This window comes from Pseudomonas sp. GW821-FHT01E10, from assembly GCF_059422365.1.
Genome location: NZ_JBWKWT010000024.1, coordinates 1 through 82,438 on the forward strand (window position 1 = coordinate 1; position 82,438 = coordinate 82,438).

The following is an 82,438-nucleotide window of genomic DNA, read 5'->3' on the forward strand; positions in this document are numbered from 1 at the left end:
CCCCCCCCCCCCCCCCCCCCCCCCCCCCCCCCCCCCCCCCCCCCCCCCCCCCCCCCCCCCCCCCCCCCCCCCCCTACAGTAGGGCGGCGTGCATCTTTTGATCTGGCTTTTGACCTTGATCCACCCGCACCTGTCAAAACCCTGAACACACACTCTGAAATAGCCAGGGCCATTGAAACCACCCCCCACCTGCCCCATCTAAGATCCATACCCTATTGCGCAGGTGCCCCATGACCGACCAGCAAGAATTTCCCGAAGACCCGAGCGAATACGCAGAAACAGACAACGCCGAACACCATGCACCCGGCAAAGGCCTTACCCTGCCTGGCCAGAACCTGCCGGACAAGGTCTACATCATCCCGATCCACAACCGGCCTTTCTTCCCGGCGCAAGTGCTGCCGGTGATCGTCAACGAAGAGCCGTGGGCCGAGACTCTCGAACTGGTGAGCCAGTCCGACCACCATTCCCTGGCCCTGTTCTTCATGGACGCCCCCCAGGACAACCCGCGCCATTTCGATACCAAAGCCCTGCCGGAATACGGCACGCTGGTCAAAGTCCATCATGCCAGCCGCGAAAACGGCAAACTGCAATTCGTCGCCCAGGGCCTGACCCGGGTGCGCATCAAAACCTGGCTCAAGCACCATCGCCCACCGTACCTGGTGGAAGTCGAATACCCACACCAGCCCACCGAGCCGACCGACGAGGTCAAGGCCTACGGCATGGCGCTGATCAATGCGATCAAAGAGCTGCTGCCGCTGAACCCGCTGTACAGCGAAGAGTTGAAAAACTACCTCAACCGCTTCAGCCCCAACGATCCGTCGCCCCTGACCGACTTCGCCGCCGCCCTGACCTCGGCCACGGGCAGCGAGTTGCAAGAAGTGCTCGACTGCGTGCCGATGCTCAAGCGCATGGAAAAAGTCCTGCCGATGCTGCGCAAGGAAGTCGAAGTCGCGCGCTTGCAGAAAGAGATTTCCGCTGAAGTTAACCGCAAGATTGGCGAACATCAGCGCGAGTTCTTCCTCAAGGAACAACTCAAGGTCATCCAGCAAGAGCTGGGGCTGACCAAGGACGATCGCAGCGCCGACATCGAACAGTTCGAGCAACGCCTGACGGGCAAGGTGTTGTCGCCCCAGGCGCAGAAACGCATCGTTGAGGAAATGAACAAACTGTCGATCCTCGAAACCGGATCGCCGGAATACGCGGTGACACGCAACTACCTCGATTGGGCGACTTCGGTGCCGTGGGGCGTGTATGGCGAGGACAAACTCGACCTCAAGCATGCGCGCAAGGTGCTGGACAAACACCACGCCGGCCTCGACGACATCAAGGACCGCATCCTCGAGTTCCTCGCAGTCGGTGCCTATAAAGGCGAGATCAGCGGCTCCATCGTGTTGCTGGTGGGCCCGCCGGGCGTGGGCAAGACCAGCGTTGGTAAATCCATCGCCGAATCCCTCGGTCGACCGTTCTACCGCTTCAGCGTTGGCGGCATGCGTGACGAAGCCGAGATCAAGGGCCATCGCCGCACCTACATCGGCGCACAACCGGGCAAACTCGTCCAGGCGTTGAAAGACGTCGAAGTGATGAACCCGGTAATCATGCTCGACGAGATCGACAAGATGGGCCAGAGCTACCAGGGCGACCCGGCCTCGGCGCTGCTGGAAACCCTCGACCCGGAACAGAACGTCGAATTCCTCGACCATTACCTGGACTTGCGCCTGGACCTGTCGAAAGTGCTATTCGTCTGCACCGCCAACACCCTGGACTCGATCCCCGGCCCGTTGCTGGACCGGATGGAAGTGATTCGCCTGTCGGGTTACATCACCGAAGAAAAAGTTGCCATCGCCAAGCGTCACCTGTGGCCGAAACAGCTGGAAAAGGCCGGCGTATCCAAAGGCAACTTGAGCATTAGCGACACTGCATTGAGGGCCTTGATCGACGGCTATGCCCGTGAGGCCGGAGTCCGTCAGCTGGAGAAAAACCTCGGCAAACTGGTGCGCAAAGCGGTGATGAAACTGCTCGATGAACCGAAAGCCGTCATCAAACTCGGCCCCAAAGACCTGGAAGCCTCACTCGGCCGCCCGGTGTTCCGCAACGAGCAAGTGCTGTCCGGCGTCGGCGTGATCACCGGGCTGGCCTGGACCAGCATGGGCGGCGCGACCCTGCCGATCGAAGCCACGCGCATCCACACCCTCAACCGAGGCTTCAAACTCACCGGGCAACTGGGGGACGTGATGAAAGAGTCGGCGGAAATCGCCTACAGCTACGTCAGCTCCCATCTGAAGCAATTCGGCGGTGACCCGACATTCTTCGATGAAGCCTTCGTCCACCTCCACGTACCGGAAGGCGCAACACCGAAAGACGGCCCGAGCGCCGGCGTGACCATGGCCAGCGCCCTGCTCTCCCTCGCCCGCAACCAGCCACCGAAAAAAGGCGTAGCCATGACCGGTGAACTAACGCTGACCGGGCATGTACTGCCGATTGGCGGCGTGCGCGAAAAAGTCATCGCAGCGCGTCGGCAGAAGATCAATGAACTGATTTTGCCGGAGCCTAATCGGGGTAATTTCGAAGAGTTGCCGGAATACCTGAAAGAAGGGATTACCGTGCACTTTGCCAAGCGCTTCGCGGATGTGGCGAAGATATTGTTCTGAGCCGTCACCTGATCGTTTCCATGGGTTGGGAATAATCAGACTCAACAAAAAGCCCGCTGACCTTTTAAGGGGGCAGCGGGCTTTTCATTTGTGCTACGTCTGCGGATCTAGATTATCGAGCACGCAGTTCATCATCGACTATCAAGCTCGCCTCCACGAATGCTGTCTCAAAAACTCACGAAACTGAGTTCTGAATACAACATCCCGATCATTTGACTCAGTTTCAAACGATTCTGAGACAAGCGTAGGAGCTGCCGCAGGCTGCGATCTTTTGATCTTGAAAATCAGATGCGGATCAAAATCAAAAGATCGCAGCCTTCGGCAGCTCCTACGTGAGGTGTGTACACACGCTATTGATTGGTCGGCTGTCAGGCCGCCTTCGCGGGCAAGTCGGATCGCCGCACCGCTCGCTCTACGGTGGAGCGGCGCACACCCGCCCCTCACCACTCAACAGGCAGAGCGTTAGCTCGCCTGCCGCTTTTGATCTTGATTCACCCGCCCCTTCGGGAGGCTGAGTGGAGGTGTTCATCTGGGGATTGGCGCGCAGCGCCGTTCGACGCAGTCGAACACATCGCACGTAGGTCGTAGCGAAGCAGACCGTAGGGCGATGCCCCCAGATGGATACCGGAGCGAAGGAACGCCGAGCCTTAGCGAGGGGCCGGACGCTTGGGGCGAGCGTTTTTTGCTTCCTTTTTTTGGCGTTTGTAAAAAAGGGAGTCGCCGTAAGGGCGAAACCATAAGCCGCCGTTACCGCAGCAACGGATATGTACACACCACCAACAAAAACATGGTCGGCCCGAAGGCCGCCAAGATCAAACGGGCTCTTTCCTGACCCTGAACCAAGCCGCATACAACGCCGGCAAGAACAGCAACGTCAACGCCGTCGCCACAATCAGCCCGCCCATGATCGCCACCGCCATCGGCCCGAAAAACACACTGCGCGATAATGGAATCATCGCCAGCACCGCCGCCAGCGCGGTCAACACAATCGGCCGGAAACGTCGCACCGTCGCCTCGATGATCGCCTGCCAGGGCTTGAGCCCGGCAGCGATGTCCTGCTCGATCTGATCCACCAGAATCACCGAGTTACGCATGATCATCCCGGACAGCGCGATGGTCCCGAGCATGGCGACGAAACCGAACGGCTGACGGAACACCATCAGAAACAACGTCACCCCGATCAACCCCAGCGGCGCTGTCAGAAACACCATGGCAGTGCGTGAGAAACTGCGCAGTTGCAGCATCAGCAACGTCAGCACCACCACGATGAACAGCGGCACGCCGGCCTTCACCGAGTTCTGCCCACGAGCCGAGTCTTCCACCGTACCGCCGACTTCCAGCAGATAGCCGTCCGGCAGTTCGGCGCGGACCGGATCGAGGGTCGGCATGATTTGCTGCACCAGTGTCGCCGGTTGTTCCTTGCCGTAGATGTCGGCGCGAACCGTCACGTTGGGCAGGCGGTTACGGTGCCAGATGATGCCTTCTTCAAAGCCGTATTCCAGCGTGGCAATCTGCGACAGCGCCACGCTGCGACCGTTGTCGGTCGGCACGGCCAGGCTCGGCAGCAATGCCAGTTCAGTGCGCTCATGCACCGTGCCGCGCAGCAGGATCTCGATCAATTCGTTGTCTTCGCGGTACTGACTGACACTGGAGCCGGTCAGCGAGCTTCGCAGGAACCCCGAGAGGTTCGCCGTGCTCACGCCCAGCGCCCGCGCGCGATCCTGATCGACGTTCAGGTACACGACTTTGCTCGGCTCTTCCCAATCCAGATGCACGTTGGCCACGTGTGGGTTCTCGCGAACCTTGGCCGCGACTTTACGTGCCAGGGCGCGGACGTCCGCAATGTTCTCACCGGTGACCCGGAACTGCACCGGATAGCCAACCGGCGGGCCGTTTTCCAGACGCGTGACCCGCGAGCGCAGGGCCGGGAATTGTTCATTGAGGGTTTCGATCAGCCAAGTGCGCAGGGCTTCGCGGTCTTCGATGGTTTTGGCCAGGACAACAAATTGCGCAAAGCTTGCAGCCGGAAGTTGCTGGTCCAGCGGCAGGTAGAAACGCGGCGAACCGGTGCCGACATAAGCCACATAGTTGTCGATCCCGGCGTGATCCTTGAGCAGGCCTTCGAGACGCTTGACCTCCTCGGCGGTGTTGCTCAGGGAGGCACCTTCGGCGAGTTTCAGATCAACCATCAATTCCAGTCGCCCCGATGCCGGGAAGAACTGCTGCGGCACGAAACGGAACAGCACCACGGACGCGACGAACATCACGATGGTCAGCACGATCACCGTTTTGCGTCGGCGCACGCACCACTCCACCAGCCGTCTGACGCGCTGATAGAACGGCGTGCCGTAAGGGTCGGGTTGGCCGTCGCCAGTGCCGTGTTTGGCGGCGTGAATTTTCGCCAGGTCCGGCAGAAGTTTCTCCCCCAGATAAGGCACAAAAACCACGGCGGCCACCCACGACGCCAGTAGCGCGATGGTCACCACCTGGAAGATCGAGCGGGTGTACTCGCCGGTGCCCGATTGCGCGGTGGCGATCGGCAGGAAACCGGCGGCGGTGATCAACGTACCGGTGAGCATCGGGAACGCGGTGCTGGTCCAGGCATAGCTGGCGGCCTTGATCCGGTCGAAGCCCTGCTCCATTTTGATCGCCATCATTTCCACGGCGATGATCGCATCATCCACCAGCAAGCCCAGCGCCAGCACCAGCGCGCCGAGGGAAATCTTGTGCAGGCCTATCCCTAAGTAATACATGCAGGCGAACGTCATCGCCAACACCAGCGGTATCGCCAGCGCTACGACCATGCCGGTGCGCACGCCGAGGGAGAAGAAGCTCACCAGCAACACAATCGCCAGGGCCTCCACCAGCACCTGGACGAACTCGCCGACACCGGTTTTCACCGCGGCGGGTTGATCGGACACTTTGCGCAACTGCATGCCGGCCGGCAGGTTTTGCTGAATCCGGGCGAACTCGATTTCCAGCGCCTTGCCCAATACCAGAATATCGCCACCGTCCTTCATGGCCACCGCCAGACCGATGGCGTCTTCAGCCATGAAGCGCATGCGCGGCGCCGGTGGATCGTTGAAGCCACGACGAACGTCCGCCACATCACCGATGCGGAACGTGCGATCTGCAACGCGAATCGGGAAGTTCTTGATCTCGTCGACCGTCTGAAAATTCCCCGAGACCCGTAGCTGCAAACGCTCGCTGGTGGTTTCGAAGAAGCCTGCGGTGGACATCGCGTTCTGTTCTTCAAGCGCCTGCTGCACCGCCGCCAGCGGCACCCCGAGGGTGGCCAGTTTAACGTTGGAGAGTTCGATCCAGACCTTCTCGTCCTGCAACCCGAGCAGGTCGACCTTGCCCACATCCTTGACCCGTTGCAGCTGGATCTGGATGCGGTCGGCGTAATCCTTGAGCACTGCGTAATCAAAGCCCTCGCCGGTCAGGGCGTAGATGTTGCCGAACGTGGTGCCGAATTCATCGTTGAAAAACGGGCCCTGGATACCCGGTGGCAGGGTCTGGCGAATATCGCCGATCTTCTTGCGGACCTGATACCAGAGGTCCGGGATATCCACCGAATGCATGGAATCGCGCGCCATGAACGTCACCTGGGACTCGCCCGGGCGGGAGAACGAGGTGATCCGTTCGTACTCCCCGGTTTCCATCAGTTTCTTTTCAATACGCTCGGTGACCTGGCGCGAAACTTCCTCGGCCGTGGCCCCCGGCCAGTTGGTACGAATTACCATGGCCTTGAAGGTGAACGGCGGGTCTTCGCTTTGGCCAAGCTTGGTGTAGGACAACGCCCCGACCACAGCCAGCAGGAGCATCAGGAACAGTACGATCTGGCGGTTACGCAGCGCCCATTCGGATAGATTGAAACCCATCGGGGATTACTCCTTGTGCGCCAGATTGACCACGCGATTGGAGCGATCCACCGGGCGCACTTGCTGCCCGTCGTGAAGCACATGAACACCGGCCGCCACCACCCAGTCGCTGGCGTTCAGTCCCTCGAGCACCGGCACGGTTTTCTCGCCAAATGCACCGACCCGCACCGGGACTTTTTTCAAGGTGTTGTTGGCGCCGACCACCCACACGTAGGTGGCGCCGTTTTCTGCGGTGAGGGCCGACAGCGGCACTGACAACGGCACCACTTCGGCAGTCTGGATGAACACCCGGGCGCTCTGGCCAAGTTCAGCGGGAACCTTGCCGGCGGTAAAAGCGATACGGGCGGCAAAAGTGCGGGATTTGGGATCGGCGGCAGGCGACAACTCACGGATCTGCCCAAGGAAACGCTGATCGGGTTGGGTCCAGAGCTCCACCGAGACCGGCTGACCGACCTTGAAGCGGCCGAAGCTCTGCTCCGGCAGGCTGATCAATACTTCGCGCTCGCCATCGGTGGCCAGGGTAAACACGGTTTGCCCGGCCGCCACCACTTGCCCGACTTCAACCGCGCGCTTGGCCACCACGCCATCCTGCGGCGCACGCAGCACCGCGTAACTGGCCTGATTGGTCGAAACGTTGAATTCGGCTTTGATTTGCTTGAGGCGGGCCTCACCGGAGCGATAGAGGTTTTCCGCGTTGTCGTACTGCGAACGGCTGACCATCTGCCGCTCCATCAGGGTCTTGTAGCGATCACGCTCGGCGCGCACCAGGTTCAGATTGGCTTCGGCAGCCGCGACCTGGGCACGGGTGGCTTCCAGTTGCAGGCGCACGTCCTGAGGATCGAGTTCCGCCAGGGGTTGGTCAGCCTTGACCCGCTGCCCTTCTTCGACCAGTCGTCGGCTGACTTTGCCGCCAATCCGGAAGGCAAGGTCCGGCTCATAACGCGCGCGAACTTCGCCGGGATAGCTTTCCATTGCCTGGGCCGAGGGCTCTGGCTGCACCACCATGGCCGGGCGCACGCTGACCGGAGGGGCTTCTTCATGGCCACATGCCGACAATAAAAAAGCCAGACTGACCGGCAACGCGAGGGGCAAGGCAAAGCGCAGCATGGTGAACGACCTTTCGCTAATGGGGCTTGGAATAATTATACTGACCAGTATGTTATTAATAGCAAACTCACCAGTCCAGTATTAAAAGCGAAGAATGTCAGACAATCTTTCCACCCCAAGCGGTCCGGGCCGTCCCAAGGATCTGGCCAAGCGCCGGGCAATCCTCGACGCGGCGAAAATCCTGTTTTTGAGTAAGGGATACGCCAACACCAGCATGGATGCCGTAGCGACTGAGGCCGGCGTGTCGAAGCTGACGGTCTACAGCCATTTCAACGACAAGGAGACGCTGTTCTCTTCCGCTGTCGTGGCCAAATGCGAGGAGCAATTGCCTCCGCTGGTTTTTGAATTGCCGGACGGCGTCGCCGTGGAAACCGTGCTGCTGAACATCGCACACGGCTTTCATCAACTGATCAACAGCGACGAATCGGTGAACCTGCACCGGCTGATGATGACGCTGGGCAGCCAGGACCCGAAACTCGCACAGATCTTCTTCGAGGCCGGGCCGGAACGCGTGCTGCACGGCATGGAGCGTTTGCTGAGCAAGATCGATCAGAGTGGCGTGTTGAGCATCGACAAACCGCGCAATGCCGCCGAGCACTTCTTCTGCCTGCTCAAGGGCGCGGGGAATTTCCGCTTGCTGTATGGCTGCGGCGAACCGGTAACCGGGGATGCGGCCGAAGCCCATGTGCAGGAAGTGGTGGGATTGTTTATGCGGGCGTATCGGCCGGAGTCGGCCTGATAGATATTTGGCGTGATGATCGTTCCCACGCTGTGTGGGAACGATCAGTGAAGGCGACTCGATCTTAAGGCTTGAGCGCTTTCTTCGGATAAATGTCATATCGGCTGGACTTGCCGTCCAGCGCATGGCTCGGCTTCGGCCCATCGATGCACGGCGCCTTGCGCGGGCGTTTGACCACCACCCGGTGACTGGCCAGGGCCAAGGCCGCTGCGAGCAGGGCCGGCGCATCCGGATCATCGCCGACCAGCGGCCGGAACAGGCGCATTTCCTTCTTCACCAACGCGGTTTTCTCACGATGGGGAAACATCGGGTCGAGGTAGATCACCTGCGGCGGCTCGCCTTCCCAGTTGCGCATCACCTCGATCGAATTGCCCTTGAGCAAACGCATCCGCGCCACGATCGGCGCCACGTCGAAATCTTCCGCGCCGCGTGCCAGACCATCTTCAAGCAAGGCGCCGATCAGCGGCTGGCGCTCGATCAGGCTCATCTCGCAGCCCAGGCTGGCCAGCACGAACGCGTCCTTGCCCAGCCCGGCCGTGGCGTCCAGCACCCGTGGCCGCACGCCTTGGGCGATGCCGACCGCCTTGGCGATCATCTGACCGCTGCCGCCGCCGTACAACCGACGATGGGCCGCGCCACCCTCGACGAAGTCGACCCGCACCGGCCCCGGTGCATCCGGCCCCAGTTGTTGCAGTTGCAAACCCTGCTCACCCACCTGCAAGGCAAACTCGCCGTCATCCACCTGCAACGGCAAACCCAGGCGCTCGGCCCATTGCTCGGCCTGTGGCTGGAACGTCGCGCCCAAGGCTTCGACATGGATGCGGCAGGCCGCAGGTTGCTCAATCATGGGAAAACACGCTCAAAAAATTAATGATCGGCAAAAACGGCCGATAACCAAACTATCGAGCATTTTGCCAGAGCTGAGCGTCGACCGAGAAAAATGTCAGGCATTCAACGCACATCGATAGGTTACATCTCGCCCCACGGCGATTTTGGCCTGCGAAACTCCCAAGCACTGAGCGGCGTCAGTCACCTGTGGCAAGATTTTTTTGCCCAGGCCCTGGCCGATCAGTCGGGCGATGTGGTGCCGGCGTCTCTGGACTTTCCGCCGGTCGATCTCGACAGCCCGGTCGAACCGACCGTCGGCAGCGAGCTGCTGGCGCACATCATTTCCCAGCGCGAATGTGATGTGAAAGAAACCGAAGTCCGTCCGCCGGAGCCATTGTTCCTGCCAATTGCCGAGTTCGAAATGGACCTGGCCGATAAACCGTTCCCACCGTTCCCGCCGGAAGAAATCGTCGCGCAACAGAAACAGCAGGACTTCGAAAGCGGCTGGGTTCGCCCGATCGTGCTCACCGCCGGTCAACCGCTGCCCGAGCCTGGTGCCGCGCCGCAACCGCGTCCGCTGCACTTGCCAATCGCCGAGTTCGAACTCGACCTGCTGGACAAGCCATTCCCGCCGTTCTCACCGCAAGAGTTGGTGGAACAGCAGAAACAACTCGATTTCGATAACGGCTGGGCGCGCCCGATCGTTCTGCAGAACCTGCGCATCGCCGCATAACCCCTCAGCGGCCCAACCATCACGGCCCGACCTCGTCAGCCTTTGAAGAATTGATTGGCCTTCTGGAACGGCATCGACCGGGAAGTGAAGCCAAAGGTCCCGTGTTGCTGGATTTCCTCGGCCGCGCGCAAGAACTCGCCATACGCTGCCAACGCCAGGGCCGAACCGACGCTGATACGCTTGACGCCCATTTCGCTCAACTGCGCTACCGTCAGCTTGAGCCCGCCGGACATCAACACATTCACCGGTTTCGGTGCCACGGCGCGAACCACCGCCAAGACCTCTTCGGCATTGCGCAGGCCTGGGGCGTAAAGCACGTCCGCGCCGGCCTCGGCGAATGCCTGCAAACGGCGAATGGTGTCGTCGAGGTCAGGATTGCCGTGCAAATAGTTCTCGGCACGCGCCGTCAACGTGAAGGGGAAAGGCAAACTGCGCGCTGCTGCGACAGCGGCTTCGATACGCGCCACGGCATGCTCGAAGCAGTAGATCGGACCGTCTTCACGCCCGGTGGCATCCTCGATCGAACCGCCTACGGCACCGGCCTGAGCGGCCCGCAGAATACTTTGGGCGCACTCGGCAGGAGCGTCGGCAAAGCCGTTTTCGAGATCCACCGCGACCGGCAAATCAGTGGCCGCAACAATCGCCTCAACGTTTGCCAGGGTATCGTCGAGCGTCAGCCCACCATCAGGACGGCCCCGGGAAAAGGCATAACCGGCGCTGGTGGTTGCCAGTGCCTCGAAGCCCAGGCTGGCAAGCATTTTCGCTGAGCCGGCGTCCCAGGGGTTGGGAATGACAAAGGCGCCCTCGCGTTCGTGCAGTGCTTTGAACGCCTGGGCTCGAAGGGTTTGCGCATCCATTGGCAGACTCCTGAAAAAGGGAAAACCCGCTTCAGAGCAAACCAAGTTGCTCGGCGGCGGGTTCTCTGTATAGCTCAGGCAGCGGCGGCAGGCCAGGCAAACGCAGCATCAGTTGTGCGTGAAAACGTTGTGCCAGTTTCGCCGCCAGCAGGTTATCGGCGGTGTGCAGGAAGATATACGGCGTGCGGCCCTCTTCGATCCAGACGGCGATTTTCTCGACCCATGGCACCAGGAACGGATCGTTGGCTTCAAGTTCGGGGTGGCCGATGAAGCGCACCTGTGGAAACTGAGTGAACGCCGCAGGGCGAGGCGGCACCCTGGGCTTTTTCGATTGGGCGTGGAGTACCGAAGGATTGGTCGAGGTGCAGCTGAACAGCGCGCGCGGATCGAGGCAGATGCGCTCGACGCCACGATCCAGCAGCAGGCGATTGAGCATTCGCTCGGCATCGCCCTTGGCAAAGAACTCGTCATGCCGCACTTCGACCGCCAAGGGCCGGTCCACCGCATCAATAAAACCGGCCAGCTCCGACAGTCGTTGCGGGGTAAAGCTTTTGGACAATTGCAGCCACAATGGCGAAACCCGCTCCCCCAGAGGGCTGAGCAATTGCAGGAACGTTTCTGTGGCGGTCAATTGGTCGCGCAGGTCACCGCTGTGGCTGATGTCGCCGGGGAATTTGGCGGTGAAGCGAAAGTGTTCGGGCATGGTCTCGGCCCAGCGCTGCACGGTGGCGGCAGCCGGGCTCGCGTAGAAGGTCGTATTGCCTTCCACGGCGTTGAACACTTGAGAATAAAGATCAAGAAACTCGGCGGGCCTGGCGTCCTGTGGATACAAGTAGTCGCGCCAGGCGTTTTCGCTCCAGGACGGGCAGCCGAGGTAATAAGGCAGCATCAGATGTACAGGTCGAGACCCAGCACATCCGCATCCCAGTCGACAAAAGTGGCCGTGCTCAGGTAACTGGCCAGTGCCATCGCCACGCTTTTGCTCATGGCGCGGTGATAAATCATGTCTTGTTGACGCGCGGGAAGATTGCTCAGGCGTTGCGCGGAGGCTTTGGCGGCGCGGGCGGCCAATTGCTCTTCGGTAGGGAATTCCAGCTCGCCGTCGACATCGACGGAGTCATCCTCAGACACATGGCCTTTACGAGGCTTGCGCTTGATTGGGTAGGACTGGGAGGAAACGCCGTCTATACGCATAAGTGCATGCTCGGTATCGATGATGGCAGTTTAGTGGCGCATTACCCACTTCGCAAACCGCCGAGTGATAACTAGAACACAGAAAAGCGAAAAGGTTTAAAAGCGGCGGGCAGAAACTGATGATTAGCTATTTCCGTTAGATCGCCTTCGCGGGCAAGCCTCGCTCCTACAGGTATTGAGTCGGACACAATAGTGCGGCGTCTTGGTACCTGTAGGAGCGAGGCTTGCCCGCGAAGGGGTCAACTCGGAATCAAGGATTACCGCGCTTTCGGCGTCGCGACTTTATCGCGCAAATACACCGGCTGCGCCTGATCGGCCACGATCGCTTCACCGCGTTCCCAGGCGAAACGCGCCAGGGTCAGCAAATCTTCGGCGTGGGGCAGCATGCTCGCGTCCTGGCCGCTCAGGTTCACTGCAATACGCTCGGCATAACCCCAACCGGTGCCCGCGCCGAACCACTCGCCGCTGGCATCGACCGGCAACGCGGCGGCTTCCGGTGGCAATACCGCTTCGTTGCCCACCAGCCGCATCTCCCCCGCCGTTTCGCGGTAGCAGCCCCAATACACCTCATCCATACGCGCATCGATGGCTGCCGCGACCTGGCTGACGCCGTGTTCGCGATAAGCCCGCTGGGCGAGCACCGCGAGGTTGGAGACCGGCAACACCGGACGGTCCAGCGCAAACGCCAGCCCTTGCACCACGCCAATGGCGATCCGCACACCGGTAAACGCGCCCGGCCCACGACCGAACGCAATGGCGTCGACCGCTTGCAGCGTGGTCCCGGCATCGGCCAGCAGTTGCTGAATCATCGGCAACAGCTTCTGCGCATGCAGGCGCGGGATCACCTCGTAATGGCTCGTGACCTTGCCGTCATGCAGCAAGGCAACGGAGCAAGCTTCAGTCGCGGTGTCCAGGGCCAGCAAGGTGCTCATCGATGTATCCGTAAGAGAGGTCAGAAAAAGTGCGCCAGTATAAACAACTACGGCCCGCAAGCGGGCCGTAGAAGATGAAGCCGATCAGACTTTTCAGCTCAGTGCTTCAAGCACCTTGCCGGTAATCGTCTCAACCGAGCCGACACCCGGAATATGGCTGTACTTCGGCTTGCCCTGAGCAGCGGCCAGGCCTTGGTAGAACTCCACCAGAGGTTTGGTCTGGGAGTGGTAGACCGACAGGCGATGACGCACGGTTTCTTCGGTGTCGTCCTTGCGCTGCACCAGCTCTTCACCGGTGATGTCGTCTTTGCCGGCGATTTTCGGCGGGTTGTACACGGTGTGGTACACGCGGCCGCTGGCCTCGTGAACGCGACGACCGGCGATACGCTGAACGATCTCTTCGTCATCGACGGCGATTTCGACCACGTTGTCCAGTTCCACGCCAGCTTCTACCAACGCTTCAGCTTGCGGAATGGTGCGCGGGAAACCGTCGAACAGGAAACCGTTGGCACAGTCAGGCTGCGCAATACGGTCCTTGACCAAAGCGATGATCAGATCGTCGGAGACCAGACCACCGGCATCCATGATGCTTTTGGCTTTGATGCCCAGCTCGGTGCCGGCTTTTACAGCAGCACGCAGCATGTCACCGGTAGAGATTTGCGGAATGCCGAACTTTTCGGTGATGAACTTAGCCTGAGTACCTTTACCGGCCCCGGGAGCTCCCAGCAGAATGACGCGCATTAGATGTGCTCCTCAATTTTTTATTTAGAATTACTTAAACAAAACAAAGGATTCGCCTCGTAGGGCCAATCTCAAAAAATAGGGTCGTGACCGCCCAAACGGCCAAAGGCTGATCAAGATACACAGCAGGCCCTGCCCACACAAGCCGCCGAAAGTCGGAGAAACCTGCGCAGGACGTGCCCTTTCGAAGGGGTACCCCAAGTCGCAACCCCGTCATTAACTGTCGCCTGACAGACCTTCTCAACCGCTCGCCGACAGGCACTCGACGCTCGCGCCAGGTGCCTGTTCCCTATGACGAAAACCTTAGCCGGTATTTCGCAAACCGGCGGCAATCCCCGCCACAGACACCAGCAACGCCTGTTCTACCGGGCTGCCCTGCGCTTCATCCTGCTGCCGCGAACGGGCCAACAGTTCGGCCTGCAATAGATGCAGCGGGTCGAGGTAGGTGTTGCGCAGGCGGATGAATTCAAGGGTGTCTGGGCTATGTGCCAGTAGCTGGGACTGACCCGTCAGCCCCAGGACCACCGCACAGGCCTGCGACAATAGGTCGCGTAAATGCGCACCCAAAGGGAGCAGATCCGGCTCGACCAGGCGCTCGTCGTAAGACTGGGCGATATCGGCGTCGGCCTTGGCCAGCACCATTTCCAGCATATCGATGCGGGTGCGGAAGAACGGCCATTGCTCGCGCATCTGCCCCAGCAGCTCCCCTTCGCCGCGCTCCAGCGCCTTGCTCAGCGCCGTTTCCCAGCCGAGCCAGGCCGGCAACATCAGGCGCGTCTGGGTCCAGCCGAAAATCCACGGAATGGCGCGCAGGCTTTCGATGCCGCCGGCGCGGCGCTTGGCCGGGCGGCTGCCCAACGGTAAGCGCCCCAACTCCTGCTCCGGGGTGGACTGGCGGAAATACTCGACGAACTGCGGATTTTCCCGCACCACGGCGCGGTAAGCCTTGACCCCATCGGCGGCCAGTTCGTCCATCAAATGGCGCCAGGCAGGCGTAGGAGGTGGTGGCGGCAGCAAGGTCGCTTCCAGCACCGCCGCCAGGTACAGATTGAGGTTTTGCTCCGCGATGTCCGGCAGGCCGAATTTGAAACGAATCATTTCCCCCTGCTCGGTGGTGCGGAAACGCCCCGCCACCGACCCCGGCGGCTGCGACAGAATCGCTGCGTGCGCCGGGCCGCCACCACGGCCCACGGTGCCGCCACGGCCGTGGAACAACAGCAGCTCCACTTGTTGCTCCCGGCAAATATCCACCAGACGCTCCTGCGCCCGATACTGCGCCCAGGCCGCCGCCGTAGTGCCGGCGTCCTTGGCCGAGTCGGAATAACCGATCATCACTTCCTGCGGCCCTTGCAGGCGCGAGCGATAACCCGGCAGCAACAACAGCTTTTCGATCACCGGGCCCGCGTTATCGAGGTCGGCGAGGGTTTCGAACAGCGGCACCACGCGCATCGGCCGCAACACGCCGGATTCCTTGAGCAGCAACTGCACGGCCAGCACGTCGGAAGCGGCGCCAGCCATGGAAATCACATACGAGCCGAGGGAAGCCCCCGGCGCGGCAGCGATTTCCCGGCACGTCGCCAGCACTTCGGCGGTGTCGGCAGACGGCTTGAAGTAGGCCGGCAGCAACGGCCGGCGATTGTTCAGTTCGCGCATCAGGAAGGCGATGCGCTCCTCTTCGTTCCAGTCCTCATAACGACCCAGGCCGAGGTAATCGGTGATTTCGGTCATGGCTGCGGTGTGGCGCGAGGAGTCCTGTCGCACATCGAGGCGCACCAGAAACAGCCCGAACGTCACCGCTCGGCGCAGGCAGTCGAGCAACGGGCCATCGGCGATAACGCCCATGCCGCATTCATGCAGCGAGTGGTAACACAGCTCCAACGGGTCCAGCAGGTCGCGGTTGTTTTGCAGCACATCGGCGGACGCCGGCGTGGTGGCCGTCAGGGAGGCCTGGGCCCAATTACGGGTTGCGCGCAGGCGCTCACGCAGCTGTTTGAGTACCGCGCGGTAAGGCTCGGCGCTGTCGCCAGCCTTGGCTTTCAGGGCGTCGCTGGCCTGTTGCATCGACAATTCGGCGGCGAGGTGATCGACATCGCGCACATACAAATCGGCAGCCATCCAGCGAGCCAGCAACAATACTTCGCGGGTCACGGCGGCGGTGACGTTGGGGTTACCGTCACGGTCGCCGCCCATCCACGAGGCGAAGCGAATCGGCGCGGCCTCCAGCGGCAGGTGCAGGCCGGTGGCGGCATGCAGGGCCTGGTCGGCCTTGCGCAAATAGTTGGGAATCGCCTGCCACAGCGAATGCTCGATCACCGCAAAGCCCCACTTGGCTTCGTCTACAGGTGTCGGGCGGGTGCGGCGGATTTCTTCGGTGTGCCAGGCTTCGGCGATCAGGCGCTGCAAGGTGGTCTTGATCTGCTCGCGCTCGGCGCTGGTCAGGTCGCGATGATCCAGGGCCGCCAGTTGCGCGGCGATCGCGTCGTATTTCTGGATCAGTGTGCGTCGCGCCACTTCGGTGGGGTGCGCCGTCAATACCAGCTCGATGTCCACCCGCCCCAATTGCCGGGCCAGGGATTCGGCGTCATGCCCTGCAGCCAACAGGCGAGTGAGCAGCTCCGGCAACACCCGGGCCTCGAACGGCGCGGGTTGTGACTCTTCGCGGCGGTGAATCAGCTGATATTGCTCGGCGATATTGGCCAGGTTGAGGAACTGGTTGAACGCCCGCGCCACCGGCAGCAATTCGTCCTCGCTCAACTGGTTGAGGCTGGCGCTGAGTTCGGCATCCATCGAACCGCGACGGTCGGCCTTGGCGCCTTTGCGGATTTGCTCGATCTTGTCGATAAAGCCATCCCCGTACTGCTCGCGAATGGTGTTGCCCAATAGCTCACCCAACAGGTGAACGTCCTCGCGCAAGCGTGCATCAATATCGGTCATCAGCAGTTCTCCAGCGAAAATCCGGGCGGCTATGCTTTGATAATAGAGAGTGCCGTTGTAAAGCGGTTCTTACAAGTAAACCAGGGACTGCAAACCCCGAACGTTGCAGCTAGGCTCAACACCAAGCCGTACAGCGGCTTGCCACCGGCCACCGCCGGACACTCACCCGGCCTGCCATGAGCAGGTGCGTAATGAGGTCATTATGAAAATCCGCGAGCTTGCCAAGCACTGGGAAGAAAACGCCAAGGGTCGCCTGACCGACTCCGGCTACACGATTCGTCTGGACGTGGAAGCCGCCGCACGGCTGGCGGCGATTATCGATATGTACCCCAAAAGGCACCCTGAAGAACTGCTCGGAGAATTGATTGGCGCAGCCCTTGAAGAACTTGAAGAAAGCTTTCCGTATGTGAAAGGGTCAACGGTGGTCGCCACCGACGAAGAAGGCGATCCGCTGTACGAAGACGTCGGTCCAACCCCGCGTTTTCTCGCCTTGTCCCGTCGTCACTTGCACGATTTGTCGACCGAAAACGACAAGCCAAAACACTGATTTGCGCGTCTTGCTCCCCTTCCAGAAATACGTATTTCCTGGCCCGTGCAGGGCCGGGAATACCCCTGCGTACAACTAAAGTTCCCGACTTAGAGCCTTGTCCGTCAGCTCAAAGTTTTTTCGGGCGAAAGGCCATTTTCTCTGAACTTTTAAAAAACGCCTCGGGTCAACCCAGTAACCACGCCTGGGACGGCCGTTTCAAAATGCTCTGGAAATCGAAGGTTGCGGCTCCTTGCCCAGGATGGATTCAGATGTATTTCAGGAGTTATCCAACGGAGTTGAAACCATGAAGACCAGCACTGCTTCATCCTCGTCCACCCACCTGCGCGGTCTCAAACTGGCGGCCCTGGCCATCGGCAGCAGTTTGGTTCTGGCCGGATGCGCCGGCAACCCGCCCACCGAGCAATACGCCGTGACTCAATCGACCGTGAACAGTGCCGTCAGCGCCGGAGGCACCGAATTCGCCGCGGTGGAAATGAAGTCCGCTCAGGACAAGCTCAAACAAGCCGAAATCGCCATGCACGACAAAAAGTATGACGAAGCCAAAATGCTCGCCGAACAGGCCGAGTGGGACGCCCGAGTGGCAGAACGCAAAGCCCAGGCGATGAAAGCCGAACAGGCTGTAAAGGACTCACAGAAAGGTGTTCAGGAACTGCGTCAGGAAAGTCAGCGCACCGTGCAGTGAGCGCGCATCCCGATTTTCAGGCCTGACACATTTATCGATAGAAAGGACGAACCACCATGCGCAAACAACTGATGATACCCGCCCTCCTGGCCGCAAGCATTGCACTGGCTGCCTGCGCCACACCGCCCAACACCAACCTGGAGCAAGCCCGCACCAACTACGCCGGCCTGCAAGCCAACCCGCAAGCCAGCAAAGTCGCGGCACTGGAAACCAAAGACGCCAGCGATTACCTGGACAAGGCCGACAAGGCTTATCAGGACAAGGAAGACCAGAACAAGGTCGACCAACTGGCTTACCTGACCAACCAGCGCGTTGAAGTGGCCAAGCAGACCATCGCCCTGCGCACCGCGGAAAACAACCTGAAAAACGCCGCGGCTCAGCGAGCCCAGGCGCGTCTGGATGCCCGCGACCAGCAGATCAAACAATTGCAGGCCAGCCTCAACGCCAAACAGACCGATCGCGGCACGCTGGTAACGTTCGGTGACGTGCTGTTCGCCACCAACAAGGCCGACCTGAAACCCAGCGGTCTGATGAACATCAACAAACTGGCGCAGTTCCTTCAGGAAAACCCCGACCGTAAAGTGATTGTCGAAGGCTACACCGACAGCACCGGCGCGGCGTCGTACAACCAGTCGCTGTCCGAGCGCCGCGCGACCTCGGTGCAAGTGGCCCTGATCAAGATGGGTGTCGACCCGGCGCGCATCGTGGTCCAGGGTTATGGCAAGGAATACCCGGTGGCCGAAAACACCAGCGTCTCCGGCCGTGCGATGAACCGTCGGGTGGAAGTGACCATTTCCAATGACAATCAGCCAGTGATCCCGCGTTCGGCTGTCAGCTCGAACTAAGTTTCACCTGCTGAAACACAAAAGCCCCGCCTGATCGGATCAGGCGGGGCTTCTTATTGATCGAACACTTGTCTTGGGTCCAAGCAACCCTGTGGCGAGGGGGCTTGCCCCCGTTCGGCTGCGAAGCAGTCGTGAAACCATCCCGCAAGGTGTACCTGACAAAACGCGAATGCAGGTTTTAGGGCCGCTTCGCGACCCAACGGGGGCAAGCCCCCTCGCCACAAGGGTTCATCATTGCCAATGGAGGTGGGATTTTACTGTTCGAGTTTTTGCGGGGTTTCCTGGCCCATGCAGCGCACGGCTTTTTTCTTGTTGTTGACCAGTACGCCGGTCAGGCCTTTCTGTTCGGTATCAAACATCACCAGTACGCCATCGATGCACTGCGCCACTTGCGCGGCCGGTTCCAGGGAGATTTTGTAGTCTTCGCCCGGCACGGTCTTGAGCATGGTGAAGTCGCTGAGCAGCAACGCATCCTCGGGTTTGGCGAAGTGCAGGTAGCCGTACCACCACAGGGCCCCGACGGTGCCGAGGATGCTGCAAATACCGGTGATGATCAGCGGGATGGCGTTACGTTCTTCACTCATTGCGGACTCTCTGGTGGTTCATCTTCAGAATTCGGGGGTGCCGGGTAATTCGGAATTTCACCCAGGCGGCGCAGGCCGTTGAAATGCTGCGGATCTTCGAGGTAACGCAGCATGACTTTTCGCCAGACCGGGTCGGCGAAGGTTTGCACATGACCGCCCCGGGTCAGTTGCAGCACTCGCGGCGGCGGCGCAGCTTGATACAGTCGGATGCCGTTGGAAAGGGGCACCAGCTGATCATCGATACTGTGATAGATCAGTTTCGGTACACCATTGAGCTGCGTCATGGAACGGATCGCGCTATCGCCATCCGGCACCAGCCAGGACAACGGCACCTGGAACGGCCAGGTCATCCAGGAGGTGCTGAGGGCGAAACGCCCGACATCGCGGTAGCTGGCAGGCACGCCATCGAGCACGAAAGCCTTGAGTTGCCGCTGGCGCTCGGGATGCTGGGCCAGGTAATGCACGGCCATCGAACCGCCAAGGCTCTGACCGAGAAGGATCAACGGCTTGCCCTTGACCTCCGGCGCCTGGTCGAGCCATGTGAAGGCGGCGTCGATGTCCTGATAAATCTCCGGCAACGCCGGCTTACCTTCGGACAATCCGTACCCGCGATAGTCCACCAGCAACACCTGATAGCCCTGCTTCGGCAACCACCAGCTCGCACCCAGATGCCACGCCAGGTTGCCGCCGTTACCGTGCAGATGCAGCACAGTGCCTTTGACTTCGACGCCTTTTTTCGCCGGCAGCCACCAGCCATGCAGCTTGAGGCCGTCGGCAGTGGTCAGGGTGACGTCGCGATAGTCGAGCTTGGCTTTTTCCGGGGTGAACGGCTGGCCGGACTCGGGGTAGAACAGCAAAGAGCTGCAACCGCCGAGGGCCAGGAGCAGGCAGAAGATGCCGAGGATTCTCATCCGGTGAAGCCTCAATGTGGGTGATCGTTCCCATGCTCCGCGTGGGAGTGCATACCGTGACGCTCTGCGTCACAGTGGACGCGAAGCGTCCATGGCGGCATTCCCACGCAGAGCGTGGGAATGATCTGAATCAAAGGATATTGGAGTAATCCGCTTCGATCCGGTCCAGGCTCAGGTGGTTGAGGAAGTTGGAGAAGCACATCCACGCCGACAACGCGTTCATGTCGCGGAACTGCTCGGGCAGGTACTTGGGCGGCACCACCAGGCCTTCGTCCACCAATTGGCGCAAGGTCCGCATGTCCTCCAGCGTAGTCTTGCCGCAGAACAACAGCGGTATCTGCTCCAGCTTGCCTTTGCGCACGGCCAACTGAATGTAGTTGTAAATCATGATAAAGCCCTTGAGGTAGGACAAGTCTTTGGTAAATGGCAGACCATTCGGCACCGAGCCGCGGAACACCCGACTGGCATTGCCGTAGCTTTCGGCCATTTCAAAGCCCTGAGCCCGGAAGAACTCAAAGATCTGCAAGAAGTCCGCGCCCTCCTCCACCATATGAATGGCGCGGGTGCGGTTGGTCAGTTTGCGCAAGCGGCTCGGGTAGGAGGCGAAGGTGATGATCTCCATCAGGATCGCCAGGCCCTCCTGAGTCACGGTGGACGACGGCGGGCCCTTGGACAGGAACGTACAGATCGGCTGATTCAGGCCGTTGAGGGTGGTGCCCACATGCACCAGCCCTTCATGGACTTCCAGCGCACGCACGTCGCGATTGTTGAACATCGCGTCGGTGCGGATCTTGATGTAGTCGGCGCCGGCCGCCGCGTCGGCGACGATCCCGTCGGACTCGAACACCCGGATGGTTTCCTCGTTTTCGCCAAACACCTTGTTCAACCGATGTTGCAGCAGGTCGACGGCTTCCTTGGCCGTGAGGACTTTCGGTTCGTCCTTGAGGTCGCCACGGCCGTCGATGTTGTTCAGGTAATCGGAGAGCATCAGCCCCAGGTCGGCCAGGGTCGGGTCGCCGGCGTGAAACGCATCGGACGCCGCGCCGTACAACTCCTGGGAAATCAACCCGAAATCCTCGGTGCCGCGCGCTTCAAGCATGCGCACCACCATGCGGTATTCCTTGCACATGCGGCGCATGATCTGCCCGACCGGGTTGAACTGGCCAAGTTGCCGAGTGATGTCGCGCTCGATGTTCTGGAACTCCAGCTTCACTTTGCTGGAGTCGAACGACAGCGGTCGATTGAGGTAGTAGTCGCGGTCCACGGCCGGCATTTCCTTGCCCTTGCCCTTGAGGAACCCCTTGCGAATACTGTCATCCCACTTGACCGCATCCAGAATGCGAATCGGCGTCTGCGCCAGCACTATGCGATCGGACAACATGCGTATCGTCTGCTGGTATTCGTCCACCCGAGACTCCTGTAGTAAAGCTGTTACGTGCTGGGTTTATTTGGTTTTGGCCAGGCGCTGATAGCGTACCGCTTCGACGAAGACATCGGAATTGGCCGGGTCGTCGAGGTAGGCGAATACCTGATCCAGGCTGTTGTTGATCAACACCCCATCGCCATCTTCAGTCTGAAAGCCTTCGCCACTGAGGGCTTCTTGCCCCATGGCCTGTCTGATCTGCTCAAGGTCGAGGTTGTAGACCACCAGTTCGTGCTTATCGTTGAGCTCGAAACCGGCGATGGTGAAATGCCCGCCGAACTGCGCCGGCACCTTCGCCGACAGGTACCAGCGATTGCCATGGCGCGACACCGTGAAAGGATAGGCTTCGCGCTCATGGGGTTTGGCCTTGAAGTAGCTGACCGCCTGGTAGTGATTGTCGCCGACGCGTGTCAGTTCCAGGTTCATCGGCTCGCCCCAGGCATTGGTGCTGGCCCATTTGCCGAGCAACCCTTTGGGCGCGGGCTCGCTGGCGGGCAGCGACTCCTTGAAGGTCACCAGGCAGCCACTGAGCAGCAGGAACGACAAGGCGATCACCACGACACGCCAGGCTTTCATTCAACACTCCCTATCGACACACGATGCCCCCTACTGGCCACTCTCCCACAGGGTTGAGTCCCACAAGGGGTTACACCGACGCCAGTACCAGGTGCATGTAGCGGGTCAGGATGCCGAGCATTTCCTCTTCGGCAACAGGCTCGGCATCGTTGAGCAGGCCCTGATATTCCATCCGTCCGACAATCGCCGTCAACACTTTGGCATCTTGTTGTGGCTCGCGGGAACCCAATACTTCGAAAAGCTGGCAGGTGCCCTGCAAGAGAATTTGTTGATGGGAACGCACCAACAACGCCAGACGCGGGTTGAGCAACGCTTCCTGGCGGAAGGCTTGCTCGGCCATCAGGTGCTCGCGGCGATTGATCAGTTGCCGATGAACATAGTCAGCCATCAGCCGTGCGATATCGTCCGCCAGCTGTGAGCGCGACTCGGCGGTGCCATCACTGCTGACAACCATCTCGCGCAACAGGCCTTCGTTGCTGGCCCACAACCGGGCCATGTATGCCGCGCTGCGCTCCACGTATTGGGCGAAGGTATCGGTGAGCAGGTCATCGATGTCCTTGAAATAGTAAGTGGTGGCCGACAGCGGCACACAGGCCTCGGCTGCTACCGCACGGTGCCGCACGGCCCGCACGCCATCGCGCACGACAATGCGCATCGCCGCGTCGAGAATGTCCTGTCGACGCTGTTCGCTGCCCTGTCGGCTGGCCTTGCGGCCCTGGTACTGAACACTTTCAGCGACCGCAGTGGCGATATCCGCTGCACCTTCTTGAGCAATTGCACGATTCACGACAGGTATTCCTCTCTAACGTCAAAAGTAACCAATTGATACGTTTGTACCAGACAGGCAATAAAAAGCCGCCTGTTTTAGGCGGCTTTTTAATTGAAACATTTACGCTTGCGGGCGCATGTGCGGGAACAGGATCACGTCGCGAATCGACGGTGAGTTGGTCAGCAACATCACCAGACGGTCGATGCCGATCCCTTCACCGGCGGTCGGCGGCATGCCGTACTCCAGCGCACGAACGAAGTCGGCGTCGTAGTGCATGGCTTCATCGTCGCCAGCATCCTTGTCGGCCACCTGTGCCATGAAGCGCTCGGCCTGGTCTTCCGCGTCGTTCAACTCGGAGTAGGCGTTGGCGATTTCACGGCCGCCGATGAACAGTTCGAAACGGTCGGTGACGTTCGGGTTCTCGTCGTTACGACGGGCCAGCGGCGACACTTCGAACGGGTACTGGGTAATGAAGTGCGGCTGTTCCAGCTTGTGCTCGACCAGTTCTTCGAAAATCATCACCTGCAGTTTGCCCAGGCCTTCGAAACCGAGCACCTTGGCGCCGGCCTTCTTGGCGATGGCGCGGGCCTTGTCGATGTCGTTCAGGTCGGCAGCGGTCAGTTCAGGGTTGTACTTGAGGATCGAGTCGAACACCGACAGGCGCACGAACGGCTCGCCGAAGTGGAACACCTTGTCGCCGTAAGGCACGTCGGTGCTGCCCAGAACCAGCTGCGCCAGTTCGCGGAACAGTTCCTCGGTCAGGTCCATGTTGTCTTCGTAGTCAGCGTGGGCCTGGTAGAACTCGAGCATGGTGAACTCGGGGTTGTGCCGGGTCGAAACGCCTTCGTTACGGAAGTTGCGGTTGATTTCGAAGACTTTTTCAAACCCGCCAACAACAAGCCGCTTGAGGTACAGCTCCGGCGCAATGCGCAAGAACATCTGCATGTCCAGCGCGTTGTGGTGAGTTTCGAACGGCTTGGCCGCCGCACCGCCCGGAATGGTTTGCAGCATCGGCGTTTCGACTTCCAGGAAGTCACGCTTCATCAGGAAGCTGCGGATGTGCGCAATCACTTGCGAACGCACGCGGAAGGTCTGGCGCACGTCTTCGTTGACGATCAGGTCGACGTAACGCTGGCGGTAGCGCTGCTCGGTGTCGGACAGGCCGTGGTGCTTGTCTGGCAGCGGGCGCAGGGATTTGGTCAGCAGGCGCACATTGGTCATTTCAACGTACAGGTCGCCCTTGCCGGAACGGGCCAGGGTGCCTTCGGCGGCAATGATGTCGCCCAGGTCCCAGGTTTTCACCGCGGCCAGGGTCTCTTCGGACAGGGTTTTACGGTTGACGTAAACCTGGATGCGCCCGGACATGTCCTGAATCACCATGAACGAGCCACGGTTGAGCATGAGACGACCGGCAACCTTGACCGGGATCGCAGCCTCTGCCAGCTCTTCCTTGGTCTTGTCCGCGTACTTCTTCTGCAAGTCTTCGCAGTAGGCGTCGCGGCGGAAGTCGTTGGGGAAGGCCTGGCCCTTGGCGCGCTCGGCAGCAAGCTTTTCCTTGCGCAGGGCGATCAGGGAGTTTTCTTCCTGTTGCAGGGCTTGCGGGTCGAGTTGTAGGTCGCTCATGTCTTTAAAAATTCCATCACAGATTCGTTGCCCCCAGCCTTCGGCTGGGGATCGCTGTAGGGCGTGCCTTACAGCCCTTGTTTCAGGCTCGCCACCAGGTATTCGTCGATGTCGCCGTCGAGCACCTTGTCGCAGTCGCTGCGTTCGATGTTGGTGCGCAGATCCTTGATCCGCGAGGCATCGAGCACGTACGAACGGATCTGGTGACCCCAGCCGATGTCCGACTTGGTGTCTTCCAGGGCCTGGGAGGCGGCGTTGCGTTTCTGCACTTCCTGCTCGTACAAGCGCGCCCGCAACATTTTCATCGCGGTGTCTTTGTTGGCGTGCTGGGAGCGTTCGTTCTGGCAGCTGACCACGGTGTTGGTCGGTACGTGAGTAATCCGTACGGCCGAGTCGGTGGTGTTTACGTGCTGACCACCGGCACCGGAGGAGCGGTAGGTGTCGATGCGCAGGTCCGACGGGTTGATGTCGATTTCGATGTTGTCATCGATTTCCGGCGACACGAACACGGCCGAGAACGAGGTGTGACGACGGTTGCCGGAGTCGAACGGGCTCTTGCGCACCAGACGGTGCACGCCGATTTCGGTACGCAGCCAGCCAAAGGCGTATTCGCCCTTGATGTGCACGGTCGCGCCTTTGATACCGGCGACTTCACCGGCCGACAATTCCATGATGGTCGCGTCGAAACCGCGTTTATCCGCCCAGCGCAGGTACATGCGCAGCAGGATGTTGGCCCAGTCCTGGGCCTCGGTACCGCCGGAGCCGGCCTGGATGTCCAGGTAGGCGTTGTTCTGGTCCATCTCGCCGCTGAACATGCGACGGAATTCGAGCTTCTCGAGGGCTTCGCGCAGGCGCTCCACTTCAAGGGCTACGTCGTCGACGGCGGCCTGGTCTTCTTCCTCGGCAGACATCAACAGCAGGTCCTTGGCATCGGCCAGACCGCTGGACATTTCATCGAGGGTTTCTACGATCTGGGCCAGCGCAGAGCGCTCGCGACCCAGGTTCTGAGCGTACTCAGGGTTGTTCCAGACACTCGGATCTTCAAGCTCGCGATTGACTTCGGTCAGACGCTCATGCTTTTGATCGTAGTCAAAGATACCCCCGAATAGTTTCGGAGCGCTCGGACAGGTCCTTGATACTGTTAAGGATCGGGTTGATTTCCATGGCGGGCAGCACTCGTTGGCGAACTTTTGAAAGCCGGCGAGTATAACGTAATCACGCTGTCAAGGCAGCCCGCCTGGCGGCTTTAGGGGCGAATGGTTTACGGAATAACGCGGGGGGCCCGTAGCAGCTGCCAAGCCCGCGAGGCTGCGTTCGGCGGCGCAGCCGTCGTAAAGTCAGACAACGCGGTCATTCAGGCAAACCGCATACACAGGACTTGCGAGGACTTCGTCCTCGAACGCAGCCTCGCGGGCTCGGCAGCTGCTACAGCGCTACAGTCAGCGGGTTACTCAATTCCCACCTGATTGCGCCCATTGTTCTTCGCCAGGTACAGCCCCTTGTCCGCCGCCAAGATCAATTGCCGGCAGTCGCTGCCCGGCTGCGGGATCACGGTCGACAGGCCGATGCTGATGGTCAGGCACGAACCTTCGGTCGGGAAAACGTGCGGGATCTTCAATTCGACCACGGTCTGGCGCAGTTTTTCCGCCACCAGCCGCGCACCGCCCGGCGAGGTGTTGGGCAAGACCAGGACGAACTCTTCGCCGCCGTAACGGGCCGGCAGGTCCGATGGCCTGGCGCTGGCGTCGCGAATGGCCGTGGCGACTTTGCGCAAGGCTTCATCGCCTTCGAGGTGGCCAAAACTGTCGTTGTAGGACTTGAAATAGTCGACATCGATCATCAGCAACGACAATTGCGTCTGGTCACGCAACGAACGCCGCCACTCCAGTTCCAGGTATTCGTCGAAGTGCCGGCGGTTCGACAGCCCGGTCAGGCCGTCGGAGTTCATCAAGCGTTGCAGCACCAGGTTGGTGTCGAGCAACTGTTGCTGGCTGACCCGCAACGCACGGTACGCCGCGTCACGCTGCAGCAGGGTCATGTAGGAGCGCGAGTGATAGCGGATGCGCGCCACCAGTTCGATGTTGTCCGGCAGCTTGACCAGGTAATCGTTGGCCCCGGCGGCAAACGCCGCGCTCTTGATCAGCGGGTCTTCCTTGGTCGACAGGACAATGATCGGAATGTCCTTGGTCGCCGGGTGATTACGGTATTCGCGCACCAGGCTCAGGCCGTCCAGGCCGGGCATGACCAGGTCCTGAAGGATCACCGTCGGCTTGATGCGAATCGCCTGGGCGATGGCCTGGTGCGGGTCGGCGCAGAAGTGGAAGTCGATGTTTTCTTCGTTCGACAGACCACGGCGCACCGCCTCGCCGATCATCGCCTGATCGTCCACCAACAACACCATGGCGGCGTTTTCGTCGGTTTTGAAGTCGTCGAGCTGTAATTCATTCATGTGCGGTCACCTGAGTACTGCTTGGGCCACGATTGCTGCTAATGATAGTCATTTTTGGAAAATCTCCAGCAAACGTGGCGCTATCTTGTCCAGCGGGCGGATTTCCACGGCAGCGTCGATGGCTGCGGCCGCCTTGGGCATTCCGTACACGGCACTGCTGTTCTGGTCCTGAGCGATGGTCAGGTAGCCCTGTTGGCGCATGAGTTTAAGCCCCTGGGCGCCGTCACGCCCCATACCGGTCAGTAGAACGCCCACGGCATCACCGCTCCAGTAATTGGCCACACTCTCGAAAAACACATCGATCGAAGGCCGATAGATCTCGTTGACCGGTTCGGCGGTGTAGGCCAGCGTGCCGTTTTTCAGCAAGCGGATATGGTGATTGGTACCGGCCAGCAGGATCGTGCCGCTTTGCGGCGGTTCACCTTCCTGGGCCAGGCGCACGTCCAGGCCGCTGGCGCTGGCCAGCCATTCGGCCATGCCGGCGGCGAACACCTGATCCACATGCTGGACCAGCACGATGGCCGCCGAAAAATCCCGGGGCAGGCCCTTGAGCAGCACTTCCAGCGCCGCCGGCCCGCCAGCGGATGAACCGATCGCCACCAGGTGCTGGCGCGAGGCCGAGTTGCGGTGCGGGCTCGGTGCCGATCGCTCCCGATTGCTGTGGTCACCGATCAACCAGCCAATGTTGAGGATCTTGCGCAGCAGCGGCGCAGCGGCTTCCTGAGGGTTACCAGCGCCCAGCGCCGGGGTATCGACCACATCCAGTGCGCCGTAGCCCATGGCTTCGAACACCCGGTGCACGTTCTGCTGACGGTCGACGGTGACGATGACGATCGCGCACGGGGTCTCGGCCATGATCCGCCGGGTCGCTTCCACGCCGTCCATCAACGGCATGATCAAGTCCATCAGGATCAGATCCGGGGTGTATTCGGTGCAACGTTGCACCGCCTCGGCCCCGTTGCTGGCAACCCAGACCACCTCGTGCGCCGGTTCGAACGCCAGGGCGCGGCGCAAGGCCTCTACCGCCATGGGCATATCGTTGACGATGGCGATTTTCATGCTCGCGCCCCTCCAATGAGCTCAACGACTGCATCCAGTAAGGCGTCATCATGAAAACTGGCCTTGGCTAGATAATAGTCGGCGCCGGCGTCCAGTCCACGACGACGGTCTTCTTCGCGGTCCTTGTAGGACACCACCATCACCGGCAGCGATTGCAGGCGATTGTCGCGACGCAATAAAGACACCAGCTCGATGCCGTCCATGCGTGGCATGTCGATGTCGGTGATCAGCAGATCGAAATCCTCCGAACGCAGGGCATTCCAGCCATCCATACCGTCCACCGCCACGACGACGTCGTAGCCGCGATTGAGCAGCAACTTGCGCTGCAACTCACGAACGGTCAGCGAATCGTCCACCACCAGAATCCGTTTGCGCGCGGCCTCAACGGCCTGATTGGCGTGCCGGGCAATGCGCTCCAGACGCCCGGTATTGAGCAGTTTGTCCACCGAACGCAGCATGTCTTCGACGTCGACGATCAGCACCACTGAGCCGTCGTCGAGCAAAGCCCCGGCGGAAATGTCCTGTACCTTGCCCAGACGCTCGTCCAGCGGCAGCACCACCAGCGTCCGCTCGCCGATATACCGCTCGACCGCCACCCCGTAGATCGCCTCGCGCTCGCGCATGACCACGACTTTGAGGGTCTGCGCGCTGTTCTGGCTCGCCGGCCGATGCAACAGCTGACTGGCGGCGACCAGCCCGACATGCCGGCCTTCGTACCAAAAGTGCTGCCGGCCTTCGACCTGCACGATGTCTTCCGGCTCCAGGTCGCACATGCGCTCGATGTGCGCCAGCGGGAAGGCATACGCCTCGTCACCGACTTCCACCACCAGACTGCGCACCACCGACAGCGTCTGCGGCACTTCAAGATGGAAACGACTGCCCGCGCCCGCCGTCTGCTCCAGCACCACGGCGCCGCGCAACTGCCGGACCATGTGCTGAACCGCATCCAGCCCGACGCCGCGCCCGGACACTTCGGTGACCGTGTCCCGCAGGCTGAAACCCGGCAGAAACAGGAACGTCAGCAGCTCTTCTTCGCTCAACTGCGCGGCAGTCTCGGCTGGGGATAACTGCCGCTCGACGATCGTGCGGCGGACCTTTTCCAGGTCGACGCCATTGCCATCATCGCTCAGCTCCAGCACCAGCAGACCGGCCTGATGGGAGGCTCGCAAACGGATCACTCCTTCCTCCGGCTTGCCCGCCAAGCGTCGCTGTTCCGGGGTTTCGATGCCATGATCCACCGCATTGCGCAGCAGGTGTGTCAGCGGCGCTTCGAGCTTTTCCAGTACGTCTCGGTCGACTTGGGTCTTGTCGCCCTCGATCTCCAGCCGCACCTGTTTGCCAAGGTCGCGCCCAAGATCGCGGACCATGCGTACTTGACCGCTCAGCACGTCGGCGAACGGCCGCATGCGACAGGCCAGCGCGGTGTCATACAACACTTGTGCGCGCTGACTGGCGTGCCAGGCGAACTCGTCCAGTTCGGCGTTTTTTTCCACCAGCAATTGCTGGGACTCGGCCAGCAATCGGCGGGCATCGCCCAAGGCTTCCTGGGCTTCGAGGCTCAAGGCATGGTCCTTGAGATGAACGTTGAGGCTTTCCAGCGCCCGCAGGCCATTGCTCTGCATGCGTTTAAGGCGCTGCATGGTGGCCAGGTGCGGCTTGAGGCGCTGGGTTTCCACCAGGGATTTACTCGACAGGTCGAGCAGGCTGTTCAAGCGCTCGGCCGTGACACGCAATACGCGCTCGCCAGTGTCGGTGGCGCGCCTGGTCTTGGACGCAGGCTCGGCGGGCTCTGCCTGAGGTGTTTCAATGAGTGTTTCGACGGGTGTTTCGACGGGTGTTTCGGCGGCACGAACGGGCGGCTCGACCCTGGGTGTCGACGGTTCGAGCTGAGGTTCTGCCATCGGCAGCGCGATGGGAACAGTCGCCATATGCTCAAGCAGCCGTCCCATCAAAACAACGTAAGCGTCGATATCCGCAGGCGCCGGAGCATTGTTCGGCGTCGCAATCCGCATCAGCAGATCAGTGCCCTGCAACAGCGCATCAATGTGTTCGGGTCGCAGGTACAGGCGCCCTTCCTGGGCGCTGACCAGGTAATCCTCCATCACGTGGGCGACGCTGACCCCGGCATCGACGCCTACAATCCGCGCCGCGCCCTTGAGCGAATGGGCCGCGCGCATGCACGACTCGAGGTAATCGGCCTGGGTCGGATCACGCTCCAGCGCCAGCAGACCGGCGCTCAGCACCAGGGTCTGGGCCTCGGCTTCCAGGCTGAACAGCTCCAGCAAGGAGGCGTCACGCATTTGGTCGGGGGTCATGTTAGGCTCCGGGTCACGGCAGACAGCAGCTGCTCTTCATCCAGCCAACGCAGGCTGCGACCTTTGAATGGCAAGACTCCGCGGGTGTATTTGGCGCTGGCCTGGGTGCCGGACTGGGACGCGGCATCGAGAATGCGCTCGTCGATGGCGTGAATCCCGTCCACTTCGTCCACCGGCACCACCACCGGCCCGCCGTGGGCGGCGATGATCAGCATCCGCGGCGTTACCCGCGCGCCGGGCGCCACGCTACTGGTGTCGTCGAGCCCCAACAGCTCCACCAAAGACAGGCACGCCACCAAGGCACCGCGCACATTCGCCACGCCGAGCAATGCCCGGGAACGCTGGTGCGGCAAGGAATGGATCGCTTGCAGTGGCGCCACTTCGACCAGGCTGCGAGTGGCCAGGCCCAGCCACTCTTCGCCGAGGCGAAACATCAGCAGCGAGCGGGTTTTCACCTCACTCTCGGCCACCGTGGAGATTTGCCCACGGTCGCCCTGCGACAAGGCGTAGCGGTCGAGCAAGCGCGTGGCGGCAGCCGAATACACCGCGCAATTGCGGCAATGAATGTGCTCGCTCAGCAGCGGGCAGGACTGGTCGCCGTGGATTCCGATGCGGTTCCAGCAGTCGTCGATGGCCTGGGCATCTTCATGGGTGACGCTCAAGGTGTCGGAGGCGTTCATCGTTTACGCTCACTGTCAGCGGCGCGCTCGCTGCGGGCGGCGCGGGCCTGCAATCGTCTGGCACCCGCCGTGTCGCCCTGGGATTGCAACAAGGCAGCCAGGTGCATCAACGCGTCGGGGTGTTGCGGTTCGAGGTACAACGCCTTGCGATAAAAACCCTGGGCCTCCAGGGCACTGCCGGCGACATCGCTGAGCAGCCCCAGCCAATAGAACACTTGGGCCACCGGTTCGTGACTGCGCAAATAACTTTCGCATGCGGAGCGGGCCTCGGCACTTTTGCCTTCATTGGCCAGCGCGGCGATATTCGCCAACAGCGTGGCGGCGTCCGAAGGGGTGGCCGAAGGGGTGGCGGCAGCCTGAGGTATCGGCACGACCGTCGCAAAAGGCCGACTGCGCACAGGCGGCGGAGTCACGCTGCGCAACGGTTGCTGCACTGGCAGCGACATCGGCGTGAAAGTCGCAGGCGGCTCGAGCGCGCTCTGGCGACTGAAGGCAAACGACTGCGGGATACCGATCGAGCGCATGCCGAAACGGCCGAGCAGACTGCCCTCGGCCGGGCCGATAAATAGCACGCCATCGACGTGAGTCAGGCGCTTGAGCACTTCGAACACTTGCTGCTGGGTCGGCTGGTCGAAATAAATCAGCAGGTTGCGACAGAACACGAAGTCATAGGGCGGCTCGTTGACCAGCAAGGTCGGATCCAGCAGGTTACCGACCTGTAAACGCACCTGTTCGAGCACGCGCCCGCTGAGGCGATAGTTATCGTGTTCAGCGGTGAAGTGGCGCTCGCGAAACTCGAGGTCCTGGCCACGAAACGAATTTTTGCCGTACAGCGCGAGCCTGGCCTTTTCCACCGACAGCGGGCTGACGTCCATGCCGTCGACCTTGAACTGGTGCGGCGCCAGCCCCGCATCAAGCAATGCCATGGCGATCGAGTACGGTTCTTCGCCAGTAGAACACGGCAAGCTGAGAATCCGCAGGGCGCGCATGTTGTTGATCGCCGCCAGCCGCTTGGCCGCCAGCTTCGCCAGCGTGGCGAAGGATTCCGGGTAACGGAAAAACCAGGTTTCGGGGACGATCACCGCTTCGATCAGCGCCTGCTGTTCGTCGCGCGAGCCCAGCAAAGTGTGCCAGTACTCATCGGCCGTCCGCGCCCGAACCGCCGTAATGCGCTGGCGCACCGCGCGCTCAATGATCGCCGGGCCGACCGAGCCGACATCCAGGCCGATACGCTCCTTGAGAAAATCGAAAAACCGTTGATCGCTGCTCATCCCTGCTCCTCAAACTGCGCCAGGTCCAGCGGCGGCGAGGGAAACAATAAGGCGCGAACCTGTGCATCCAGTAAATCGGCAACCCGCACCCATTGCAGCAGCCCCTGGGCATCTTCGCGCACCGGGCCGAGGTACGGCGCCTGGCGATTGTCCAGGCCATAAGGCTGATAGTCCGCCGGGTTGCAGCGCAACGTGTCGGTGACCTGCTCCAGAATCAGCCCGAGCAATTGCGCAGGCGTTGCCTCATCCGGCCGATAGTGCACCAACACCAGCCGCGTGCTGGTGCGGGCCTGGGCCGGTTGGCCAAACGTCAGCGCGCTGAGGTCGATCACCGGCACCACCGCGCCGCGATAGGCGAACACCCCCGCCACCCAGTCTGGCGCCCGGGGAATGGGTTTCAACGGCAGTTGCGGCAGCACTTCGGCCACCTCGATGGCCTGCAAGGCGTAGCGCTCGTTGCCGATGCGGAACACCAGAAACAACGACTGCTTCGCCGGCATCGCCACGCCGCGCCTGGCCGTAAGTTCGCTCATCAGACTTTGAATCGCGAGACACCGCCACGCAGCCCCACGGCTACCTGGCTCAGTTCGTCGATGGCGAAACTGGCCTGGCGCAGGGACTCAACCGTCTGGCTGCTGGCATCGCCCAATTGCACCAGCGCGTGGTTGATCTGCTCGGCGCCGGTGGCCTGGGCCTGCATGCCTTCGTTGACCATCAACACCCGTGGCGCCAGCGCCTGGACCTGATGAATGATCTGCGACAGCTGCTCGCCCACCTGCTGCACCTCGGACATGCCGCGGCGCACTTCCTCAGAGAACTTGTCCATGCCCATGACCCCGGCCGACACCGCCGACTGGATCTCGCGCACCATCTGCTCGATGTCGTAGGTGGCCACGGCGGTCTGGTCTGCCAGACGTCGCACTTCGGTGGCGACCACGGCAAACCCGCGACCATACTCGCCGGCCTTCTCGGCTTCGATCGCGGCGTTCAGGGACAACAGGTTGGTCTGGTCGGCGACTTTGACGATGGTCACCACCACCTGGTTGATGTTGCCGGCCTTCTCGTTGAGGATCGCCAGCTTGGCGTTCACCAGATCTGCCGCGCCCATCACCGAGTGCATGGTGTCTTCCATGCGCGCCAGGCCTTGCTGACCAGAACCGGCCAGCACCGAAGCCTGGTCGGCGGCGGTGGAGACTTCGGTCATGGTGCGCACCAGGTCGCGTGAGGTGGCGGCAATTTCACGGGATGTCGCACCGATTTCGGTGGTGGTGGCTGCAGTTTCGGTGGCGGTGGCCTGTTGCTGCTTGGAGGTCGCGGCGATTTCGGTGACCGACGTGGTGACCTGCACCGAGGAACGCTGGGCCTGGGACACCAACGAGGTGAGCTCGGTCATCATGTCGTTGAACCCGGTTTCCACCGCGCCGAACTCGTCCTTGCGATCCAGATTCAGGCGACTGCTGAGATCGCCGGTGCGCATGACTTCGAGGATATCCACAATGCGATTCATCGGCGCCATGATCGCGCGCATCAGCAGCAGGCCGCAGAGGCCGGCGGCGATGATTGCCACCAGCAAAGAGACGCCCATGCTGATTTTGGCGGCCGTCACCGCGTCACTGATGGCCAGCGTGGATTGTTCAGCCAGGGCGTGATTATTTTCAAGAAGGCTGTTCAATTGCATGCGCCCATTGACCCAGGCCGGCGTCAGTTTTTGCTCCAGGGCAAGCACCGCCTGGTCGTACTCTTTACGCTGATAGAGATCGATAACGTTGTTCATCTCTTTGTTGTAGAGCTGATGACGCACTTCGAACTCCTCGAACAGAGCCCGATCGTCCTCCGTGAAAATGGTTTTACGGTAGTTGGCTATTTGCTCGTTCAAGCGCTCTTCGAAACTTTTGTACATGGTCTGGTCGGCGACGGTCATTTCGCGATGCCCGGAAAGGCCGACAAGCTGTTGGGTGAGGTTAAAACTGTCGACCCACGCACCGCGGATCATCGAACTGTAATACACCCCCGGGACCGCATCGGTGCGAACCGATTCTGCGCCGGCGTCGATCTTCATCAGCCGAGAAAAAGACACCACAACCATCAGCAGCATGATTGCGATAATTACCGCAAAGCTCGCCAAAATGCGTTGGCGCAACGTCCAGTTCTTCACAGTCAGTCCTCGGTGCGGGTCAAATTGCGGGGGAGTATAGCTGAGGGCGATGTTTCATTTATAAGACGCTGAGCATCGTTTCTCATCCCGCCAATAAAAAGCAGGGATTCGACAGAAACATCACGTCCCGCATTGGAAATTTGTCGACCGTGACATCGGGCACTAGTCTGGATAAACCCATGACACAGCCGGGCCTCAGTCAGCCTCCCACAAAGCGCACTACGCTAATAACAAGCCACTCGTGGCGAACTACCCCGTTCAACGCTGTCCCGACCCTAATTAAAGAAGAGGGAAACCCCATGTTCGAACACAAGACCGCACTGCTCAGTGCAATCGCCACGGCGCTTCTGGCCAGCGCCAGCCTGCAGGCCGCCGAACCGCTGAAAGCCGTCGGTGCCGGCGAAGGTCAGCTGGATATCGTTGCCTGGCCCGGCTATATCGAACGGGGCGAAAGCGACAAGGCCTACGACTGGGTCAGCGCTTTCGAGAAGGAAACCGGCTGCAAGGTCAACGTCAAGACGGCCGGCACATCCGATGAGATGGTCAGCCTGATGGCCAAGGGCGGTTACGACCTGGTGACGGCGTCCGGCGATGCCTCCCTGCGCTTGATCGCCGGTAAGCGCGTCCAGCCGATCAACACCGCATTGATCCCCAACTGGAAGAATCTCGATCCGCGCCTGAAGGATGGGCCGTGGTACGTGGTCGACAAGCAAACCTATGGCACCCCGTACCAATGGGGGCCGAATGTGCTCATGTACAACACCAACGTGTTCAAACAGCCGCCGACCAGTTGGAGCGTGATACTCGAAGAGCAGAAGCTGCCCGACGGCAAATCCAACAAGGGCCGCGTGCAGGCGTATGACGGCCCGATCTACATCGCGGACGCGGCGCTGTACCTGAAAACCGCCAAGCCGGAACTGGGCATCAAGGACCCTTACCTGCTCGACGAAAAACAGTACAAGGCCGTTCTCGACCTGCTGCGCGCCCAGCAAAAGTTGATCCACCGCTACTGGCACGACACCACCGTGCAGATGAGTGACTTCAAGAACGAAGGCGTGGTGGCTTCCAGTTCCTGGCCGTATCAGGTCAACGGCCTGATGAACGAGAAACAGCCAGTCGCCTCGACCATCCCCAAAGAAGGCGCCACCGGGTGGGCCGACACCACCATGATGCACGCCGAAGCCAAGCACCCGAACTGTGCTTACAAATGGATGGACTGGTCGCTGACGCCGAAGGTCCAGGGTGATGTGTCCGCCTGGTTCGGCTCGCTGCCGGCGGTCCCGGCGGCGTGCAAGGCAAGCGAACTGCTGGGGGCCGAGGGGTGCAAGACCAACGGTTTCGACCAGTTCGACAAGATCGCCTTCTGGAAAACCCCGCAGGCTGAGGGTGGCAAGTACGTGCCTTATAGCCGTTGGACCCAGGACTACATCGCGATTATGGGAGGCAGGTAATACACCCCCTTGTGGCGAGGGAGCTTTGTGGCGAGGGGGCTTGCCCCCGTTGGGTGGCGAAGCCGCCCTGGAACCAGTCACCGCGGTCTAACAGATAAACCGCGCTCTCCTTTTCAGGGCTGCTACGCAGCCCAATGGGGCGGTGCGGCGGTCCGACAAGCCCCCCTCGCCACAGTGAGCATTCCAGCTAAAAAAGCACACCGATTCAGCTTTTTCAGAAGTCCAGGCAGGGGCCGCTGTGATGGGCCCCCGCTTTTTGGGAGCACCGTATCCATGACGCTTGCAGTCCAGTTCACCAACGTTTCCCGTCAGTTCGGTGAGGTGAAGGCCGTTGACCGGGTTTCCATCGACATCCAGGACGGCGAGTTCTTTTCCCTGCTGGGCCCTTCTGGCTCAGGTAAAACCACCTGCCTGCGTCTGATCGCCGGTTTCGAACAGCCGAGCACCGGCTCCATCCGCATCCATGGCTTAGAGGCCGCCGGGCTGCCGCCGTATCAGCGCGACGTGAACACCGTGTTCCAGGATTACGCGCTGTTCCCGCACATGAACGTACTCGACAACGTCGCCTACGGTTTGAAAGTCAAAGGCGTCGGCAAGAGCGAACGCCACAAACGCGCCGAAGAAGCCCTCGACATGGTCGCCCTCAACGGCTACGGCGAGCGCAAACCGGTGCAGCTGTCGGGCGGCCAACGCCAGCGTGTGGCCCTGGCTCGCGCGCTGGTCAATCGCCCTCGCGTGTTGTTGCTCGACGAACCCTTGGGCGCCCTCGACCTGAAGCTGCGCGAGCAAATGCAAGGCGAACTGAAGAAGCTGCAACGTCAGCTCGGCATCACCTTTATCTTCGTCACCCACGACCAGACCGAAGCGTTGTCGATGTCCGACCGCGTGGCGGTGTTCAACAAGGGGCGTATCGAACAGGTCGACACGCCGCGCCACCTCTATATGAAACCGACAACCACCTTCGTCGCCGAATTCGTCGGCACGTCCAATGTGATACGCGGTGATCTGGCCCGGCAGTTGAGCGGCAATCCTCAGCCGTTTTCGATCCGCCCGGAACACGTGCGTTTCGCCGAAGGGCCGCTGGCCAGCCATGAAATAGAAGTCAGCGGCGTGCTTCATGACATCCAGTATCAGGGCAGCGCCACCCGCTATGAACTGAAACTGGAAAACGGCCAGACCCTGAACATCAGCCAGGCCAACGTCCAGTGGCTGGACGTCAGTGCGCAACATCAGCCCGGGCAACGCATCAGCGCTCGCTGGGCACGCGAGGCGATGATCCCGCTGCACGACAATGTTGTAGGCGGGGTATGAGATGGACAGTGTGATCTCTCGAACCCCGGCCAACGGCTCGCCGCTGCGCCGGTTTTCCAACCTGCTGTACCGGCGGCCGAACCTGTATCTGTCGCTGCTGCTGGTGCCGCCGTTGCTGTGGTTTGGCGCCATCTACCTCGGCTCGCTGCTGACTCTGCTGTGGCAAGGCTTCTACACCTTCGATGACTTCACCATGACGGTCACCCCCGACCTGACCCTGGCGAACTTCGCAGCGCTGTTCCAGCCATCGAACTTCGACATCATCCTGCGCACCCTGAGCATGGCCATCGTCGTGTCGATCGCCAGTGCAATCGTGGCCTTCCCGATCGCCTACTACATGGCGCGCTACACCAGCGGCAACACCAAGGCGTTTTTCTACATCGCGGTGATGATGCCGATGTGGGCCAGTTACATCGTCAAGGCCTATGCCTGGACCTTGCTGCTGGCCAAGGGCGGCGTGGCCCAGTGGTTCGTTCAGTACCTGAACCTGGAGCCGGTGTTGCAGTTCGTACTCGGGATGCCGGGAGTGGGTGGCAGCACCCTATCGACCTCGCACCTGGGGCGGTTCATGGTGTTTGCCTATATTTGGCTGCCGTTCATGATCCTGCCGATCCAGGCGTCACTGGAACGCCTGCCGCCGTCCTTGCTGCAAGCTTCGGCGGATCTGGGCGCCAAGCCGCGTCAGACCTTCATGCAAGTGATTCTGCCGCTGTCGATTCAGGGGATCGCGGCCGGTTCGATTTTCACGTTTTCACTGACACTGGGCGACTTCATCGTGCCGCAACTGGTGGGCCCACCGGGCTACTTCGTCGGCAGCATGGTCTACGCCCAGCAAGGGGCGATCGGCAACATGCCGATGGCGGCGGCCTTCACGCTGGTGCCGATCGTGCTGATCGCCATTTACCTGTCCATCGTCAAACGCCTGGGGGCCTTCGATGCGCTCTGACGCTTCCTCTCAAGACCGGGCATCCCTGGGCCTGCGCATCGCCGCCTGGGGCGGGTTGCTGTTCTTGCACTTCCCGATCCTGATCATCTTCCTCTATGCCTTCAACACCGAAGACGCAGCGTTCAGCTTTCCGCCCAAGGGCTTCACCCTGAAGTGGATCGCCGTGGCGTTCTCGCGGCCCGACGTACTGGAGGCGATCAAGCTGTCACTGCAGATCGCCGCCATCGCCACGCTGATTGCGCTGATCCTCGGCACCCTCGCCTCGGCGGCGTTGTACCGGCGGGACTTCTTCGGCAAGCAAGGTATTTCGCTGATGCTGATCCTGCCGATTGCATTGCCGGGGATCATCACCGGGATCGCGCTGCTGGCGACCTTCAAGACCCTGGGGATCGAGCCGGGGGTATTCACCATCGTGATCGGTCACGCGACCTTCTGCGTGGTGATCGTCTACAACAACGTCATCGCCCGATTGCGCCGCACGTCCTACAGTTTGATCGAAGCGTCGATGGACCTCGGCGCCGACGGCTGGCAGACCTTCCGCTACATCGTCCTGCCGAACCTCGGCTCGGCGTTGCTGGCTGGCGGCATGCTGGCGTTTGCCCTGTCGTTCGACGAAATCATCGTCACCACCTTCACCGCCGGCCACGAACGCACCTTGCCGTTGTGGCTGCTCAACCAGCTCAGCCGCCCTCGGGACGTGCCGGTGACCAACGTCGTGGCGATGCTGGTCATGATGGTGACCATGTTGCCGATTCTCGGCGCGTATTACCTGACCCGTGGTGGGGAGAGTGTTGCGGGTAGTGGCGGAAAATAACTGACAACTCATTTCCCAATGTGGGAAGCGGATTCTGTAGGAGCGAGGCTTGCCCGAAGGCGTCCTCAAGAACGTCAAAAGCTTCGCGGGCAAGCCTCGCTCCTACAGAGATTCGGTTTCCACAGAGGGAAAACAACAGCTTCGGAGGACAAAGCCATGCAAACCAAACTCTTGATCAATGGCCAACTGGTCGCCGGCGACGGCCCCGCCCAAGCCGTGTTCAACCCGGCCCTCGGTCGCGTACTGGTGGAAATCAACGAAGCCAGCGAAGCCCAGGTCGACGCCGCCGTGCGCGCCGCCGATAGCGCCTTCGAAGGCTGGTCGCAAACCACGCCGAAAGAACGCTCGCTGTTGCTGCTCAAACTCGCCGACATCATCGAAGCCCATGGCGAAGAGCTGGCCAAACTGGAGTCGGACAACTGCGGCAAACCCTACAGCGCCGCGCTGAACGACGAGATCCCGGCGATTGCCGACGTGTTCCGATTCTTCGCCGGGGCCAGCCGTTGCATGAGCGGTGCGCTGGGGGGTGAATACTTGCACGGCCACACCTCGATGATCCGCCGCGACCCGGTCGGCGTGATTGCCTCCATCGCGCCATGGAACTACCCGCTGATGATGCTCGCCTGGAAAGTCGCCCCAGCCCTGGCCGCCGGTAATACCGTGGTGCTCAAGCCGTCGGAACAAACCCCGCTGACCGCCCTGCGCCTGGCAGAACTGGCGTCGGAGATTTTCCCGGCGGGTGTGCTTAACCTGGTGTTCGGTCGTGGTCCTTCCGTTGGCACCCCACTGGTCACCCACCCGAAAGTGCGCATGGTGTCGCTGACCGGCTCCATCACTACCGGCTCGAACATCATTTCCAGCACCGCCGGCAGCGTCAAACGCATGCACATGGAACTGGGCGGCAAGGCGCCGGTGATCATCTTCGACGATGCCGACATCGACGCCGCCGTGGAAGGCATTCGCACCTTCGGTTTCTACAACGCCGGGCAGGACTGCACTGCCGCTTGCCGCATCTACGCTCAGGCAGGCATCTATGACACCTTCGTCGAGAAGCTCGGCGCCGCGGTCAGCAGCCTCAAGTACGGCTTGCAGGATGATCCGTCGACGGAGCTGGGACCATTGATCAGCGCGCAACATCGTGACCGCGTAACCGGGTTTGTCGAGCGGGCCATGGCGCAACCGCACATTCGGTTGATCACCGGCGGCAAGCCAGTGGAAGGCAATGGCTTCTTCTTTGAACCGACGGTGCTGGCCGACGCACAACAGGACGACGAGATCGTGCGCCGCGAAGTGTTCGGGCCGGTGGTATCGGTAACCAAATTCACCGATGAAGCGCAGGCGCTGGCCTGGGCCAACGACTCGGAGTACGGCCTGGCATCGTCAGTCTGGACCTCGGACGTCGGCCGCGCCCATCGCCTGTCTGCGCGCCTGCAGTACGGCTGCACCTGGGTGAACACCCACTTCATGCTGGTCAGCGAAATGCCGCACGGTGGTCAGAAACTGTCCGGTTATGGCAAGGACATGTCCATGTATGGGTTGGAGGACTACACGGTTGTGCGGCATGTGATGTTCAAGCATTAAAAGCGAAAAGATCGCGGCCTGCGGCAGTTCTCCTGTAAGCGCTGCCGCAGGCCGCGATCTTTTGCTCAACGGACAAAGCCTTTGCACCTCAAAACCGCGAAACACTCCTCATCGCATCCACCAGATAGCGCATCGCAATCCGGTCACTCTCCGACAGCTCGCGATAGCGCTCCACCAACTTCAACTCCTCCGAACTGAGACGACGCCTTCGCCGCCCGGTGGCCAGGCAGGGAAAGAGTCCTAACATTTCAGTGATGCCTTGTACTTTCGACATGGACGATGTCCTTCTATACGTCAAAGAAAACTGCAAAACCGCATCGCCCTATCACTTTCAGCGGCCGTCTTGTGTGCACTGAACCCACCGGCCTGAAGGGCCGAAACCGGTCATGCCCATAGAATAGAAATTAAATCGGCGCTGAAAAGCGGTTTTTAGAGTAATTAGTCGAAAAAAGCAGATATGCCCTATAAATCAGAAAACGCTGTGAGAAACGTTACCTGACATGTCTTGTTTCATTGCCGCGCTGTCGCGGTGCTATCAATCATTTTTGCTCTGTAATCGAACGGTTTAAGCTATTTGGCATCTCTTTACAGTCCGTTGTGTTTGGCCAAGGCATGTCCGAACCGCTATTTCTGATCCAGCACGTGCCAGGAACGGCGCGGGATTGTTCACGACAGGTTGTACTTATGCATCGCAGGAATTTGCTCAAAGCGTCCATGGCCATCGCGGCTTACACCGGTCTCTCGGCCACCGGCCTGCTGGCCGCAAACGCCTGGGCCGGCAGTGGCACTGCCGATGGCGACGCCCAGGCGTTCGACTTCGAAGCGCTGAAGAGCCAGGCCAAACAGCTCGCCGGCAAGCCGTATCAGGACACCAAACAGGTGCTGCCGCCGACGCTGGCAACCATGACGCCGCAGAACTTCAACGCGATCCGCTACGACGGCAATCACTCGCTGTGGAAGGATCTGAAAGGTCAGCTGGACGTGCAGTTCTTCCACGTCGGCATGGGTTTCAAGCAGCCGGTGCGCATGTACAGCGTCGATCCCAAGACTCGACTGGCGCGCGAGGTGCATTTCCGCCCGTCGCTGTTCAATTATGAAAAAACCACCGTCGATACCCAGCAGCTCAAGGGCGACCTGGGATTTTCCGGGTTCAAGCTGTTCAAGGCCCCGGAGCTGGATCAGCACGACGTACTGTCGTTCCTCGGCGCCAGCTATTTCCGTGCGGTAGACGCCACCGGCCAGTACGGTTTGTCGGCCCGCGGCCTGGCAATCGACACCTACGCCAAGAAGCGTGAAGAATTCCCGGACTTCACCAAGTTCTGGTTCGAGACACCGGACAAGGACAGCACCCGATTCGTGGTGTACGCCCTGCTCGATTCGCCAAGCGCCACCGGGGCCTACCGTTTTGACATCGATTGCCAGGCCGAGCGCGTGGTGATGGAAGTCGACGCCCACGTCAATGCCCGCACCGCCATCGAGCAACTGGGCATCGCACCGATGACCAGCATGTTCAGCTGCGGCACCCACGAACGCCGTATGTGCGACACCATTCACCCGCAAATCCACGACTCCGATCGCCTGGCCATGTGGCGTGGCAACGGCGAGTGGATCTGCCGTCCGCTGAACAACCCGGCCACCCTGCAATTCAACGCCTTCGCCGACACCGACCCGAAAGGCTTTGGCCTGGTGCAGACCGACCATGAATTCGACAGTTATCAGGACACCGTCGACTGGTACAGCAAGCGCCCGAGCCTGTGGGTAGAACCTACAACCGCGTGGGGCGAAGGCTCTATCGATTTGCTGGAAATTCCTACGACCGGCGAAACCCTGGACAACATCGTCGCGTTCTGGACGCCGAAGAAACCGGTCGCCGCCGGTGACTCCCTGAACTACGGCTACAAGCTCTATTGGAGCGCCCTGCCACCGACGGGTACGCCGCTGGCGCGGGTCAACGCGACCCGTTCGGGCATGGGCGGCTTTGTCGAAGGCTGGGCACCGGGTGAGCATTATCCTGAAGTCTGGGCACGCCGCTTTGCCGTGGACTTCACCGGCGGCGGGTTGGACCGCTTGCCCGAAGGCGCGGGGATCGAACCGGTGGTGACCTGCTCGAACGGTCAGGTGAAGGATTTCAACGTGCTGGTGCTCGATGACATCAAGGGCTACCGAATCACCTTTGACTGGTACCCGACCAATGACAGCGTGGCGCCGGTGGAGCTGCGGTTGTTCATTCGCACCAATGACCGCACGTTGAGTGAAACCTGGCTGTACCAGTATTTCCCGCCGGCGCCTGATAAGCGCAAGTACACCTGAGGTATTAGACGGGGTCCGGGCCGAACAACCGCCCAATATCCCGAACCAGAAATCAAAAAGCCCCGGTCAACCCGACCGGGGCTTTTCGTTTTTACAGCGGCCTTCAGTCACGCAAATCCGATTCATGAATCGGCTGGTCACGATGGGTGGCCCGTTGGTACTGCGCCGGCCAGATCGCCTTGTGCCCACCCAGATCGTCATCGGCATGCAGCGGCCAATACGGATCACGCAACAACTCCCGGGCGAGGAAGATGATGTCGGCCTGACAGGTACGCAGAATATGCTCGGCCTGGGCTGGCTCGGTGATCATGCCTACCGTGCCGGTGGCAATGCCCGACTCTTTACGTACCCGCTCAGCAAATCGGGTCTGATAACCGGGCCCTGTAGGAATTTCGGCATTTACCGCCGTACCGCCCGACGAAACGTCGATCAGGTCCACACCCAGATCTTTCAAGCGTCGTGCCAGCTCCACGGTTTCGTCAGGGTTCCAGCCATCCTCCACCCAGTCGGTGGCCGATACCCGCACAAACACCGGTAACTCTTCAGGCCACACGGCCCGCACCGCTTCGGTGACTTGCAGCACCAGCCGAATACGATTCTCGAATGAGCCACCGTACTGATCGCGCCGTTGATTGCTCAAGGGCGAAAGAAATTGATGTAGCAGATACCCATGGGCGGCGTGCACTTCGACCACTTTGAAACCGGCGATCAACGCCCGTTTGGCCGAATCGACGAAAGCCTGGACGACCTCGGCGATCTCACTTTCATTAAGCTGCTTGGGTGGTGTGTGCTGGGGGTCGAAAGCGATCGGCGAAGGGCCGACCGGAATCCAGCCGCCATCTTCCGGTTTGACGCTGCCATGCTTGCCCAGCCACGGCCGATGCGTGCTGGCCTTGCGCCCGGCATGGGCCAGCTGGATGCCGGCAACGGCGCCCTGAGCGGCAATGAAACGCGTAATACGTTGCAAGGGTTCGATCTGTTGATCATTCCAGAGACCTAGGTCCTGGGCGGTGATACGCCCATCGGCGGTGACCGCCGTGGCTTCGGTGAATACCAGACCTGCGCCGCCGATCGCGCGGCTGCCGAGATGGACCAGATGCCAGTCATTAGCCAGCCCATCGACGCTGGAGTACTGGCACATCGGTGACACCGCGATGCGGTTAAGCAGGGTCAATTGACGAAGGGTATAGGGTTCAAGCAGCAGACTCATGGGGCACCTCTCAAATCAGTGGGCAGGCTCCAGGGTTCTGTTTGAATAGTCGACGAGTGACAGGAAAAAGGTGCAGCACCCGCCCCCGCGGGCAAAAAATTCGACAAGACGTCACAAGGATAATCAAGCAGTGCTTAGAGCCTAGTCGACATCGCGGGATCAGGGAGGGTTCAAGAAATGAAACACCGCCAATTTGAGGTCAAACCAAAACCACAACAGCAGTTAGACATTATCGCGGTTCGATGTGGGCAATCATCAACTGTACAGTCTCGTTCCCACGAAACTCGTTGAGGTCGAGTTTGTAGGCCAATTCGACCCACTTGATGGTCGGATTCGGCCAGATATCCCGGTCGATCCCGAAGGCGATGCCATCCAGCTTCACCGAGCCGCATTCACTCTTGAGCACCACTTTGAGGTGCCGCTCGCCAACGACTCGTTGCTCGACCAACTGGAACACCCCGTGAAACAACGGCTCCGGAAAGTGTTGCCCCCAAGGTCCGGCGTGGCGCAGGGCGCGGGCCAGTTCCAGGTGAAACTCCTCGACCGCCAGGGTGCCGTCCGACAGCAGTCGCCCGGTCAGGTCTTCTTCGCGCATTTGCCTGCGCACTTCGGCGTCGAAGGCTTGCGCGAACAACGGAAAATTCGCTTCCGGCAAGGTCAGGCCGGCCGCCATGGCGTGGCCGCCGTATTTGCTGATCAGGTTCGGATGTTGCGCCGCGACCACGCTCAAGGCATCGCGAATGTGAAAGCCCTGAACCGAACGCCCCGAGCCCTTGAGCAGGCCATCGCCAGCATCGGCAAAGGCAATGGTCGGACGGAAATAGCGCTCTTTCATACGCGAGGCGAGGATACCGATCACCCCCTGGTGCCACTCGGGATCGAACAGGCACAGGCCGAACGGCATCGATTCCACCGGCAGATCCTTGAGTTGGGCCAGCGCCTCGCGCTGCATGCCCTGCTCGATGGATTTACGGTCCTGGTTCATGCCATCCAGCTGAGCCGCCATTTCACGGGCGGCGCCAGCGTCTTCGGTGAGCAGGCACTCGATGCCCAGGCTCATGTCATCCAGCCGCCCTGCCGCGTTCAGACGCGGGCCGAGGATAAAGCCCAGGTCAGTGGAGGTGATGCGCGAATGATCACGCTTGGCCACTTCAAGGATCGCCTTGATCCCCGGCCGCGCACGCCCGGCGCGAATTCGCTCCAGGCCCTGATGCACCAGAATCCGGTTGTTGGCATCCAGCGGCACCACGTCGGCGACGCTGCCCAGCGCCACCAGGTCGAGCAATTCGCCAATGTTCGGCTGCGCCTTGCTCTCGTACCAGCCCAGGCTGCGCAAACGCGCACGCAGGGCCATCAGTACATAGAAAATCACCCCGACACCGGCCAGGGCTTTGCTCGGGAACTCGCAACCCGGCTGGTTCGGATTGACGATGGCATCGGCCAACGGCAGCTCGTCGCCGGGCAAGTGGTGATCGGTGACCAGCACCTTGAGTCCGGCCTTTTTCGCCGCTGCCACGCCTTCGACGCTGGAAATGCCATTGTCCACGGTGATCAGCAACTGCGGCTCGCGGGTCAGCGCCACTTCGACGATTTCCGGGGTCAGGCCGTAGCCGTACTCGAAGCGGTTTGGCACCAGATAGTCGACATGCGCCGCGCCCAACAGGCGTAACCCCAACATGCCCACGGTACTGGCCGTCGCGCCATCGGCATCGAAGTCGCCAACGATCAGAATCCGCTGACGCTGCTCCAGCGCCGTTACCAGCAAATCCACCGCCGCCTCGATGCCCTTGAGCTGCTGGAACGGAATCAGCCGCGCCAGGCTCTTGTCCAGTTCAGCCTCGGACTGCACGCCCCGAGCCGCATAAAGGCGGGTCAGCAGCGGTGGAATATCACCGAGGAATGGCAGGGTGTCGGGCAACAGGCGAGGTTCGATGCGCATGGGGTGACAGGTGCTTCTCTTGAATACGTAGGATAAAACCGGGGGTACGCGGCCAAGCGGCGAATAATCAGCCCCGTTCGCCGGCCAGCCATTGCAACTGGACTTCGTGCTGACCACGGTCGTCGGTGACGAAAATCGTTCCTTCGCTGATCATCACGTCCCACTTGATAACGCGCGGCATGTCCTTGGCCAGGGTTTCCAGCACTTCCTGGGGCACGGCGGCGATGTTGACGTTTTTCAGGGTCTTGATCGCCGGGATCACTTTGCCTTCCCAGACACGCAGGCTGCCGTAGGCCAGCAGGCTGGTGCGTTCGGTGCGGCGCGAGCACCAGGTCAGGCGGTCGGCGTCTGGCTGGCCGACTTCGATCCAGTGCAGGACACGGTCGTCCAGGCTCTTTTCCCACAGCGCCGGTTCATCCACGTCTGACAGACCACGGCCAAAGGACAGCTGCTCGTTGTACCAGAAGGCGTAGGCCAGCAGCCGCACGGTCATGCGCTCTTCGGTTTCCGAAGGGTGACGGGCGATGGTCTGCTTCACGTTCTCGTAGACGCTGCGGTCGAGGTCGGTGAGGTTCAGTTCAAACTTGTAGGTCGTGGACGGCTGGGCCATGAACGGGCTTCTTGATACGGGGAAAGGCGGCAAGTCTAACCGATGCAAGAGGGCAATCAACGAATTGAAGGCGAATCAACTTTGGGCGATGGATGTCGGCCTATGATAAAACGCTGTATTCGCTCAGCCTTTGTCCTACAGGATTTCGCATGCCGTTCTCCAATAAACCGCTCTCGGGTCTGAAAGTCATCGAATTGGGTACGTTGATTGCCGGGCCGTTTGCCTCGCGTATTTGCGGCGAATTCGGCGCCGAAGTGATCAAGATCGAGTCACCGGACGGCGGTGATCCGTTGCGCAAATGGCGCAAGTTGTATGAAGGCACCTCGCTGTGGTGGTTCGTTCAGGCGCGCAACAAGAAATCCCTGACCCTGAACCTGAAACACCCCGATGGCCTGGCGATCCTGAAACAGCTTCTCAGTGAAGCGGACATCCTGATCGAGAATTTTCGCCCCGGCGTGCTGGAAAAGCTCGGCCTGGGCTGGGAAGTCTTGCACGCACTGAACCCGAAACTGGTGATGGTGCGGCTCTCGGGCTTTGGCCAGACCGGCCCCATGAAAGATCAGCCGGGCTTCGGTGCGGTCGGTGAGTCCATGGGCGGCCTGCGCTACATCACCGGGTTCGAGGACCGGCCGCCGGTGCGCACCGGGATTTCCATCGGCGACTCGATTGCCGCGCTCTGGGGCGTGATCGGCGCACTGATGGCCTTGCGTCATCGCGAGGTCAACGGCGGTTTGGGGCAAGTGGTGGACGTGGCGCTGTATGAAGCGATCTTCGCCATGATGGAAAGCATGGTCCCGGAGTTCGATGTGTTCGGCTTCATCCGCGAACGCACCGGCAACATCATGCCGGGCATCACACCCTCCTCCATCCACACCAGCGCCGATGGCAAACACGTGCAGATCGGCGCCAACGGCGATGCGATCTTCAAGCGATTCATGCTGATCATCGGCCGCGAGGATCTGGCCAACGACCCAGTGCTGGCCAGCAACGACGGGCGTGACAGCCGTCGCGACGAGATTTACGGGGTGATCGATCGCTGGGTCAACTCACTGCCACTGGACGCGGTGATCGAGCAATTGAACCAGGCCGACGTTCCCGCCAGCCGGATCTTCAGCGCCGAAGACATGTTCAGCGATCCGCAATACCTGGCCCGGGAAATGTTCCTGCAAGCCAAGCTGCCCGACGGCAAGGACTTCAAGATGCCCGGCATCGTACCGAAGCTTTCCGAGACACCCGGCACCTCGGAATGGGTCGGGCCGCAGTTGGGTGAACACAATGCGCAAGTCCTCCACGATCTGGGCTACGACCCGGCACAGATCGCACGACTGCGTGAAGACGGGGCCATCTAAGCTGAATCGCCTGCTTTCATCTGTCCTCGATTACGCCGGCATCGGGCGCCTGCTGGCGGCGCTCGGGCTGTTGTCGGGCCTGATATCCCCGGCCCTGGCGCAACCTAAGGAGCATTTGTTCTGGCTGTTGCGCGACCTGCCGCCACTGACGATCTTCGAAGGCCCGAAAAAAGGCCAGGGCGTCATTGACCAATTGATGCCCCTGCTGATCGCCGGTATGCCGCAGTACGAACACACCCTGATACGGGTCAATCGCGCCCGCGGCATGCAGATGCTTCACGAAGAATCCTTTACCTGCGACCCCTCGCTGGTCTGGAGCTGGGAGCGCGAACAGTGGATCACGTATTCCATTCCGGCCTTCCGGGTGGTCAGCAATGGGCTGGTGATCCGACGTGAAGATCGGTCGGTGCTGGAGCCGTTTCTTTCCAACGGTGCAGTCGATCTGGCGGCCCTGTTGGCCAGCGGTCGACAGAAAGTCGGTGTGATCGCCGAGCGCCGTTACGGTGAGTTCCTCGACACACTGCTGCAACAGGCGCCAGCCGGCGCGCTGACGCCCCACTATGGCAATGACGCCCTCGGCAGCCTGCTGCAGATGCAACGCTTGGGGCGTTTGCAGGTGGTATTGGGTTACTGGCCGGAAATCCGCTATCAGGCCCATCAGGAAAACCTGGCCGATGAGCAACTGGAGTTCTACCCGGTCAAAGGCACGGGCAACTACATGCCCGTGTACATCGGTTGCTCGAATACGCCCCAGGGTCGACAGGCGATCAGTGAAATCAACCGACTATTGCGCGCCCTGCCCCGCGAGCACCTGGACCCGTTGTATGCCGACTGGCTCGACCCGCAAAGACGCAAGAATTACCTGGAAGAAACCAAGGCCTTTTTCGAGCATCAGGCCACGCAATGACAAATCGCAGGCAAAAAGAAACCCCGAGAAGTGGGGAGACAACTCGGGGTTAAACGTGGCCTGTATTACAGACCCGTAGCAGCAAGCTACAAGCACCGGAGCACAATGCTTGATCCTGCCGTTACATGGTCTGACTGACCTTGGCGCAGGAAGGTTCCCACAAAAAACACTTCAATTTCGGCTGGCCAGGCGCTTGTCCTGAGCAGCATTGCGCAACGCCGCGATAACACAGGGCTCCAGGCGTCCTTCAGCGATCAGCACGTCACGGTGCAAGCCGTCGACGACATCCGTCAGCAGACGTTTATCGGTTAACTGGGCCTGATTGAACAGCCGTTCGACCACGATAGCGCCGGTCGCACTCTTGAGCGTCACCAGGCATTCGCCATGGGCACCCGATGGGGTCAACGTGACTTGGTACGGGCTCAGAGCCTCGCCGAGCAATAGACTGATACTTTCCATCTCGATCACCACTCAATAGTCCGCAAACAAAGTGCCTGGGGCGTATCCACAGTAAATGACCCCAGGCCCGAGAAGAAAGTTCTGGATTCCAACGGCAGGCGCACCGGCGCCTCTGGTGGATAAAGCATGCCCGGAAAAGATGACAGTAAAAAAACAGCCGCGTTTAAACCCTTTCACCCGAGACGCATTCCTTGTAGCAGCTGCTACAGGCATTGCGCTTTACGCCTGCCTTGTCTCCGCTTGGCCAGATCGGTCCATCCGCCCAGCAGTCCTCGCAATTGACCGTCGGCACTGTAAAACGGCACCGTCCACTGATAGATGTCCCTGACGCCGTCCTTGAACATCAACTGACGTTCGCTGAAGCGGGTCTTGCGCGTACCGAGCTGGGCCATGAACTCGGCGTGCAGTTGCTCGGCGGTTTCTTTGGGCAAGACATCGAGTTCGATCAGTCGACGCCCCTGAATCTGGTCGAAACGGGTCGACAACCCCTCTTCATAACTCTTGTTGCACATGATCAAGCGCCCTTCCAGATCACGCACGAACATCGGATCGGGCATGGCGTCTATCAAGGCATGCTGGAAGGCGAGCTGGTCATTGAGATCTTTTTCCGCGTCCCGACGTTGCTGGATCAACACCGTGAGTCGCCGGTTCCACAGCAGGGATAGCAGCGCAAAAACACTGGCGAAAAAAACGCTCCAACAGCCCCATTCGGTTATTTGCTGCCAGGTCGAAGGCGTCTGTACAGGAACAATGCCATCGAGCCACTTCAAGCGAATCGCGCGTAACTCGGCAGGCGGAAACGCTTCGAGCGCCTTGTTGAGGATGCTCAACAATTGCGGCTGCCCTTTGCGTAGCGCCAGATGATCAGCCTCCCATTTACCCTCCACCGTATCGCCCACCTTGAGCTGCCCGGACGGATAGAGCTGCGCCCCGGTTTCGTTCTCGATGGTGGCGTAGGCTTCGCCGCTTTCGACCAGCGCCCTGGCCTCGGCGTAGGTTTTGACCGAACGCAGCTCGATGGACGGATAGTCGCGACGAATGGTCGCCTCCAGCGCATGCCGGGCTGGCAGCACCAGTACTCTTTTCGACAGCTGCTGCATGGATTGCACCGCTGGCGCGCCCGCTCGCCCGACGAACACCCAGCCCGCACCACCGAACGCATGACTGAAATCCAGGAACTCCTTGCGCTCCTCACTCATTGCCAGTGTGGTGCTAATGTCTGCCGCGCCGCTTTCCAGCCGCTCCAGCAATTGATCGGTGGAAAACGTCTCTTCATGGAGGAACTTCAGCCCTGTCATGGCGCTGATGCGGTTGAGCACATCGTTGTTCAACCCGCTCCAGTGTCCATGCTCATCCTTGAACAGATACAACGGGTACTGCGCCGACGCGACCGTGACCGTCGGATGTTCCGCAATCCATTGCAGCTCCTGAGCGTCTAGCCCGATAGCGGCCTCGGCGACCGCCCCCCGGGGCTCATAAGCCGCCAATTGCGCCGCCAGCCCCCATTGAGCAACGCTCATGGTGCCGACCAGAAATATCCAGCACGCAGCTGGTTTAAACCCTCTAAAAAACAGCATTGCCACTTCCTTGGTGATCGTCTCGCCCGCCCTTCATGGGCGGCTCTTCATTTACGAAACCCGACAAGTGTGGCATGCAGAAATGAGAAAGCCCGTCAGGAGACGGGCTTCAAAATGTGACAGCTTTTACCGGTTACAGTGGCTTGCCGCGGTTGCCATGCTGACTGACAAAGGCCTGCACGGCTTTCAGGTCATTCGGCAACACGGTGCAACGCTCGTCTCGCTCAAACAAATCAGAAAGATGTGCAGGTAGTTCGAGCGCTTTTCCTACACCAGCTTTTTCCACCGCGTCCGGGAATTTGACCGGATGAGCCGTGCCCAGGATCACCATCGGGATATCCAGGCTGCGACGGCATTCGCGCGCGGCCTTCACGCCGATGGCGGTGTGCGGGTCAAGCAGCTCGCCGGTTTGCTCGAAGACTTCGGCAATGGTTTCGCAGGTTTGGGCGTCATCCACGGCCAGCGAATCGAACAGCTTGCGCGCCTCGGTCCAGCGTTCCTGCTCGACGCTGAAACCGCCGCCCTGCTTGAAGGTGTCCATCAAACCGGCAATCGCCGCGCCGTTGCGACCGTGCAGGTCGAACAGCAGGCGTTCGAAGTTCGACGAGACCATGATGTCCATGGACGGCGACAGCGTGGCGTGCAGGGTTTCCTTGACGTACTGATTGCCGCTCATGAAGCGGTGCAGGATGTCGTTGCGGTTGGTGGCGACGATCAACTGGTTGATCGGCAGGCCCATGTTGCGCGCCAGGTAACCGGCGAAGATATCGCCGAAGTTGCCGGTCGGCACCGAGAACGATACCGAACGCGCCGGGCCACCCAGTTGCAGGGCTGCGTGGAAGTAATAAACGATCTGGGCCATGATCCGCGCCCAGTTGATCGAGTTCACCGCTACCAGGCGAGTGCCCTTGAGGAAGCTCTGGTCGGCGAAGCTCGCCTTGACCATTTCCTGGCAGTCATCGAAGTTGCCTTCGATGGCGATGTTATGGATGTTCTCGCCGAAGATGGTGGTCATCTGGCGACGCTGCACTTCGGACACGCGGTTGTGTGGATGCAGGATGAAGATGTCGACGTTTTCGCAATGCTTGCAGCCTTCGATGGCCGCCGAACCGGTGTCACCGGAGGTAGCGCCGACGATCACCACGCGCTCACCGCGTTTTTCCAGCACATAGTCGAGCAGGCGACCGAGCAGTTGCAGGGCGAAGTCCTTGAACGCCAGGGTCGGGCCGTGGAACAGCTCCAGCACCCATTCGTTGCTGTTCAGCTGACGCAACGGCGCCACGGCGTTGTGGGAAAACACGCCGTACGTTTCTTCAAGAATCTTTTTGAAATCGGCATCGGGGATGCTGCCGGTGACGAACGGGCGCATCACCCGGAAGGCCAGTTCGTGATACGGCAGGCCGGCCCAGGAAGCGATTTCTTCCTGAGTGAAACGTGGCAGGTTTTCCGGGACGTACAGACCGCCGTCGGTGGCTAGACCGGCCAGCAGGACGTCTTCGAAATTCAGGGCCGGTGCCTGGCCGCGGGTACTGATGTAACGCATGACTGACTCCAATGGACAGTGTTCGCAATGCCGGGCCCGCGTGCGGGCCCGGTGAACGATAACGGCTTAGTTCAGGTGCTCGACGCGGATCCGTACAACCGGACCGACCACGCCCGCCAAGGCTTCCAGGGCAGCGATCGCATCGTTGATGTGCTGTTCCAGCACGCGATGGGTCAGCAGGATCATCGGCACCAGGCCGTCGTGCTCCTCGACTTCCTTCTGCATGATCGATTCGATGTTGATGCCGCGCTCCGACAGGATGCTCGCCACCTGGGCCAACACGCCCGGGTGGTCCTTGGCCTGAATGCGCAGGTAGTAAGCGCTTTCGCAGGCTTCGATCGGCAGGATCGGGTGGGCCGACAGCGAATCCGGCTGGAAGGCCAGGTGCGGTACACGGTTTTCCGGGTCGGAGGTCATGGCGCGAACCACGTCCACCAGGTCGGCGATTACCGACGAAGCAGTCGGTTCCATGCCGGCACCAGCACCGTAGAACAGGGTCGAACCGGCAGCATCACCGTTGACCATCACCGCGTTCATCACGCCGTTGACGTTGGCGATCAGGCGATCAGCCGGGATTAGCGTCGGGTGCACGCGCAACTCGATACCGGCCGCGGTGCTGCGCGCCACGCCCAGGTGCTTGATGCGATAGCCCAGCGCTTCGGCGTAGTTCACGTCAGCGGTGGTCAGCTTGGTGATGCCTTCGGTGTAGGCCTTGTCGAATTGCAGCGGAATGCCGAACGCGATGGACGCCAGGATCGTCAGCTTGTGGGCTGCGTCGATGCCTTCGACGTCGAACGTTGGGTCGGCTTCGGCGTAACCCAGGGCTTGCGCTTCGGCCAGCACGTCTTCGAAGGTCCGGCCCTTCTCACGCATTTCGGTGAGGATAAAGTTGCCGGTGCCGTTGATGATGCCGGCCACCCAGTTGATACGGTTGGCGGACAGGCCTTCACGGATCGCCTTGATCACCGGGATGCCGCCGGCCACGGCCGCTTCGAACGCAACGATCACGCCCTTCTCGCGAGCCTTGGCGAAAATTTCATTACCGTGAACGGCAATCAGTGCCTTGTTCGCGGTGACCACATGCTTGCCATTCTCGATGGCCTTGAGTACCAGCTCGCGGGCAACGGTATAGCCGCCCATCAGCTCTATGACGATGTCGATCTCAGGGTTCGTGGCCACTTCGAAGACATCGTTGGTAATCGCAATACCGGTCGTCTGGAACTGAGGCTTTGGCGTGCGCATGGCAATTTGTGCCACTTCGATTCCACGCCCGGCACGACGAGCAATTTCCTCGGCGTTGCGCTGAAGTACGTTGAAGGTACCGCCACCGACGGTCCCTAACCCACAGATGCCTACTTTGACCGGTTTCACTGTGAACTCCCCATAAAACGGCCGACTCGAGGCCGGCCGTGAAAACAGCCGCAGGTTCGCGGCTCTCTATTGATGGCCCGGCAAATGTTGCCGCCGGACCACGCTCGTCAAAGGCTGGCCGTGACGATGCGAATTTACTTCGCGCCCAGTGCCAGTTTGGCGACTTGTGGCGCAGGCTGGTAGCCCGGAATGACCTGACCGTCAGCCAAAACGATGGCCGGTGTACCGTTCACGCCAATCGACTGACCGAGGGCAAACTGCTTGGACACCGGGTTATCGCACTTGGCGGCCTTGATTTCCTTGCCATCGACCATTTTGTCCATGGCGGCTTTCTTGTCTTTCGAACACCACACGGCTTGCAGTTGCTCGTCACCCGGCGAGCCCAGGCCCTGGCGCGGGAACGCAACATAACGCACTTCGATGCCGCGTTTGTTCAGCTCAGGCACTTCGGCGTGCAGCTTGTGGCAATACGGGCAAGTGGTGTCGGTGAACACGGTGATGTGCGACTTGGTTTCGCCGATGGCCGGGTAGACCACGGTTTCAGCCACTGGAATGCCATTGATCAGTTTGGCAATGCCCAGGCGTTCGGTCTTCTCGGTCAGGTTGACCGGTTTACCGTCCTTGAGCTGGAACAGGTAGCCCTGAACCACGTATTGGCCGTCGGCGCTGGCGTAAAGCACGCGGCTGCCCTTGAGCTTGACTTCGTACAGACCTGGCAGCGGGCTGGCGGTGATGGTTTCGACCGGCACGTCGAGCTGGAGGTTTTCCAGGCTTTTACGAATGGCTTGGTCGGCCGCGTCATCGGCGACGGCAAAGGTGCTGACCAACGCAATGGCTGCAGCGGCGAAAATCTGGGTCAGACGCATGAGAACTCCTGAAGGCGGACAAATGGGACGATCAGAACGCCCGTGCCGAAACACCGGGTCATAACCGCCCATCGTGCAAACCGGCAAAGCCTACCACATAAGGCCCGTGTGGCGAGGGGGCTTGCCCCCGTTGGGTTGCGAAGCAGCCCCTCTTTGGCGATCCCTATCCGACATATGGACCGAGGCGTGAGGCTTGACGACTGCTGCGCAGCCGAACGGGGGGCAAGCCCCCTCGCCACAGGGTTTGTAACCATCCCGCATTGATTAGCCTCTGGGGTGATGCTTGGCATGCAGATCCTGCAAGCGCGCCCGGGCGACGTGAGTATAGATCTGGGTGGTGGAGAGATCGCTGTGGCCGAGCAACATTTGCACCACCCGAAGGTCGGCACCGTGGTTGAGCAGGTGCGTGGCGAAGGCATGACGCAAGGTATGCGGCGACAGCGACTTGCCGATCCCGGCGACCTTGGCCTGGTGCTTGATGCGATGCCAGAAGGTCTGGCGGGTCATCTGCTCACCGCGCTGGCTGGGGAACAGCACATCGCTGGGACGCCCGCCCAGCAACTCGCCACGGGCATCGCGCATGTAACGCTCGACCCAGACAATCGCCTCCTCGCCCATCGGCACCAGCCGTTCCTTGCTGCCCTTGCCCATCACCCGCAGCACGCCTTGGCGCAGGTTGACCTGTTCCAGCGTCAGGCTGATCAGCTCCGTCACCCGCAAGCCACACGCGTAAAGCACCTCAAGCATGGCGCGATCACGCTGACCGATGGCCTCGCTCAAGTCCGGCGCGGCCAGCAAGGCCTCCACATCGGCTTCCGATAAGGATTTAGGCAATGGCCTACCCAGTTGCGGCATATCCACGCGCAGGGTCGGATCCACGGCAATCAGCTTTTCCCGCAGTAAATAGCGATAAAAACCACGCACACCGGAAAGGAATCGCGCCGTAGAACGGGGTTTGTAGTTTTGCTCCAGGCGCCAGGCCAGGTGATCGAGGATCAACTCGCGCCCGGCGTTGATCAGCTCCAGGCCCTTCTCCTGCAACCAGCCGTTGAACAAAGCCAGGTCGCTGCGATAGGCATCGCGGGTGTTATCGGAAAGGCCTTTCTCCAGCCACAGGGCGTCGAGGAACTGGTCTATCAGGGGATGATCGATGGCAGGCATGGGGGCTCAGGACTGGCGGGCAAAAGGCCGCAAAAAATGAAGAGTCTTGCATAACACGTTGAAGGTGACACATGAAATTCGGGCACAAAAAAAGCATCCCTTGCGGGATGCTTCTTTTTGAGTAGACGCTCAGCTCATTACCGGGCCGGTTCGTTCTGCCCCAGGATCAGCTTGCCATCCTTGTCGACCGGAATCTGATTGCCTGGATCGCGATCCATCCGCACCTTGCCTTCCTTGCCATCCAGCGAATAACGAACGTCGTAGCCTACGACCTTGTCGCTGATGTCATTGACCGTGTTACAGCGAGTCTGAGTCGTGGTGTAGGTGTCACGCTCCTGCATGCCTTCCTGCACCTTATTACCCGCATAACCGCCGCCGACCGCACCGGCCACTGTGGCGATTTTCTTGCCTGTACCGCCGCCGATCTGATTGCCCAACAGGCCACCAGCCAGGGCGCCGACCACCGTACCGGCGATCTGGTGTTGGTCTTTCACCGGCGCTTGCCGGGTCACCGTAACGTCCTTGCACACTTCACGTGGAGTCTTGATTTGTGTCTTGACCGGTTCAACGGCCAGCACTTGTGCATACTCAGGGCCGCTTTTAACCAGTTTGTAGGTGGCAACAGCACCACCGGCAGTCACACCGACAGCACCCAATACCGCACCAACCAGCAACGACTTGTTCACATGAACCTCCTGGCTATAACAGACGGGACATACCCGCGCTTCTCCCAGCCTTGGAGCATGAAAAAAGGCGCGAGTTCAACACTCGCGCCTTCTCGGCTTGCAGCAGGAAAAAGATAACCGTTATGGACGGTCGTCGACTTCCTTCTCGCTCGTCGCCACAGGAATCAGGTCTTCGCTGTTCAGGTTCAGCCAGATCAGCACCACGTTCGCGATGTAGATCGAGGAGTAAGTACCCGCCAGAACACCGATGAACAGGGCAATGGAGAAACCGAACAGGTTGTCGCCACCGAAGAACAACAGGGCCGCGATCGCCAGCAAGGTGGAGATCGACGTCGCCATGGTCCGCAGCAGGGTTTGCGTGGTCGAGATGTTGATGTTCTCGATCAGGCTGGCCTTGCGCAGGACGCGGAAGTTCTCACGAACCCGGTCGAATACCACGATGGTGTCGTTGAGCGAGTAACCGATGATCGCCAGTACCGCCGCCAGCACCGTCAGGTCGAAGGTGATCTGGAAGAACGACAGGATACCGACGGTCACGATAACGTCGTGGATCAAGGACACGATCGCACCGACCGCAAACTTCCACTGAAAGCGGAAAGCCAGGTAGATCAGGATGCCACCCAGCGCCATCAGCATGCCGAGGCCGCCCTGGTCGCGCAGTTCTTCACCCACCTGCGGGCCGACGAACTCGACACGCTTGACCTGAGCCGGGTTGTCGCCGCCGACTTTCTGCAGCGCTTCAGCCACCTGGTGACCCAGTTGCGGATCTTCGCCAGGCATGCGCACCAGAAGATCGGTAGTCGCACCGAAGTTCTGCACGATGGCTTCGTGATAACCGGCTGTAGCCAGTTGCTCACGCACCTTGGTGACATCGGCCGGACGCTCGTAGGTCAGCTCGATGAGCGTACCGCCGGTGAAGTCCAGGCCCCAGTTCATGCCCTTATGAAAGACACTGAACATTGCCAGCGCGGTAAGGAACAATGTGACGCCGAACGCAAAGTTGCGAACGCCCATGAAGTTGATTGTACGTAACATGGCAGCCCCTTAAATCCACAACTTCTTGAAGTCACGACCGCCGAAGATCAGGTTGACCATCGCGCGGGTCACCATGATGGCCGTGAACATCGAGGTAAAGATCCCGAGGGACATGGTCACGGCGAAACCCTTGACCGGGCCGGTGCCCATGGCAAAGAGAATCCCGCCCACCAACAAGGTTGTCAGGTTGGCGTCGAGAATCGCGGTGAATGCCCGGCCGAAGCCTTCGTTGATTGCCCGTTGTACGGTCATGCCGGCCGCGATCTCTTCACGTATCCGCGAGAAGATCAGGACGTTGGCGTCGACCGCCATACCCATGGTCAATACGATACCGGCGATACCCGGCAGGGTCAGCGTTGCACCCAGCAGCGACATCAAGGCCAGCAGCATCACCATGTTCACTGCCAGCGCAACGGTGGCGATGAGGCCGAAGAAGCGGTAGATGGCCATGATGAACAGCGAGACAAACAGCATGCCCCACAACGATGCATCGATACCTTTGGTGATGTTGTCGGCACCCAGGCTTGGGCCAATGGTGCGCTCTTCAGCGAAGTACATCGGAGCCGCCAGACCACCGGCACGCAGCAACAGCGCCAGCTCGGACGATTCGCCCTGGCCGTTCAGGCCAGTGATGCGGAACTGGGCACCCAGCGGCGACTGGATGGTCGCCAGGCTGATGATCTTCTTCTCTTCCTTGAACGTCTGAACCGGCACGTCTTTCTCGACGCCGTTGACCACTTGCTTGACGTAAGTGGTGACCGGACGCTGTTCGATGAAGATTACCGCCATGCTGCGGCCGACGTTGCTGCGAGTCGCACGACTCATCAGCTCGCCACCGTGGCCATCCAGACGGATGTTCACTTCTGGCGTACCGTGCTCGCCGAAGCCCGCCTTGGCGTCAGTCACCTGGTCACCGGTGATGATCAGGCCACGCTCGATCAGAGCCGGAGGACGCTTGCCTTCACGGAACTCGAATTCCTCGGAAGTGGCTTTCGAAGCACCAGGCTCAGCGGCCAGACGGAACTCCAGGTTGGCCGTCTTGCCGAGGATACGCTTGGCTTCTGCGGTGTCTTGCACGCCCGGCAGCTCAACCACGATGCGGTTGGCGCCCTGGCGCTGAACGATAGGTTCGGCAACACCCAGCTCGTTGACGCGGTTACGTACCGTGGTCAAGTTCTGCTTGATGGAGTATTCACGGATTTCCGCCAGCTTGGCCGGGGTCATCGCCAGACGCAGTACCGGTTGGCCATTGAGGTCGGCCGGAACAATGTCGAAATCGTTGAAGTTCTTGCGGATCAGCGCACGGGCCTGTTCGCGGGAGTCTTCATCAGTGAAGCCCAGCTGAATGGCACCGCCCAGTTGCGGCAGGCTGCGATAGCGCAGTTTCTCTTTGCGCAACAGGCTCTTCACATCGCCTTCGTAGACTTTCAGGCGTGCGTCGAGGGCTTTGTCCATGTCCACTTCCAGCAGGAAGTGCACGCCACCGGACAAGTCCAGACCCAGCTTCATCGGGTGCGCGCCCAGGCTGCGCAGCCATTGCGGGGTGGTTTGCGCCAGGTTCAGTGCAACGACGTAGTCATCGCCCAATGCCTTGCGCACAACGTCTTTGGCTGGCAACTGGTCTTCAGCCTTGACCAGGCGAATCAGACCGCCCTTGCCGTTTGCCGCCAGCGTGGCCGCCTTGACGTTGATCCCGGATTCCTTGAGCGCGGTGCTCACACGGTCCAGATCAGCCTGATTGACTTGCAGCGCAGTGCTTGCACCGCTGACCTGAATGGCCGGGTCATCAGGATATAGATTGGGAGCGGAATAAATCAGACCGACCGCCAGCACCGCCAGGATCAGAATGTATTTCCACAGAGGGTATTTGTTCAGCATCACGCCGCCCGCTTATGACGCGGGGCGCCTTGCGCGCCCCGTCGATTGAGTAGAAGTTGTAACTTAGATCGCTTTGAGCGTGCCTTTTGGCAGCGTGGCGGCGATGGCGCCTTTCTGGAACTTCATTTCAACGGTGTCGGAAACTTCCAGAACCACGAAGTCGTCGGACACTTTGGTGATTTTGCCGGCGATACCACCGGTGGTCACAACTTCGTCACCTTTTTGCAGGCTGCTCAGCAGGTTCTTCTGCTCTTTGGCGCGCTTGGCCTGTGGACGCCAGATCATCAGGTAGAAGATGACCAGGAAACCGACCAGGAAAATCCACTCAAAGCCGCCGCCCATCGGGCCTGCCGCAGGTGCAGCAGCGTCAGCCATGGCATTAGAGATAAAAAAGCTCATTTAGCACTCCAGTTGCAAATGTTGAATCTTGGGGTCAGAAAACTCAGTCCAAAGGCGGAACAGGCAACCCGCGTTTGGCGTAGAAGGCATCGACAAAGGCGGCCAATGTACCCTGTTGAATAGCCTCGCGCAAACCAGCCATAAGCACTTGATAATGGCGCAAGTTATGGATGGTATTGAGCATGCTTCCCAGCATTTCGCCGCACTTGTCCAGGTGATGCAGATAAGCGCGGGAGAAGTTCTGGCAGGTATAGCAATCGCAGGTCGGATCCAGCGGCGAGTCATCATGGCGATGGAACGCGTTACGGATCTTCAGCACGCCTGTATCAATGAACAGATGCCCGTTGCGGGCATTACGGGTTGGCATCACGCAATCGAACATGTCCACACCGCGGCGCACACCCTCAACCAGATCTTCCGGTTTGCCAACGCCCATAAGGTAACGAGGTTTGTCAGCCGGCATCTGACCCGGCAGGTAATCGAGTACCTTGATCATCTCGTGCTTGGGCTCGCCCACCGACAGACCGCCGATGGCCAGGCCGTCGAAGCCGATCTTGTCGAGGCCTTCCAGCGAACGCATGCGCAGATCCTGGTGCATGCCGCCCTGCACGATGCCGAACAACGCCGCGGTGTTGTCGCCATGGGCGTTTTTCGAACGCTGAGCCCAGCGCAACGACAGCTCCATCGATACGCGAGCGACGTCTTCGTCGGCCGGGTACGGGGTGCATTCGTCGAAAATCATCACAATGTCGGAGCCCAGGTCACGCTGGACCTGCATCGACTCTTCCGGGCCCATGAACACTTTGGCGCCGTCGACCGGAGAAGCGAAGGTCACGCCCTCCTCCTTGATCTTGCGCATGGCGCCCAGGCTGAACACCTGGAAACCGCCGGAGTCGGTCAGGATCGGGCCTTTCCACTGCATGAAATCGTGCAGGTCGCCGTGCTTCTTGATCACTTCGGTGCCAGGACGCAGCCACAAGTGGAAGGTGTTGCCCAGAATGATTTCCGCGCCGGTGGCGACGATATCCCGCGGCAGCATGCCCTTGACCGTGCCGTACGTGCCCACCGGCATGAAGGCCGGGGTCTCGACGGTGCCGCGCGGGAAGGTCAAACGACCGCGACGCGCCTTGCCGTCAGTAGCAAGCAACTCAAACGACATACGACTTTGGCGACTCATTCTTTGTCCTCAGGGCCACGTGGTGCGGGATTACGGGTGATAAACATCGCATCACCGTAGCTGAAAAAGCGGTATTCGTTGTCGACGGCGGCTTTATAGGCGGCCATGGTCTCGGGATAACCGGCGAACGCCGAAACCAGCATCAACAGTGTGGATTCGGGCAAATGGAAGTTGGTGACCAGAGCATCGACCACATGAAATGGCCGCCCCGGGTAGATAAAGATATCGGTGTCGCCACTAAATGGCTTGAGCACGCCATCGCGCGCGGCGCTTTCCAGGGAACGCACGCTGGTGGTCCCCACGGCCACCACACGACCGCCGCGAGCGCGGCAGGCCGCAACGGCATCGACCACGTCCTGGCCAACTTCCAGCCATTCGCTGTGCATGTGGTGATCTTCGATCTTCTCCACACGCACTGGCTGGAAAGTGCCTGCGCCGACGTGCAAGGTCACGAACGCGGTCTCGATGCCCTTGGCGGCAATCGCCTCCATCAGCGGCTGATCGAAATGCAGCCCCGCCGTCGGCGCCGCCACCGCGCCCAGGCGCTGGGCGTACACCGTCTGATAACGCTCGCGGTCCGAGCCTTCATCCGGGCGGTCTATATAAGGAGGCAACGGCATGTGCCCGACGCGGTCGAGCAGCGGCAACACCTCTTCGGCAAACCCCAGCTCGAACAACGCATCGTGACGCGCCAGCATCTCGGCCTCGCCACCGCCGTCGATCAAAATCTTCGAACCAGGTTTCGGTGACTTGCTGGAACGCACATGCGCCAGCACGCGATGACTGTCGAGCACCCGCTCCACCAGAATTTCCAGCTTGCCGCCGGAAGCTTTCTGGCCAAACAGCCGCGCCGGAATCACCCGGGTATTGTTGAACACCATCAAATCGCCTGGGCGCAAATGCTCAAGCAAATCAGTGAATTGACGGTGTGCCAGGGCGCCGCTGACCCCATCCAGGGTCAACAGGCGACTACCGCGACGCTCGGCCAAAGGATGGCGAGCAATCAGCGAATCAGGGAGCTCGAAGGTAAAGTCAGCAACGCGCATGATGGGGTTCGTCTAGCAGGGCCGGGAAGTCTAGCGGAAATATCAAAAATTCTCCATGTACCTGATTGACCAGCGGTATTCACCTCTCTATACTTCGCCGCCATTGAGCCCTGATGGCGGAATTGGTAGACGCGGCGGATTCAAAATCCGTTTTCGAAAGGAGTGGGAGTTCGAGTCTCCCTCGGGGCACCATTTGCAGTACATAGACGACTACCAGCGTCTACGCAACACCCCTAGAGCCCGCTAACTGCGGGCTTTTTGGTCTCTGGGGTTCCACCCCCATCTCTTGCAAGCCAGCCTCTTTTTGGTACATTTTCTGTACATATTCCAGTTCGAGAACCGGAGGTGTACAGCGATGCCATTGACCGCCTTGCAAATCAAAGCGTCCAAGCCTGCCGACAGACCGTTCACGTTGAGTGATAGTTCGGGTCTTGCCCTGCTGGTGAAACCTAACGGCAGCAAGTATTGGCACTTCCGGTACACGTATCAGGGTCGGGCGGCGCGCATGTCACTGGGCGTGTATCCGCATATCTCCTTGCAGGAAGCCCGTGAACGAGCTGCGGAATGCCGCAACCTACTCAAGCAAGGCACCAACCCCGGCGCCAAACGCCGCGATGACAAGCTGCGACAGCAGGAGGCCGGGCTCAACACCTTCAGGCGAGCCGCGGAGTACTGGTACCAATTCAAATCGGACTCCGGCCGCAGCAGCGCGACGCTGAAGAAGATCCGCGACTATCTCGATAAGGATCTACTGCCCGCTCTCGGCGAGAAGCAACTGGAGCTCATCACGCGAAGCGACTGCGCAAAACTGCAGGCCTGCATCGAAAAACGAGGCGCCTTCAATGTTGCGGACAAGACCCGGACCTGGCTGAAACAGATTTTCAGTCAAGCCATTGCACGCGGCCTGTGCGAACACAATCCAGCCTCCGAACTCCATGCCATTGCGATAGCGCCACCGCCCACTCAACACTACCCACATCTGCACGAACACGAACTACCTGAGTTTCTCCGGGCCTTAAGCAAGACCACCAGCCGGCTACCAGCGAGGATTGCATCATGGATGACAATTCTGACGGCGAGCCGCCCCGGCATGGTTCGCTACGCAAAATGGGAGGAAATCGATTTTGAGGAAGGGATTTGGACCATCCCGGCCGCCCGCATGAAGATGCGCAGAGACTACGTCAGCCCTCTACCTCATCAATTGATCGCCATGCTTACCAAACTGAACCAAAGCACTGGCCGCAGTCGGTATCTATTCCCAGGCTATGGTGAAAAGCAGCCAGTCATCAGTGAAAACACGATCAACCTGGTGTTCGCCAAGATCGGCTATAAAGGACGACTCGTCAGCCATGGCACTCGTCATACCGCAAGCACGCTGCTGCGCGAACATGGCTGGCTGAAGGACCATGTCGAAAGCCAGTTGGCTCACGTCGAGGGCGGCATCTCTGGTGAGTACAATCAAGCCCTATACTTGCCGCAACGTCGGATCATGATGCAGTGGTATGCGGACTATCTCGACGCCCTCAAACTAGGCATTACAGCCAGCCTTCGCGATCAATTTGATACTCGCGTTAATCAGTTTCTCGCACGCCCTTCTGCATCGCCTCTAACAACATCCCACGCACGCATAGATGATAAGTTTTCTATCGAAACAGACTAAGCTGCGATACCGCGATCACGCGATGCCTCACGAATTCGACCCGGTCGGCGTCAACATCATCGCCTTGTAAAACAACCGTGGCGCATTTCAACACTGCTTAAGCCTGTTAGATCTCCGTAGCCCAGCTTTCCACGCGGGTCCATCCAAGCAGGGCTGCAAAGCCGCCCTGCTTGGATGGACCTCACTTAAAAAATCTAAAGCCCACACAACCGTCTGGGGAAAAACACTGATTTCCACCGGAGTATAATTTCAGCCACAGCCGCAGAATCTCCATAAATTCGAACCTTGACCCGAATTATCCACAGGCGTAGAAAAGATCGGGCAAGGGCTGTCGTTGACAGCAACCCAGGTGGCCAGAACCTTTAAGGCTACGCCACAGCGTGGTGGTTCTCCCAAAGTGCGATTAGCGTCCGGCGGCTTGCACGGTCACTCACCGAGTGATGGATGCCAATTCCAGATCATTGCCATTGCGGCAAATACATCCCCCTCCCCCAACTGCCCTGCAGCAACCTATCCGCTTGGCCATTTCATTGTGCCAACCTGCGCCCGTCTCTTTCTTCTGGAAAGAGACGGGCGCTCCTACCGCTGCTGCAGCCCAACTCTTACAAGGCTTTGCGGCATTTCCCCTCGTGACAATCGGCGTGACAAACACCGGAGTCACCAGCAACAGCGATGCAGATGATGGTGCCGCAGCCCATGGAATGGACTGCACCTGACTGACAGTCAGGCATACCCCAATCATCGCATCACTGCCTTCACCTGACTCAGGATCTCGCGGCGCTGGTCTCGTCAGCCAGCGCAGCCTCCACCCGCCCACTTCTGCGGAAGTGTTCAGGAGGCCAGATCATGAGATGCCCAAGCTCCCGGTCGTAAAGAGCCGTCAGTCCCGCGTTAGTGGACAACCCTCACAGGTCGCAGGGACCTTGATCCCTGATAACACTCAACATTCTTGGCGGGATGACGTGGGGAAAGTTTTAAAAGTTTTGGCTTCGAGAGGAGTTTGATCATGGCATTGGTAGGTAGGCGGGATGGGCGCAATTTTGGCTATGGCCGGCAACTGAGCTATGCAGGGCCGCAGGCATTGCGCGACCTATTTGGCGGCGGGCATTACGGCACGGTCAAAGCACACAGTGACCGCTGGCAGGCGTTTGTGCGCTGGTGTCACTCGGAGGATGGGCCGGGGTTTAACGATGCGCGGCAGATTAATTGGCAGACCTTGCTGGACTACGCCGGACATCTACGCCAACAAGTTGAACAAGGTGAGCTGGCCATCGCCACTGCGCAAAACCGGCTGTCCAGTGTGAATCGCACCATGGCCGCGCTTCGCGGTGATCAGTATGTGAAAGTGCAGAGCCCGAGTAAGGCGCTGGGAATGCAGCGCACAACCGTCCGCACAGCAGCCCCGCAAGGCCAGGATCGTGAACAAGTTAAGCGGATCGTCGAGGCGCTTTACGAACACCAACTGCCGCGCGCGGCTGCAATCGTGCAGTTGGCCCGAGCTACCGGCATGCGCTTACGCGAGGCCATCTTAGCCGACCTTCCGCGCCTAAAACGCGAAGCCGAACACTACGGCAAGATCAACATCCAGGATGGCACCAAAGGGGGCCGATCCGGCGCGTCGGCGCCACGTTGGATTGCGGTGGATGACCATATTCGTGACGCGCTTGGGTTCGCAAAACAGGTGTCGCCTACGGGTAGCCGCAACCTGCTTGCACCGAACGAAAGCTACCTCGATTTCTTGCAGGGAATCGTCTGCCCCGCACGGGACATCATCCATAAGCACGACCTCAAAGGCTTCCACGAATTGCGGGCAGCCTATGCTTGCGAACGCTATGAGCAAATCACCCACCATCCCGCCCCCATCAACGGAGGCCATTGCTATCAACTCGACCGACGTCTCGATCAGGAAGCCCGAGTACAAATCAGCTATGAACTGGGGCACAACCGTATCGTCGTGGTGGCCGCTTACATTGGTGGTCCCACATGAGCACGGCATTCGATATGGATTTGTTCCTGGCGGGCGTCCTGACCGGGTCGCATACCACGCGCCAACGCCACCTGCGTCAGGCGAAGGCCATCCAAACAGCGATTACTGAGCGCTGGCAACGCGACAATCCATGGACTTGGCAGAGAAAACACCTTGCGTGGTTTTTGAATCACCAGCTAAACCAGCACACTGAATCGACGCGCTATTACTATTTGCTGACCATGCAATTACTCACTCATCGCTTAGGAAAATCCTGGCAGTTCAACCTTTAAACGAAGGTCAGAAAACGGGGCCATAAGCAGCCATTCGTGAGTGGCGGTTTTCGACCGATTCTGTTGAAAAAGTCGGCCCTTGTTTCCACGGTAGAAAAGTACGCGCTAGAGCTTAAAATCTTTGCATTGAGCAGTGGATTCCGGGTTCGGATTTCGCGTAGCAGCGCGCAAAAAAGGTGTTTTCAGCGGTCAGTATCCGGGCCGTCTGAAAGAACCGACTTTTTCAACAGAATCGACCCAAGGCAGCCGATTGAATACTTACGGCACACCCACGGATAGCTCCAGCAACTGATGAAATCGGTAAATGGCAATATTTATATCGTCCATGATTTCATCATCCTACTCTTCGATGATTCCCAACTCGGCTTTCAATGCAGCGATTCGCTCCTTGATCTCTGCTACGAGCCAGCACGATCAGTGGCGATAATTTATGAATTGCCACGGTTTTTTTTAGACTTTTAGACAGTTCCTGGCCGATTTGGGCCATTCGCGAGTACTCTCTTTTGCCGGGGACGGATGGCCAAGCCATAAGGGACATTAATCTGACCGGCCAAAGACGCCTCGATCTAATAAGCGGGGGCGCCTCCCCTGTTAATCCCTGTCAGCTTGCCGAATTGCGTGCCATGACGATCCACGCCGCGCCGTCGATCATCACCGACCGCTCGCCGGGAAGGCTGGCGAAAGCGCCACGAACCGCCGCCGAGGCGCGGGCGCGGATGTCGTCGGGCTGATCGGCGAGCGCAAGCGACAGCGGGCCGCCCTCGAACGCCATCTTCACCGCGTCATCGATCGCCGCGTCTCGCGTCCCGCCCTCACCGAACGGGATACAAGCATCGAAGGGCGCGATAGCGATATCGGTGAAGCCGGCCGCTGTCAGGATGCGCGTCACCCGTCCCCGGTCGCCGAACGAGAACGGGCCGGGCGCTTCGGGACCGGGCGGCGCGGGTAGCGGGACGATGTCCTTGATCGCGCCCATCGGCAGGCGCAGCCAATCGTTCTCGGCCACGCCGCGCCAGCAGACGAAAGCGACCCGCCCGCCCGGCCGCAGCGCACGCCGCATATGGGCAAACGCCCCAGTCGGATCGTCGAAGAACATCACCCCGAAACGCGAGAACAGGATGTCGAACGCGCCCTCGGGCAGCTCGGCGCTGCTGGCGTCGGCCACCCGGAACAGGGCCGGCGTATCCTTCGGCGCAAGCGCACGCGCTCGGCCGATCAACGGTTCGGATATGTCCACGCCTAGCACATGGCCGCCCGCGCCGACGCGAGCGGCCAGAGCCAGACTCGAGGCGCCCGCGCCGCAGCCGACGTCCAGAACGCGTTCGCCCGTCGCGGGCGCGGCGGCTTCTATCGCGGCCTGGCCGAACACCGCGAACATGGCGTCGAGCCGGGCCTGGTTGGCGGCCCAGTACTCTCCACTTTGGCCATTCCAGTCGGCTACCTGATAGGCATTTTGCTCTGTCATGACATCTCCTCGTTTTGATTCGCTCTTAACTAGGCCGTGCAAAAGCCGGGAACGGCGACCTTCTGGAACAGGTGCGGGCTGCCTACGACGGATGACGGATAGGCCGAAAGCTTCGCGACGAACTCGGGATGGGTGAGGCCGGCGCGGACCGTCTCGGTGGATTCCCACACCACATAGTTCAGGTAAGTCGGGCTATCGCCGATCGCTCGATGCAGTTGCATGGAAATGAAGCCCGGTTGCTTCGTTATGATCTCGGCAGCCGCCTTGAAAGCGTCCAGGAAGCCCGCTTCGTCGGCGTAATCGAGCGTGAAGAGGTTGATTAGCACGACTGGCGCGGCCGCGATGCCGAGTTGGCGCTCAAGCGGGAATTTATCGTCTAGCGGTTTGAATTTACGGTCTTGCGGCTTTAGGTCGGCCATGGTGATGCTCCCGTCTACTGCGAAATTGAAAATGGCGTGATCGATGCTGCTTCGAAGCAACCTTTAGAAGCCTGCGACAACCGAAGAAGGGTATCTGTGCTCTCAAACCAGCATCGACTGCTGGGCGAAGATTCCCGCCATCGCGCCTTGCCATGATGCCGTGGTGACCGAGGGCATGAGGGGATTGGCGAGGTCGCCGGCGGCGTAGACGCCGGGCACGCTGGTTTCGCGACGCTCGTCAACCTTGAGGGCTATGCCCTGGGGCGTATCGACCGTAGCGAGGCCCAGCGATTCATGCAGGCGTGCGGACGGCTTGTTGCGCGGATGCGCGAACAGGATGTCGACCGCAACAGAGGGGCTGGCGTCGAGCCTGACGGTGGCGTTGTGGCTCTCGTCATGGTCGATTTCGGTGATCCGGCCATCGACGACAGGGATGCCGCGGCGCGCCAGATCGGCCCGGATGTCGGGTGGAATGTCGTGATCATTGGCGAAGACCGTTAATGTGTCGGTCCAGTCGTGGTACAGCCTGACGTAGTTGTGCGACGGCGGGCCGGACCAGACGAGGCCCCAATGCCGGCCGGCAACTTCAAAGCCGTCGCAATAGGGGCAAGGCACGATGGAGGTGCCCCAGCCTTCGGCAAAGCCGGGAACTTCAGGCATCTGGTCGGCGACGCCATAGCTCAGGATCAGGCGGCGCGCCCTGAGGCTTTCGCCATCGCCAGTAAGGACGGAGAAATCGTCGATGGCGCCGGAGATGCTCTCGGCCCGGGCAGTGACCAGCCTGACCGTGGGATAGCGCGCCAGCTGCTGCCGCGCCTCGGCCAGGATCTCTAGCGGTGGCTTGTGGTCGTGGCCGAGCAGGCCATGCGAGTGGTCGGCGAAGCGATTGCGCGGCAGGCCGGTGTCGAGAACGGTGACCTTGCGCCGGGCACGGCCGAGCTGCAAGGCGGCGGCAAGACCGGCAAAACTGCCGCCGATGATGATGACGTCATTCATGGTGATGGGCTCCGCGCTGTGGATAAAGGGAGATCGGCTTGCACACTTAAGATACTTTGGAGTACCCTAATTCAAGAATTAGAATACTGTCAAGTACTGGAATTTTTTATGAGCGAAAACAGCCAGAGCCGGCGCGGCCGGCCTGCCAACGAGGCGCTTGGCCAAACGATAGCCGACGCCGCGTGCGAACTTTTTGTGGAATTGGGTTTTCAAGCGACGACCATGGATAAGGTCGCCCAGCGGGCGAAGATATCCAAGCTAAGCATCTATCGGCACTTCGAGAACAAGGAGGCGCTGTTCAGCGCAGCCATCGCGGCCCACTGCCAGCAGTTTGCACCACAAGCCCTTTTTGAAGGCGTCGGCGGTTCGGCCGAAGATCAGCTAATGGCGGTGGGATCAACCCTGCTTCGCACGCTGTTGAGCCCGGACGTGCGGAGTGTCGAAGCCATGATCATGGCCGACAAGACGAATCAAAAGTCGTTAAGCAAGCGCCAATACGAAGCCGGCCCCGCCTATGTCATCGCCCAAATCGAGGCCCTGTTGCGTCAGTTGCACGCGAAGGCGGTTCTGAACGTGCCCGATCCTCTCCAGTCCGCCCGCTTGTTTGCCGCGCTTTTCAAAGGATCCGATCTCCTGATTATCGCGCGCTTCGATGAGGCGAGAGCAGAGGACGACAACGAAATCGAATCCTATTGCCGGTCGGCCGTCGCCATGTTCATCGCCGCGCACGGCGGCACCGACCACGCTGGCGATTAGGAGCTTAATTGCCCCGGCCAGCCTGGCCAGCGCCCCTGCCGGCCAAGCTAGCGGCGGCGCGATCGCATCGGCATTTAAAGGGGATGCGTTTGCGATGCAGTAGCCAAGAGTGCTCTTGCTTCCTGCAAGTGCTTGCGGAACCGGATGGCGTAGTCCTCTGCAACTGCCGCCTGAATGCTGAAACGGCTGGCCAGCGCACGACGCCAATCAGCCACTCGATTCAGTCCATCGAACAACTGATGATTGGGTTCGAATCCAAGTATGTCGAAGTAGCGAAAAACTGGAGCCACGGCGATGTCGACCATACTGAGCCTCTCGCCGGAGAAATAAGGGCCGTCCGATATTTCACTGTCGAATCGTTCCAGCCTTCCTCTCAACGCTACAGATTTGCCAAGGGCTGTCTGCTGGTCGGTGGCGTTCAAAAATCCCCATGCATCCGCCAGCGTGGCAGAGGCGAATTCGATCCATGCACGGTGCTGTGCTCGGATCAACGCATTCATTGGATGTAACGCAGGTTCCGGGTACACCTCCTCCAGGTATTCGCAAATGGCGACGCTCTCGAATAGAACGGACTCGCCTTCATTGCCGTCTGGAACCTTGAGCAGCGGAACCTTACCGCTTGGCGACATCGCCAGAAACCAGTCCGGCCTGTCGCGAAGATCGACATCGATACGCTGAAAGGTAATACCTTTTTCGAGTAACACGATGGCCACTCGCTGAACGAATGGGCATAACGGATGGCTGACGAGTGTGAACTGTGACTGTGGCATTGGAATAGACCCACTGAAGAATCAAAGCCCGCCGCCACGAGTGGGAGCGGGCCGTATAGAAGCTACGTCCGTGACTTCAAGAAAGCCTGAGTGGCAATCAGTTTTCCGTAAAAGCGCAGGAGACGTTCCTTCGCGTATCGTTGGCAGCTAAAGCGAGCGGCCACCGTCGACGATGAGTTCCGAGCCAACCGTCCATCGTGACTCGTCTGACGCCAGGTACAGCACGGCCTTGGCCACTTCCTCGGACGTACCAAACCGGCCGAACGGAATGGTCGCTGCGATATCCTGGTTGAGCTGTTCGCGATAGGCATCGGGAATACCGAGCTTGTCGTAAAGCGGCGTATCAATCGGGCCAGGGCTGACTGCATTGACGCGAATACCACGCGGGAGCAGTTCGCTAGAAAGCGTCTTCGACATGTTCAGGAACGCGGCCTTGGTCGCGCCATAAACTGATGAACGCGCGGCGCCGAGGTGTGCACTAACCGAGGTATTGAGAACCACCGACGCAGGGTTCGCGAAGACTGGTAGCAATGCCTGGATCAGAAAGTACGGCCCCTTAACGTTGATGTCGAAGGAGCGATCGAACATTTCCTCCGTCCACTCTTCGATCGGCAGCCAAACGGATACGCCTGCATTGAGAAAGGCAACATCGAGTTGGCCATAGTGTGTCTGAACGGCCTGCGCCAGTTCCTTCTGCGCATCGATGCTGGCTGAGTCAGCACGCAGTACCAATACTTCGCTTCCCAGTTCCGCCTGGGCCTTTGCGATGGACTCCGGATTGACTCCGGTAACGATCACGCGCGCGCCTTCGGCGAGGAACTGCTTAGCCGTTTCCAGGCCAATGCCGCTGGTGCCGCCGGTGATGAGAGTGCGTTTGCCTTGCAATCGGGACATGTAAGTTTCCTTTTCGGTTTTTCACGGTCAGTCGATGTACTGACCTGCCAGAGGGAAACTATGTATTCATACCTGTGCATTGATAAGATGGCCTATTCGAATACATTTCATGCTTATATTGCATGAATGAGAGGCCTAGATGGATCGACTACTGCTGATGACCTGCTTTGTTCGCGCTGTTGAGACAGGAAGCTTCTCGGCTGCGGGGCGTGACCTGGGGCTGGGGCAGCCTAACGTCAGCCGCTATGTGGCGGCGCTGGAAGATCATTTGCAAACCAGGCTGCTTCACCGATCCACACGAAAGCTTGCCCTCACCCCCGAAGGAGAACGCTATTACGCAGATGCCCGGCGCATTCTCGATGCCGTGGAAGAATCGGAGTCGTCCTTCAGGGAGAACGTCGCCCCGTCCGGATTGTTGCGAGTCGCCTGCCCGACCGCGCTAGCCCATGCATTCGTGGTGCCGCATGTATCCACATTTCTGGAGCGCTATCCAGAGTTGACGCTCGACCTGCAGATCAATGATCGCTATGTGAATCTGGTCGACGAAGGGGCTGAACTGGCGATCCGCATCGGACATCTGGAAGACAGCGCAATGCGTGCCCGGCCGCTAGGCTGGTTCGAGCGTGTATGCGTTGCCAGCAAGGGATACCTGGCCAAACGCGGAATCCCCACGACGCCCAATGATCTGAGAACGCACGATTGCCTGATCTACACCCTGCTGTCGACAGGCACCACATGGCGCTTTCGGGATATCGATGTTCCCGTTTCTGGCAGGCTTCGGGTCAACTCACCTGAGGCCATACGAGAGTGTGTAAACGAGGGGCTGGGGATCGCACAGGGGCCCGAATGGCTTTACGAGGAAGGGCTGAAAAATGGCAATCTGCGGGTGTTGCTTAGGGACTACGCAGCTCCGGCTGTCCCCGTGCAAGTCATTTACGTTGCCGACCGGCTTCTCCCCAAAAGGGCCATTGTATTCATGGATTTCATCGCCGAGGTGTTCGCAAAAAATTCTGCATTTAACGATCAACCCAGACCATCATAATTGCAGTAGTCAGCTTGGTGTGCTCATGACGCCCGACTAATCATGAAAATTCGCCAGGTGGCGGTTCGGCATTTTCGGCAGACCAGGGAGTCTATCCTTAACCAGTTTCGTGAAAATATTATTGACAGCTCGTCGGAAATTGGATGGAGGTATCCGATCAAACTTTCATCCACACCAGTCCTTATTGAAGGCAGGTAGGGTGTACACTTCGCAGTACAACGTGCAAGTGTACATAGACAAAAAACTATTTAAATCATACAGCTATGCTATTATTCGAGTCTCCCTCGGGCACCAAAATTAAGAAAGGTCTTGCTTTGCAAGGCCTTTTTTTTCGCCTGTAGAAAAGCCATTGCCCGCACCGCTGTCGTGTAGGGGCCGCCGAAGGTTGCGATCTTTTGATCTTGCTTCTCTTAGCACGTCCCGCACCGGCGGAACATTTCACAAGGATTCCCACCATGGAATTGCAGCTGGAAAGCGTCGCCCTCTTCTCCCTGAAACTGGCTTACGAGACGGAAGATTCAAGTCCGATTTTGCGTGACGATCTGGTCATGGGTGATTACCAGCGGGATGTGTTTGAGTTGCTGGTGCGGCGGGGGGATGTTGAGACCATTAAGGTCAAAGTGGGTGAATGCGTGGAGTTGGCGCTTGAGGCGATAGGTGGGGGTGGTACGCCGCTGGGTCGAGAGCTGGATAGATTGTCAGGAGATTTCAGCGCTGCGCAGACGATGGAACAGCTTGATACGCCGCTCATTGCCCTTAAGGAATACTTGAAAGATATTCAGTGAATGAAAATGCAGTGTGCAAACCGGGCGTTTCCGGCTTTTCTTAAACAAGAGGCAGAGGCTCTCGACCAGGTTATAGGGCAGCTCTGCCAGGCGCGTGTGGAAATGCATCGATTCATAGAGGTCAGAGTCGGTGAGGAGGAGTTGATCATTCCCTACCGGATTTATGACCTAGGTTATGAGACAGCCTTTGACTACTTGAGTGAAACCCAGAGCCTTTTGTACTCGTGCCTTCTGACACGGCACCACGATGGTCATGTGCGCCAACGTCAATTGGAACGGATTCTCTCAGTGCATGCCCCCTGGATTGTCCCGTTCGTGTTGCAACTGACAGGCGAGTACGTCATCCAGATTCTAGAAACCGTTGAAGAGCACCTACCCAAGTTCGATCCGGCGCTTTACGGTCGTTTTATTCGGGACAATCAGGCGTACTTTCAAACGACGCAAGCACGCATGATCAGTTACTGGAATTGCTACTACCGACACTCGTACAAATGCCAGTCCGACTATGTAGGGTTTCGGCTGTTTACCAAATTTCGCGATTTTCAAGAAAGCTGCTAGAACTCAACCCTGTTATAAACGCCTTCAGCTCCCACATTATGACCAAAGCCGCACCACTCACCTGCCGTGCGCTTTACAGTGAGCAGATCTTTTTTAATGTCGAAGTCGTATACGCAGTCGCCTTCGTCATCTCCGCTCATGGCGTATTTAGCCTTGCCATTATCAACCTCTAATACCGTTGAAAACTCACCTATATTGGGACCGTAGTACATCGCCATCAGGCCAGTGTAATAACCCTGAAAATCAACTTTGTATTTCTGACCCTGCGGCTTGATAGTCATGGTGCTCCATAACGACGCCCCGGCATATTGCCAATATTGTCCTTCTGACTTAGCAGACAGTTTTTCTACCGAGTTTTTTATATCACCACTGAATTTTTCAAGATTGAAAATCGACTTTTTGTCGTTTGGAAGAATATTCAGCCATGCCCGGGCCTTAAGGTAATTGCCTTCGTGTACATAGGTGAGAGCGACGTTATTGTAGGCCATCGCAACTGCCTCTTCGCCCAGCTGACAACTTTCCGACCAGCCGACCTGACGCTCGTATTGCTCCCGAGCCTTGGCGTATTGCTTAAGCTTGTAATACTTTCCGCCCTCGGCGGAGTATTCACTAATTTTAAGACAGTTAGCCGTCGCCTCCTCCTCAGTAATGTCTGCATGAGCAAAAAGCGGGGTAATAAAAAGCAGTATGATCGCGTCAATTTTTATAAAGCGGCGCGCTGAAGGATAGAAGTACTGAATGTCCATATTATTTTTCCTGTTAAAAGCTTAAATTCCAAACGGCGCAAAGGGTAGCGTTATCATGCGGGAGAAACAATTGCATAAAAAGGGGACAGTCCATCTGACGGCAGTGACATTTTTTGCGATGCCTGAAGCCGCCATGCCTGGGCTGCGCATTATTTGACGGCGATGAGTAAGGCGGTGGTTGATGATGCGTTGAAGGTGCTTGCGCGGGATCGGGATTCTGCGCCGGCACCTGAGCGGGCGGCGACATCTGAAGGGTAGTGGCTGGAGAATGGCGGGATGGTTTTGATGCCGGTGGGTGACCGGTATGACGCCTGTGGGAGTGAGCTGCTTGGGATGGTGGCCGGGCATCAGTATTGATGTTGGCTGAGCTGGCGCTTTCGCGAGCAAGCTTCGCTCCTACAGGGGTTGCGGTTGTCTGACAGGGATTGTTAGCCCCGAGCTTTTCGGGGCTTTTAGTTGATCAGATCAAAGCGGGGCTTTTTATCCAGCGTGAATGTTTATAGGGCCTTTGGTTTACAGCGCAATAAATCAACGCAACTGCTCCCTGGAATTGCCCACGGATCTGATGCTGTTTCTTACCTGTGATGCTTGATATATATCAGGCATCGACAGGCCCTCAGGGCATTAGGTCAGTGAGCGAACGCCCCACGCCCCGCTCATCTAGACTTAATGGATAGTCGTAGGCAGAACCGAACACGTCGCTTTGGTGCGGATGATTCAAAGGCGGCGTGGCAAGCTGCGTGATATGCCTGAAGAGGTGCGGCAAAGACCGCGCCGGGCACAACAAGATGCCCACTCAGGGTGCCCTGGCCAACGGTCTGAAAATGCCACGAAACCGTGACGTGGTGTGAACGCCGCAGCCGACACTTTCGGACGACCGACAACCGCCTGGTTTGTCCGTGACCGTGAGGAATGCTGTATGTCTGATGAGATGTTGCACCTGCCTATGGTCAACAGCCTGCTGGAGCGCCACAAGGGTTTGCCCGGCGCATTGTTGCCGATCCTTCATGAAATTCAGGAGGGCATCGGTTATATCCCCGATGCCGCCGTTCCCGAGATTGCCCACGCCCTCAACCTGAGTCAGGCCGAGGTTCGCGGGGTGATCAGCTTCTACCATGACTTCCGTACCGCGCCTCCTGCCCGACATATCCTGCGTCTGTGCCGGGCCGAGTCCTGCCAGAGCCGTGGCGCCGAGCAGCTCGCGGCGCAATTGCGCGACCGCCTGCAACTGGACGACCACGGCAGCAGTGCCGACGGCAACATCAGTCTGCGCCCGGTGTATTGCCTCGGCGCCTGCGCCTGCTCACCTGCCCTGGAGCTGGATGGTCAGGTGCATGCGCGGCTCACTGCCGAACGCCTGGATGCCCTGCTCAACGCTTGCCAGGAGGACGCATGATGCCGACGCTTTATCTGCCCTGTGATTCTCTTGCCCGTGCCGTAGGCGCCGATGAGGTGGCCGTGGCCCTGACCACTCAGGCCCGGGAGCGCGGTCTGCCGCTGGACTTGCAACGCACCAGCTCGCGCGGCCTGTACTGGCTGGAACCGCTGCTGGAAATGGACAGCCCGCAAGGTCGTATCGGCTTCGGCCCGCTGACCGCTGCCGATGTACCGTCCGTGCTCGATGCGCTGCAAGGCGAGCCGTCCGCTCATCCGCTGGCCTTGGGGCTGGTGGAAGAGTTGTCTTATCTGAAGAGCCAACAACGCCTGCTGTTCGCCCGCGCCGGCATTACCCGGCCGCTGTCGTTGGAGGATTACCGGGCTCACGGCGGCTTCGAGGGCTTGACCCAGGCCATCGCTCTGGGCGGCGAGCAGACCGCGACTGCAGTATTCGATTCGGGCCTGCGTGGCCGTGGCGGCGCGGCTTTCCCGGCCGGGATCAAATGGCGCACGGTGCGCGCTACCCAAGCGACGCAGAAATACATTGTGTGCAACGCCGACGAAGGCGACTCCGGCACCTTTGCCGACCGCATGTTGATGGAAGGCGACCCCTTCCTGCTGATCGAAGGCATGGCCATTGCCGGCATCACCGTCGGCGCCAGCTACGGCTACATCTATGTGCGCTCGGAATATCCACAGGCCGTGGCCACCTTGCGCGAGGCGCTGGACATCGCCCGGGCCGCCGGTTACCTCGGCGCCAATGTCGGCGGCAGCGGACTGGCCTTCGACATGGAAGTGCGGGTCGGTGCCGGCGCTTACATCTGCGGTGAGGAAACCGCGCTGCTGGACTCCCTCGAAGGCAAGCGCGGGATCGTCCGCGCCAAGCCGCCGATCCCGGCCTTGCAGGGCCTGTTCGGCCTGCCGACCCTGGTGCACAACGTGCTGACGCTGGCCTCGGTGCCAATGATTATGGCCAAGGGCGCGCAGTTCTATCGCGACTACGGCATGGGCCGTTCCCTGGGCACCATGCCCTTCCAGCTGGCGGGTAATATTCGTCACGGCGGTCTGGTGGAACGGGCCTTTGGCCTGACCCTGCGGGAATTGGTGGAAGACTACGGCGGCGGGACCGCCAGTGGCCGGCCGCTGAAGGCCGCGCAGGTTGGCGGCCCTCTCGGTGCGTGGGTGCCACCCTCGCAATTCGACACGCCGCTGGATTACGAAGCCTTCGCCGCCATAGGCGCGATGCTCGGTCACGGTGGTGTGGTGGTGGCTGACGACAGCCTGGACATGGCCCACATGGCGCGCTTCGCCATGCAGTTCTGCGCCGAAGAATCCTGTGGCAAATGCACGCCGTGCCGTATCGGCTCGACCCGGGGCGTTGAGGTGATCGACCGCCTGCTCGCTGCGCCTGACCAGAACGGTCGCGATGAGCAGGCGATTATCCTCAAGGACCTGTGCGACACAATGCAATACGGTTCGCTGTGCGCGTTGGGTGGCATGACCTCCTATCCGGTCGTCAGCGCCCTCAAGCACTTCCCCACCGACTTCGGTCTGCAAGCCTCGGAGGCCGAGCAATGATCACTGTATTCGACCCGAAAACCGATATGGATCTGGGTACCCCGGCCCGCGAAAGCCAGGTGCAAGTCACCCTGAACATCGACGGCCAAAGCATCAGCGTGCCCGAAGGCACCTCGGTGATGCGCGCTGCGGCGATGCTGGGCACCACCATTCCCAAACTGTGCGCCACCGACAGCCTGGAAGCCTTTGGCTCCTGCCGCATGTGTCTGGTGGAGATCGACGGCATGCGCGGCTACCCCGCATCCTGCACCACGCCGGTCAGCGAAGGCATGACCGTGCACACCCAGACGCCGAAGCTCGCGACCCTGCGCCGCAACGTCATGGAGCTGTACATCTCCGATCACCCGCTGGATTGCCTGACCTGCTCGGCCAACGGCAACTGCGAGCTGCAAACCGTCGCCGGCCAGGTCGGCCTGCGGGAAGTGCGTTACGGCTATGAGGGCGAGAACCATCTGGACGACGTGAAGGACACGTCCAACCCGTACTTCGACTACGACCCGAGCAAGTGCATCGTCTGCAACCGCTGCGTGCGCGCCTGCGAAGAAACCCAGGGTACGTTTGCCCTGACCATTACCGGGCGCGGGTTCGAATCCCGGGTCGCGGCCGCCGGTGGCGAGGACTTCCTCGACTCGGAATGCGTGTCCTGCGGCGCCTGTGTGCAAGCCTGCCCGACCGCGACACTGATGGAAAAAAGTGTGGTCGAACTGGGTCAGCCCGAACATAGCGTCATCACCACCTGCGCCTATTGCGGCGTGGGCTGTTCGTTCCGCGCCGAGATGAAAGGCGACCAACTGGTGCGCATGGTTCCGGACAAGAACGGCCAAGCCAACCACGGCCACTCCTGCGTCAAGGGGCGCTTTGCCTGGGGCTACGCGACTCACCCGGATCGCATCACCAAGCCGATGATCCGCAAGTCCATTAACGACCCTTGGCAGGAAGTCAGCTGGGATGAAGCGGTGACTTACGCCGCCAGCGAATTCCGCCGGTTGCAGCAAAAATACGGCCGCGATTCCATTGGTGGCATCACCTCCAGCCGTTGCACCAACGAAGAAACCTACCTGGTGCAAAAACTGGTGCGCGCCGCGTTCGGCAACAACAACGTCGACACCTGTGCGCGGGTCTGCCACTCACCGACCGGCTATGGCCTGAAACAAACCCTGGGCGAGTCCGCCGGCACACAGAGTTTCGACTCGGTGATGCAGGCTGACGTGATCCTGGTGATGGGTGCCAACCCCAGCGACGCTCACCCGGTGTTCGCCTCCCAGCTCAAGCGCCGCCTGCGTGAAGGCGCGCGACTGATCGTCATCGACCCACGCCGTATTGACCTGGTGGACACGGTGCATGCCCGCGCCGAACTGCACCTGGCCCTGCGTCCGGGCACCAACGTCGCCATGCTCAACGCCCTGGCCCACGTCATCGTCACCGAAGGCTTGCTCAACCAGGCCTTTATCGACGCCCGTTGCGAAGGCAACGATTTCGCCCACTGGAAAGAGTTCGTCAGCCGAGCGGAAAACTCGCCGGAAGCCCTTGGCCCTGTCTGCGGCGTAGAACCTGCCGATATCCGTGCCGCTGCGCGCTTGTATGCCACCGGCGGCAACGCGGCGATCTATTACGGCCTGGGCGTCACCGAGCACAGCCAGGGCAGTACCGCGGTCATGGGCATTGCCAACCTGGCCATGGCCACCGGCAACATCGGTCGAGAAGGCGTGGGCGTGAACCCGTTGCGTGGGCAGAACAACGTTCAGGGCTCCTGCGACATGGGCTCCTTCCCCCACGAACTGCCCGGTTACCGTCACGTCTCCAACGAGGTGGTTCGGACGCAGTTCGAACAGGCCTGGAACGTCACCCTGCAACCCGATCCGGGCCTGCGCATTCCCAACATGTTCGAGTCTGCACTGGCCGGCAGCTTCAAGGGCCTGTACTGCCAGGGCGAAGACATCGCCCAGAGCGACCCCAACACCCAACACGTCACCGCGGCGCTGTCGGCCATGGAATGCATCGTGGTGCAGGACATTTTCCTCAACGAAACCGCCAAGTTCGCCCATGTGTTCCTGCCGGGCGCCTCGTTCCTGGAAAAAGACGGCACCTTCACCAACGCCGAACGGCGCATCTCCCGGGTACGCAAGGTCATGGAGCCTCTGGGCGGCAAGGCCGACTGGGAAGGCACCGTGGCTCTGGCTAACGCCCTGGGCTATCCGATGAACTACAAGCATCCGTCGGAAATCATGGATGAAATCGCCAGCCTGACGCCGACCTTCACCAACGTCAGCTACGCCGCACTGGATAGTCACGGCAGCCTGCAATGGCCATGCAACGCCGCGGCACCGGACGGCACGCCAACCATGCACATTGAGGAATTCGTGCGTGGCAAGGGGCGCTTCATGCTCACCGGCTACGTGCCGACCGAGGAGAAGGTCAACAGTCGCTATCCGCTGCTGCTGACCACCGGACGCATCCTCAGCCAGTACAACGTCGGCGCCCAGACCCGGCGTACTGAAAACGTCGCCTGGCACGACGAAGACCGCCTGGAAATCCACCCGACCGACGCCGAGAGCCGTGGGATCAACGAAGGCGATTGGGTCGGCATCGGCAGCCGCGCCGGCCAGACCGTACTGCGGGCACGAGTCACCGAACGGGTTGCCCCAGGCGTGGTGTACACCACCTTCCACTTCCCTGAGTCGGGTGCCAACGTGATCACCACCGACAACTCCGACTGGGCTACCAACTGTCCGGAGTACAAGGTCACCGCCGTGGAGGTCAGCCGCGTCTATCACCCTTCCGAGTGGCAAAAACGCTATCAGGCATTCAGCGACGAACAACAACGCCTGCTCAACGAACGTCGCCATGAACGCAGCGCCGGGACAAAAGCCGAGGTACGCCGATGAGTACGGAAAACCTGATCAAGATGGTCAACCAGATCGCCCAATACTTTGCCAGCGAACCGGATCAGCAACAGGCCGTGCTCGGCGTGCGCAATCATCTGCAGATGTACTGGACGCCCGGCATGCGCAAGGAGTTGCTGGCCTGGCAGACGACGCATCAGGGAGCAGACTTGCACCCGCTGGCGCAGGCGGCGGTCAGTGGCGCGGGCTGGGAGGCTTAGGTTTACAGATCCCTTGGCCTGTTGAGACGGGCCAAGGGAGCATTCCAGCGTTTTTAACGTCGACCCTGTATTCAATGAGTGACGGAGTCAAACGCAGCCAAAATCCACATCAGTCAGCAACATCCTTCGGCATAACCCCATCGGTTTGATATCGTGTTGCCATCGCCTCATCTCATCAAAGATGACCAATGGCGGTTTCAGGGTTATTGCGAACAAGGAAAAGGATTGAATGCTGCTAATTGGCGTATTGGTGTTCCTCGCTGCGACAGTGGGGATGTGGATCTGGGTGGTGAAGAACCGCGGAGCTGTGAATCTATGGCTCGCCAACCTGGCAGGTGCCGTGGGTAGTTTTATTGTCGGGATAGCGGTGCTGGTTTTGTTCAATAGATGGCTTGCCCCCGGAGAAGCCTCCTCAGCACGGATCGTTTTATACGTACTCTATACGTTGATGGCGGTTATGGGCGCCTTCGTCGGCACATGGCTCTTGGTGATTGCCAGACTCAAGCAGTCTGAACACCCCGCCTTCCGTCATTTGATTGCCGGGACGTGTAGTCTGTTGGCGGCAGCGATCACTTTGGTAGTGTGGTCAGTAATCCTCCTCCCCAGCAAATGAGTATCCCCCCAGGCAATTGCTGAACTTCAGCCTGGGCCTGCATGATCATCGCCGGCGAGAGTCCTTGCCCGTCGGCGTGAAACTTCCGGAAGTCAGGCTCGCACGTAGACCCAGGCACTGATGCCGGACTTGAGGGTCACACTGACGCGTTTGTAGTCCGCCACCTCGTATTCGTCGGCCGCGACCAGCTCTTGGGCCGTGATCTCGAAAACAGTGCCGGCGATCTCGTCCGACAGGTCGCCACTCTCCTGCACGATCGGATGATGGCTTTTCCCACTCGCCGCCAACACCGCCGGATCGGTTATCTCGACCAGGTTCTGCTTGTAACCTGGCAGGCTGTCCAGGCGCCCTTTCAACTCGCGCCCGAAGGTGGACAGCTGAACGGCCCGGTCCTGCAAAGTACCGTAGGAGAACAGCAGAACCGGTTGCTCTGTTTGGTTTGGCATGAGGTTTCCTTGATCAGATAAGCAAGTCTTCGTAGAACGCTCCGAAAGGGCGCTCAGGGTGGGCGATCTGGATTTCCAGAATCCACAGGCCGGTCGTTGGGCACTTGTCTAAATCCCCGAGGTCGCCACCACGGTGAATGGCATGAGGGAAATCGCTGACTCTGTGGCCCTTGATGTCCAGGTTGAGCTTCCACCCCATGGCTTGCGCCTGGTCGGCCGCATAGCGGTAAAGCTCCATGCCGGAAACCCGCTCGCTGCGCCAAAAGCCTTCGACCCGATTGAAAAGCTCCCGGGAGGCCGCAGCACAGGCGATCATTTCCGGGTCGGAACCGGTGGTGAACGTCGCCCCTGCATCACCTTCGTGCCCTTGCCAGACCGCGCCCATGTCGACGAAGAAAATATCTTCGTCACCCAGCACAGGATCGCCATCGGAGCGCTGTTTGAACGTCTTGAGCGTATTGGCGCCAAAGCGGATCAGCAGCGGGTGCCAGATGCGATCCATGCCAAGTTCCGACAGAACCTGTTTACCCAGTGACTGGGCTTCGGACTCGCGCATGCCGGGAGAAACAACCCGGGCAATCTGTTCGATGGCCTTCCAGGTCATCTGCTGCGCATGGCGCATCGTTTCCAACGTGTAATGCTCGCCTACTGCTTCTTTACCGCTCAGGGCCGCTGTCATCGATCATTCCTTTTGTACGAATTCTCGCTATATATTTTCATATACTGCGATATTCGATAAAAAAGATATAGCCATGATCCAGGCTGAAGAAACTTTCCTGCGGGCAAAACAAAACCCCTACCTGCATACGCAGATAGGGGTTTCGGAATTTAATCTTGACGATGACCTACTCTCACA

The 82,438-nt window shown here is 59.9% G+C and carries 72 protein-coding genes, 1 tRNA gene and 3 pseudogenes; 28 read left to right on the forward strand and 48 right to left on the reverse strand.

Annotated features, from left to right (window positions below; translation table 11 throughout):
- The first annotated feature begins 230 nt into the window (after nt 1-230).
- Nucleotides 231-2,648, forward strand: coding sequence for an endopeptidase La (lon, locus tag AC07V0_RS26555; RefSeq protein ID WP_064616264.1), 2,418 nt, complete (start codon nt 231-233; stop codon nt 2,646-2,648).
- 812 nt (nt 2,649-3,460) lie between these two features.
- Here lon and AC07V0_RS26560 read toward each other — a convergent pair.
- Together AC07V0_RS26560 and AC07V0_RS26565 are read right to left on the reverse strand one after the other, a co-directional pair.
- Nucleotides 3,461-6,532, reverse strand: a complete 3,072-nt coding sequence (locus tag AC07V0_RS26560; RefSeq protein WP_495020054.1) for an efflux RND transporter permease subunit — start codon at nt 6,530-6,532, stop codon at nt 3,461-3,463.
- A 6-nt stretch (nt 6,533-6,538) separates the two neighbouring features.
- Nucleotides 6,539-7,639 (reverse strand): efflux RND transporter periplasmic adaptor subunit, encoded by a 1,101-nt coding sequence (locus AC07V0_RS26565; protein ID WP_477746922.1) that lies wholly within the window; start codon nt 7,637-7,639, stop codon nt 6,539-6,541.
- Nucleotides 7,640-7,733: 94 nt separating this feature from the next.
- Here AC07V0_RS26565 and AC07V0_RS26570 point away from each other — a divergent pair, with 94 nt between their 5' ends.
- Nucleotides 7,734-8,378 (forward strand): TetR/AcrR family transcriptional regulator, encoded by a 645-nt coding sequence (locus tag AC07V0_RS26570; RefSeq protein ID WP_018926667.1) that lies wholly within the window; start codon nt 7,734-7,736, stop codon nt 8,376-8,378.
- Nucleotides 8,379-8,442: 64 nt separating this feature from the next.
- On the opposite strand, the gene AC07V0_RS26575 is transcribed toward AC07V0_RS26570, so the two are convergent.
- Nucleotides 8,443-9,225: a class I SAM-dependent methyltransferase gene (locus AC07V0_RS26575; RefSeq protein WP_086946360.1), complete on the reverse strand. Its 783-nt coding sequence runs from the start codon at nt 9,223-9,225 to the stop codon at nt 8,443-8,445.
- 93 nt (nt 9,226-9,318) lie between these two features.
- On the opposite strand from AC07V0_RS26575, the gene AC07V0_RS26580 reads away from it, so the two are divergent.
- A complete protein-coding gene (locus AC07V0_RS26580) occupies nt 9,319-9,939 on the forward strand; it encodes a hypothetical protein (protein WP_018926669.1) in 621 nt (206 codons plus the stop codon).
- A gap of 35 nt (nt 9,940-9,974) precedes the next feature.
- On the opposite strand, the gene AC07V0_RS26585 is transcribed toward AC07V0_RS26580, so the two are convergent.
- The 6 genes from AC07V0_RS26585 to ppc form a co-directional block, all read right to left on the reverse strand.
- Nucleotides 9,975-10,796 (reverse strand): isocitrate lyase/PEP mutase family protein, encoded by an 822-nt coding sequence (locus tag AC07V0_RS26585; RefSeq protein WP_086946358.1) that lies wholly within the window; start codon nt 10,794-10,796, stop codon nt 9,975-9,977.
- Nucleotides 10,797-10,827: 31 nt separating this feature from the next.
- Nucleotides 10,828-11,688 (reverse strand): DUF72 domain-containing protein, encoded by an 861-nt coding sequence (locus AC07V0_RS26590; protein WP_495020069.1) that lies wholly within the window; start codon nt 11,686-11,688, stop codon nt 10,828-10,830.
- Complete coding sequence (locus AC07V0_RS26595) at nt 11,685-11,990, reverse strand: hypothetical protein (protein WP_018926672.1); 306 nt, start codon at nt 11,988-11,990, stop codon at nt 11,685-11,687. The genes AC07V0_RS26590 and AC07V0_RS26595 overlap by 4 nt, the downstream gene beginning before the upstream one ends.
- Nucleotides 11,991-12,247: 257 nt before the next feature.
- Nucleotides 12,248-12,922: a tRNA (adenosine(37)-N6)-threonylcarbamoyltransferase complex dimerization subunit type 1 TsaB gene (tsaB, locus tag AC07V0_RS26600; RefSeq protein ID WP_018926673.1), complete on the reverse strand. Its 675-nt coding sequence runs from the start codon at nt 12,920-12,922 to the stop codon at nt 12,248-12,250.
- 93 nt (nt 12,923-13,015) lie between these two features.
- Complete coding sequence (gene adk / locus AC07V0_RS26605) at nt 13,016-13,663, reverse strand: adenylate kinase (RefSeq protein WP_018926674.1); 648 nt, start codon at nt 13,661-13,663, stop codon at nt 13,016-13,018.
- Between the two features lie 303 nt (nt 13,664-13,966).
- On the reverse strand, nt 13,967-16,597 hold the full coding sequence (gene ppc / locus AC07V0_RS26610; protein WP_064616255.1) for a phosphoenolpyruvate carboxylase: 2,631 nt from the start codon (nt 16,595-16,597) through the stop codon (nt 13,967-13,969).
- 202 nt (nt 16,598-16,799) lie between these two features.
- Between ppc and AC07V0_RS26615 the strand changes: the two genes are divergently transcribed.
- The 3 genes from AC07V0_RS26615 (at nt 16,800) to lptF (ending at nt 18,674) form a co-directional block, all read left to right on the forward strand.
- Nucleotides 16,800-17,144 carry a hypothetical protein gene (locus AC07V0_RS26615; RefSeq protein WP_019651823.1) on the forward strand — a complete coding sequence of 115 codons (345 nt, stop codon included), beginning with the start codon at nt 16,800-16,802 and terminating at the stop codon, nt 17,142-17,144.
- Nucleotides 17,145-17,430: 286 nt separating this feature from the next.
- Nucleotides 17,431-17,829 (forward strand): DUF4398 domain-containing protein, encoded by a 399-nt coding sequence (locus tag AC07V0_RS26620; protein WP_018926677.1) that lies wholly within the window; start codon nt 17,431-17,433, stop codon nt 17,827-17,829.
- 56 nt (nt 17,830-17,885) lie between these two features.
- The gene (lptF, locus tag AC07V0_RS26625; protein ID WP_019581610.1) at nt 17,886-18,674 is read left to right on the forward strand and encodes a lipotoxin F family OmpA-related lipoprotein LptF; all 789 of its coding nucleotides are present in this window, start codon (nt 17,886-17,888) and stop codon (nt 18,672-18,674) included.
- 254 nt (nt 18,675-18,928) lie between these two features.
- Here the strand turns inward: lptF and AC07V0_RS26630 are convergent, their stop codons facing one another.
- The 15 genes and pseudogenes from AC07V0_RS26630 to AC07V0_RS26700 all read right to left on the reverse strand — a co-directional run.
- Nucleotides 18,929-19,258 (reverse strand): PA3694 family proteiin, encoded by a 330-nt coding sequence (locus tag AC07V0_RS26630; protein WP_007940182.1) that lies wholly within the window; start codon nt 19,256-19,258, stop codon nt 18,929-18,931.
- Nucleotides 19,255-20,169: an alpha/beta hydrolase gene (locus tag AC07V0_RS26635; RefSeq protein WP_495020055.1), complete on the reverse strand. Its 915-nt coding sequence runs from the start codon at nt 20,167-20,169 to the stop codon at nt 19,255-19,257. The genes AC07V0_RS26630 and AC07V0_RS26635 overlap by 4 nt, the downstream gene beginning before the upstream one ends.
- 130 nt (nt 20,170-20,299) lie before the next feature.
- Nucleotides 20,300-21,550, reverse strand: a complete 1,251-nt coding sequence (locus AC07V0_RS26640) for a flavohemoglobin expression-modulating QEGLA motif protein (protein ID WP_172901247.1) — start codon at nt 21,548-21,550, stop codon at nt 20,300-20,302.
- 63 nt (nt 21,551-21,613) lie between these two features.
- Entirely contained in the window at nt 21,614-22,168 is a 555-nt protein-coding gene (locus AC07V0_RS26645; RefSeq protein WP_019581611.1) for a hypothetical protein, read from the reverse strand.
- 70 nt (nt 22,169-22,238) lie between these two features.
- The gene (locus AC07V0_RS26650; RefSeq protein WP_064616248.1) at nt 22,239-22,955 is read right to left on the reverse strand and encodes a TetR/AcrR family transcriptional regulator; all 717 of its coding nucleotides are present in this window, start codon (nt 22,953-22,955) and stop codon (nt 22,239-22,241) included.
- Between the two features lie 102 nt (nt 22,956-23,057).
- The gene (lysS, locus tag AC07V0_RS26655) at nt 23,058-24,560 is read right to left on the reverse strand and encodes a lysine--tRNA ligase (RefSeq protein ID WP_018926680.1); all 1,503 of its coding nucleotides are present in this window, start codon (nt 24,558-24,560) and stop codon (nt 23,058-23,060) included.
- Between the two features lie 68 nt (nt 24,561-24,628).
- A protein-coding gene (gene prfB, locus AC07V0_RS26660; protein ID WP_096481021.1) for a peptide chain release factor 2 occupies nt 24,629-25,724 on the reverse strand; the annotation gives its coding sequence in 2 pieces (ribosomal slippage) (nt 24,629-25,651 and nt 25,653-25,724; 1,095 coding nt in all).
- Between the two features lie 283 nt (nt 25,725-26,007).
- Nucleotides 26,008-27,009, reverse strand: a complete 1,002-nt coding sequence (locus tag AC07V0_RS26665; protein WP_495020056.1) for a diguanylate cyclase domain-containing protein — start codon at nt 27,007-27,009, stop codon at nt 26,008-26,010.
- Between the two features lie 48 nt (nt 27,010-27,057).
- Complete coding sequence (locus AC07V0_RS26670; protein ID WP_018926682.1) at nt 27,058-28,068, reverse strand: chemotaxis response regulator protein-glutamate methylesterase; 1,011 nt, start codon at nt 28,066-28,068, stop codon at nt 27,058-27,060.
- On the reverse strand, nt 28,065-30,383 hold the full coding sequence (locus tag AC07V0_RS26675; protein WP_495020057.1) for a hybrid sensor histidine kinase/response regulator: 2,319 nt from the start codon (nt 30,381-30,383) through the stop codon (nt 28,065-28,067). The genes AC07V0_RS26670 and AC07V0_RS26675 overlap by 4 nt, the downstream gene beginning before the upstream one ends.
- Nucleotides 30,380-31,063 carry a chemotaxis protein CheW gene (locus tag AC07V0_RS26680; protein WP_018926684.1) on the reverse strand — a complete coding sequence of 228 codons (684 nt, stop codon included), beginning with the start codon at nt 31,061-31,063 and terminating at the stop codon, nt 30,380-30,382. Before AC07V0_RS26680 ends, AC07V0_RS26675 begins: the two co-directional genes overlap by 4 nt.
- Entirely contained in the window at nt 31,060-32,334 is a 1,275-nt protein-coding gene (locus AC07V0_RS26685) for a CheR family methyltransferase (protein ID WP_495020058.1), read from the reverse strand. The genes AC07V0_RS26680 and AC07V0_RS26685 overlap by 4 nt, the downstream gene beginning before the upstream one ends.
- Nucleotides 32,331-32,867 carry a chemotaxis protein CheW gene (locus tag AC07V0_RS26690; protein WP_495020059.1) on the reverse strand — a complete coding sequence of 179 codons (537 nt, stop codon included), beginning with the start codon at nt 32,865-32,867 and terminating at the stop codon, nt 32,331-32,333. Before AC07V0_RS26690 ends, AC07V0_RS26685 begins: the two co-directional genes overlap by 4 nt.
- Nucleotides 32,867-34,042, reverse strand: a pseudogene (locus tag AC07V0_RS26695) (methyl-accepting chemotaxis protein); the annotation flags it as partial. The pseudogene AC07V0_RS26695 and the gene AC07V0_RS26690, both read right to left, overlap by 1 nt.
- Nucleotides 34,016-34,429, reverse strand: a pseudogene (locus AC07V0_RS26700) (MCP four helix bundle domain-containing protein); the annotation flags it as partial. The pseudogenes AC07V0_RS26700 and AC07V0_RS26695, both read right to left, overlap by 27 nt.
- Before the next feature lie 359 nt (nt 34,430-34,788).
- Between AC07V0_RS26700 and ydcS the strand changes: the two are divergent.
- From ydcS to AC07V0_RS26725, 5 genes are all read left to right on the forward strand, one after another.
- Nucleotides 34,789-35,940, forward strand: coding sequence for a putative ABC transporter substrate-binding protein YdcS (gene ydcS, locus AC07V0_RS26705; RefSeq protein ID WP_018926690.1), 1,152 nt, complete (start codon nt 34,789-34,791; stop codon nt 35,938-35,940).
- Between the two features lie 273 nt (nt 35,941-36,213).
- Nucleotides 36,214-37,251 carry an ABC transporter ATP-binding protein gene (locus tag AC07V0_RS26710; protein ID WP_086946356.1) on the forward strand — a complete coding sequence of 346 codons (1,038 nt, stop codon included), beginning with the start codon at nt 36,214-36,216 and terminating at the stop codon, nt 37,249-37,251.
- Between the two features lies 1 nt (nt 37,252).
- Nucleotides 37,253-38,197, forward strand: coding sequence for an ABC transporter permease (locus tag AC07V0_RS26715; RefSeq protein WP_495020060.1), 945 nt, complete (start codon nt 37,253-37,255; stop codon nt 38,195-38,197).
- Nucleotides 38,187-39,011, forward strand: coding sequence for an ABC transporter permease (locus tag AC07V0_RS26720; protein WP_019581623.1), 825 nt, complete (start codon nt 38,187-38,189; stop codon nt 39,009-39,011). Before AC07V0_RS26715 ends, AC07V0_RS26720 begins: the two co-directional genes overlap by 11 nt.
- Before the next feature lie 156 nt (nt 39,012-39,167).
- A complete protein-coding gene (locus AC07V0_RS26725; protein ID WP_064616238.1) occupies nt 39,168-40,592 on the forward strand; it encodes a gamma-aminobutyraldehyde dehydrogenase in 1,425 nt (474 codons plus the stop codon).
- 88 nt (nt 40,593-40,680) lie between these two features.
- Here AC07V0_RS26725 and AC07V0_RS26730 read toward each other — a convergent pair whose 3' ends face one another.
- Nucleotides 40,681-40,866, reverse strand: coding sequence for a hypothetical protein (locus AC07V0_RS26730; protein ID WP_007940616.1), 186 nt, complete (start codon nt 40,864-40,866; stop codon nt 40,681-40,683).
- A gap of 410 nt (nt 40,867-41,276) precedes the next feature.
- Between AC07V0_RS26730 and AC07V0_RS26735 the strand changes: the two genes are divergently transcribed.
- The gene (locus AC07V0_RS26735) at nt 41,277-42,902 is read left to right on the forward strand and encodes a glucan biosynthesis protein D (protein WP_019581625.1); all 1,626 of its coding nucleotides are present in this window, start codon (nt 41,277-41,279) and stop codon (nt 42,900-42,902) included.
- A 103-nt stretch (nt 42,903-43,005) separates the two neighbouring features.
- On the opposite strand, the gene AC07V0_RS26740 is transcribed toward AC07V0_RS26735, so the two are convergent.
- The 3 genes from AC07V0_RS26740 to AC07V0_RS26750 form a co-directional block, all read right to left on the reverse strand.
- On the reverse strand, nt 43,006-44,112 hold the full coding sequence (locus tag AC07V0_RS26740) for an NADH:flavin oxidoreductase/NADH oxidase (RefSeq protein WP_018926696.1): 1,107 nt from the start codon (nt 44,110-44,112) through the stop codon (nt 43,006-43,008).
- A 229-nt stretch (nt 44,113-44,341) separates the two neighbouring features.
- Nucleotides 44,342-46,051 (reverse strand): single-stranded-DNA-specific exonuclease RecJ, encoded by a 1,710-nt coding sequence (gene recJ / locus AC07V0_RS26745; RefSeq protein WP_258613157.1) that lies wholly within the window; start codon nt 46,049-46,051, stop codon nt 44,342-44,344.
- Nucleotides 46,052-46,118: 67 nt separating this feature from the next.
- A complete protein-coding gene (locus AC07V0_RS26750; protein WP_007940622.1) occupies nt 46,119-46,661 on the reverse strand; it encodes a YaeQ family protein in 543 nt (180 codons plus the stop codon).
- A gap of 149 nt (nt 46,662-46,810) precedes the next feature.
- On the opposite strand from AC07V0_RS26750, the gene AC07V0_RS26755 reads away from it, so the two are divergent.
- Both AC07V0_RS26755 and AC07V0_RS26760 read left to right on the forward strand, forming a co-directional pair.
- Nucleotides 46,811-48,010 (forward strand): CaiB/BaiF CoA transferase family protein, encoded by a 1,200-nt coding sequence (locus AC07V0_RS26755; protein ID WP_018926698.1) that lies wholly within the window; start codon nt 46,811-46,813, stop codon nt 48,008-48,010.
- Nucleotides 47,991-48,917 carry a TIGR02285 family protein gene (locus tag AC07V0_RS26760; RefSeq protein WP_495020061.1) on the forward strand — a complete coding sequence of 309 codons (927 nt, stop codon included), beginning with the start codon at nt 47,991-47,993 and terminating at the stop codon, nt 48,915-48,917. Before AC07V0_RS26755 ends, AC07V0_RS26760 begins: the two co-directional genes overlap by 20 nt.
- Nucleotides 48,918-49,088: 171 nt before the next feature.
- Here AC07V0_RS26760 and AC07V0_RS26765 read toward each other — a convergent pair whose 3' ends face one another.
- From AC07V0_RS26765 to queA, 12 genes are all read right to left on the reverse strand, one after another.
- Nucleotides 49,089-49,376: a DUF3509 domain-containing protein gene (locus AC07V0_RS26765; protein WP_019581629.1), complete on the reverse strand. Its 288-nt coding sequence runs from the start codon at nt 49,374-49,376 to the stop codon at nt 49,089-49,091.
- Between the two features lie 203 nt (nt 49,377-49,579).
- On the reverse strand, nt 49,580-50,953 hold the full coding sequence (locus AC07V0_RS26770) for a transporter substrate-binding domain-containing protein (protein ID WP_495020062.1): 1,374 nt from the start codon (nt 50,951-50,953) through the stop codon (nt 49,580-49,582).
- Nucleotides 50,954-51,086: 133 nt separating this feature from the next.
- A complete protein-coding gene (gene thrC / locus AC07V0_RS26775; RefSeq protein ID WP_019651847.1) occupies nt 51,087-52,496 on the reverse strand; it encodes a threonine synthase in 1,410 nt (469 codons plus the stop codon).
- A 66-nt stretch (nt 52,497-52,562) separates the two neighbouring features.
- Complete coding sequence (locus AC07V0_RS26780; protein WP_018926703.1) at nt 52,563-53,867, reverse strand: homoserine dehydrogenase; 1,305 nt, start codon at nt 53,865-53,867, stop codon at nt 52,563-52,565.
- A gap of 134 nt (nt 53,868-54,001) precedes the next feature.
- Nucleotides 54,002-54,733 (reverse strand): DsbC family protein, encoded by a 732-nt coding sequence (locus tag AC07V0_RS26785; protein WP_018926704.1) that lies wholly within the window; start codon nt 54,731-54,733, stop codon nt 54,002-54,004.
- Between the two features lie 264 nt (nt 54,734-54,997).
- Nucleotides 54,998-55,894, reverse strand: a complete 897-nt coding sequence (xerD, locus tag AC07V0_RS26790; RefSeq protein ID WP_007934017.1) for a site-specific tyrosine recombinase XerD — start codon at nt 55,892-55,894, stop codon at nt 54,998-55,000.
- A 137-nt stretch (nt 55,895-56,031) separates the two neighbouring features.
- On the reverse strand, nt 56,032-56,580 hold the full coding sequence (locus tag AC07V0_RS26795) for a glycine zipper 2TM domain-containing protein (RefSeq protein WP_018926705.1): 549 nt from the start codon (nt 56,578-56,580) through the stop codon (nt 56,032-56,034).
- Between the two features lie 120 nt (nt 56,581-56,700).
- Nucleotides 56,701-57,615 (reverse strand): protein translocase subunit SecF, encoded by a 915-nt coding sequence (secF, locus tag AC07V0_RS26800; RefSeq protein ID WP_018926706.1) that lies wholly within the window; start codon nt 57,613-57,615, stop codon nt 56,701-56,703.
- A 9-nt stretch (nt 57,616-57,624) separates the two neighbouring features.
- A complete protein-coding gene (gene secD / locus AC07V0_RS26805; RefSeq protein WP_018926707.1) occupies nt 57,625-59,493 on the reverse strand; it encodes a protein translocase subunit SecD in 1,869 nt (622 codons plus the stop codon).
- A 63-nt stretch (nt 59,494-59,556) separates the two neighbouring features.
- Nucleotides 59,557-59,892: a preprotein translocase subunit YajC gene (gene yajC, locus AC07V0_RS26810; protein ID WP_007934009.1), complete on the reverse strand. Its 336-nt coding sequence runs from the start codon at nt 59,890-59,892 to the stop codon at nt 59,557-59,559.
- Nucleotides 59,893-59,935: 43 nt separating this feature from the next.
- On the reverse strand, nt 59,936-61,051 hold the full coding sequence (gene tgt / locus AC07V0_RS26815; RefSeq protein ID WP_019651852.1) for a tRNA guanosine(34) transglycosylase Tgt: 1,116 nt from the start codon (nt 61,049-61,051) through the stop codon (nt 59,936-59,938).
- Nucleotides 61,052-61,065: 14 nt separating this feature from the next.
- On the reverse strand, nt 61,066-62,115 hold the full coding sequence (queA, locus tag AC07V0_RS26820; RefSeq protein WP_019651853.1) for a tRNA preQ1(34) S-adenosylmethionine ribosyltransferase-isomerase QueA: 1,050 nt from the start codon (nt 62,113-62,115) through the stop codon (nt 61,066-61,068).
- Between the two features lie 107 nt (nt 62,116-62,222).
- Here queA and AC07V0_RS26825 point away from each other — a divergent pair.
- From AC07V0_RS26825 to AC07V0_RS26840, 4 genes are all read left to right on the forward strand, one after another.
- Nucleotides 62,223-62,307, forward strand: a tRNA-Leu gene (locus AC07V0_RS26825).
- Nucleotides 62,308-62,470: 163 nt separating this feature from the next.
- Nucleotides 62,471-63,775 (forward strand): tyrosine-type recombinase/integrase, encoded by a 1,305-nt coding sequence (locus tag AC07V0_RS26830; protein WP_495020063.1) that lies wholly within the window; start codon nt 62,471-62,473, stop codon nt 63,773-63,775.
- A 1,006-nt stretch (nt 63,776-64,781) separates the two neighbouring features.
- On the forward strand, nt 64,782-65,762 hold the full coding sequence (locus tag AC07V0_RS26835; RefSeq protein WP_495020064.1) for an integrase domain-containing protein: 981 nt from the start codon (nt 64,782-64,784) through the stop codon (nt 65,760-65,762).
- Nucleotides 65,759-66,034 (forward strand): hypothetical protein, encoded by a 276-nt coding sequence (locus tag AC07V0_RS26840; protein WP_054984086.1) that lies wholly within the window; start codon nt 65,759-65,761, stop codon nt 66,032-66,034. Before AC07V0_RS26835 ends, AC07V0_RS26840 begins: the two co-directional genes overlap by 4 nt.
- Before the next feature lie 601 nt (nt 66,035-66,635).
- Here AC07V0_RS26840 and AC07V0_RS26845 read toward each other — a convergent pair.
- From AC07V0_RS26845 to AC07V0_RS26855, 3 genes are all read right to left on the reverse strand, one after another.
- The gene (locus tag AC07V0_RS26845; protein WP_086946347.1) at nt 66,636-67,499 is read right to left on the reverse strand and encodes a class I SAM-dependent methyltransferase; all 864 of its coding nucleotides are present in this window, start codon (nt 67,497-67,499) and stop codon (nt 66,636-66,638) included.
- Nucleotides 67,500-67,528: 29 nt separating this feature from the next.
- Nucleotides 67,529-67,918, reverse strand: coding sequence for an antibiotic biosynthesis monooxygenase family protein (locus AC07V0_RS26850; protein ID WP_024778022.1), 390 nt, complete (start codon nt 67,916-67,918; stop codon nt 67,529-67,531).
- A gap of 102 nt (nt 67,919-68,020) precedes the next feature.
- Complete coding sequence (locus AC07V0_RS26855; RefSeq protein ID WP_086946345.1) at nt 68,021-68,914, reverse strand: NAD(P)/FAD-dependent oxidoreductase; 894 nt, start codon at nt 68,912-68,914, stop codon at nt 68,021-68,023.
- A gap of 108 nt (nt 68,915-69,022) precedes the next feature.
- On the opposite strand from AC07V0_RS26855, the gene AC07V0_RS26860 reads away from it, so the two are divergent.
- A complete protein-coding gene (locus AC07V0_RS26860) occupies nt 69,023-69,670 on the forward strand; it encodes a TetR/AcrR family transcriptional regulator (protein ID WP_086946344.1) in 648 nt (215 codons plus the stop codon).
- A 74-nt stretch (nt 69,671-69,744) separates the two neighbouring features.
- On the opposite strand, the gene AC07V0_RS26865 is transcribed toward AC07V0_RS26860, so the two are convergent.
- Both AC07V0_RS26865 and AC07V0_RS26870 read right to left on the reverse strand, forming a co-directional pair.
- The gene (locus AC07V0_RS26865) at nt 69,745-70,440 is read right to left on the reverse strand and encodes a glutathione S-transferase family protein (RefSeq protein WP_495020065.1); all 696 of its coding nucleotides are present in this window, start codon (nt 70,438-70,440) and stop codon (nt 69,745-69,747) included.
- A gap of 147 nt (nt 70,441-70,587) precedes the next feature.
- On the reverse strand, nt 70,588-71,334 hold the full coding sequence (locus AC07V0_RS26870; RefSeq protein ID WP_495020066.1) for an SDR family oxidoreductase: 747 nt from the start codon (nt 71,332-71,334) through the stop codon (nt 70,588-70,590).
- Nucleotides 71,335-71,473: 139 nt separating this feature from the next.
- Between AC07V0_RS26870 and AC07V0_RS26875 the strand changes: the two genes are divergently transcribed.
- From AC07V0_RS26875 to AC07V0_RS26885, 3 genes are all read left to right on the forward strand, one after another.
- Nucleotides 71,474-72,376 carry a LysR family transcriptional regulator gene (locus tag AC07V0_RS26875; RefSeq protein WP_086946341.1) on the forward strand — a complete coding sequence of 301 codons (903 nt, stop codon included), beginning with the start codon at nt 71,474-71,476 and terminating at the stop codon, nt 72,374-72,376.
- A gap of 455 nt (nt 72,377-72,831) precedes the next feature.
- Complete coding sequence (locus AC07V0_RS26880) at nt 72,832-73,161, forward strand: hypothetical protein (protein WP_111455336.1); 330 nt, start codon at nt 72,832-72,834, stop codon at nt 73,159-73,161.
- Nucleotides 73,162-73,719 (forward strand): hypothetical protein, encoded by a 558-nt coding sequence (locus tag AC07V0_RS26885; RefSeq protein WP_495020067.1) that lies wholly within the window; start codon nt 73,162-73,164, stop codon nt 73,717-73,719. It abuts the gene before it with no gap.
- Here the strand turns inward: AC07V0_RS26885 and AC07V0_RS26890 are convergent.
- Nucleotides 73,716-74,465, reverse strand: a complete 750-nt coding sequence (locus AC07V0_RS26890) for a tetratricopeptide repeat protein (protein WP_230139360.1) — start codon at nt 74,463-74,465, stop codon at nt 73,716-73,718. The two genes, AC07V0_RS26885 and AC07V0_RS26890, sit on opposite strands and share 4 nt — an antisense overlap.
- A gap of 129 nt (nt 74,466-74,594) precedes the next feature.
- Here AC07V0_RS26890 and AC07V0_RS26895 point away from each other — a divergent pair.
- The 6 genes and pseudogenes from AC07V0_RS26895 to AC07V0_RS26920 form a co-directional block, all read left to right on the forward strand.
- Nucleotides 74,595-74,723, forward strand: a pseudogene (locus AC07V0_RS26895) (DUF3077 domain-containing protein); the annotation flags it as partial.
- 661 nt (nt 74,724-75,384) lie between these two features.
- The gene (locus AC07V0_RS26900; RefSeq protein ID WP_018926718.1) at nt 75,385-75,861 is read left to right on the forward strand and encodes a formate dehydrogenase subunit gamma; all 477 of its coding nucleotides are present in this window, start codon (nt 75,385-75,387) and stop codon (nt 75,859-75,861) included.
- Nucleotides 75,858-77,420, forward strand: a complete 1,563-nt coding sequence (locus AC07V0_RS26905; RefSeq protein ID WP_495020068.1) for a formate dehydrogenase beta subunit — start codon at nt 75,858-75,860, stop codon at nt 77,418-77,420. Before AC07V0_RS26900 ends, AC07V0_RS26905 begins: the two co-directional genes overlap by 4 nt.
- A complete protein-coding gene (gene fdhF / locus AC07V0_RS26910; RefSeq protein ID WP_064616228.1) occupies nt 77,417-80,305 on the forward strand; it encodes a formate dehydrogenase subunit alpha in 2,889 nt (962 codons plus the stop codon). Before AC07V0_RS26905 ends, fdhF begins: the two co-directional genes overlap by 4 nt.
- On the forward strand, nt 80,302-80,523 hold the full coding sequence (locus AC07V0_RS26915) for a formate dehydrogenase subunit delta (RefSeq protein ID WP_018926721.1): 222 nt from the start codon (nt 80,302-80,304) through the stop codon (nt 80,521-80,523). The genes fdhF and AC07V0_RS26915 overlap by 4 nt, the downstream gene beginning before the upstream one ends.
- Before the next feature lie 229 nt (nt 80,524-80,752).
- Nucleotides 80,753-81,136, forward strand: a complete 384-nt coding sequence (locus AC07V0_RS26920; protein ID WP_018926722.1) for a hypothetical protein — start codon at nt 80,753-80,755, stop codon at nt 81,134-81,136.
- Nucleotides 81,137-81,228: 92 nt separating this feature from the next.
- Here the strand turns inward: AC07V0_RS26920 and AC07V0_RS26925 are convergent, their stop codons facing one another.
- Both AC07V0_RS26925 and AC07V0_RS26930 read right to left on the reverse strand, forming a co-directional pair.
- Nucleotides 81,229-81,582: a gamma-glutamylcyclotransferase family protein gene (locus tag AC07V0_RS26925; RefSeq protein ID WP_064616227.1), complete on the reverse strand. Its 354-nt coding sequence runs from the start codon at nt 81,580-81,582 to the stop codon at nt 81,229-81,231.
- A gap of 13 nt (nt 81,583-81,595) precedes the next feature.
- Nucleotides 81,596-82,261, reverse strand: a complete 666-nt coding sequence (locus tag AC07V0_RS26930; RefSeq protein ID WP_018926724.1) for a M24 family metallopeptidase — start codon at nt 82,259-82,261, stop codon at nt 81,596-81,598.
- Nucleotides 82,262-82,438: the final 177 nt, after the last annotated feature.

Coding starts and splice junctions, on each gene's coding strand:
- lon (WP_064616264.1), top strand. CDS start 231: ATGACCGACCAGCAAGAATTTCCCGAAGACCCGAGCGAATACGCAGAA.
- AC07V0_RS26560 (WP_495020054.1), bottom strand. CDS start 6,532: ATGGGTTTCAATCTATCCGAATGGGCGCTGCGTAACCGCCAGATCGTA.
- AC07V0_RS26565 (WP_477746922.1), bottom strand. CDS start 7,639: ATGCTGCGCTTTGCCTTGCCCCTCGCGTTGCCGGTCAGTCTGGCTTTT.
- AC07V0_RS26570 (WP_018926667.1), top strand. CDS start 7,734: ATGTCAGACAATCTTTCCACCCCAAGCGGTCCGGGCCGTCCCAAGGAT.
- AC07V0_RS26575 (WP_086946360.1), bottom strand. CDS start 9,225: ATGATTGAGCAACCTGCGGCCTGCCGCATCCATGTCGAAGCCTTGGGC.
- AC07V0_RS26580 (WP_018926669.1), top strand. CDS start 9,319: ATGTCAGGCATTCAACGCACATCGATAGGTTACATCTCGCCCCACGGC.
- AC07V0_RS26585 (WP_086946358.1), bottom strand. CDS start 10,796: ATGGATGCGCAAACCCTTCGAGCCCAGGCGTTCAAAGCACTGCACGAA.
- AC07V0_RS26595 (WP_018926672.1), bottom strand. CDS start 11,990: ATGCGTATAGACGGCGTTTCCTCCCAGTCCTACCCAATCAAGCGCAAG.
- tsaB (WP_018926673.1), bottom strand. CDS start 12,922: ATGAGCACCTTGCTGGCCCTGGACACCGCGACTGAAGCTTGCTCCGTT.
- adk (WP_018926674.1), bottom strand. CDS start 13,663: ATGCGCGTCATTCTGCTGGGAGCTCCCGGGGCCGGTAAAGGTACTCAG.
- ppc (WP_064616255.1), bottom strand. CDS start 16,597: ATGACCGATATTGATGCACGCTTGCGCGAGGACGTTCACCTGTTGGGT.
- AC07V0_RS26615 (WP_019651823.1), top strand. CDS start 16,800: ATGAAAATCCGCGAGCTTGCCAAGCACTGGGAAGAAAACGCCAAGGGT.
- AC07V0_RS26620 (WP_018926677.1), top strand. CDS start 17,431: ATGAAGACCAGCACTGCTTCATCCTCGTCCACCCACCTGCGCGGTCTC.
- lptF (WP_019581610.1), top strand. CDS start 17,886: ATGCGCAAACAACTGATGATACCCGCCCTCCTGGCCGCAAGCATTGCA.
- AC07V0_RS26630 (WP_007940182.1), bottom strand. CDS start 19,258: ATGAGTGAAGAACGTAACGCCATCCCGCTGATCATCACCGGTATTTGC.
- AC07V0_RS26635 (WP_495020055.1), bottom strand. CDS start 20,169: ATGAGAATCCTCGGCATCTTCTGCCTGCTCCTGGCCCTCGGCGGTTGC.
- AC07V0_RS26640 (WP_172901247.1), bottom strand. CDS start 21,550: ATGTTGTCCGATCGCATAGTGCTGGCGCAGACGCCGATTCGCATTCTG.
- AC07V0_RS26645 (WP_019581611.1), bottom strand. CDS start 22,168: ATGAAAGCCTGGCGTGTCGTGGTGATCGCCTTGTCGTTCCTGCTGCTC.
- lysS (WP_018926680.1), bottom strand. CDS start 24,560: ATGAGCGACCTACAACTCGACCCGCAAGCCCTGCAACAGGAAGAAAAC.
- AC07V0_RS26665 (WP_495020056.1), bottom strand. CDS start 27,009: ATGAATGAATTACAGCTCGACGACTTCAAAACCGACGAAAACGCCGCC.
- AC07V0_RS26670 (WP_018926682.1), bottom strand. CDS start 28,068: ATGAAAATCGCCATCGTCAACGATATGCCCATGGCGGTAGAGGCCTTG.
- AC07V0_RS26675 (WP_495020057.1), bottom strand. CDS start 30,383: ATGACCCCCGACCAAATGCGTGACGCCTCCTTGCTGGAGCTGTTCAGC.
- AC07V0_RS26680 (WP_018926684.1), bottom strand. CDS start 31,063: ATGAACGCCTCCGACACCTTGAGCGTCACCCATGAAGATGCCCAGGCC.
- AC07V0_RS26685 (WP_495020058.1), bottom strand. CDS start 32,334: ATGAGCAGCGATCAACGGTTTTTCGATTTTCTCAAGGAGCGTATCGGC.
- AC07V0_RS26690 (WP_495020059.1), bottom strand. CDS start 32,867: ATGAGCGAACTTACGGCCAGGCGCGGCGTGGCGATGCCGGCGAAGCAG.
- ydcS (WP_018926690.1), top strand. CDS start 34,789: ATGTTCGAACACAAGACCGCACTGCTCAGTGCAATCGCCACGGCGCTT.
- AC07V0_RS26710 (WP_086946356.1), top strand. CDS start 36,214: ATGACGCTTGCAGTCCAGTTCACCAACGTTTCCCGTCAGTTCGGTGAG.
- AC07V0_RS26715 (WP_495020060.1), top strand. CDS start 37,253: ATGGACAGTGTGATCTCTCGAACCCCGGCCAACGGCTCGCCGCTGCGC.
- AC07V0_RS26720 (WP_019581623.1), top strand. CDS start 38,187: ATGCGCTCTGACGCTTCCTCTCAAGACCGGGCATCCCTGGGCCTGCGC.
- AC07V0_RS26725 (WP_064616238.1), top strand. CDS start 39,168: ATGCAAACCAAACTCTTGATCAATGGCCAACTGGTCGCCGGCGACGGC.
- AC07V0_RS26730 (WP_007940616.1), bottom strand. CDS start 40,866: ATGTCGAAAGTACAAGGCATCACTGAAATGTTAGGACTCTTTCCCTGC.
- AC07V0_RS26735 (WP_019581625.1), top strand. CDS start 41,277: ATGCATCGCAGGAATTTGCTCAAAGCGTCCATGGCCATCGCGGCTTAC.
- AC07V0_RS26740 (WP_018926696.1), bottom strand. CDS start 44,112: ATGAGTCTGCTGCTTGAACCCTATACCCTTCGTCAATTGACCCTGCTT.
- recJ (WP_258613157.1), bottom strand. CDS start 46,051: ATGCGCATCGAACCTCGCCTGTTGCCCGACACCCTGCCATTCCTCGGT.
- AC07V0_RS26750 (WP_007940622.1), bottom strand. CDS start 46,661: ATGGCCCAGCCGTCCACGACCTACAAGTTTGAACTGAACCTCACCGAC.
- AC07V0_RS26755 (WP_018926698.1), top strand. CDS start 46,811: ATGCCGTTCTCCAATAAACCGCTCTCGGGTCTGAAAGTCATCGAATTG.
- AC07V0_RS26765 (WP_019581629.1), bottom strand. CDS start 49,376: ATGGAAAGTATCAGTCTATTGCTCGGCGAGGCTCTGAGCCCGTACCAA.
- AC07V0_RS26770 (WP_495020062.1), bottom strand. CDS start 50,953: ATGCTGTTTTTTAGAGGGTTTAAACCAGCTGCGTGCTGGATATTTCTG.
- thrC (WP_019651847.1), bottom strand. CDS start 52,496: ATGCGTTACATCAGTACCCGCGGCCAGGCACCGGCCCTGAATTTCGAA.
- AC07V0_RS26785 (WP_018926704.1), bottom strand. CDS start 54,733: ATGCGTCTGACCCAGATTTTCGCCGCTGCAGCCATTGCGTTGGTCAGC.
- xerD (WP_007934017.1), bottom strand. CDS start 55,894: ATGCCTGCCATCGATCATCCCCTGATAGACCAGTTCCTCGACGCCCTG.
- secF (WP_018926706.1), bottom strand. CDS start 57,615: ATGTTACGTACAATCAACTTCATGGGCGTTCGCAACTTTGCGTTCGGC.
- secD (WP_018926707.1), bottom strand. CDS start 59,493: ATGCTGAACAAATACCCTCTGTGGAAATACATTCTGATCCTGGCGGTG.
- yajC (WP_007934009.1), bottom strand. CDS start 59,892: ATGAGCTTTTTTATCTCTAATGCCATGGCTGACGCTGCTGCACCTGCG.
- tgt (WP_019651852.1), bottom strand. CDS start 61,051: ATGTCGTTTGAGTTGCTTGCTACTGACGGCAAGGCGCGTCGCGGTCGT.
- queA (WP_019651853.1), bottom strand. CDS start 62,115: ATGCGCGTTGCTGACTTTACCTTCGAGCTCCCTGATTCGCTGATTGCT.
- AC07V0_RS26830 (WP_495020063.1), top strand. CDS start 62,471: ATGCCATTGACCGCCTTGCAAATCAAAGCGTCCAAGCCTGCCGACAGA.
- AC07V0_RS26835 (WP_495020064.1), top strand. CDS start 64,782: ATGGCATTGGTAGGTAGGCGGGATGGGCGCAATTTTGGCTATGGCCGG.
- AC07V0_RS26840 (WP_054984086.1), top strand. CDS start 65,759: ATGAGCACGGCATTCGATATGGATTTGTTCCTGGCGGGCGTCCTGACC.
- AC07V0_RS26845 (WP_086946347.1), bottom strand. CDS start 67,499: ATGACAGAGCAAAATGCCTATCAGGTAGCCGACTGGAATGGCCAAAGT.
- AC07V0_RS26850 (WP_024778022.1), bottom strand. CDS start 67,918: ATGGCCGACCTAAAGCCGCAAGACCGTAAATTCAAACCGCTAGACGAT.
- AC07V0_RS26855 (WP_086946345.1), bottom strand. CDS start 68,914: ATGAATGACGTCATCATCATCGGCGGCAGTTTTGCCGGTCTTGCCGCC.
- AC07V0_RS26860 (WP_086946344.1), top strand. CDS start 69,023: ATGAGCGAAAACAGCCAGAGCCGGCGCGGCCGGCCTGCCAACGAGGCG.
- AC07V0_RS26865 (WP_495020065.1), bottom strand. CDS start 70,440: ATGCCACAGTCACAGTTCACACTCGTCAGCCATCCGTTATGCCCATTC.
- AC07V0_RS26870 (WP_495020066.1), bottom strand. CDS start 71,334: ATGTCCCGATTGCAAGGCAAACGCACTCTCATCACCGGCGGCACCAGC.
- AC07V0_RS26875 (WP_086946341.1), top strand. CDS start 71,474: ATGGATCGACTACTGCTGATGACCTGCTTTGTTCGCGCTGTTGAGACA.
- AC07V0_RS26880 (WP_111455336.1), top strand. CDS start 72,832: ATGGAATTGCAGCTGGAAAGCGTCGCCCTCTTCTCCCTGAAACTGGCT.
- AC07V0_RS26885 (WP_495020067.1), top strand. CDS start 73,162: ATGAAAATGCAGTGTGCAAACCGGGCGTTTCCGGCTTTTCTTAAACAA.
- AC07V0_RS26890 (WP_230139360.1), bottom strand. CDS start 74,465: ATGGACATTCAGTACTTCTATCCTTCAGCGCGCCGCTTTATAAAAATT.
- AC07V0_RS26900 (WP_018926718.1), top strand. CDS start 75,385: ATGTCTGATGAGATGTTGCACCTGCCTATGGTCAACAGCCTGCTGGAG.
- AC07V0_RS26905 (WP_495020068.1), top strand. CDS start 75,858: ATGATGCCGACGCTTTATCTGCCCTGTGATTCTCTTGCCCGTGCCGTA.
- fdhF (WP_064616228.1), top strand. CDS start 77,417: ATGATCACTGTATTCGACCCGAAAACCGATATGGATCTGGGTACCCCG.
- AC07V0_RS26915 (WP_018926721.1), top strand. CDS start 80,302: ATGAGTACGGAAAACCTGATCAAGATGGTCAACCAGATCGCCCAATAC.
- AC07V0_RS26920 (WP_018926722.1), top strand. CDS start 80,753: ATGCTGCTAATTGGCGTATTGGTGTTCCTCGCTGCGACAGTGGGGATG.
- AC07V0_RS26925 (WP_064616227.1), bottom strand. CDS start 81,582: ATGCCAAACCAAACAGAGCAACCGGTTCTGCTGTTCTCCTACGGTACT.
- AC07V0_RS26930 (WP_018926724.1), bottom strand. CDS start 82,261: ATGACAGCGGCCCTGAGCGGTAAAGAAGCAGTAGGCGAGCATTACACG.